The sequence below is a fragment of the Prosthecochloris marina genome, assembly GCF_003182595.1.
GTDB classification, from domain to species: Bacteria; Bacteroidota; Chlorobiia; order Chlorobiales; family Chlorobiaceae; genus Prosthecochloris; species Prosthecochloris marina.
This window is the reverse complement of record NZ_PDNZ01000006.1, coordinates 1-115343: the sequence shown is the minus strand read 5'-3', so window position 1 is coordinate 115343 and position 115343 is coordinate 1. Positions and strand designations below refer to the sequence as shown.

The window sequence follows — 115343 nt, the reverse complement described above, 5'->3', positions numbered from 1 at the left end:
TCTACGAAGCGATGCGCCAACGGCTGTTGTAGGGTGTCTTGAAAAACCTGCTGCGGTTTCCGATGGCTTCGTTGAGCGGTGCTTGGAATCCTCATGTACTCTGTGTACACTCCGGTTCCTGTGCTCCGTTCGTCTCGCTCTCGAAACTCTCGCGACGGTTTTTCCTGTTTTTTGTCGGTTGCCGACTGAGTACCGGAGACTGATTTCCGCGTAGCGTGAGCTGCCTCCCCATCTTTTGCCGGATGTAAAAAAATATTACCTTGGTTTTTTAATTGATCACTTTCAATCTCACTGAACAATTAAACAGCTTACGGCCATGAATTTCCCAGATGATCTCCGCTATACCAATGACCATGAATGGGTCAAAGTGCTTGAAGACGGAACAGTTCGTGTCGGAATAACCGATTTTGCCCAGTCCGAGCTGGGTGATGTTGTTTTTGTTGAAACAAAGCCCGTGGGCGCTTCCTTGAAGCAGCATGAGGTTTTCGGTACAGTCGAGGCCGTAAAAACCGTTGCCGACCTGTTTGCGCCGGTCGCTGGCTCAATCAAAGCGGTAAATGAAGCTCTCGATGCGGCGGAAGTCGTCAACACCAGTCCTTACGAAGAAGGCTGGATGATCGAGCTTACCGTGGATGATCCCGCGCAGCTCGAGGCATTGATGACGGCCGAGCAGTACAAAAAAACAGTCGGGGAGTAGAGCAATGCCATTTATTGCCAATACGGACAGCGACCGTGATGAGATGCTTAAAGGAACAGGCGTGGCATCTTTTGACGAACTGATTGCGGATATTCCTGAAGAACTTCGTCTGAAAGAGCCGCTCGATCTTCCTGCAGCACTCACCGAGCCGGAAGTAATGCACCTTATGGAGAAACTCGCTGCAAGTAATGTCTCTACGGCGAGCCATGTCAGTTACCTTGGCGGAGGTGCCTATGACCATTATATCCCTTCTGCAATCAAGACCATTGCATCACGCAGTGAGTTTTATACCGCCTATACTCCTTATCAGGCCGAAGTTTCCCAGGGTACGCTTCAGGCTATCTATGAGTACCAGAGTATGATCTGCCGGCTTTATGGCATGGATACGGCAAATGCATCACTTTATGACGGTGCGACGGCTCTTGCCGAAGCTATTTCTATGGCTATGGTTGTCACCGGCCGTTCAAAGGCTGTTGTAGCAGGCAAGTTGCACCCGAATTCCCTGCATGTTCTCAGGACATTCATCGAGGCTGGTGGTGACCGTGCGGTTGTTCAAAATGTTCTGACGGATGGCGTTTGTGATATGGAAAGTCTGGAGAAAACTGTCAATGAGGGCGTTGCTGCCGTCATTGTCCAGCAGCCGAACTTTTACGGATGCCTCGAGGACGTCGATCGTATCGGTGCAGTTGCCCGCGATAACGGAGCTCTTTTCATCGTTTCGGCAGACCCGGTTTCTCTTGGAATTCTCGAAGCTCCAGGCAATTACGGTGCGGACATTGCTGTCGGCGAAGGGCAGCCTCTTGGCAGCGCATTGAATTTCGGCGGTCCGTATCTCGGAATTTTTGCCGCCAAGAAAGACTATGTCCGCAAGATACCGGGACGGCTTGTCGGAATGACCAGAGACAAGGATGGGGAAGATGGTTTCATTCTTACTCTGCAGACGAGGGAGCAGCATATTCGACGCGAAAAGGCAACCTCGAATATCTGTACCAATCAGGCTCTCAATGCTTTGCAGGCGGTGGTGTATCTCTCTCTTCTCGGTAAGCAAGGGCTCAAGGAGGTTGCGGATCATTCCTTGCAGAAATCACATTATCTTGCCGGCAGGATTGCCGAACTGCCGGGATATTCGTTGAAATATCAGCAGCCGTTTTTCAGAGAGTTCGTGGTAAAGACACCGGTACCGGCGGAGAGGGTTGTAACAACGATGCTGGAGCAGGGGATTCTTGCCGGTTACGATCTAAGTGCTGTAGGTGATGAAGGATTGCTGGTTGCCGTGACCGAGAAGCGCACGCAAGAGCAACTTGACGATTTTGTCCGGAAACTCGGGGCTGTCAGTTGACAAGCCCCAGGCTCCTGAGTTCTTCCTTGACCTGTTCTTTATTCTCCTCTTGCAGAGCAACAAGTGGCAGGCGGTAGATCTCCTCGATCATTCCCATCAGCGAAAGGCTGTATTTGACCGGTACAGGGTTACTTTCGATGAAGTTCAGACTGAAAAGCCTGCGAAGCCTATTGTTGATCGTTCTTGCTTCCTCGAGATTGCCTTCGCGCATTAGCGTGACAAGCTGCTTTATTTCGCCAGGTACCTGGTTTGCCGCGACCGATATGACGCCGTCTCCCCCAAGGGCCATGAACGGCAAAATAAGCGGGTCTTCTCCGGTAAGGACAGAGAAGCTTTGAGGGCGCAGTGCAAGCAGTTCGATGATCTGACTCATATTGTCCGACGCTTCCTTTACGGCGGCGATATTTTCAAAGTCATTCGCCAGACGGAGAATGGTTTGAGCCGTCATGTTGCTGCCTGTTCTTCCTGGTACGTTGTAGACGATAATCGGTATGGAAACCGCTGCGGCGATGTGGCTGTAGTGCTGATAAAAGCCTTCCTGTGAAGGTTTGTTATAGTACGGGGCAACCGAGAGCAGCGCCTGTGCTCCAGCTTTTTCCGCGTTTTTTGCCAGCGTTACCGCATTGTCCGTGGCATTGGTTCCCGCTCCTGCAGCAACAAGGATTTTGTTTCCGGCTTCTTCACGGACGATCTCGATTATTTCGGTTTGTTCGCCTGCGGTAAGAGTCGGAGATTCTCCGGTTGTTCCGCATGGAATGACAATATCCGTTCCCGCGGCAATATGAAACTGTACGAGCCGACGCAGCGCTTCTTTGTCGACCGACAAATCTTGCTTGAACGGTGTTACCAGGGCAACTGCGGAACCGGTGATTTTTCTTTTTGACATAAACGATCTAAACTGCGTTGAAAGACTTCTGCAAGTCCGGCATGATATCCATGATTGGTAGTAAGTATAAGGGAAACTTATCTTTTTTGCTACAGGGCACCACTTTTAATTTGCTCACTGCAGCCGTTGCCGTGTGTGGAGCAGGTAGAGCAGCTTCCGTAAACTGTTTGTTGAACAGCGGAGCAACCGGAGAGTATTATGCTTTGAAAAGGCCGTAGATGTCTGTCGTATGCTCTGGGTTTTTTAGTCCTGCCCGTTTTTTTTTGCATGTTCGATGAGTTCCTCGGCTGCACGCAGGGAGGATTCGGATCGTTGTCTGCCGCTTAGAAGATTCGCGACCGCCTCGACATGTTGTGCACCGTTGAGGGGTCTGACTTTCGTCCGGGTGCGCTCGTTCTCTACAGTTTTTTCAACTGAAAGGTGACTGTCTGCCATTGCGGCTATCTGTGCAAGATGGGTAATCGAAATGATCTGATGCTTTCTTGAAAGGTTCCTGAGGCTCCTGCCGACTGCATCGGCTACCTTTCCGCTTATTCCGGTATCGATTTCATCGAAAATAAGAATGGGAAGTTCAGTGTTTTCGGCAAGAACGCTTTTCATGGCAAGCATGACCCTTGAGATTTCTCCTCCTGAAGCAATTCTTGCAAGTGGTTTCGGGAATTCACCGATATTGGTGGAAAGAAGAAATTCGATACGGTCATAACCATTGTCATAAGCTGTATAACGTTTTTCTCCAATGGATATATCTCCATTTTCCGAGACATCCTGACCAATGCTGACGCTGAACACGCCGTGGGGAATTCCGAGCTTTCGAAGCTCTCTCACTATGGCTTTTTCCAGATGTTTCGCCGTTTTTTGACGCTCCGAAGATATTGCTGCCGCAATCTCTGACAGCTCTTTTCCGAGAGATGCTATTTCTTCGCAAATGTGTTCATTCCTTTCGGAAAGGTTGCTTTCCAGGGAAAGTTCTTCAATGATGTTTTCCTTGAGATCGATAAGTTCTTCAATGGTTTTCCCGTACTTTTTCATTGCACGTTGCAACTGCATCTGACGTTCCCTGAGCACTTCGAGATGCTCTGGGTTGAACTCGATACTTTCAGAATAGTTCCGGACGGCCCGACTGAGTTCTTCGACGAGGCTTTTTGCGCTTTCTGCATCTTCGAGGTGTGCGTAAAAGCTTTTATCTATTGCCGCCAGACTGCCGAGTTGCTGAACGGCTTCAGAGAGCTGGACAAAAGCCGAGCGTTCCGTATCGTAGAGCTGTTCGTTGATCGCCGCACACAAACTGAAACGCGTTTCGGAATTTTCGTGCAACGTGATTTCCTCTTCAAGTTCGGCACTTTCACCTTTTTTGAGACCGAGCGACTCGAGTTCTTTGAGCTGGTACTCGAGCAAATCGCGTTTTTCCTGTATCCGGTCTGTGTCGGCAACAAGTCGTTCGAGTTCTTTTCTTCGCTGTTTCAGGTGCGCGTAAACTTTTTGATATGATTCGACGCGATCTGCAAACTGTCCGAATCCGTCCAGCATCGAAGCATGTGTTTCGGGGTGGAGGAGGAACTGGTGTTCGTGCTGGCCGTGAAGATCGATGAGAAGATCTCCCACCCGCTTAAGGACCTGCAGGGTGCAGGGAGAATCATTGATAAAACATCGTGATTGTCCTTTTGCTGAAATTTCCCGGCGCAGGAGAATCTCATCACCATGGTCGATTTCCGCCTCGTCGAGAATAGGAGACAGCCTGTGAGGGCTTTCGGGGATCATGACCGCCTCTATAATCGCTTTGCTTGATCCCGAACGGACGAGGTCGCTGTTGGCTCTGATGCCGAGAACCTGATTCAAAGCTCCTATGAGAATCGATTTACCGGCACCTGTTTCACCGGTAATGATGGTCAGTCCTTTGGAAAACTCGATGGAGAGTTCTTCGATCAGAGCGAAATTCTTGATGTAAAGGTTGGTAAGCATAGTCAAAAGATAAAGCTTCGGTGACATGAATAACAAGCTTTATCATCTGACAAGCGCCATTTGGTCTTCAAGCTCGACCATACCGCTGAATGCACTGCCGGCGATCGTAACCCTGATCAGGTAAAGACCGGAAAGTGCTGCAGTGCCGTCGTCGCAAAGGCCGTTCCATTCGAAACTTCCCTCTGGTCCAGAGGGGAGGCCCTCGGCCAGGTTCCTTGTCGATTTGCCGTCGCTGTCATAGATGACGGCTGTAACCTGATAGGCTCCGACGGGAAGCTTGTAGCGTATGATTGCTTTTTCCCCATTACCGTCGAGGTCGGGGGAAAATGTTTTCGGATCCATTGACAATGACGGTTTTTGGCCAAGCCGGTCAGTTGACAGGTAGATACTGTTTTTTCTGCCGGGAGTGGCTGCGTATTCACCGTCCATCGAGGAGGACCAGCTTTCAGGTGAGTTTGATGACAACCGGTCATTGAATTTTTCCAGAGAACGGCCTTTAGTGTTTTTTACATAAGGATTATGCCATACACTGTTGTACGAAACAGAATCGATCACTGTTCCATTGACGTCTTTCAGGGTGACGCAATCCATGTCGTTATTGAGAGAAAACGTTTTGCGCTGGACAATGAAAATTCTTACGGAGGGGTCATGAGAAAGGTAGTCGTAAAACCGAACTAGCCGTGAGGCTTCACGATCCAGGCTTTCTTCCGGCACTATGATGCCGTATTGCCCTGGGGCAAGGAGGTTGTCAGCCGAAGGATCTTCCGCAAAATGGTAGGTATATCGTTTACCGCTCGAGGTTGGACAGTCCTGGAAATACCAGCCATGAAGATTGACGGTTTCTTTGCCGGGGTTGTAGATTTCCACGAAATCCGGCTGATCCTCGAGACCGTCATCTTTTTGCTGGACTGGAGCGAAAAGAATTTCGTTTATAACCGGGAGTGTTTTGTTTTCAACAATTATCGATGTACCGTTAAGTGATATTGTATCGTTGTTTGTTTTGCAAGACGATAAAAAAAGCGTAGTTAGGAAAAGGATAAAAAAAAACCGCATAACGGCACTTATTTACTTGTTGTAGGTTGGGTATGTGGAACGTAGTCCGGGACAGATGAGGCAAGTCCGGAAATATGTCATTCCCGGACTGTCCCGGTCAACCGTTGCCGGAAGAAGAGTCCTTTTTTTGAGAGGGTTTATCATCCACTGCTTTGGTGAATTCATCTTCTATCTCTGTTTGTGCTTTCCTGAACTCTTTCATGCTTTGGCCAAGCCCTCTTGCGAGTTCCGGGAGCTTTTTGGCTCCGAAAAGCAGAAGTATCACCAAGAAAATTAAGATGAGTTCGGAACCACCTGGTAACCCGAATAAAAACATGGTTGTGTCTCCTGATAATTTATGTCACAGTGCGGAACCTGAATATTGTCCGCTTGAATGTAAATATATAACCAATACCCGTGCTTTAAACAAGGTTTTTTGTTTTTTGGCCTATATAGTGATATGGTTATGTGTTGCGCATTGCGATAACTGTTTTTCCCGCAAGAGTTTTCTCTCCTTCCGAAACAACAATTCGGGCGTTATCGGGGAGAATGATGTCAAGGCGGGAGCCGAATTTAATCATGCCAAATCTGTTCCCGGCTTCAACGTGTTCTCCTATTGTGAGGTTACAGACGATTCTTCGGGCAACGAATCCGGCGACTTGTGTGAAAAAGACCGGAAAGCCGCTGTTTTGCAGACCAATCTCCATTCGTTCATTGTTGTTCATGCTGTCATGATCGAATGCCATGAGAAATTTTCCTTTGTGATAACAAAGATGTTCGATTCGGCCACTGAAAGGGATTCTGTTGACATGGACGTTGAAAAGCGACATGAAGATGCTAACAAGTGTTGAATCCGTTCCGGTAAAAGGGTGCGAAACCTTTTTTATCAAGAGTACCCTGCCGTCAGCAGGTGCAAGGATTGCATTCGGCTCTGCAGGGGCAATGCGTGAAGGATCCCGAAAGAAGTAGAGTGTGAACAAGAAAAATCCTGAGGCAGCTGCAAGCAGCAGGATTTTTACGACTCCAGAGGATAACAGCCCTCCGGCGGCAAGTAGGGCACAGATGAGAAATGTCTTGGCGATTGTGCTGCGGCCGTAACGGGATGGCATGTTGAGAGAGTGTTACGTTATTGAAATAGTTATTTGCCTTGTTGTTTTTCGATTGTCGAGATGAAAGGAGCATTTTGTTTGTTGTGGGATAAAATACAATACATTACAGAATCTGTTTCATAAAAAAGAAAAACTGCACTATGCCTCGTGAGCTCAATAATGTCGAGCGTAAATTTCTTGAGCAGCTGATTGTTCGCAACCTTGTTCTTGCAGGAGAACATGTTCTGGCTGCAGTTTCAGGAGGCCCTGATTCCATGGCTTTGCTCCATCTTCTTTGTGCGGTCAGGCCGGTTTTGCACTGCAAGGTCAGCGTTGCGCACTGTAATTTCCAGTTAAGGGGGCGGAGTAGTCTGCTCGATGAAGAGCATGTTCGCCAAGAGGCTGAAAAACTTGGCCTTGCGTGTCACGTTCGGCATTTCGATACACGAAAGGATGCTCATGAATGGAAGCGATCGATAGAGGAAACGGCAAGAATAGAGCGTTATAGTTATTTTCATGAACTGATCGAACAACACGGTTTCGACAAGATCGCCACAGGACATCATGTAAGTGATAATGCGGAAACCATCTTGTTTAACCTTTTCCGGGGAACGTCAATTCCCGGTTTACGTGGAATTCGTGCGTTTCATGGCCATATCATTCGCCCGTTGCTGTTGATGCAGAAGGCGGATATCCTCGGGTACATCGTGGAAAAAAAGATTGATTACCGGACGGATGCAAGCAACCTCGGGGTTGAACCGGATCGTAACTTCATTCGCCACAAGGTTATTCCTCTTATAGAGGAGCGTTTTGAAAACAAACTGCTTCCTTCATTGCAAAGGATTTCGGATCAGGCTGCCGAACTGGAGGAGTTTCTTGAACTGCATTTTGAACGACTTGCCCAGGATGATGAAGGGCTTGTCCTGACCGACCACCGGCTGTTGGTGTCTTCACTCTTGCGGTTGACGGTTTTCGAAAGAAAGGAGCTCTTGAAGCGGGCTTTACAGGATTACGGACGTGAACCCTCATCGCGGATACTGCAGCAGCTTGTCGATCTTCTCGAAACTCAACCGGGGCGTAAAATCGATCTGTCTGCAGAGCTCGAGGTGGCCTGGAAGGGGAAGTACTTGATTTTCAGGAGGAAAGGTAACGGGTAGTAGGTAAATAGGTAATAGGGAGTAGGGAATGGTGGGAAGTCCTGCGCACTTGATGCGGCATCCATGGCGACGTTCATTGAAAGATGGATCCCCGGGTCGCGCTTCGCTTGCCCGAGGATGACTTTTTTATCTTTTCTTTAGTACTCGTCACTCGTCTACTGATTTTCTCCGTTTTCCATTTCGGGCTTGAAGAAGCTCAGTGGCAAATCGGTTTTTACGATGACCGATTCAAGGTTCTGCATCACATCAAGTTCTTTGAGAAATGCCTTTGCCGGTTCGGCGGTCCTTGTTCCGGAACTGCTTGAAAGCTTGATCGCGCCCCACAGGAATGTCGATGCAAAATAAGCGGAAGTTTTGTTCTGGTAGATCCATTCGGTGTGTCCTTCAACGCCATCATCAAATTTCAGGGACAGCGCCAGCTGTTTGATGCGGTTGAGGTTACCCAGGGTTTTCATGTCCTTGTTACCGGATGTCAGGCTCTGTAATGCTCCTAATGTCCAGTTTGTTGAAGACAGGGTGAACCAGAAATGTGACTTGTAAATTGCCTTGTCGATAAGCTTTGCGGTTGTCTGGTCGCGATCGAGAAAATTTTTTTCGGGCTCGAGAAAACCTCTCAGCAATTGCTCGCTGTTAGCCAGGATAACTTGTCGGGTTCCCGGTCGACATACCCAAAGTGTATCGGAAAGAGCGTAACATTCTTCACTGCCGTACTGCTTGGTTTCAATGCTTTTCTCTTTGAGATACCCTGTCGTCAGCTTGTCTTCGAATGCTCCCCACAGAATACCGAGGTACTTCTGTTTTTTGGTGTTCTGCTGTTGAAAAGCTATAAGGAGGGTATCCAGATCGCGGGCGGGAACAAAACCGGTTTCATCAACGACCTGTCGTAATGCCTTGTCTGTTTGCAGCCAGTTCATCTCTTTGAGCGAGTCGGGCATGACTTCCTGCCAAAAAGGGCTCTGTTTGATGTCTTTCAACCCGGCATAGATCAATGCGTCGGAAGTTCCTGGTAAACGGTCGATTACTGCAACCAGCTCAGCGTTCAGCGATTCGGGGTCGGTTACTGGTTTCGGCCAGTTGACCCATAATAGCTGGGCGATAAGCCCGATAGTGCCTATAACCAGGGTGATCAATAGAAGGCTTGGCTTTTTTTTCTTTTTTTCACCTCCGATCTGCTGGTCTGACTGTTCTGGTTGGTTTTCCATTCGAACTTTAACTATTGTTCTGAATCGCTTGTCTGGCAAGAAAGTCACAGCGGTTATTGAACTCATTGTCGCTGTGGCCTTTAACCTTGTGAAAAGTAACGTTATGTAATCTAATCAACTCCAGGATTCTTTTCCAAAGGTCTATATTTTCAACCGGTTTTTTTGCCGATGTTCTCCAGTTGTTTGTTGTCCATTTTTTCAGCCACTGCTGATTGATTGCATTGACGAGGTAGCTTGAATCACTATAGAGGCCGACATCACATGGTTCCTTTAATGCTTCAAGGGCTTTGATGGCAGCCATCAGCTCCATTCTGTTGTTTGTCGTTGAAGGGGAGAATCCGGAAATTTCCCGTCGGACATCGCCAAACATGAGCAATGCTCCCCAACCACCTTTTCCGGGGTTTCCACTGCATGCACCGTCAGTGTAGATGATTACTTTTTTCGGCATTGTGCTATCAGTACCATGTTGTGGGTTTGTTGGTCTGTTGGAAAGGTGCCGGAAACCGGCAATAGGGTAAAGACAAAAAAGCTCAACCATGTGATTGGTTGAGCTCAGGAAAAGTAAGAAAGCGTTTACCGGAAATTATTTGAGTAACTTAGCGAGTTCTGCGGTTCCGGTTTTCGACATGATTTTCATTGCCTTTGCGGAAAGGCGAACTTTGACCCAACGTTTTTCCTCTTCAAGCCAGATGCGTTTGGTATGAAGGTTTGGCTCGAAACGCTTGCGGCGATGGTTATTGGCGTGTGATACTGTATTTCCGTACTTGGGCCTTTTTCCTGTCAGTTTACAAACTTTGGACATAATTGCGTTCTGTTCTCGTTGTGAAAATGATTGCGAATATAGCAATTCTTTTTCAAAGTAAAAAAGCAAGGGGCGAAATTACGGCCTTATACCAATAGCGCAAACCATCATTGAAAGGACATACAGCAGTGTGCCGAAAGCGTTGTACCACACTGCCTTCTCCTTTGGATTATCGATAAGTGTCTTTTGCATCGGGAGCTGGAATGCAAGCAGAAGTATCGCTATACCCGACATGAGATATGCCGATTTTGCAAGCAGGATCCCTATAGCGACCAGCTGTGCGATGTCCATGATCACGGATGCGAGTATGGCAGCTTTTTTCTCGCCGAGTTGAACAGGGATCGAGGCTACCTTTCTGATGTTATCTCCCACTACGGATTTAAAGTCGTTAAGTGTCATGATGCCATGGGCACCGATGGAAAATATTATTGCCAGCGCGATTGATTCTGAAGATGGTACTCCCTGGGTGATTGCAAAACTGCCAGTAAGCCAGGCTACGCCTTCATAGGCGAGACCGACGATGAGATTGCCGAACCATCCGTTTCTTTTCGCTCGTATTGGCGGGCCCGAGTAAGCGTGGGACATGAGTACCCCGACAAAGGCGATTGCCATGACATAAGGATGGATCGACCAGGCGACGAGAAATCCCGTCATGATAAGTGTAAACGTGATAATCCAGCTTGCCTGCTTTGATATTTTTCCTGCCGGAATAGGCCGATCGGGTTCATTGATTGCATCCACTTCACGGTCGAAGTAGTCATTCATGGTCTGAGACATGGCGCACATCAAGGGACCTGCAAGGATGACGCCTCGAAGCAGGATGGACCAGTTGGATGCGATATCTTCGCCTGTAGACACTACACCACAGGCAAAAGCCCACATGGGAGGAAACCATGTGACTGGCTTCATAAGGGGCAATATTGCAGAGGGCTCCAGTTTGAAACCTGGCTTGTTGACATTGTTGAGGGCCCGCTGTATTGCTTTTTCCCTGGCTGCGCCTACTCCGGAAGAGAGTAATTGAGCCTGCAGGTTCTGCTTCAGCTCGGTATTACCGGCGTTACGTCCGTTCATGGTTTACTGGTTCATGAAACAAAGCAACAATAATACGAGTTTTTCTGCAGAAATGTAAGCATTTACTTATGCGATGTGCGGTATTTGTCGGCAATTTCACTATTAAGGGAAAGAATACGTGAAAACTGCGCAGCTGCTTTTCCGCTTTCCAGGCAGTTTCTGGTTTTCATTAAACCGTCATCGATACAGCTGGCAGTGCCGGAGACATAACATGCCATTGCCGCACTGTAGAGTGCAGCTTCTGTCTGGGCTTCCGTAGCGCTTCCGTCAAGAATTTTCAGAATAATCTCGGCATTATGTTTTTTGTCGCCCCCTTTTAAATCTGCAATGTTCCATCGGGAAAGACCGAATGTTTCAGGCAGAACTTCGTGATAAAATATTTCTCCTTCGTGAAGTTCTGTAATACGTGTCGGGCCGCATACGCTTGGCTCGTCAAGTCCTGCCCCTGTTTCGGTTTCTCCATGGACAACCAGTGCATGACGGCAGCCTGTCGCTTTCAAGGTTTGTACGTAGATGTCCATGATATCCATATCGAAAACGCCGACAACCTGCCGGTTTGCCCGGGCGGGATTAACCAGGGGGCCGAGCATGTTGAAAATGGTTTTTATGCCCAGTTCCTTACGTACATGCGCTACCGCTTTCATCGAAGGGTGATACAGCGGGGCAAAAAGAAAGGCGAAACCGGTTTCATGAAAAAGCTCTTCGGTACCTTTCGGTGGTAAGTCTATGTTATACCCCAGTGTTTCGAGGACATCAGCGCTTCCACAATGGCTCGTGACGGAGCGGTTTCCATGTTTGGCTATACGGACCCCCGTACCGTTTGCGATTATTGCAGCAGCGGTAGAGAGATTGAATGTCCCTGCTTGGTCTCCTCCTGTGCCACAGGTGTCGACAGCATTTTCATCAAGATGAACGGGCAGTACCCTGGAAATAAGGGAACTATAAGCACCGATGACTTCTTCAGCAGTTATTCCCTTTTTTTGGAGTAAAACGAGAAAGGCCGCTATAACGCTGTCCGGAAACTCGCCCTGTATGATTTTTGCTATGCAACCTTCCATTTCTTTGCGTGAAAGGTCGCAATCTGCGAGCAGCTTGTAAAGTAACTCCTTATACTGCATAGAATAAAGCTTTAACAAAAAGAAGAAAAAACTTAAATCTTGTACTGAACATTTTTGCACGTGTTCAGTATCACTATGTTTTTCATGCGATTGTTTCTCTCCTTCCGGGTGAAGCGAACATTGAAAGCCCTCTCTTTTTAATCCCCGGCAAGCTTGAATATGCAGACCATGGTGAATCTGCTTCAGTACAGCGAACTATCCCCCTGTTTGTCAGGGCGGTCGACAATCGCTCGGTTAAGGTTAAAAGTATAAATTAAAATAAGAATGGCAACGATAAGAATGAATAATTAAATCAGTAAAATGGGGTTAACACAGTATGTCTCAAGAGCTTGAGTCACTTTTTCGGAAAATGTTTCGGTTAGGGGTTGATACCTTTATGGTGTCTGATCTGCATGTGATCAGATGGTTGACAGGGTTCAGCGGTTCCAATGCAAGAGTATTGCTTAATCGTCATCACAGCGCATTGTTTACAGATTTTCGCTATGGTGAACAGGTGAAGCATGAGGTGGACTCTATGGAGTCGGTCATTATCCAAAACAGCTTCGTCGATACTTTCGTTGATGGAGGATATCTGCAGGGAAAAAAGCTGGGTATTCAGGCTGAGCAGGTGACGGTGTATGATGCCGGACAACTCGGAGAGAAGTTAAAGGGGGTCGACATAGTGCCCGTGCATGGTTTTTTTGACGAGTTCCGGGAGCTCAAAAACGAGCTGGAAATTGCATGGATGAAACAGGCGGCGGCAATCAGTGAAAAGGTTTTCGAAGAAATTTTGCCTCTGATATCTACCGAAGCAACGGAAGCCGAGATAGCAGCTGAAATTTCCTATCGTCATAAGCGCTACGGTGCCGAAAAAGACTCTTTCGATCCTATCGTAGCTTCCGGCATCCGTTCAGCGTTGCCGCATGCAAAGCCTGCAAAAAAAACATTCAGTCCGGGAAACCTGATTGTTATCGATATGGGCTGTGTCTGTAATGGTTACGCGTCCGACCAGACAAGGACCGTCGCTTTTGGGCGGATCCCTGATGAAGCACGTAAGATCTATGAGATAACACGAGAGGCTCAGCAACTCGGAATCGAGGCGGCGCGACCAGGAATGCCCGCTAAGGAACTCGATGCGCTGGTGCGTAGTTACATCGATAAAAGCGGTTACGGTGAATTCTTCGGGCATGGTCTCGGCCACGGTGTAGGGGTGGAGGTGCATGAAAAGCCAAGGCTCGGAAAGACATCGGAGGATTATTTATTGTCCGGTTCGGTGTTTACGATCGAACCGGGAATTTACCTGCCGGAAAAATTCGGAGTTCGCATCGAAGATACTGTGGTTATGGGTAAAAGCGGCGTTGCTCCATTCCAGCGTTTCACAAAAGAGCTGATAGAGTTATAGGGCTATACGTGAAAGCTGATTGATTCAAGTTGCTTGCACGAGGTGATCCGGCAACCAACTTCCTCCAAAGTCATGCCGCACTCGATGCGGCATCCATGGAGAAAAGCAGGGAATCCAATGGATCCCCGGGTCGCGCTTCGCTTGCCCGAGGATGACAAACGTGAGAAGGAAAAAGGGGAAGGGTAGTAGGTAATGGGTAATCGGGAATAGCGGGAAGTCATGCCGCACTCGATGTGGCATCCATGGAGAAAAGCAGGGAATCCAATGGATCCCCGGGTCGCGCTTCGTTTGCCCGAGGATGACGGAAAAAAAGAAGTCCGAGGGTGACAATAAAGAAGTCCGAAGATGATAGAAAGAATGTCAAAGGATGAAATGATAAAAATGAACGTGAATCCGGTTTTTTCTGTGTTCTTTTTTGACTCGCTTGAATAGTTTCAATACAATCGCTGTAGTTCCCTTGAATAAAAAAATACTCGGGATGGATACATTATCATACTGCGTAGTCATTACAACCGCTCCTGATATGGGAGAAGCCGACATGCTTGCCGAAGGGTTGCTGAACGAGGGTCTTGCTGCATGTGTTCATCTGCAGGATATCCGCAGCCGTTATATCTGGGAAAAGAAGCTTTGCCGGAATGAGGAGACGGTTTTATGGATAAAGACGCTTGAAAAGCACTACGAAACAATCGAGATGTTCATTCAACGACATCATCCTTATGAGCTTCCTGAAATCATCAAGATCCCGATTACAGGAGGTTCATCGGGGTATCTGCAATGGATTGCAGATACAGCAGACGGTTCAGGAGCGCCCGACCAGGTTCTTGAGCCGGATTGAGTAGACTGAAAGGGTTAGCAGCGGGTTGACGTTGCGTTTGATTGCGCGGATGGCTTCTTCGGTTATCGTTGAAATGGCAAAAAAGTCGGGGTTGGGGAAATTCTTTGCAAACCGGTCTATCGTTGTGCCGAGATCAGGGTTGTTGAATGAGTCCCATGCAGGATTGATGATTTTGTGATGAATATCCTGAAAAAAAAGCAGAAGAGAGCCGAGAAATGTTACCATTTCCTGTTTTCCGAAGCTTTTCGAAATGTTCTCCGTATCTGTAATCGCTTCGGCCAGTTTGCCCGGGGAGAGAAGTTTGCGCAAATAATCAATTGCCCGGTCACGGGTTGCAATACCTTCGAACGTCTCGTGCCTTCCTTCTTTAAAGCTGTCGATCATCTCTGTTGCAATGCCGAGGTTTCCTCTTGAAAAATTAACGATGAAACGCTGCACTTCAGTCTGGAACTCGGGATGCGTGTTTTGCAACCAGTTTTCAATGTCCGAGGGTTTTATTCTCGAGAATTTCAATATCTGGCAGCGTGAACGAATGGTGGGTAGGACGCTTTCGGGGCGCGAGGATACCAATATGAAAAGTATATGTCCTGGAGGTTCTTCAAGCAACTTCAGCAGTTTGTTTGCTGCAGAGGGGTGAAGTTTTTCAGGCTGCGATAGAACGAATACTTTTTTCCCGTTTTCAGCCGGCATGAACGATGCTTTCTGCTGAAGGGAGGTTATCTGTTCGGTAAGGATTCCCATCGACCGGTCCATCGATGGAGTAAAAAAAGGGTTCTGTTTTTTCTTCTCGATCAATGACTCGTAACGCTCTCTTGCTTCGGTTGTGCGTTTGTTTTCAGCTTTTGCAGGATCGTTTTTTTCAAGAAGAGCCGATTCAACGGGAAAGACATATTCTATGTCGGGGTGCATGAAATTGTCAATTTCCCTGCAGCTTCGGCAAGTTCCGCATGAACCGGTTTGATTGTCGGCATCGGGGTTTTCGCAATTGAGCACCTTGGCGAGCTCGAAGGCGACAGATTCTTTGCCGGTTCCTTCAGGCCCGGTAAAAAGGTAAGCATGGGCGAGCCTATCGGATAAGACGGCTTTTTGCAAAATGCTTACCTGCAGATTTTGACCGATAATGTCCTGCCAGCTCATGGTGTATCGGAATAGTGACAAGTGACGAGTGATAAGAAACAAGTACGCAACAGGAGACAGGTTACTATTGACTGCCATTCCACTCGCCACTTGTCACTGCCTGGTAGGTTAAATAAACGTCAGCCAGTTATATGGATCTTCGCCTGTCTGGACGATTTTCAGATAATGAGATTGTAAGGTTTCCGTAACAGGTCCTCTCATTTCATTGCCTATCGGGTATTTGTCGATGCTGCGAACCGGGGTTATTTCAGCGGCGGTACCGGTGAGGAAAACCTCATCGGCAATGTAGAGCGCTTCTCTTGGAATCGAGGTTTCACGGATTTCATAACCGAGTTCTTTTGCGATGTGTATAACAGCTTGACGCGTAAGTCCCGCAAGGACTGATTGTCCTGACATTGGCGTATAGATGATTCCGTCACGGACAACAAAAATGTTTTCGCCGCTTCCTTCTGAAACATAACCATTGATATCCAGGCCGATACCTTCGGCATAGTTGTCCATAATGGCTTCCATCTTGATCAACTGCGAGTTGAGGTAATTGCCTCCTGCTTTTGCCCATGTCGGAAGTGTGTTGGGGGCCAGTCTGTTCCAGGAAGAAACCCGGACATCGACCCCGGTTTCAAGAACGTCTTCCCCAAGATATGTGCCCCATTCCCAGGTGGCGATGGCGACTTCAATGGCTGCAAGATGAGGGTTGACGCCAAGAGCGCCTTGTCCACGGTAAACCAGCGGCCTGATATAACAGGATTTATGCCCGTTTACCCTTATGGTATCGAGTACGGCATCCTTCAACTCCTGCATGGAGTAAGGAATTTCTATTCTGTATATCTTCGACGAGTCGTAAAGGCGTTTGATGTGCGCATCCAGGAAAAGAATTGCAGGGCCTTTTGCTGTTTCATAGCATCGTATCCCTTCAAACGTTGATGACCCGTAATGAATAACATGTGAGAGAATATGTATTTTGGCGTCATTCCAGTCGATAAGCTCGCCGTTCATCCAGATTTTTTCGGACTTATTCATTATTGATCGGACATTGATTAGTAAAAGGGTGGCTCTATTCGTTTGTTGTGTGCCGTGATCATTGCATCAGGGCGGATGGAAAAGTGTCGTCCACGACAATTTATAGAGGTTCCCTAAAGTATCGAAACTTAAACTTCAAAGATATACTGTTTTGCCTTTTTTAAAAGCAGTACAGCTTGATTTTTCATATACAGAGAGCCAAACCGGAAAGATTTGGCAGGAGAGAGAATGACGAAGGCCCCGGTTTATGACAAGGCCTTCGTCAATCGAAGGTCAATATATCCTTTCATAAACACCATCGACTTCTCTCAGAATCGGCTCGTACGCTTCGACGTGTCTCCCGAAACAGATTCCCAATGATTCATAGAGCGCTACCTGGTCGAGATCGACATATCGTTGTGCGATAGCCTTACTTGATTCGATGTACTCGATCTTGCGGCCCTTGACTTTGGAAATCGTTACTCCGGTTTTGCCTTCCGCAAGAAGTATCACGGCAGCTGCCCCCGCTTCGTAACCGAAATTGACATCATAAGCTGAGGAGTTTCCTGCGCGCACAAGATGTCCAGGGTGGATTTCACGTACTTCCGGGATTTCATAGATGCCTTCGACAAACATGCCGGTTTCTTTCATGAATTCCGGCATGTCGGGATCGGCTTTCAGTCTTTTCTTGAGTTCCTGACAGACATATTTTCCCGCTCCGGCGAGTTTTTTGTGGCCGAAAGCATCCACGCCTGCAGATTCGTCGACAATGTCGGAACCATCAGCGTTTTTAAGGCCCTCTGCAACGACGATGGTATACGTACCGGCATGGACATCACTTTCCTTGATGCGTCTGGTGAAACGACCTACGATATGCTCGTATACGATATTCCAGTCTGCCGGTATTTCAGGAATGAGAATACAGTCCGCTTCTGCAGCAACCCCGCTTCTGAATGCGGTGTGTCCGGCGTACCTTCCGAATACTTCGGTAACCAGAATGCGGTTATGTGTTCTACCGGTTGTTTTCAGGTCCTGGACGAACTGCGCAATGCGGTTGATGGTGGAGTCGCCACCTACCGAATAGGTTTGCAGGTCCAGGTCCATGGTTTTCGGTGCATGTATGCAATGGATCCCGTTATTGTTCAGATCGACCATTACGCTGCCGCTGTCATCACCACCGCTGATAACCAGACCGTCAAGTTCGAACTTTTTCATCCCTTCCTTGATGCGGTTGTATTTTTCGGGATTGCTGATGGCCTTTATCTTTACTCTCGAGTGCCCGGCTTCCGAACCCGCAAAGTTACCGGAAAACTGGTCGAGACGCGCAGGGTCAAGACGTACAAGTATTTCCTGGTCTACAAGGTTGTACAGCCCGGCGTAGCCATTGGGAATGACATACATTTCGAGGCCTTTTGACAATGCCATAAATGCAGCTCCTTTAATGACGGCGTTGAGTCCGCCGCAGTCTCCGCCGCTGGTTAAGATGCCAATTTTTTTCACAGTAGCGCTCTCCTGGTTGGTTTAGTTTGTGAACGGCTGAATTTCAGTACACCAAGATAGATTATGGAACATGATTTATCAACTGAATTTGTCGCTGTTCTGAAGTGATGGCAAGTTTTTACAGCCTGCCATTGTACGATTCTTTTGTTATTTCCTCGCTTCTTTCGGCAAGCCTCGGGCATCTGTTTTCCGATACCTGCTATTCTCGAACGAAACAGCAATGATGCAAGTCAACAATTTTGGGACTTTCTCGTTATCTTCATCTTACCGGTTCCATAATTCGGATTTCTATTTTTTTCGGTAATGACCCTATTCGATCATTTGCGAATCGCCTGGGTACATCTCAGAGAGAGGAAACGTCAGGCCATACTGACCGCGCTTGGAGTCGCGGTTGGATCAGCCATGCTGATCACGACGATTGCCGTTGCCGGAGGCATGTCGAGAAATGTAGTGAACAAGATTATCGATATTGCTCCACATGTTATTGTCAGCGCAAAAACTGTTGAACCTCTTGTGCCTGACAATCTCATCGGGGATGAGAAAAATCTGCTCGGCTTTGTTGAAAAAAATGTCACCGTGGAAGAAAAAGAGATAATCAAGAATTATCCCGATGTTGCCAGGCGTATCGGTCAGCTCGAGTCGGTGGAAGTTGTTTCTCCATATGTTACAAGCAATCTCATTGTCCGTAACAAATCATGGTTTATCTCTTGTGTTGCAAGAGGAGTCGTTCCTGAAAAGGAGGCCGATATCGCTCGTCTTTCTTCAAAACTTCTCGAACCGGAAGCGTTGAGAGAACTTGCCTATACGCCTAACGGTATTTTGGTCGGCAACTTACTCGCTGAAGAGCTCAATGCTTCCTACCACAGCCTTCTGTTGCTGATCAATCAGAAGGGTGAAGAGTTTCCGGTGACCGTTGTTGGCCGGTTCAGCACTGGGTTCAATGCAAAAGACAGGCAGGAAGCTTACATCAACCTTGCGCTTGCTCAGCGAATCGAAGGGCTGGCTGCCAATTCCGTTACGGGTATTGGGATTAAAACTGCCGACGTCAGTCGGGCGGGTGCCGTTGCCGATGCTGTGGAGCGGCAAACCGGATACGAGTCTGAAAGCTGGGATGAAACAAACAAGAACGTGATCGATTTCTATAACCGAAACGGAACAATTACCCTTGTGCTTGTCGGTTTTGTTTTTATTGTCGCCGGTCTTGGGGTTTCATCGGTCATGACTACGGTTGTTCTTCAAAAAGTGAAAGACATCGCTATTATGCGGTCGATGGGAATTCAGCGCCGGAGCATTACCGGCATATTTATGGCAGAAGGCTTTATTATCGGTTTGTTCGGGGTAAGTTGCGGTGCTCCTTTGGGGCATCTTATCTGCAGAATGGTTGCTTCGATTCGTTTTGAAGCAAACACTGCCGGTGTGATGCAGAGTGACAGAATCAATGTTTTGGAGACCCCGGAAGCCTATTTCATTGTCATTGTTTTCGGCATTATCATTTCGGTGATTTCAGCTTTCGGACCGGCAAGAAAAGCTGCCGGTTACGTGCCGGTGAAGATTTTACGTGGACAGATGGGAGCGTAGTGAAGGCAAAAGAGCGGCCAATGTCAAAAGTCAAAAGGCATCCAGCTACCCAGCCTGTTCAATCAGGCATATCGCGTGAGCGCAGACACCTTCTTCACGTCCGACATAACCGAGTTTTTCATTCGTGGTTGCCTTTACCGCTACCCTGCCGATATCGATGTTCAGGCACTCGGCGATGTTTGCTCGCATCGCCATGATGTGAGGAGCGACCTTGGGGCGTTCCATCAGCAGCATCGAGTCAATATTTTCTATCGAGTAACCCTCTTCAGAGATAAGCTTGCCGACATGGCGCAAGAGTATCTTACTGTCGATATCCTTGAATTCAGGGCTGGTGTCGGGAAAATGTTTTCCTATATCGCCAAGTGCTGCCGCTCCCAAAAGGGCATCGCTGATTGCGTGCAACAGTACGTCTGCATCGCTATGTCCTTTAAGCCCTTTTGAATGAGGAATCTCGACGCCGCCAACAATTAGTTTCCTTCCTTCGGCGAACTGGTGAATGTCAATGCCTATTCCTACACGCATAAACGGTAAGTTGTCGATTGCTTTATGAATGTCAGGGAAGCAAGATATGATTATATTTCAAAAAACAAGAATCCCGATAGTGTACAAAATCCAGCCACGAACATGCTGAGCATACAGAGGTTTTTCTGGATGTGTGCCGGGACACCTATCGAGATAATCGAGAGGTATCCTACGGAGCACAACAAGTTCATCGGTATCGGGGCTACCATTTTTTTTACAGCTCTTTTTGCCGGACTGTCAGGTGGTTATGCATTGTACTATGTTTTTGCCGGAGCACCATTTGCCATTTTTTTTGCCGTTGTGTTCGGTGTCCTCTGGGGGCTTGCCATTTTCAACCTCGATCGGTATATCGTTTCGAGCATCAACAAGACCGCAAAAGGGTTGCGACAGTTTTACCAGGCGTCGCCCCGTCTGATTTTCGCGGTACTTATTGCAATTGTCATTGCCCGACCGCTCGAGCTCAAGATTTTCGACAAAGAGATCAAAGACGTGCTCAAGTCGCGTTATCTGCATGAGCAGCAGGAGCGTGTCTCGAGGGTCAGTGCGGCGTTTGCCGAAAAGTACGCTCTTGAACTTGGGCAGATTGAAAGGCTTCAAAAGGAGTATGACTCCCTAAGCAAGGAGTTGACCCGTCTGCGTGAAGAGCTGAAAAAGGAGGTTTTTGGGGATAAGACTTCAACGACCTCGGGTATTGTGGGGTTCGGGACCTATGCCCGAGAGAAACAAGCGGTTATTGATTCCAAGCAGGAACGTGAAAAGTACCTTGCTTCCCAACTGGTAAAGCTTGAAACATATATCAATCGGCAGAAAGAGCTGGAAGGGATCAATACCCAGATGATGTTGTCGGACTCTTTGATGAATGCCAAGGTATCCTATGCCGGGTTCGCCGACCGTAACTGGGCGCTCGGGCATCTGACAAGTTCGGGCAATGAAGTCAATAACTCTTCTGCTCATGCGGTGTTGTTCATTACACTGCTTTTTGTTGCTTTTGAGTGTGCTCCCATACTGGTAAAGCTCCTTTCTGATGCAGGTCCGTCCGATGTCGATATTCATGAGTCGGAAGCAAGGATTATCCGTTGGTTGACGGCAACATCACCCTTGTCAAAAAACCGTTTTGTAAGAGCGTACCGTGCTATCGGTGGTAAACCCGGTCGGCGGCTCACACGCAGGCCGTTGTATAATAAAAGAGTGAGAAAAGCCGGTGCGGCAGGGTTGCACGGTGGCGAGTAGCAGGTTAGGATTTTTTCAGGTTTTCCAAGACTGCTTTTGCATTGCGTTTCAGCCGTTTCAACCCGGTACGGTAAATCGGGGTGGCTGCGAAAAGCATTTTAAATTGGGACCTTGTAAGAGCGAGAATCTGTTCTGGAGTGATCCGAAGCAATTCTTCTCTTGGCATCAGTTCAGGGTACGCTTCTGTGGAGGATTTCTGTTTGTTGTGAGGACAAGCTTCCTGACAGAGGTCGCATCCGAAAAGCCAGTCATCAATCATAGTGGCTTCCTCCGTTGTGAATTCCCTTTTCAACTCGACGGTCAGGTAAGAGATGCACCGGCGGGCATCGATTTTACCTGGCTCCAGCAGTGCTCCAGTCGGACAGCTTTTGAGACAAATATCGCAATTGCCGCAAAGGTCCGGTACTTTTTTGGTGTTGCTTTCAAGCTCTATATCGAGCAATATTTCACCGAGGAACAAGTATGAACCTGTGCCCGGGGAGATGAGTACTGTGTTTTTACCGGTTCTGCCGATCCCTGCTTTTTCCGCCCACGCTTTTTCGAAAACCGGTGAACTGTCAACAAAGACTTTTCCGTTGACTTCTCCTTCGTGGTTCCGGGAGATATAATCAAGCAGTTTTTCGAGTTTGTCTCGCATGACGCAATGATAGTCGGTGCATAGTGCATAGCGTGATATTTTTCCTTTTTTTTCCGGTTGTCCGATTGGAAAATTATAAGGCAATGCGGCTGAAAAAATCGTCTTTGCTCCTGGCAAAAGATTTGTCGGATCGACCCTGGCGTTCAGGTTTTTCTGCATGTAATGCATCTCTCCATGGCGGTTTTCTTCGATCATGGAGACAAGTCGGCCTGTTTCCTGCCTGCAGGATGAGAGTGAGGTAAAGCCTGCTGCGCAAAATCCGCATTCTTTTGCTTTCTGCAGAACGTGTGATAAGAATTTGTCTTTGCTCATCTCAAACTGAAAGGTTGTATTAAATGTATTTATTAATATATGCCATGCCTTTATCTTGCTAATGTGAATTTTTATCTCTATGCCCATGGATCGCAGGGAGTTTCTCGGTAAGCTTTTTAAACGGACAGGTATTGCCGCTGGGGTAACGGTTGCTGGTGCAGCAGGTGTTTTGGGATATTATCAGCCCCGAAAGCAGAACTACAGGAGCAAGAACGAGGAGGATACCTCAGGGCTTGCTGACAGACTTGAGGCTTCGAAAAAAGCATTGATTGTCGGTGGTGGTCTTGCCGGTATCAGTGCTGCTATGGAGCTTGCAAAAAGAAATTTTGATGTGACGCTTGTCGAAGCCTCGGCCGATCTTGGTGGAAAACTAACAGGCTGGGACGTCGATGCGCTGGGGGAGAGGTTTCCGGTCGAACATGGTTTTCACGGTTATTTCAACCAGTATTACAATCTCAACGAGATGTTTGCTGAATCAGGTGTCGGCGATGTTTTCATGCCTGCACCAGGTTACCCGGTACTGTTCAAAGACCATCCTTTGGAGGTGTTCGGCAACACACCGAAACTGTTTCCTCTGAACATTTTTTCTGTTTTGCAGCAATCAGACTCCCTCGATCTTTTTCCTATTCTCAAGGATTTCGATGGCATGATGCCGGTTCTCAACATGTTTCGTTATGAATATGAACGCACATTCGAGGAGTATGACGGGATTGATTTCATGACCTACTGTCAAGAACAAAGGGTTTATGAACCTTTTTTCAGGACGGTACTCCATCCTTTTTCGGATGCGACCATGAATCGGATGGAGGTTCTTTCAGCCGCCGAAGCTATACGGTATTTTCATTTTTACTTTATGGGAAGTCCCGAAGCCCTTGGGTACCGGATTACAACAAAAAACTGTATGGATGCGCTTGTTCGTCCTATGGAACGGCGTTTGAAGGAGCTTGGGGTCAAGATTCTTTCGGGCAAGAAAGTCCGAAAGCTTCTGGTTGATGACCGGCGGGTTTCAGGGGTTGAGCTCGAGGGCGGTGGTTCCGATGAAATCATTGCCGTTGTGGATGCTTCACGGGTCAAGACAGGGGAATGGGCCTCGTTACGGACGGAAAACGGGCTGCCTGTTCTGTTAACCTCGCGTAACGGCGAGTATGTTGCATTCGATGCAACCTGTACACACATGGGGTGCCCGGTTGTTCCGGATGAAAAGTTGAATGGATTTTTTTGTCCCTGCCATGCCGGCGTTTTTGATTATGAAGGAAATGTGGTAAGTGGACCGCCTGAAACTCCACTGCGGAAACTGCAGGTAACGGTTTCCGGCCATCAGTTGGTTGTTTCCACCGGAGTAGGTGATGCATCCGAGGTGTTGTCATGTGATTACTGTGTCCTGGCATCGGATGTGACCGGTACAAAAGGAATCATCGAACGCTCCGATATCCGGCAGCCTGAATTCGAATCGCGTATCGCTTCACTCGGGACTGCCGATCCGTATGTTGTATGGCGCCTTTGGCTGGATAAACCGGTCACCTCCGCTGAATATCCTTTTTATACGGTGGCTGGGTTTACCTATACGGATTCGGTATCTCTTTTTTCGCGTTTTCAGGAGCCCTTTATTTCCTGGGGGGAGAAGCAGGGAGGAAGTGTCGTTGAACTACACGCTTATGCAATTGCCCCGGAAGATGTGCGCCCGAACGAGGTAATCAAGCAGACGATGCTGAAAGAGATGCACCATATGTTCCCTGAAACCAAGGATGCCGCCATTCTTTACGATGTCTATATGCAGCAGCAGAATTTTACCCGCTGGGCACCGGGAGATCATGCAAAAAGGCCCGTATCGGAAACACCTTTGGAGAACCTCTCTCTTGCAGGTGACTGGGTGAAAGTCGATGCTCCGGTTTTTCTCATGGAAGCAGCGGTATTTACAGGTCGTCTTGCAGTAAACGCAATTTGCAGCAAAGAAGGGCTGAAGCCTTTGCCCTTACCCATAGTGCCAATGGACGGTTTGTTTGCCTAACACGCAACGCGTAAAAAAGTTCGCCGTATTGTTTTCTCAAATCCGATGTATTGCATGCCGAGATTCATACCGGTGTGGGTTTGTAGAAGTGGATAAAAATTCGCTAAATTTACACATAACGGTGATTTCTCATCTACCTGAATTATTCTTCCCTCAATCAAAAATACAATGATTCAGGGCCTTTTTCCAGTTGTTCCGTAGTGAAATATGAGATATGGCAGTATTTGACTGCATAACTATTAATCATTGAACCTCAGGAGGAGCGCTATGGCGAAAACCAATGAAGCAAAGATCAAGTCTCTCAACGACCGAAAAATCGATGTTGCTCTCAACATTCAGGAGCTTTACATGGAATTAGCGAAAATCGATGCCGAGATATTGAGGGCCGGCGGTATGATACCTGTTGGTGGGACCATAGGCGGCACGATCGGTGGTGTGACCGGTGGTACGATAGGGGGAACCGTAGGAGGTACAATCGGCGGAACAATCGGTGGAACGATGGTCGACATTGCAGGCACGATAGGCGCAACAGGACGTTGTTAAAACCGTTCGTTAGTGACCGCGCATTGTTTCAGGAGGCTGGAAAGGCAGGTATGAGCGTTCCAGTCTCTTTTTATTTGCTATAAGCAGTGGATCATCGTTTCCTTGGATGCAGAAACTCAAAGTATCAAAATACCTTCGCATAATTCCCCGAAGGGTCGATTTTGCCATCTATCATTCTCTGTACGGTAATCTTATGCTCGTTGACGCAGAGGGGAAGGCATTGCTGCAATCCTTCGATGGAGGTTGTGTTATCGATGAAGCCATAAGAAAGTTCAGTGCATATGATGCTTCTGTTGTCTGGTCGTATGTTCATGAGTTACGGATGCGCGACTTTCTCGTTGCCGACGACGCAGACGAATACGGCTTGGTGCATGCCGATACACTCAGGCGTGAAGAGCAGCTTGAAAAGGGTTATTTGCTTCGCGTGCTGCAGCTTGTCGTTGCCAATACATGTAATTTCAATTGTAAATACTGTTTTGTCGACAAGATGTATGGCTCCAAAGAACGGGACGCTTTGCAGCATCGTCCTGAGAATATGACTATGAGCTTTTCAACGGCAAAGCAGTCGATTGAAAAGGTTCTTGATATTGTGGGTCGTAACGGAACACCCCAGCTCAGTATCGAGTTTTTCGGCGGAGAGCCTTTGATGAACTGGCCGCTTATAAAGCAAGTTCTGGAAACGTTTCGTACGAAAAGTCCTGAGGGAATCGAGCTGTTGTACAGTGTAACGACAAATGGATCGCTCATTACCGAGGAGATGGCCAGATTGTTCAAGGAACATAATGTTACGGTGACTGTAAGCTTTGATTCTCCTGATTCTTCCGCGCACTCTGCGGTTAAAGCGCAAAAAGGAGGGGGGCTGGTAAAAGAAAATCTTGAAATCCTGAAAAAACATGGTAACTGGGTAACCTTCAATGCAGTGATTTCAAGAGAGACGATCGATGGTTATGATGGAAAGGCTCTGATAGATAGTGCTAAAAAATATCGTATAGCTATGATCGGCTTGATTCTTGACCTCGATCTGTCGTTTTACAGTAAAGAAAGTCGAAGAAAAAAAGTTATCGAACAGTTATGGTCTACCTATGAATATGGAAGGGACCAGGGGATTGCTGTTGTTGGTTACTGGCACCAGATTTTTAATCAAATTGCGGGGCTGCAGCCGATTAATCTACTCTCCGGTTATAAAACCTGTCCGGCTACGGGCTGCAAGGTTAGTGTTGAGCCGGAAGGGCATGTGTTTATATGCAAATGTTGTTCCGGTTATCTGGGTCATGTTTCTCAGCTCGAAGCGGTCTTGAAATCGGAAAAATACCGGCAGTATTCCATGCAGGCGTATCGCAATGCTCCCGGATGTGAGGGTTGTGCAATCGAAGGATTTTGTGCCGGTGTTTGCATGGGTGCCCTGGAAAAGAAATATCAAAGAATCGACATCGTCGAAAGCAGTTCGTGTGAAGTGTATAAAGGTATTACAAGAAAACTGTTGCAGAACGTCGATTCGAACGATGTCGAGGTTCATTACCTGCATCAGGACAAGAACACATCTCGAATATGAACAGGTATCGAAAGCTACGGACATCGAAATACTTGCGGTACATCGCAAGACATGACGGTTTTGCGCTGTATCATTCGCTGTATGGAGGGCTTTGTATTGTCGATAGTGATATTCGCTACCTGTTTGAGGTTTTCCAGACTCCGAGATCGGCTCATGAAGTGGTTACGGTAGGATGTGCTTTTGATGAACTCCGTATACAGTCATTCATGCAGCTTTTTGAAGAGAGAGGTTTTCTTGTAGAGGACTGTTCCAATGAGTCTGGACAGCTAGAGGATTATCTTGAAACAATGGAAAAAAGGCTGCACAAAGGGGGACAAGTCGGGGTTGTACAGCTGGTTCTGACAAATCTGTGCAATTTTCGCTGTGAGTACTGTTTTGTCAATAGCATTTATTCTTCCAAGGAGCGGTTGGATGCTCAAGCTTCGAAAAACAACAGGGTGATGCATGTTGAGGAGGCCCGGACTTACCTTGAAAACGTTATTGATATTGCAAGGAAAAACGGTAAGACGGGTTTGTCCGTACAGTTTTTCGGGGGTGAACCTCTCTTGAACTGGAAGGTGATGAAATTTGTCCTCGAGCACTTTGGGGCTGGTGAAGAACATGGGCTGGAGATAACGTACAGCGTCGTGACCAATGGTTCTTTAATAACGGATGAAATTGCGGCGTATTGCAAAAAGCACAAAGTTTCGGTTATAGTCAGTTTTGATGCTCCTTCAGGTGAGCAGCGTGTGTGTAAAAACGGAAAAAACGGAGGTGAGCTGGTCGAACAAGGCTTGTCGTTGCTCAACAAATACTATAATCACGTTGCATTCAATGCAGTTCTGTCAAGTGAGACCTTTGCTGTTTTCGGATATGAGCTTGTTGATTTCGCTCTTGAACACTATGTATTTGAAATTGGTGTTCTGCTTGATCTGAGCCCTGGATTTTATGAAAAATATTCGGCGAAGGACATTGTCGATACACTTTGGGATGTTTACTGTTACGGTAAACAGAAGGGGGTGCAGCTTACAGGATACTGGCATATGATCTTCCAACAGCTCGTTCACAAGAACCTGTATAGAACGCGCGGGTTCAAAACCTGTTCCGCTACGGGTTGCCAGTTGAGTATAGAGCCTTCAGGAGATGTTTTTGCCTGTAAAGGATCTTCCGGCTACTTTGGAAATATTCTGCGTATCGATGAGCTGCTTGCTTCTGAAAATTACAGAAAGTACGCATCGAGAGCATTCAGTAATTCTCCTGAGTGTGCCGGGTGTGCAATAGAGGGTTTTTGTTCCGGCTTTTGCCTGGGGCCTCTTGAAAAGAAATATGGCAGTATATCTGTTATGGAAAAAAATGCTTGTGCGGTTTACATGGAACTGACCAGGCGCCTGATCGCTGATATGGATTCGGAAGATGTCGCAGTATTTACCATGCAGAGACCCGAAAAGGTTGAGCATCATGCCCGCGAGCGTCTCTCCTGAGCGGTTTCAGGCGCGGAGGTGAAAAGTTTTTTATCCAGATTCCCCGGTTTTCTCTCTTGATATTTTCAGAATAGTATAATGTGGGTCCCGATAGACTTGCCTGCCAGGAAAACCAGCTGGCAGAGCTGCTGTTGAGTTGATAATGCAATGGGTGATCGGATACGTCTCAATGAGGTCGGCTAAAGTCTGAATTCGTTTTTCGGGCAAAGTAGAGCTATAAAACGCCTGGGCTTTTCTACAGCGTGTATCCCATTCAATAATTTCTGTATCCTTATAAGGATGGGTTTTCGTGTTGATGAGAATCGGAATACCGGTTTCGAGCCGGAATTTGTCGAAAGCACTGTTTTCTGGCGGAACGAGATAGAGATCTTCCGAAGATGCGTGGCGGGCGGCATAATCGATGACATTCATCTCTTTGCCATTATCGTACCTTTCAAATGCGTTGACTTGCTTTTGTATTTGCCGGATTGTAAGTAATGTCACAAGCGTACCGATGATCACGGTAACGATAGGTAGCGCTTTTTTATGATGTTCGAAAAAGGGGCTGCATGTTTGCCCAAGCCATCCGGCAAGAATGGCGATTGAAAGAGGGGCAAGGAAAACAGAACTTCGCCAAGGGGTGGAAAATGCAAGTGTTGCATTCGGGAAAAAATACAGATAGAACCCTGAAAGAACTATAATAAGATAGAGGCTGCTCAAAATTGGAAAAAGTCTGCTTTTTCTGATAAGAAGTATCGAAAGAAGCATGACGCCCAGTTGTTGGAAGGATTCCGATTCCAACCAGAGACGTATATCCGTATGGTGCGGTATCCTCTGGTTTGCGAGGATGTCCATTGCCTGCGCGTACAACACTTCTGTTGTTGGGGAAAAGAGAATGATGTATCGGATGACGAGAGGTGCTGAAAACAGTGCGAAAAGGGCAAGGGGAGCGATTGCTTTTTGCACTCCTTGTTTCTCTTTTATCAACGTAAGGATTGTGTAGTTGGTTTGTACGATAAGGGCTGTAGGAAGATACGTCGGATGAAATGCTGCAGAAAGCGCGAGTAGAATCGATGCTGTTTTTGCATGATTGTTGAGAAATCTTTCGATGGAAAGTAGAAGAAACACCCCGAATACGCAGGGCTGAAAATACTTTCCGAGCAAGTACTGGTCGGCAAGTCCTGAAGGATTTGCCTTGTGAATGAAGAAAAACAAGCCGAGATAAATGATCATTGGCGCTGTTTTTCTCAATTCCGGGAAAAGGTTTTGTGCGATTTTGCCAAGTGAGTAAAAGTAGATCAACAGGAGAACGCCAAAGAAAATGTAGGTGATTTCTATAGCGTTGGAGAGGTAGAGGAATTTTATGAGTGCCGTGAAAAGGGGAAGAGGGTCGAGTGTACCGGCCATCCAATCGTTTTCAAGAAAACCGTATCCGGCATCGCCTGCACCATGAAGGAACTTCGTGTTCTGGTTTTTTGTATAGAGAGGCTCTTTCTGATGGTAAACAGCAAAAAACAATCCTGGTAAGATCCATCGTAGCTCTTGCAACTGCGAAACCTTGAAGCTTTTCATGTAAATCTTAGTCAATTTTCAGTGGTTTACTCGTACCCAGAGGGGTTGGAAAAAGGAATACCAGGAGGTAGGACGATGCCGTCATGGTCACAATCGCAACAAGTTGTATGAGCTGTGAGTCAGCCGCACTTATCAACCCTTTTTCGGCGGCAAGAACGGCTATGATCAGGGAGAACTCGCTGTTTTGGCCGAGCCTGAATCCCATTTCCCGGCTAAACTTGGGCGTTTCTTTCGTGAGCCTGAATGCGGTTCTGTAAACCAGGGGTTTGAGCACCAGCAGGATAGCGGAGAGCAGTAATGTCGGCCAAACGATGGTCTGCATGAGTGCAAAATCCATTTTCGCGCCGAGTGTGAAAAAGAAGAGCACCAGAAAAAAGTCCCTGAAAAATTTCAGGTTTTCAGCAAGATAATTTGAAAGCGGCCCGCTTGCCAGAGCGACACCGGCAATGAATGCGCCGATTTCATGGCTCATACCTATGTATTCGGAGAGCAAGGCAAGGCTGAAACACCAGGCGAGAGCGACCATATTGAGCAGTTCATTATAGCGCTGGACCTGCATTATGATTTTTCTGATGATGTAGCGTTCTGCGACAATCGCTACAACGGTGAGAAGAACACCGATCAGAATACTGGTAATCCATCCCACTATGGAAGAACTGCTTCCTCCATTGATGAACGCTATTGCGAGAACGGCGAAAATATCCTGCATGATCAGTACCGCTATCGCTACCGCCCCCATATGTTTCTGGTGAAGGGTGATGGTTGGCATAAGCTTGACGACCAGGATGGTACTGGAAAACATCATCGCGACCCCTGTAATCACCGATTCCAGGATCGAGGCTCCGAACGCGTAAAGGATGCTGCCTGTCACCAACGCAAAAATACCGCTGGTCAATAGCGTCAGGGGAAACGTTTTGCTGAAAAGCTCGAGCAGTCTCCTCGGGTGAAGTGAAAGGCCGGCGAGGAAAAGCAGAAGAGTTATGCCGATGTTGGAAGCCTCATTGATAAACTCGATTTTGGTGACAAGTTTGAGCCCCCAGGGACCGAGCAGAACTCCGGCAACGATATATGAGATAATGATCGGCTGGCGTGTGAGCAGAGAGAGCCAACCGAGTATCGTCGATACGATCACTACCAGTGCTATTTCCAGAAATACGACATTTTCCATACGGCTTTCGAATATAGAGGTCAGGTGCTGAAAATGCCCTGTGAGTTTATGTATTGAACAACATTAAACTTACGCACGCATCCATTATAGTTCATATACCTTATTTTGCCAAAAACTGGATGTTCGAACCACGGCCGGTCATGAACTCCCCCGATGGACCACGCTACGCCGGTAAAGCCGTTTGGATCTCTTCCGTCGAGTGAGTATGTATCGTTCAGGTAAATTGCCGTATCGAACGCTGTGTCGGGATCGGGTGTCCATTCCAGGATTTTTTTTGCCCAGTACATCCGCAGATAACCGTGCATTTTTCCTTTTTTTCGGAGTTCTGTCTGGGCTGCATTCCAGAGCGGGTCATGTGTCGAGGCTTGTTCGAAATCATCGAGAGTATAGAGGTAATCCCTTATATCGATACGGTGTTGGTTCAAGGTTTCTTTTGCCCAGGGATGTATGCCGGAGAGTGAGTCGTAATGTTCGTTGTTATAGCAGTAGTTATCGGCAAGTTCACGTCTGATGACGAGTTCTTCCAGGAAAGCGTCTTTGCTTTCCTGTCGTGCTCGGCTTTTTTGTATCTCAAGTGCTACATACTGTGCGCTTATCTGTCCAAAATGCAGGTAGGGGGACAGGTTTGAGACAGCGTGTGCATTTGGATCGTTTCTTTTTTCCGCGTAGCTGTTCAGTCGGTGGCCGATAAAGTCTTGAAGAACTTTTTGCCCGGCATCTTCGCCGGGATCGATCCATGAAACGGGTTCCACAACCCTGTTTACATGGAGTGTTTCGTAAAGTTTTTGCCAGTTGACAGGATAAGAGAGCGTTTTGTTGTCGGATTGCTGACGTTGGAGCTCAGGAAAGCCGGTTAAAAAGGTTTCGAGCCGTCCATTGATTTTCGGGCGGATGGTTCGGGCTGAAAATTCGAGTTTGCGCGAAGCTGTCCAGCAGGGAACGATGTTATGGGCATCGACTTCATAAAAAGGTATGGAAAGTTGTTCAAGAACCTTTTTTTTCCATGCAAGGGAGATTTTCAAAGGAGAAAAATCAGCGACAACTGCACCGGCTTTGTGCTCTGCGACAAAAGACGGAAGCTCTGATTCAGGGTTGCCGGCTATAACAAAGAATGGGATGTTGAGGGTTTCAAGCTTTTTTTCCACCTGCATCAAGTTCTTCAACATGAAGTCGTAATGCCGTAACGTCGCTTGTGGATAAGAGGGTAAGAGGTTGAACAGTACGATTAACGGTTGGTTGCTTTCCTGTGACAACTGTTCGGCAAACAGAAGTGCCCAGTTATGGCGTATACGTTGATCCCTCGACATCCAGTAGATAATAGGGCCATTGAGGCTCTGCTCGGAATTTAGGCAGCGGATTCGTTCTGGATGGATCATGGTTGCGGTTTTAGTTCAGATAATCTCCGCAACATGCAAAAAGTTTTTCAAAATTGTAGTGCCTGTGTGTTTATAATCTACGTGGATATCGTGAAAGGTTTCGATCAGTTGTGCGTGATCCATGATTCGCAGATCGTTATCGATCGATAACCATGAAAGCAGGAGTTGTGGTGTCAATTCGAAATGTGATTGAATGCCATAGGCGCGGTTCGATACCCTAACGACCTGGTTCTTGCAGAATTTACCGGTTGCAAGGAGTGATATCCCATTGTGGAGGGCTACCGTTTCACCGTGTAACTGGAAAACGCGAAGTCTCTTGCCAAGATCATTGAAAAGAGAGTCCTCGATGCCTTGCAATGTAAGGTCAACTGTGAATGGGATTCCATCGGGCCCAAAAAAGCCCGTCTCTTTAGTGGAGCACGTTGTTACCTCGCCTTTTGCGGCTTTTACGAGTGTTTGCATCCCAAGGCATATACCGAGGTAGGGGATGTTTTCCTGGAGAATGATTTCAATGGTGCTCAGTTCATTGCGCATGACCTCGTTCAGGTCATTTGCACTTTGTGGACCACCGAGGGTTATCACGGCCGAGTAATGCCGGGGGTCAGGATACGGTTCACCTCTGGAAAGATCAACGATGAGAGATGGGATGGAGTACTTTTCAAGCAGGTCCGAAAGCAGGCCTGGGCCTTCGTGAGTTACATGCTGGATGATAAGGACTGGTCGGGGCATGGGTTTTTTGTCACTATTGTGGCTGTAGCCATGTTGAGAGAACTCTGGCAAGATCTTCTTTTCCAAAAGGTTTACCGAGGTGGTCGTTCATGCCGCTTTGTTTTGCAAGGGTAATGTTCGCATCATCGGTGTTACCGGTCAGTGCAATAATCGGGATTTCCCTGTATTTGCCAAATCTCTTGAAACGCTTGCCTTCCCTGATTATTCTTGTGGTATTGATGCCGTTCAATACAGGCATTTCCATATCCATGAAAATAAGCTCATAGTCGTTTTTTTCCAGATGCTCGAGCGCTTCTTCTCCATTTTCGGCTTGCATGACACGAGCTCCCATACGCTCGAGGACAAAGCTTATGAATTTTCGGCTGGTATGGTTATCGTCAACAATGAGTATGTCTGCATTGTCAAGAAAGATATCCGGGTTGTGGATGAGCGGCTCTGTTTCTGAAAAAAAATACTTTTCGAAAAGTAAGTGAATGTGTTTTCTCCGGGGTGGCTTCGGGATAAGCTCGTTCATTTCTGAGCCAAGAAGCCTCTGTTTCCTTTTGGATTCGGAGTGATTTGAGAACCCGATGATCGGGATTTCCTTATAATTCGTGGCTGGAAACTGAGGGTTATGTTTTTTCCGGCGTATTTGTTTGGCCACTTCATCTCCGGACACAGTGGGGAGTTCGAGGTTAATGAGTATCAGGTCAAAATGCTGCTGTAAAAGCATGGAGAGCGCCTGCGTGCCGTTTTGTACTTGTCTGGTATTGCAATGCCATTCGCTGAAATATTTGTCGGTTATACGGCGGTTATTCGAATTGTTGTCTACAATCAGAATATTTTTGTTATGAAGCACCTCTTTTTTCAGGTATTCAGCCTCTTTGGAGTGATACAGGGGAAAATGAAGAATGAATTCGGTCCACTCGTTTTCCTTTGAGTTACACGTTATTTGGCCTCCGAATGACGTGAGGACACGTTTACAAAAAGAGAGCCCGAGGCCGATACCATTTTTTTTCCCCGAGGTATAGAACTCGTCGAATATTTTTTCTTTTTTCGATGCGGGAATACCGGGACCTGTATCTCGTACCTTGATGGTGTTGCCATTTGAGCTGGTTTCAGTTGATATCTCAATAGTAAACCCCGGTTTTTTCTTATAGTGTAGGGCGTTTTTAATGAGGTTGAAAAGAACGTATACAAGTAGATCTTTGTCACCAAAAAAATTGAAATCCTTTTTTGATAGGTCTTTCACGAGCTTATGCTCTTCAAGTGTGTTGTAACTGAAACTGTTGATTGTGGAGTGTATGCAGCTTTTCGCTGTAATGCGTTTGAAGCTATTGGTGCTTAAGGATTTTCCTTGCATACCAGCAAGGATCGAGTCAATGATTTTGTTTGCTTTTATAACAATTTCTGAGCTTTCCTCGATAACGTTATGCAAGCTGATAAGTCCAGATCTGCTGAGTTTATACTGTTGATATTTGTCTTTTTCTTGTTTGCCAGGCTTATCCGGAATAATTGACTGCAATGATTCTATAGCATTGATGATAGAATTCAGAGGATTTCTCATTTCATGAGCTATGCTTCCACTCAGGCTGTGAAGTAGCAAGATTCTGGTCTGGTTTGCAATATTTTTTTTGTGACTGAAAATTATGCTGCCAACGATACCAAAAAGAAATATTGGAATGTATTCATATTGAAAATTTGTATATCCAATGTTCCCATCGAGTAAAAAAACGAGGAAAGATGCAAATAGGTACGCTGAGGTTGTTAATAGGCTGATAACAAGCCAGTCATTGATTAAGAGGATGAGCAAAAACAGCCCTGCCATGTTTGACATTGTCCAGACAAGAGACCATTCGTTTTTTAAGAGCATGAAGCTAAAAAAAAAGGGTATCATGATCCAGCATGAAAGAATAAAATAGATTGGGAAAAAAGATTTGGACCAAGAAGGTAGATAATGGTAGAAAACCCAAGGAATACTTACGATAGCGATAAGCATCCTGAAATGAAAATTTTCAAATTCCTGCGGGAAAGTATATGACCATATGAAATAAAACAGTGGAAAACCCACAAGGCCGAAAAGTCCCATAATCGGGATATTAGGCTCAGCATGCTCAAGAATATTTAAGGCTTTTTGCCAAAAAAAATCTAAGAGTTTTTGATACAGCATTGCTCTATTGAATAATTAATTATTTCTCTTGTGCTAAGTGTTTGAGTCTAATTTAATTTTTCCCCTTGTTCTGTAAAAATACTATTACAATATCTGAAAATTTTCCTTTGAATTTCTTCTTTTTAACTATTGCATTTGTTGGTTTGCAAAATTATTTGAAGTATTTGATTGGAGATAAATTTTAAACACTCTTTTTGTGAACGAAATGAAGTGCTATAAATACTTTTTTATAGTGTATTTATTGTTCAAATTAATTGATGAACTATATGAGATTCATTTTGCCGATTGGTAAAATTTTATTTTATAGGTGATTGGGCTCAAGATGTCGGTTTTTGAATAAATTGCAGTATTAGGTTTCTGATTGAAGTACTTTGAGTTAAAAGTTGGGGTGTAGATATGTTCCGGGATGAAGAATACAGGAAATGTCCTGAACGGAAGCCGAACGATTCGGTAGGGCAATTACCTGATTTTATCGAGAGAAAGCTTAAGGCGTGTGAGGAGGAAGCCTTTAAACCTAGAAAAAGCGGTAAACCGCTTGTTATAGGGAACAGAATTCCTGGGTCTGATTCTATTGTTCTCCAAAGCAATGATTACCTTCATATTTCTAAGCACCCCGATATTGTACGTGCTCAAGTTTCAATACTGGAAAACTCGATACAGGAACTAGTTATGTCATCGGTTTTTCTGCGTGAAGGCAGTGATAAATCGATTTTTGAAAAGTCAATGGCAGATTTCATGGGCTTTGAAAGTTCTATTCTCTGTCAATCTGGATGGGCTGCGAATGTTGGTCTTTTGCAGGTTATTGCAAGTGAGGATATCCCTGTATATATAGATTTTTTTACTCATATGTCATTATGGGAAGGTGTGAGAACAGCTGGTGCGATTCCTTATTCATTCAGGCATAACGATGTTGAGCATATGGAACGCTTGATAAAGGAGCATGGCCCAGGTATCGTGCTTGTGGATTCGCTGTACAGTACTACGGGGGATATTGCTCTCCTTGAAGATATTGTCGATGTTGCCGAGCGATACGGTTGTGTAATTGTCATCGATGAGTCGCATTCGCTTGGGACCCATGGCGAAAAAGGGACAGGTCTTGTAAGCGAACTGGGATTAACCAAAAAAGTACACTTTATTACGGCTAGTCTTGCCAAAGCATTTGCGGGTAGGGCTGGTATAATTGTTTGTTCAGAGCATTTTGCTCGTTTCTATCCCTATCTTGCGTTTCCTTATATTTTTAGTTCTGCTTTATTGCCTTATGAAATAGCTGGTTTACAGGCAAGTCTCAAAATTATTGCGAATGCTGATGAAAGAAGATCACGCTTACACGAGAATGCAAAATTCGTGCGCGAAAGTCTTGACTCTCTTGGGTATAATATTGCTAGTCAGTCTCAAATTATTGCAATAGAAAGTGGTTTAGAGAGTGAAGCTGAGGTTTTCCGTGATTCGTTGGAAGCGCGGAATGTTTTTGGGTCCGTATTTTTTCCTCCAGCCACCCCGAAAAATCGTACGTTAGTCCGTTTTTCGCTTCACAGTGAGTTGAAAAAAGAAGAGCTTCAATATCTCCTCAGAGTTTGCGAAGAAATCAGGGATGAGGTGAATATGTGGGGTTGGAAATCTACTAAAAGAAAGGGGCGGTAAAGCGTTTTTTCAGGGTTAGGCTCGTTTACTGAACATTTGCTGCAGCTTTTTCAAAAGACTTTGTTTCGGTCTGCTTTTAACTGGTAGCCCTTCTTTTTCCCATCGAATGATCCCGTGTTCCAGATTGAAAACCCTGCGATGTCCATGGTTGATAAGAAGGCGTGCAGCAAACAAACTCCGGTTGCCCCTTCTGCAAGCGATTATAATCTTTCGTTTTGCCGGTATTTCCTTAACCCTTTGTTCAAATCCGCTGAGAGGAATCTCCATGATATCGGGAATATCGAATGATTTTCTGGCAATTTCATGCGGTGTACGAACATCGACAAGTAACGCCCCTTTTTTCATCATTGCATAGGCGTTTTTAGGACTGACCTCTTTAACCTGGACCATAAAATTATACCTGCTACCTCTTTGGGTTCATCAAATACTGGAGTACGTTACTCGTATGCCTTCACACGGGTATGGATATTACGAAATATCGGGTGAAAACAATGAATGAAAAGTTGGTTTTGGCCAAGGCAGCCGTTCGATCCTTCTTGTTCGGGTTCTCATCCCTCCCAAAGACTAAAAAAGCAACCCTCCCTGTTGGAAAGATTGCTTTTTTACAGCGGAGAGGGAGGGATTGATTCAATGCTTCGCATTTCACCCCGACATGGTCGGGGCAGCAACGCTATCGCGTGCTGTCTCAATGGCTCTGCCATTGTTCGAACCCTCCTGTTCGGGTTCTCATCCCTCCCAAAAGCCAAAAAGCAACCCTCCCTGTTGGGAAGATTGCTTTTTTACAGCGGAGAGGGAGGGATTGATTCAATGCTTCGCATTTCACCCCGACATGGTCGGGGCAGCAACGCTATCGCGTGCTGTCTCAATGGCTCTGCCATTGTTCGAACCCTCTATCGGGTTCTCATCCCTCCCCGTTGTAATGCGGACGTATGGAAACAAAAAAAGCCCCAGTGTTTTGCTGAGGCTTTTCTTTTCTGCGGAGAGGGAGGGATTCGAACCCTCGGTACGAATTAACGCACAACGGTTTTCGAGACCGCCCGATTCAACCACTCTCGCACCTCTCCTTGTTGTGCAACAACGCAGGCGTTTGTTGCATCTATCCTTTTGTGAGGATAGGAGGGGAATATAAAAAGCCCAATCCTTTTCCTCAAAATCTGTTTTGTACAATCTTCGCTGATAACGCCATGCAAGGGTTGCATGATGACAGCGGTTATGAAAGCCTGGACGCATAGAGTGATTTTTCTGGATAGGTTCGGATGGAATGGCTTTTGATTTTCTTTTTGTGATTACAGTGTTTTTACTTACTCTTAGAAAAAGTTATCGGGAGTTCTCGGTCGTAAGAGGTTTCCTTCAAAACAAATATTCCCTGAAAATATTTTTGCTTTTCAACTCTATGAAGAGCTGGCTATGCTGATCATCTGTGTTCATGGTGGTGTGGCATAACAAGGTTGAATCATCTATTACTCTGAATGGCATTATTATGGAGGCTTGGTATTACTGGATCATACTGGGGGTGATTTTATGGATTGTTGAGATATTCAGTTACCCCTTTTTCATCATTGGGATTTTCGGTACGTCCTCGCTGGTTGCCGGTTTGGTTGCTTTTGCGGGTTTTGGCTTCAAAGCGCAACTGATTGCGTTCAGTGTCGGCAGTTTGGTTGTGGCTTACGGAGTAAGGCCACTCTTTAACGGCTTCAGGGCTCGCAGGGTGGAGAAAACGAATGTTGACGCATTACTTGATCGTGTCTGTGTGGTTGTCGAAGAGATCGACGCGGATAAAGGGTCGGGGAGGGTGAAGATCGGCGGAGAAACGTGGAAGGCGGTGGCCGTAAATGGCCAGGTTGTTCCTGTGGGGGAACAAGTTGTTGTAAAAGATGTACAAGGTTGCACGCTTTTTGTAGAAGTCAAATCATAACCTCAAAGGAGAAAATATGTTATCTGTGTTGTTTCTTTTTTTGGTCGTTCTTGCCATCGTTTTTTTGGTAAAGGGATTCAAGATTGTCAAGCAGTCCGAAACGATGGTCATCGAAAGGCTGGGTTCCTATCATAGAACGCTTTCTCCTGGTATCAACATTATATGGCCGATAATTGACAAACCGAGAACCATTGAATGGAGATATGTGAAGTCGGATCTTTCTGGAGACATCGTCATCAGGAGGGATAGTATCACCCGAATCGATTTGAGGGAGACGTTGTATGATTTTCCAAAACAAAGCGTTATAACACGCGATAACGTGGCAATCGAGATCAACGCCCTGTTGTATTTCCAAATCACCGATCCAAAAAGGGCGGTCTATGAAATCGCCAATCTTCCGGATGCCGTAGAGAAATTGACCCAAACAACGCTGCGAAATATTATCGGTGAACTCGATCTCGACAATACCCTGACCTCACGAGATACGATAAACGGAAAGCTGAAAGCGATACTTGACGAAGCTACTGATAAATGGGGGGTGAAGGTGAATCGTGTTGAGCTCCAGGATATCAATCCTCCTGCCGGTGTCAAGGATGCGATGGAAAAGCAAATGAGGGCGGAACGTGACCGCAGGGCCTCCATTCTTGAAGCGGAAGGTATGAAGCAGGCCAAGATTCTCGAAGCGGAAGGTATCAGGCAGTCCGAGATCAACAAGGCTGAAGGACTCAGAGAGGCTGTGGCGCTCGAAGCTGCCGGTGAAGCTGAAGCGAGAATCAAAGTTGCGAAGGCCGAAGCCGAAGCGGTGTCGATCGTTACCAGTGCGATAAAAGAGTCGGATGGAAATCCTACCGCTTACCTTGTTGCTCTCAAGTATATCGATGCGATGAAGGAGATGGTAAGCGGTAAAGACAACAAGGTTGTCTATATGCCTTATGAGGCATCGTCTTTACTCGGGTCTGTCGGAAGTATAAAAGATATGTTCCAGAAGAATTAACGGCAATCTGTTTCTTCTCTGTCGAGGAACGGCAACCTGCTGCGGTATCTTTTCCGCAGCAGGAAGTGCGAATTTGCAGAAACAGCTTTTCGAAGACAATGAAGTTTCTCTCTTCGAGAGCGAAGGAGTTTCCTGAAGAGACGGCAGGAATGTGGTATCGGTGAAATAAAAAAAGCCCCGGCTTGTGACCAGGACTTTTTGTTCGGAGCGGGAAACGAGACTCGAACTCGCGACCCCAACCTTGGCAAGGTTGTGCTCTACCAACTGAGCTATTCCCGCTTGAGGAGTTGTAATTATAAGGCTTTCGGTTTTCTTTTCCAAAGATTTTCCGGACTTTTTCCGGAGAAAGCGATTTGTCGATTCCCCCTCGACAGTTCAAAGAACAAACGATCTTTTCAGTCAAGTTCAATGCTTTTCATGATTGTATCCATGTCCTTGTCGCCTCTTCCGGAAAGGTTGACGACCAAGATGCTGTCTTTGGACATTTCTTTGGCCCTGACTGTTGCGTAGTGTATTGCATGTGCCGATTCGAGAGCGCATATTATGCCTTCTGTCGTTGCAAGCTGTTTGAGCGCGTCAAGTGCTTCCGTGTCGGTTGCCGAAGTGTAATCGACCAGTCCCAGTTCCTGCAGATAACAATGTTCCGGTCCTACTCCGGGGTAATCGAGTCCTGCCGATATTGAATGGGCTTCGGTGACCTGCCCGTAATCATCTTGCAGAATTTTCATCATTGCGCCGTGGAGAACACCCTTTTTCCCTTTGGTTAGAGATGCGGCATTGAGACCTTTCAGACCCTCACCTGCAGCTTCTACCCCAACCATCTCGATGGCTTTGCTTTGATCGAGGAATTCGTAGAACATCCCGATCGCGTTACTGCCTCCTCCCACACAGGCTGTAATGACGTCCGGCAGGCGGCCGGCCTCTTCAATTATCTGCTGCTTTGTTTCCCGGCCGATAACTGCCTGGAAATCACGGACCATCATCGGGTAAGGATGCATGCCTACGACCGATCCGATGATATAAAATGTTTCTTCCGGATTGTTGATCCAGTCACGTATGGCTTCGCTTGTAGCGTCTTTGAGCGTTTTCGTGCCGCTCTCTACTGGACGAACCTCTGCACCGAGCAGTTTCATTCGCGCAACATTCGGTGCCTGCCGTTTTATATCTTCGGCGCCCATATACACGACACAGTTCAGATTGAACAAGGCGCAGACCGTTGCTGTCGCGACGCCATGCTGTCCGGCTCCGGTCTCGGCGATGATCCGTTTTTTTGCCATGCGTTTGGCCAGAAGTGCCTGGCCAAGTGCGTTGTTGATTTTATGTGCTCCGGTATGGCAGAGGTCTTCTCTTTTCAGGTAGATCTGTGCGCCTCCGATTTTCCGGCTCAGATTTTCTGCATGGTAAAGCGGGGTAGGCCGCCCAACATAGTTTCGAAGAAGTTTGGTATACTCATCCCAGAATGCCGGATCCTTTTTTGCCTTGGCGTATTCCTGTTCGAGGTCGGAAGCGTTTTTAAGAAGGGTTTCCGGAATGAATTTTCCTCCAAAACCGCCGTAATGTCCCGTATTGTCGGGAGCTGTATATGCTGACTTTGTCATTGTTACGTTGATCGATTCTTCTTGCTGTGTGCCGACTTGATTGCTTTATGGGCTTTTAGCCGGACTTCGTGATGGAGCTATAATTTTTCATTGCCGTTCGGATTTGCTGAAATCAGGTGAACGACTTCAGATAGGTTGAGTATAGCTAACTAAAATAATATATATTTAGTCTTTTATTGGCCAACTCCCAGGAAATATAAACCTTTTTCAGGCAGGAGCGCTATCAACGTGTTGCTTTCAAGTAGGTTCACACTGAAGCTTGTTGTACTCTCAGGATTGTTATTGTCAGTTGTTGCATGCATGCCGGTCTTCTCACAGGTCAAGTCCGAGACAAAAGTTTCCGGCAGTAAAGAGGATCGTGACAAGAGTGGGCTTGATACCACGATCGTCTATACTGCCCGTGATTCACTTGTCTACGACATCACAGAGCAGACGATGGAGCTGTGGGGGCAGGCTTCGGTACGGTACGAGGATATGAAACTGGACGCCCCGAAGATTCTCGTAGATTACGATACTTCGGTTTTTGATGCGTTTGCGGCGAAAGATTCACTGGGGAAGGTAACGGAACTTCCCGTCTTCACCGACAAAGAGGGCGCGTTTGAGGCTGAAAGTATGAAGTACAACTATGCTACGAGAAGAGGTAGAACGGTCAATGTGTCCTCCGAAATCGAAGAGGGATATTATACCGGAGCCAATGTCAAGCGGTTGGAAACCGGAGAGTTGTATATCCGGGACGGTATCTATACAACCTGTCCGAAAGAAGATCCGGATTTCTGGTTTTACGGCAAGGACATGAAGATCATTCCCAATGACAAGGTCGTGGCCAGGCCTCTGGTTTTGTATATACGGCCCAAACCTTTTTCCTGGCGCCTGCCTGCAGTTCCTCTCGTACCCCTGCCTTTCATGTTTCTTCCGATAAAAAGTGAGCGCACGTCGGGTTTTCTTATCCCGAAATTCGGCGACGATGACCGGGGGGTTTATTTTTCAAACCTGGGCTATTTCTGGGCTTTCAATGATTATATGGATCTGCGGGCTGAAGGTGACTTGGCTTTCAACGGCAGTTGGCGGCTTGGTCAGCGTTTTCGTTACAAGAAGAGGTATCTTTTTGACGGCTATTTTCAGGGGGAATATGAACGTTATATTCTCTCGCACCCTGACGATCCCGATTATGTCGATTACGGTAACTGGAATTTCGAACTGGTGCACCACCATCGGTTCGATCCTACCGCAAAGCTTGATCTTAATCTGTATTACCAGGGAGGACGCCGCTACTATGATGTCAATTCGATCAATCCTGAATCGATTATCAACGAACAAGCCAATTCCTACGCTTCGTTTTCAAAAACGTTCGATGAAGGAAAACGCAGTATTGCTGTAGGTTATCAACGTTCGCAAGACCTCAGGGATGATGATCTCATTCAATCGGTAAGCGCCTCGTATTTCCAGCAGCGCGTTTATCCTTTCAGAAAGGATGGGACGGCTCAGGATGACTGGCGATCCCGTTTTTCTCTTACTCCCAGTGCATCGGCAAATGCCGAGTATGCCACGTTGGATGACTTGAATTTCAGTGATTATGATATCGATGCCGGTTTACGGATGGCATACAAGCAGGATTTCGGCAAAGGTTTTTCAGCCGATTTTTCGCAAAGGGTAAACCTGGAAGCGAGAGTGGACAACAATCCGGTCGATGAGGACAGGTGGGGAACCAAGCTTGAATTACCATTCAGCATCAACTCGACCCTGTTCAAATACTTCAATGTCAACGGCAGTTTTAACTACTATAACTATTACGTTAACAGTTATGTTGAGAAGTACTATGACGATAGCCTGGAGGAGGTTGTCACGAAAACGATAGATGACCCGTCTTCCTTTTCCGTGTATTCTCTCGACCTTGATGCACAGACAAGACTTTACGGAACGTGGTATACTCCCATGCTCGAGGATCTGATCGGAGTCAAAGCTTTGCGCCACACCATAATTCCAAACTTGACATTTTCCTACAGTCCTGATTTTTCAGGTGAAGGTTATGATTATTACGGTACGTATATCGATTCGTTAAACCAGCCGGTACGCTATAACAAATATCAGGATGCAATCTATAGCAATATTTTTGAAGAAAGAAGTGCTGTAGGTATATCGATACAAAACCTTTTGCAGGCAAAAGTTAAAGGGAAAGTCACTCCAGAAGGCAAGGTTACGGATGACAAGATTCTTCAACTGCTTTCACTGTCTGTTTCAACGAGTTATAATTTTGCGGCGGATTCTTTGAGGCTTGCGCCGTTGACGTTTTTAGCAACGAGTAATGCCTTGGCTCCGAATTTTCTGTTGCGGGCAGGTGCTACTCATGATATTTACAGCTTTGATCGGGTTACCGGGGAACGTATTGACAAGTTGAATGTGAACGACCGGGGTGGATTGTTACGTTTTGTCCAGGGATTTGTGAACATGAGTCTCAGTATGAAAGGCAAAATTGGCAATAGCGATATGGCTAAAAGGCGGGGAGCCGGAGGTCAGGCAGCAGATGGGTCGGATGAGGACGAAGAGCAGATGACCGCCGAGAAAGCGATATACAAGGAGCGTTACGATCGTGATTTCTACAGATACGTCGATAACCGGCTGCCATGGCAATTGAGGTTGTCACTCTACCTTAATTCAAATAGGTACGATCCCCTCGAGCCTGCAAATACGACTGTTTTGTTGAACACTTCTGCAAAAGTGTCTTTGAACAAAACCTGGCATCTCAGTTTGAATACCGGTTATGACATTCAGGAGCATGAGCTTATTTATCCACAGATAAATCTTTACGGTGATTTCGATTGTTGGGATATGAATTTTCAATGGGTTCCGACCGGAGAGTACAGTAGTTATTTTTTCCAGATCGGTATAAAGGCTCCTCATTTGCAGGATATCAGGTTCCGCCAAAGCGGGAGACTTTCGGAAGCCTCATAATATGGGTATAACAGAGAGCGAATAAGCTATTTTTGGTAGTAAGGTTCGGTCTGTTTTCACAGTTCGTGGGAGAGTATATATGCCAAGCGGGCATTGAATGTTTCGTGCGCATCATGATGGATGCAATGCGAAGCTTCAGGAATGATGAATGCACCGGCCTGAGGCAGCAGTTGCTGGAATTCCGGGATGATTTTATGAGGTGGCAGGGCGCTGTCTTCCGCTCCCCAGACGAGAAACGCTTTGTTTCGGTAATTGCACGGTTTCGGGAGATGCTCCAGTGTAAAATCATGCGGTCTTCGGGAAGGGGAAAGATAAGACCATACAGCGCCTTTATCCTGGAGGGGTTTTGTGAACTGGTTGATCAGCTGTAAATCAACTTTTTTCTGGTTATAGTACGTTGGCAGAAGGCTTTGGCTCACCCCTATGTGGTTTGCGAATGCTGCAAACATGACTTCACCGATCAGGGGGGAAGCAATGAGGCCGAAAAATGCTTTCGCCATCGGATCCATTGTGTCGCCGAAAAGCCCTGACGGGTTCGCCAGTATGAGTCCTTCTACAATATCCGGATTCTCATGGGCAAAGTAGAGGCCTGATGCCCCTCCCATAGAATGTCCTACAATAACTACGTTGCTGATGTTTTTGTGGACCAGAAGTGCTCGTATCTGCTCGGCAAACAGTGAAAGACGGTACCTGGCATTGGGTTTTTCCGATCCGCCGAATCCCAGGAGATCGATGGCAAGTATATGATATTTCTCCGCAAACAACGGTATGTTCTGATTCCAATGTTCCAGCATACCGCCGTAACCGTGAACAAACAGCAAGGATGGTTTGTCCGTTTTCGGCTGGCTGTATTCCCGATATCGTATTCGTGCGTTTTTTCCTTTCTCGTATTCCCAGTTGAGGAAAAGGTCTGTAGACAGAGCGTTCATGTTTCAGATGTCCAAGGCAACAAAGAGTTCGTGATTGAATATACCTGATAGAGTCAAAATAAAAAGGCTGATGTTAAAAATAATTGTTAAATTGGTTAAAAATTGTCCAATTTAATGTGGTTTTCACACCGAGTGTCATGTTGAAAGTTTCAAGAAAATTTGAATATGGGCTTCATGCTGCAGTATATCTTGCTCGCAAGGAACCTGATACGGTCGTGACCGTAAAAGAAATGTCTTTGGAGATAGGGTTTTCGCAGGAGTTTATGGCAAAAGCCATGCAGCATTTGAAAAAAGCCGGTCTTGCTGTATCGGTTCAAGGAGTGAAGGGGGGATATCGTCTGGCAAAGTCTCCGGATGATATCACCATTTCGGATATCGGCAGGGCAACGGAAGGGGTCCCTCATCTCATGCGATGCTCTGTTGATAGCGGAAAATGTGAAATTGTCGATACGTGCCCTCATCGCGGTTATATGTTCATGCTTGAAAAAAAGATCGACATGCTTATGGCGGGTACAACTGTATCAGCTCTTCTTTGAAGCGGCTGGGTAATTTCGCCGTTGTGTCGTAACTCTTTTTCGGTTAGTTTGTCACCCACTATGTTAAAAGCCGTATAGAGCTGCAAGGTAAGCCAAAGAGTATAATGCAGAAAGAAAAGGTTGTTTCCGGCCAGAATACAGTGCTTCCCGATATTGTCATGCAGGGGGTCTGTACCCATAATCTGAAGAATATATCCGTACGGATTCCCAGGAATAAGTTTGTCGTTATAACCGGTGTAAGCGGGTCAGGGAAGTCAAGTCTTGCTTTCGATACGCTCTATGCCGAAGGGCATCGAAGATATGTTGAATCGATGTCGGCTTACATACGTCAGTTTCTCGAAAGAATGCCCAGGCCGGAGATAGCTTCTATAGAGGGTATTGCTCCTGCGATTGCCATTGAGCAGAAAGCCATTCCGAAAAACCCGCGTTCAACAGTCGGAACCGTTTCTGAAATCTATGATTATTTAAGGCTGCTTTTTGCGAGAATAGGTAAAATTTATTCGGCCGATACCAATGAGCTTGTACTGAAGCATACCCCTGAAGATGTCGGATGGCAGGTCGATTTTCTTGAAGAGGGGAGTCGTTTTTTTGTCGGTTTTCCTTTTCCCTGCCACACCACTACCAGTTCACACCGTTGCCCGGTAGATGAAGAATTGAAAAACCTGTTGCAGAAAGGTTTTTTTCGGCTGGTATACAAAGATGAAATTCTCGATATCAACGACGAAGCGGTTCGCAAGCGTGTTGTCGATATGGACGCGGAAGATGTCATGCAGGTGATCGTGCTTGTTGACCGCTTTAAGGCCGTTCATGATGAGAAAACCAGCAGCAGGGTTGCTCAGGCGGCTGAAACAAGTTTCAATGAGTCGAGTGGTTATGCGTTACTGAAAGTTGTCGGGGGGAAGATGTTCCGTTTCAGTGACCGTCTCGAGCTGAACGGTGTTGAATATCAAGAGCCGACTCCCCAGCTCTTTGCATTCAATTCTCCGCTTGGCGCTTGTCCTGAATGTCAGGGGTTCGGTCGGGTTGCCGGTATCGATGAAGATGCAGTTATTCCCAACAAATCATTAAGCCTGGCTGAAGGGGCCATTGCCTGCTGGAACTCAGAGAAGTACAGCCGTCACAGGAAGAAACTTCTTGACATTGCCGCGGAGGTTGGTATTCCGGTCGACCGGCCTTACGAGAAGCTTTCACCTGTCCATAAAAATATGATCTGGAAGGGTGTGCACCAGAAAGGGTACAAGGGTGTCAGCCGTTTTTTTGCCGAAATCGAAAAAGATGCCGGCTACAAGATGCACCTGCGTGTGTTTCTCAGCCGTTACAGGGGCTATGCGGCTTGCACTGCCTGCGAAGGAAGCCGACTCAAGCCGGAAGCGAGGTGTGTCAAGGTTTCCGGGAAAAACATCGGCGAAATAAGCAAGTTGAACATTGCAGATGCCAATGATTTTTTCAGGAATCTCGATATATCGCCCTTCGATAGAAAAGTTGCCGGCGCTTTGCTGTTGGAAATTCAGAAGCGATTGCAATATATGCTCGATGTCGGTCTCGATTATTTGACGCTCGATCGACTCACGCACACATTGAGCGGAGGAGAGTTTCAGCGGATCAATCTTTCGACATCTCTCGGCTCGCCGCTGGTCGGCGCGATGTACATTCTCGATGAACCGAGTATCGGGTTGCACCAGAGCGATTCTGCACGGTTGATAAGGTTGTTGAAGCGTTTGCGGGATCTCGGTAATACGGTGGTCGTTGTCGAGCATGATCGGGAGATCATCGAAGCAGCCGATGAAATTATCGATCTCGGGCCGAAAGCCGGAAAAATGGGTGGAAAAGTTGTTTTTCACGGGGTTCCGGGAAAGATTTTGGAGAAAACCGGGTCACTTACAGCCGATTACCTCACAGGTAAAAAAACAATTCCTGTTCCTTTCAGACGTCGAAACCCTGATTTTTCCAGGTGTATCGAAGTGCATGGCGCTATGCAGAACAATCTGAAAAACATCGATGTGCGGTTTCCTCTTGGGGTTATGACCTGCGTGACCGGTGTCAGCGGTTCGGGAAAATCTACCCTTGTCAACGATATTGTCAAGAAAGGGATTGCCAGAGCAAAAGAGAATAGCAGTGAAAAAGTCGGTACCCACCGTTCTATAATAGGGGCGGAACTTGTCGACGGTGTCGAACATGTTGACCAGTCGCCAATCGGAAAATCCAGCAGAAGTAATCCAGCCACGTACCTGAAAGTATTCGATGATATCCGCCAGCTGTTCGCCCAGACCAGGGATGCTCGATCAAGAGGATGGAAGCCCGGTTATTTTTCTTTCAATATTCCAGGGGGGCGTTGCGAAACCTGCGCGGGTGAAGGGATAGTGAAAATAGAAATGCAGTTTCTTGCAGACATTGAAGCGGTTTGTGAAGAGTGTGGCGGGAAGCGATACAAAAGCGATACTCTTGAAATCCGTTATAAAGGTCTTTCCATTGCCGAGGTGCTTGATCTTACCGTTCAGGAGGCTATGGAGTTTTTTTCCTCAGAAAAATCAATACGACGGAAACTTGCTGTCCTCGATGATGTCGGTCTCGGATATATTCGTCTGGGCCAGTCTTCGAGTACGCTTTCCGGAGGAGAGGCTCAACGCCTGAAACTTTCGCATTTCATTGCAAAATCCGATACTGCTCATACGCTCTTTATTTTTGATGAGCCGACCACAGGTCTTCATTTTGATGATATTCTCAAACTCATCAACTGTTTCGAGCGTCTTCTCGAACAAGGCAACTCTCTGTTGATCATCGAACACAATCCTGATATCATCAAACAGGCCGACTGGATTATCGATCTCGGTCCGGGAGCAGGAAATAAAGGGGGCGAAATTGTTGTCGAGGGGACACCTGAATCGATATGCGAATGCCCGGCATCACTCACCGGAAAACATCTCAAGCCCTGGCTTGAAGAGGGGGGTGATGAGAAACAAGTGACGGGAAACAAGTGACAAGTTACAAGAAAAACATTACCGGAGTCTTCGCTCGTCACTTTCTTCACTTGTCAAAATTATGTTCCGGCGGATCGTCCTCGAGCGCTCCTCCGTGCAGTCGTATGTGTGGAAAGTGTGATGCCGATGTTCTTTCAACCCAAACGTCCTTTCCTTTCTCGGCGAGTTTTTCATTTTCGGCAACCGTCAGTCTGTTTTTTGCAAGGGCTATAATTTCAGCAAGTACCTCACCTCCATTACGGTCCAGTTCTGTCGCCGTGTTGTCACTCATTTTCGAGCAGATACTTTCATATTTCTCTTCTGCGATTTTCCCAATTGTGTGATAGAGCTTGTCTTTATCCATAAATACAGGGTCAAGTGGTTTGTAACTTGTAATAAAAAAACATTTTCAAGAACAGCAACGTTCCGATGGCCATGAGTGAAAAATATTTTGCGGGAAAGATTTTTTTTTGGATATTTGTTACTGGTTTTAGCACTCGCAAGCATTGAGTGCTAAAATCGGATGACTGTACGAGTCACCAGTGTTTTTTTGTGAAAGATGTATATCCCATAAACTAAAACATACAAAGGAAAGATGAACTTAAAACCTTTAGCTGACCGAGTAATCGTCAAGCCGGCGCCAGCAGAGGAGAAGACCAAGGGCGGGCTTTACATTCCGGATACCGGAAAAGAAAAACCTCAGTACGGTGAGGTTGTTGCTGTAGGTCCGGGTAAGGTTGCCGACAGCGGACAGGTCCTTGAAATGCAGGTTGTGGTTGGACAGAAAGTACTGTATGGCAAGTACTCAGGAACTGAAGTTGCCGTAGAAGGTGAAGACTATCTCATCATGAGGGAGTCTGACATTTTTGCTATTCTGGATTGATTTTTCAGACTATCACTATTTAAAATATTTTTCAGGAGGAAAGTTTAACAATGACTGCTAAAGATATTCTCTTTGATGCAGAGGCCAGAGCCAAGCTGAAAGTCGGTGTGGACAAGCTTGCCGATGCTGTAAAGGTTACACTCGGCCCTGCCGGTAGAAATGTGCTTATCGACAAGAAATTCGGTGCACCGACCTCGACAAAAGACGGGGTTACCGTTGCAAAAGAGATCGAGCTTGAAGATTCTTTTGAAAACATGGGTGCACAGATGGTCCGTGAAGTATCCTCGAAAACAAGCGACGTTGCTGGTGACGGTACAACAACCGCAACCGTTCTTGCTCAGGCCATCTACCGTGAAGGTTTGAAAAACGTTGCAGCCGGTGCCCGCCCGATCGATCTCAAGAGAGGCATTGACAAAGCTGTAAAAGACGTTATCGTAGAACTCAGGGAAATCAGCCGTGATATTTCCGGTAAAAAGGAAATTGCACAGGTTGGAACCATTTCTGCCAACAACGATCCTGAAATCGGTGAGCTGATTGCCGAAGCGATGGAAAAAGTCGGTAAAGACGGTGTGATTACCGTTGAGGAAGCAAAAGGCATGGAAACCGAGCTGAAAGTCGTGGAAGGTATGCAGTTCGATCGCGGTTACCTTTCTCCTTACTTTGTGACCAACTCGGAAAAGATGGATGCCGAGCTTGAAGATCCCTACATTCTGATCCACGATAAGAAGATCAGCAACATGAAAGATCTTCTGCCGATTCTTGAGAAAACAGCTCAGTCAGGCAGGCCGCTGATGATCATTTCTGAAGATATCGAAGGTGAAGCTCTTGCTACTCTCGTTGTCAACAAGCTTCGTGGTACACTGAAAGTATGTGCGGTCAAAGCACCGGGCTTCGGTGACCGTCGCAAGGCCATGTTGGAAGATATCGCCATTCTGACCGGCGGTACGGTAATTTCCGAGGAGAAAGGCTACAAACTCGAAAACGCTACGATTTCCTATCTTGGTCAAGCAGCTACCATATCGGTTGACAAAGACAATACAACCATCGTCGAAGGTAAAGGCCAGGCTGATGATATCAAGGCCCGCATCAACGAGATCAAGAGCCAGATCGAGAAATCGACATCTGACTACGACACCGAAAAACTTCAGGAGCGCCTTGCAAAGCTTTCCGGCGGTGTTGCGGTTATCAATATCGGTGCTTCGACCGAGGTCGAGATGAAAGAGAAAAAGGCCCGCGTTGAAGATGCTCTTCACGCTACACGTGCTGCTGTACAGGAAGGTATCGTTGCTGGCGGTGGTGTTGCACTGATTCGTGCTGCCAAAGGTCTGGAGAGCACCGAGCCGGAAAACAACGATCAGAAAACCGGTGTCGAAATCATCCGCCGTTCTCTTGAAGAACCTCTTCGTCAGATTGTTGCCAATACCGGTACGACCGACGGCGCAGTGGTTGTCGAGAAGGTGAAGCAGGGTGAAGGTGATTTTGGCTTCAACGCCAGAACTGAAGAGTACGAAAAGATGATTGATGCTGGTGTTGTCGATCCTACCAAGGTAACAAGAACCGCTCTTGAGAATGCAGCATCGGTTGCAGGTATTCTCCTGACGACTGAAGCGGCTATTACCGATATCAAGGAAGATGCACCTGAAATGCCGGCAATGCCTCCGGGTGGCATGGGCGGTATGGGCGGTATGATGTAAAGAGCCTGTATCCAAGTAGTTAAGAAGGCCACCCTGCTTGCCAGGGTGGCTTTTTTTTTACAGAAATTCCTACCTTGACTAAATGGGAGAATAAAGCCGGTTTCGAAGCCGACCGAGAATTTTCCGCTAGGTAATGATTTTATTCATCAATCAGAAGCAGATACATGCAATGAGAGCCGTAGTACTGATAAGCGGGGGAATGGATAGTCTTGTAGTAACAGCTCTTGCAGATTTCCTGGGCTATGATATCGCTGCGATGCATGTCAATTACGGTCAGCGTACTTGGCAGAAAGAGCTGATGGCTTTCCGTCAGATATGCAGCCATTACAATATTGAACGAAGATTGGAAATCGATACGCCTTTTCTTGCACAGATAGGAGGGTCTTCCCTGACGGACAACACAATTCCTGTAGAAGCTGCGGATCTTGACGGTTCGGAAGTACCATCGAGTTATGTGCCGTTCAGGAATGCAAGTTTTCTCTCGATGGCGGCGAGCTGGTCAGAGGTTATCGGAGCGAACAAAATATTCATCGGTGCGGTCGAAGAAGACTCTTCGGGATATCCTGATTGCCGCAAGGTGTTTTACGAGGCTTTCAACAGGGTAATCGAACTTGGCACACGGCCTGAAACCGCTATTGAAATTCAAACACCACTTATAGATCTGCAAAAATCAGGGATTGTCAAGAAAGGGATCGATCTTGACGTTCCATTTCAGTATAGTTGGTCCTGCTACAAAAGTGAAGGCAAGGCATGTGGGGTTTGTGACAGCTGTGCCCGAAGACTCAGGGCTTTCCAGCAGGTAGGGGTTCCCGATCCGATTGATTACGAGGAACGGCCAGGGTATGTATGATCGAGTTGGGGCTGTAAACGGGTATTCCAATTTGTCAGAAGGTTTTTCATCGGTTTTCCTTTGTGTTCGATGGCTGAAGAATCGTTTTGCTGATCCGTCCCGGTTCATATTTGGTTTTTGTATTAAAAGAATAAAGTTCATAGGAACATGACATCGTCGAAGAAGTTTTCTTTCGTACAGGAAGGTGATCAAGAGCGTTTACAACTTTCATTCGGGCTTATGGCCCTCATATGGATAGTGGGTTTTGCCGGGCACTTTACCCCGCTGCGTGAATGGCCTGCACTGACTCTTTATGTTATCGGTTCATTGAGTCTTGTGCTTTTCCAGGGAGTGAAGCGCAATGGCTGGAAAAGCATGTACATGGCAGGGGGACACTACAAGAAATCATTACTTTGGGGGGGGGGCGCCGGAGCGTTACTTTTCTTTATGGCTCTGTTCAATACCCATAATCATTATGAAAACGGCGGTGCGGCTATGGATGGGATGGAAGCATTGCTTCGCAAGGATTTTCTTCTCTATCTTTTTCCTGTATTGGTACTTGCAGAGGAGTTATTTTGGAGGGGGATTATGGCCTCTTCTCTTGCAGCCTATAATGTCAATCGGCATATTATCGTGCTGGTCACCACGTTGTGCTTTGCGCTCAACCACTTTGCCGTTGCGCCGGTTGCTATGGAGGAGCGCCTGCTTATGGCAATCATGGCGTTGCCGCTTGGCATTGCAGGAGGATATATAACATTGGGTACAAAAAATGTGTGGGGGAGCGTTGTCGTGCACATGTCTGCGATGATCTCCATGTTTATCGGTATGCAAATGAACACATAATACATAGCTTGACACATCATATGACGCAAAACAGGGTTTCAACGTTACTCAAAGAACAGAGAAAATTTCTCATTGCTTACTATATGCCTGAATTTCCCGTTCCCGGATCGACGCTTCCGGTTCTTGAAGCGTTACAGAAGAGCGGTATCGACATCATTGAGCTTGGCATACCCTATTCCGATCCCATAGGAGACGGGCCGGTTATACAGGAGGCGGCGCAGATAGCGATCAAGAACGGTGTTCACACCGCCGGTATTCTAAAGATGGTCGGAAAAGCAAGAGCCGGTGAAGGATGTGAAAAAATTACGGTGCCAGTCATGCTTATGGGCTATTGCAGCCCGCTGATAGCATATGGGGGAGACTGTTTTCTGACCGATGCCTTGGGGGCTGGAGTTGACGGGTTGCTCATACCGGATCTTCCGCCGGAAGAAGCTGAAGATTTTCTCGAAAGGGCCAAGGGCTTCGGGCTTTCCGTTGTTTTTTTTATTTCTCCTCTGACTCCTGTCGATCGTATCAGGAGGATAGATGCGTTGTCAACCGATTTTTCATACTGTTTTGCGGTTAATGCAACAACCGGAACAGGTAAGCTGGGTGAGACAGATCGTGAAGCCGATATCGAAGCCTATCTCCACCGGGTCAGGGAGAATACCAGAAAGAAATTTGTTGTCGGTTTCGGTATAAAGGACCGTAAACGCATTGAAAAGGTCTGGAGCGTTGCTGACGGGGCGGTTGTCGGCACGGCACTTTTGCAGGCCATACGCGATGCATCAACACCTCAAGAGGCAGCGGCAATGGCTGCGGAATTTTGCGAGACATTGCAGGGCACCGGGAAACAGTCAACGTTATGACCCGGCGTGATCCTTCTGTCGAGATAATTATTCCACACTACAGAGGGCGCTTCATACTCGAGCGCTGTCTTGACTCCCTTGTGAAAACCTCTTATACGGCGATGAGTATCTGTATTGTCGATAACGGTAGTGGAGAGGGGGATATTTGTGCCGAGCTGAAAAGAAGGATTGAAAAACTGAGGGTTGTCACTCTTCAGTCGAACAAAGGATATGCCGGGGGGTGTAACAGCGCATTGCTGTCTTCTTCTGCAGACTATGTGGTTTTCATGAATGACGATACGGTCGTCGAACCCTCATGGCTTTTGCCTCTTGTCGAGTTGGCGGAAGCTGACGGTGCCATCGCTGCACTTCAGCCAAAGATTCTTTCTTTGCAGGCAAAACAGGCCGGAAAAAAGATTTTTGATTATGCGGGTGCAGCCGGTGGGTTGATCGACCGGCTGGGTTATCCCTATTGTTATGGGCGGACATTTTTCCGGACGGAAAACGATTATGGTCAATATGATGAAGGGAAAGATATTTTCTGGGCATCGGGAGTCGCCATGTTTGCAAAAAGAGTGGTTGTTACAGATCTCGGGGGGTTTGACGATGATTTTTTCATGCATATGGAAGAGATAGATCTTTGCTGGCGCATGCTTTTACAGGGTCACCGTATCGTATCGGTGCCTTCTTCTATTGTTTATCATGAGGGAGGGGCGTCATTGGCAAAAGGGGCTCCAGAAAAAATCTATCTGAATCACAGAAACAATCTGGCGATGCTGCTTAAAAACAGAAGCGCCACCGCTCTTGTATGGGTCTTACCGCTCAGGATGGTGCTCGAATGTGTTGCTGCCGTTCGATACCTCATAACAGGTTCACAGCGTACGAAGAGTGCTTTGAGTGTGCTGCGGGCGTTGATCGATAACATTCGACTTCTGCGTAATACGCTGAAGAAGCGAAATGACGTTCAGGTGATGAGAAATGTTACGGATAAGATGCTGTTTCGTAATGCCCCGTTATCGATATTTTTCAGTCCCGTTGTCGCTGAAAAAAAGGCGACAGGACAACCTCTACAATGAGTGTCATATTTCGGGATTTGGTTTCCTGGTTTCAGCGAGATTTTTGATTGTCTCCAAAATTGTCGGAAGGTCCTGGTGTTGTACAAAGCTCACAAGAAGGGGAGGGGCAAAAAAATCGGGCTTCAGTACTGCTTTCCAGGAAAGAAATGTGCCATCATCACTGTCCGAGGGTTCGAATTTCCATTGCCCCCGGTAGATTTTAAAGTCACCCTCGATAATATTGAACGTAAGGCTTCGGGGAAATATCTCTTTAACCCTGAGTACGATATGAACCGATTTTTCGAAGAATAGGATGCCGCTTTTTCCGGTCTGTTCAAGGATTTTTTCATCACCTTTTTCTTCAATAACCTTGCTTTCAACCACTTTCGGTATGCTCTCGCTGAGATGATCGTAGTCCGTAAGAACGGACCAGACGGTTTCAGGGGAGGCGGCCACGAAAATTGAACCCGAGGTGTCGATGATACCATCGTCCAGGAAAAGTGTTTTGATAATGGCTTCTCCTTTCAGCAGTTTCTGCCGGTCGTTTTCCGGCATGCTGCTATTTGGTGCAGCGTTGCTCATGGTAAAATGTTTTTGCAGTGGGGTAAGGGGTATAATCGAAATGTAGTATATTCGCCGAAATAACCGTGCAATACGGTCGAGGGATAATGTCGAAACTATTGATTCTTTCTTTCTTCAGGATTCGACAGCGCAACCGTTTTTTTTGTTTCTCTTTCAGGGCTGACGGTTGCTTTGCTGGATTCAGAGAGCTCTCTGATTGTTTCCAGCAGCTCGCGCAGATCTCTTTTCTGGACAGCATCGATAATGAACCCGGGTGCGGAAAAATCGGGTTTTACGGTTGCTGACCAAGTAACGAACGTTCCGTATTCTTCATGGGGGGTCAGGACCCATTTCCCGTTGAAGGTTTCGAAATCTCCACTTATAAGATTGAATGAAAGCGTGTCGGGAAAGGTTTCGATGATCGTCATTTTGGTACTGAACTTGACTTTAAAGAACAGCACACCGGTTTTGCTTGTCTGTTCGATGATTTTGATGTTTCCATTATCCTCTATGACAGTGCTTTCCTTTACTTTCGGCATGGTGTCGGGGAAGTTATCGTAATCGGTTATCACCGTCCATATGGTTTCCGGAACCGAACGAATATATACCGAGCCGGACACGTCGATCACATCATCATCGTCTCTTTCAAGAAAGATAATGGTTTCACCGTCGAGAAGACGTGTTTGTTCCGATGGGAGGTTCAGCCGGGGTGACTCTGCAGTTGCTGATGCTGCAAAAAAGAACAGAAACAAAACACTGACTATCATAGCCGGGTGTGTTCTCTTTGTCATAAGTGCATTTGTTTTTGTTTCTCCTCTGTCAAGGTCGAATAAGAAAAACGGTTTGAATGGCTGTTACAAAATATTTGGTAATCGGCTCGAACGTTTCTCAGTGGCAAAATGCGTTGGTTTCGGCACGTTTTTTATGAGCTGAAAGAATTCCGGGGAGGTCCTGCCGCTGAACAAAGCTTACCAGTATGGGTGGTGCGAAAAACAGCGGTTTGATTTTTGCTCTATAGTGTAGAATGGTACCTTCATATTCACGATGTGTTTCCAGAAGCCATTCTCCCTGATACACGTGGAAGTCTCCGCTGACCTGCTCAAACGATACCCGATGAAGATATTCTTCGTATATCTTCAGTCGGAAGTTGACTGTTTTTTCAAAGATCAGGATGCCGGTTTTGCCTGTCTGTTCAAGGATGATCGCTCCGTTTTTTTTTTCGATCGTTCGACTTGCGACAACTTTCGGGAGGGTGTTGCTGAGATTGTCGTAATCTGTCAGGGCTTTCCAGACTTTTTCAGGCGGGGCCTTGATAAATATCCTGCCGGATACTCCTACGATATCATCTTGGTGATAGGACAGGTCGATAAGGATATCACCGCTAAGCAGTCGGTTATGTTCTTGCATGCCGCAATCGCAATGTAGTTGTTCGATAGGGTGTGCGGTATCGGTTCACAAAAAACAGAAGGCTAAAACAATAATAATAACAATAATTTACATTCGTGATTTAAACTGTGCAATGTCGTAGCGACGTCAAGTTTGCTCAATCCTTACAATGAATGACCACCCCTTCGTGTTGGGAAAGTTTGATCCCTACACCTGTTTTGTGCTGAGAGGCCGCAACAAGGTTCTGCTTCGTACTGAAGATCGAATGCTCTTTTTTATCAAGCATTTCGAGCTGCGCATGATCAACATTGACTTCAACACCGGTTGAACTGAAATTGACAATGATAAACGCCGATTCTCCATTGGCATATCGCCGGTAACCTATACAGCCTGATGTATCATGGACATTGAGGTTCAGTATTTCGATTTTACCTTTTGTAAATACCTCGGTATTGGTAAGCTTGAACAGCTTCCGGTAAAATTCATGCAGTTCACCATTGAAAGGTTCATCGGCTTGACGGAGTAGCTGTACAGGAAGCTGGTACCTGAATCCTTCCATTTGTCCCTGGTGAATGAGATGCATTCCCGGTGAGGTGACCAGGATCAAGGCTGCGACAAGGTGATTCGGACCCAGCTTTTTTGCAGCTCTCGGTTCGTCATGGTTTTCAAGGAACAGGCAGAGTTTCGACCGGTAGTTCCATTCGGCTTTCAAGTGCTCTCTCAGCCTGGTGATATCGATAGGATGAGAGGTGATGTGGTCATAAAACGGTTTGTCATAGGTGTAGTCGAAGCCCATTTGCTGCAGCTCCCACTCTTTGTTCCAGTAGGATTCTGCAAGGAAAAGAAAGCCTGGTTTCCGGGATTTTACGGCCTTTATCGCTTTTGGCCAGAACTCGTCCGGCATGGGACCGGTGAGTGGAGCCCATGTTGTGTCAAATACTGATTTGAGGATCAGCATGGCCACGTCGCAACGGACAGCATCACATTTTTCACTGATGGAAAGCAGGTTCTCCATCATGAGCGTGTGGGTTTTGGAATTGGCATAGTTCAACTGCAAGGTATCAGTCCATGCAGGGAAGTATGGATCTTTCCCATGGGCAAGGTAGCGATCACGCTTGTATTCAAAGCATGAACCGGGATCGAGGTACTGCTCTTCGTTCGATACGGTGACGAAATATTCCGGGTGTTCGGGAAGCCATTTATTGTCAAGTGCCATGTGGTTGGGGACGAAATCGAGCATGAGTTTTATTCCCGAGGCACTGAGTCTTTCGCGAAATATATCGAGTTCTTTTTCCTCGCCAAGGCAAGGATTGATGCTGTATTCCGGGATGGCGTAAGGAGATGCTCCGATGTCTTCCGGGACAAGGTTTTCCAACTGCTTGAGAAAAGCCGTTCGGAGACTCTGGTGAGAGCGGGCTGTTGCCTGACTGTAAAGGCTTGGTTTCCATACACCCATAAGCCAGATGACGTCGAAGCCACATGATGAGAAAAATTCGAACTCTTTTTCCGGAACCGAGCCGAGCGTGACGGGTTTCTGGTATATGTGAGAAAGTTTGCGGAGCCAGACCCGTGTATTTATTTCGTAGACTAAAGGGAACATGGTATCAATAGGGTTATCAAACTGAAAAAATCACCGTGATGATCAGCGCTTTCGATGGTGTTGCCGGTAAAACACAGGGTTTATGGGTGCCTTTCGTCCATTGCTTCAAATGAGTTTGGATGAAATCAGGATGCATTACAAATTGCTGGAGGCGCTTCAATATAGCACTGAATACCTATGGATGAAATGTAAAATGATTGTGTCGAGGCAAGGTACGCCGGGATTGGATAAAAGAAAAACGTTGTTTTCAGTACATAGTTCACCCGCGGCATATTGAAACAAACAGGATATCTCTATGGAAAAGCTTAATGACGATCTCGTTGAGAAGAAGATCCGGGAGCTCAACGGATGGGATGTTGTTGTCGTAGACGGGGAAAAACGTCTTGTCAGGGAGTTTATATTCGAAGACTTTACGGGTGCTGTAGCGTTCAGCGTAAAAGTCGGGATAATTGCCGAGAAAGCCGATCATCATCCTGTTGTGTTGACCGAGTGGGGGAAGGTAACGGTTTCCTGGTGGAGCCATTCGCTCGGCGGACTGAGCGAAAAAGATTTCGAAATGGCAGAGAGAACATCGATGCTCTATGAGGGCTGAAAATACTTTGTTAATGCATACGATTGAGCATGAAGAAGATTGAAAATATCAATACTTTTAAAGATAGAAACCATTAAAGAACGTTGGAGATGGCTATGTCGAAGTATGTGTGTTGAAAGAAAAGCTTGAAATGATGGAACTGATCGGTGCTCGATTGCTAAAAAAAAACGGTATGGATAAAGGAGATACATGATGAACAATATTGGAGATGTTCTTCGATGATGCTTCAAAAATGGTAGACTCAGAAAATATGTGCGACAACTCACGCGATTGGAGCGAGTTGCTTTCAGAATAGAAAGGCGATTTTTCCAGGATGATTATCGTTTTTTTGTCTTCCTTTTGACAGGGCTTAGCCCGATTGAACGTTTACTTAGAGAAACAAACCGTCTCTTTTCAGTGGAAGACGGTCTTTTTTTTTATTTTAACCGCGATAAAATGATACGGCTCGATCGAGCCTTTTATGGACTAACTTTTTTTCGATAATCGTTTTGATTGATTTTCTTCAACAACTCAATGATGTACAGCGCCAGGCTGTTCAGACTACCGAAGGACCGGTTATGGTGCTTGCAGGCGCAGGTTCGGGCAAAACCAGGGTCATTACGTACAGAATAGCTTATCTGATCGGCGAGGAAAACGTTGCCCCTCACCAGATTCTTGCACTGACCTTTACGAACAAGGCGGCCAACGAAATGCGTCAGCGTGTGGATGAGCTGCTGCACAGCGGAAGTTCAAGAGGGCTCTGGATCGGCACGTTCCATTCAATATTCGCTCGTCTGCTTCGTAACTATATTCATCTGATAGGTTATGATGGCAACTTTTCGATTTATGATTCCGATGACAGCAAGAGTTTGATACGTCAGGTGATGAAGGAGCTGAATATTCCTGTTGATGCCGTGCCTGTCAATACTGTGCAGGGAATCATAAGCAAGGCAAAAAACAGTTTTATTCTGCCCGATCAGTTTCATGCACAGGCTTCGGATTATAACGGTCAGAAAGCGGCGCAGATTTATGAGGTTTATGTCCGCAAGCTCCGGGAGAACAATGCGCTTGATTTTGACGACCTGCTCATCAAACCTCTTGAGCTTTTTCAGGCACAACCGGCAGTGCTCGAACAGCTGCAGCACTATTTCCGCTACATTCTGATCGACGAGTACCAGGATACGAACAAGGCTCAATACCTTGTTGCGAAGTCCCTTGCCGCAAAACATCGAAACATTTTTGTGGTTGGAGATGATGCACAATCCATTTACTCTTGGCGAGGTGCGGATATCACCAATATCCTGAATTTCCAGGATGACTACCCTGAGGCTTCGGTTTTCAAGCTGGTTGAAAACTATCGCAGCACGCAGACAATTCTCCAGGCTGCAAACGGGGTTATCAAGCGTAACAGGAGGCAGATAGAAAAGGAGCTTGTTTCCAGGCAGAGCAGTGGCGAGCCTTTGACGCTTCTCGAGTCGTTCAACGAAAAAAGGGAAGCCGAAAAGGTCGGAGAGTATATCCGTACCTGGAAACTGACAAAAGGCTTTGACTACAAGGATTTTGCGGTCTTTTACCGGACCAACGCACAGTCGAGGGTCCTGGAGGATATCTTTCGGATGGACAGGATTCCTTACAGAATTTTCGGGAGTGTTTCATTTTACAAACGTAAGGAGATCAAGGATGCCGTTGCATATCTCCGATTTATACGTAATGATCAGGATACCGAATCCCTCTTGCGTATTATCAATTTTCCTCCCCGGAAAATCGGTGAGGTCAGTATCGGCAAACTTCGTGACTATGCGCTTACGAACAATTCCTCCTTGTATGAAGCTATTTTGAAAGCGGAAGAAGCTGATTTTCCTGCGAGGCTGCGTAATGCTCTTCAGGGATTCATTGCTGTTATAGAGCAGTTGAAGGATATCGCGAAAGAGGGCTCGGTTTATGACGTGCTTTCCGCTCTCTATGAATCGACAGGTATTACATCGTTGCTTCAGGCTGAAAATACCCCTGAATCGATGGCACGCTATGAAAATCTCCAGGAGCTGCTTTCGATGGCAAGGGATTTTTCAGATCATAATGAAGGCACAAACGGCCTGAACGACTTTTTGAACGGGATCTCTCTGGCAACCGATTACGAAGAGGTTCAGGAAGATGACAATTATGTTTCCCTGATGACGGTTCATGCCGCTAAGGGGCTCGAGTTTCCCGTGGTTTTTATTACCGGTCTCGAGGAGAGGTTATTTCCTCTTAACTATTACGAGTCGGATGAACTTGAAGAAGAAAGAAGGTTGTTCTACGTTGCCGTGACAAGGGCACAGCAAAAGGTTTTTCTCTCCTGGGCAAAGAGTCGCTACTATTATGGGCAGCCGCAGACATGTATGAAGTCCATGTTCATCGACGAGGTTGACAGCAGTATCCTGATTACCGAAAGCGGGAAAAAACAAAGTAACGGGAGTGTTTCGGAAAAAAAGCAGAGCATCGAGCGATGTAACGGAAGAACACCGGTGCCTTCTTCTGTTTCGAAAAGCGGTGGAAATAGCAGCTCGGATGAGCGATCTTCCGGTTTGAAATCCGGAACGAGAGTGCATCATGCCATGTTCGGTCCCGGTATAGTGTTATCGGTCCAGGGGACGGGCGAGCGCCAGAAAGCAAAGATCAAATTCAGGAATGTCGGTGAGAAAACATTGATGGTACAGTATGCTAACCTTACCTTCGAACAATAGATTTCAGCCACCTGACCAGGCTGGGGATTGAAAAAGAGGAAGGCTGTCTTGGAGACCAGGTATAAATTAATCAGTCAATCATAAGCGATCGCTCAGTGCGGAAAGATTTTACAGCATGAAAATCCTTTTTGGTGTGCAGGGAACAGGGAACGGTCATATAAGCCGGAGCAGAGAACTGGTAACCAGTTTGCGCGACTTCGGTCATGAGGTTGAAGTGATAATCAGCGGGAGAAAAGAGGAGGAACTGAAGGAAATTGAGGTTTTTGCTCCTTACAAGGTTTTAAAGGGCCTGACGTTGGTGACATACCGCGGAAAGATGAATTATATCGAGACGATGTTTCAACTCGACCTTGGCAGACTGATGACGGATGTGTTCATGCTGGATGTGAACGAAATCGACCTCATCATTACCGATTTTGAGCCCGTAACCTCTATGGCTGCAAGAGTTAAAAATATTCCGTCGGTGGGGTTCGGTCACCAGTATGCCTTTCGTTATGATGTCCCAATGGCCAAGGGAAGTATCTTTGAACGCTATACATTGTTGAACTTTGCTCCGGCACAGTACAATGCAGGCCTTCACTGGCACCATTTTAACGAACCCATATTTCCGCCCGTAATCCCTCAAAGTCTCTATGATGCCGAAGAGGTCGAGGCAAAGGAGAGCAAGGTACTTGTCTATCTGCCTTTTGAAGAGGTCGAGGATGTATCGAAGCTTCTTATTCCCTTTGACAACCATGAATTCTACATATACGGGAAAGTCAAAGACGATCATGATGATGGTCATCTTCACTACAGAGGGTATTCGCGTGAAGGGTTTCTCCGTGATCTTCAGGAAAGCAGAGGTGTTGTCTGCAACGCAGGGTTCGAGCTGCCTGGTGAGGCATTGCATCTGGGCAAAAAACTGCTGGTCAGACCTCTCGACGGGCAGATCGAACAGGAATCGAACGCTCTGGCGATCGAGGAGCTTTCTTTGGGCATGACCATGCATTCTCTCGACGGAGATATTCTCCGCGACTGGTTGCTCAAGCCAAACAGGGCGCCAATGGGTTACAGCAAAACGGTAAACTACATTGCCGAATGGATAACGAAAGGGCAATGGGAGGATTTGGCCGACTATGTCGAGGCTGCCTGGGCCGATTGCCGAACAGAAAGCCAATGACTCTGGTTTGTTCAGGATGAAAAGGGTAGGGGTTTTATATGTTGAGGCTTGATGAAGTTCTTCGAGCATATCTGCACGGTTACTTTCCTATGGCGGATCCTGATGATGAGAAAGTTTATTGGTGTCAACCTCATCGCAGGGCAATTGTTCCGCTCCGAAACTACAAGACATCCAGGGTTGTCAGGAGCCTGGTAAGGAAAGGTGCGTTCGATGTATATTTCAACCGGGATTTCGGCAGGGTTATTCGCAGTTGTGCCGCTCCACGTGAAGAGGAATCTCAGACATGGATATCGGAAGAAATCATTGCGACATACACCGAGCTTCACGAACAGGGTTTTGCCCATAGTGTGGAATGCTACCGCGGTGATGAGCTTGCGGGTGGCTTGTACGGTCTTGCTATCGGAGGTGCATTTTTCGGTGAATCCATGTTTTACACCGTTTCAAACGCTTCCAAGGTTGCGTTCGATATACTGGTAAAGCACCTTGACAAAAAAGGGTACGAGCTTCTCGACGCGCAGATCATGAATTCTCATCTCGAGTTTCTTGGTGCCGTGGAAGTTGAACATGCCGAGTATATGAGGCAGCTGGAGCTCGCGTTACAGAAAAAGATACGTTTCATATAAAGCTGGAAAGTGGTACTTTTAACTTTCTAAACTTGCAGTACGTATTCTCTGGTGCTCTGCGGCAGAAAAATTCGGATTAAAAACAGGAGAAAAATCTATGTTGTCGAGGGATCTCGAAGAGGGTCGGCCACAACCAAGAGTAATAATATACTCGGGCAAGGGAGGGACAGGAAAAACCACCGTTTCTTCTTCAACGGCTGTAGCCCTGGCGAGAAAAAACAAGCGGGTCCTCATTATGTCTTCCGATCCGGCGCATTCCCTTTCGGATGTCTTCAACATGCCAATAAGCCGGAACGAGCCCCAGAAAATCGAGCATAATCTTTACGGTCTTGAAGTCGATACGATTCATGAACTGAAGAAAAACATGTCAGGGTTTCAGAAGTTCGTTTCTTCATCCTATCAAAATCAGGGTATCGATAGCGGGATGGCTTCCGAACTGACTACCCAGCCGGGGCTCGATGAGATTTTTGCTTTGGGCAGACTGGTTGATGAAGCCCAGTCTGGCAGATGGGATGCGGTTGTACTGGATACTTCACCAACCGGAAACACGCTCAGGCTGTTGGCCTACCCTGAAATTATCATCGGGGGCAACATGGGCAAACAGTTTTTCAAGCTTTATAAGAGCATGTCCTCTCTTGCCCGTCCGATGGGCAAGAACTCGATTCCTGATGAAGAGTTTTTCAATGAGGTCAATGTTCTCTTGAAACAAATGGAGGATATCAACAAATTCATTCTGAGTCCTGAAGTGACGTTCAGGCTGGTTCTGAATCCCGAGAAACTTTCCATCCTCGAGACAAAAAGAGCATATACCTTCGTTCATCTCTATGGTATCAATATAGACGGTATCGTTATCAACAAGATTTTGCCGACATCGAAAACCGTCGGAGAGTATTTTGAGTTTTGGGCCGATCTCCATAGCAAATATCTGATGGAAATCGATAATTCTTTCTATCCTACTCCGGTATTTCGTTGTCAGCTCCAGCGTACCGAGCCGATCGGCCCGGACGCGCTGCATGAAGTCAGCAAACTGGTTTTTGGTGACCAGTCTCCTGATAAGGTTTATTATTCAGGTAAAAATTTCTGGATAGAGTCCAAAAAAAGTGCTCATGCCGAAGACCACCTCGAAATGCTCTGTATTCGTATTCCATTCCTGAAAGAAGCTGAAACAGTCGATGTAAAGCGGATGGGTACCGATATTGTCGTTACAGTAGATCGAGCGCAACGTATCATTACTTTACCCAGGGCACTGTACAGTTTGGAAATGGAAAAATATGTCAGGGAAGACGATCTTCTGAGGTTGTTGTTCAGGGAGGTTCCGGTAGATAAAGAGGATATGGAGCTCAATGTCAATAAGAATGTACTTAACAAGTTACGCTCGTTGAGGAAAATGAAATTCTAAAGGTCACCTCTATAATTTGCTGCGCGATCCGAATACTTCGTTGGCCGGTGCTCGAAATCCTCATGTACTCTGTGTACACGCCGTTTTCTGCGTTCCGTCCACCTTGTTTTCAGGTTGCTCAAGGCAATTAAAAGAGGGACTCTAAAGCAAGTTTTCTTGGTGATACATTGTGCATTTGGCTGTATTCTTTGTATCTTCTCCTTTTAAAATATTAACTTTTCAGGGATTTTTACCCCAGGTAACTGTTAAAAGAATCAGCTTATAATATGCCTGATAAAGCGCATTACGGTCTTTTGAAAGGAAAAAAAGGAATTGTTTTCGGTCCGCTGGATGAAAGTAGCATTGGATGGCAGATTGCTCTCCATGCTTACCGCGAAGGTGCCGAGGTGGCAATTTCCAATATAGCTACGGCACTGAGGTTCGGTAATATTCAGGAGCTGGCTGAGTCTTGCGGCAACGCGCCGGTTATTATGTGCGACGCAAGCAAGGATGAGGATGTCGACAAAGCTTTCAAGGAGTTGTCGGAAAAACTCGGCAGTGTCGATTTTATCGTTCATTCGATAGGAATGTCCCAGAACATTCGTAAACAGGTCCCCTATGAGGAGCTGAATTACGAATGGTTTATGAAAACGCTGAATGTGTCCGGGATCTCACTGCATCGTTTGGTATCGTTTGCGTTGAAGAACGACGTGCTCAATGACGGTGGAAGTATTCTGGCTCTTTCCTACATCGCCTCTCAGAGAAACTACTGGACTTATTCCGATATGGGAGACGCCAAGTCGTTATTGGAGTCGATAGTCAGGAGTTATGGGCCACGTTTGGCGAAGCGCGGTATCAGGATCAACACGATTTCGCAAAGCCCTACATACACCAAGGCAGGGAGTGGTATTCCCGGGTTTGAGAAAATGCACGAGTATAGCGACCTGATGTCTCCGCTTGGCAATGCATCTGCGGAAGAATGTGCAGAGTATGCCGTGACCCTGCTGAGTGATTTGACTCGCAAGGTGACCATGCAGAATCTCTTTCATGATGGCGGTTACAGTTCCATGGGGGCTACGATTCCCATGATCAGACTGGCTGACGAAGCTCTTCATGACGAGGAACTTGCTGCAAGGGTCGGCCTGGAAGATTTTTCACCCTCCAAATAATCCACCGGAGACAAGACTCACACCATCTCCGGTTTTTATTCTGCCGCGACTAAACCGTTGCCGGCATGGTATATAAAATTGTTGAAATTGCCTGTTTTTCAGGCGATGAGGGATCTGTTTTTCGTTGGCTCGTAACCGTTTACGGCCGGAAATGTTTTTTTCTCGTGACCGTTATAATAATCCAGTATAATCAGCATTAACAGAAAAAATAACAGACATATGGCTACAATCGTCTATACCAAAATTGATGAGGCGCCAGCACTGGCTACCTACTCTTTACTGCCTGTTATCCAGGCTTTTACCGGTGATTCCGGTGTTTCGGTTGAAACTTGCGATATCTCTCTTGCCGGAAGGATCATCGCAAATTTTCCCGAGAACCTTACTGAAGAGCAGCGTATTCCCGATAATCTGACTGCACTCGGCGAGCTGGCGAAGACCCTCGATGCAAATATCATCAAACTTCCGAACATCAGTGCATCGATTCCCCAGCTTCAGGCAGCTATCAAGGAACTGCAGGAAAAAGGATATGCCATTCCCGATTTTCCTGAAGATCCGAAAACCGAAGAGGAAAAAGAACTCAGGGCCCGCTTTGCAAAAGCGCTCGGAAGCGCTGTGAATCCGGTGCTTCGTGAAGGAAACTCCGACAGGAGAGCTGCGGCCTCGGTAAAACAGTACGCGCAGAACAACCCTCATCGCCTCAGAGCCTGGGACGGCGGTTCGAGAGCCCATGTCGCTCACATGGACGGCGGGGATTTCTTCGGCAGCGAACAGTCGACAACCATGAACGGAGCGACAACTGCAAGCATTGAATTTGTCGATAATGACGGAACAGTAACCGTGCTCAAGGAAGGTATTGCTCTGCAGGACGGTGAAGTGGTCGATACCTCGGCTATGAACGTTCGCAGGCTGCGCGAGTTTTTTGCCAATGAGATCGACAAGGCGAAAAATGACGGCCTTCTTCTTTCGCTTCATATGAAAGCGACCATGATGAAAGTTTCCGATCCTATCATTTTCGGCCATGCAGTATCGGTTTTCTACAAGGACGTCTTCGACAAGCACGGCGACGTACTCAACGAACTCGGCGTCAATGTCAACAACGGACTTGGCGACCTGTATGCCAAGATCGAAAAGCTTCCGGCCGACAAGAAAGCCGAAATCGAAGCTGACATCCAGGAGGTCTATAAAAACCGTCCGGCTCTTGCCATGGTGGATTCCGACAAAGGTATTACCAACCTTCATGTTCCTAACGATATTATCATCGATGCTTCGATGCCGGTCGTTATCCGTGACGGCGGAAAAATGTGGGGTCCTGACGGTGAATTGCATGACACCAAGGCAATGATTCCTGATCGCAGCTATGCCACCATGTACCAGGAAATGGTCGAGGACTGCCAGAAGAACGGTGCTTACGATGTATCGACCATGGGCAGCGTGCCTAACGTGGGTCTCATGGCGCAGAAAGCCGAAGAATACGGTTCGCACGACAAAACCTATGAAGCTCCGGGTAACGGTACCATCAGGGTTGTTGACGGCAACGGCAATGCGATGCTCGAGCAGAGCGTCGAACCGGGCGATATTTTCAGAATGTGCCAGGTCAAGGACGCACCGATCCGCGACTGGGTAAAACTTGCTGTCAGTCGTGCAAAAGCCACCGGTGCTCCGGCGGTATTCTGGCTCGACAACCAGAGAGCTCACCACATCCAGTTGATTGAAAAAGTCAACACCTATCTCAAGGACCACGATACCACCGGTCTCGATATCAGGATCATGTCTCCTGTCGAAGCAATGCGCTTCTCGCTCGAACGCATCAGACAGGGCAAGGACACCATCTCTGTAACCGGTAACGTGCTCAGGGATTACCTCACCGACCTGTTCCCGATCCTCGAACTTGGTACCAGTGCAAAAATGCTTTCAATCGTTCCTCTGATGAACGGAGGCGGTTTGTTCGAAACAGGTGCAGGCGGGTCGGCTCCAAAGCATGTCCAGCAGTTTGTCAACGAAGGGCATCTGAGGTGGGATTCACTCGGTGAGATGCTCGCTCTCGGTGTATCGCTCGAGCATCTCGGCAATACTTTCGGGAACGAGAAGGCCAAGGTTTTTGCCGAAACTGTTGACCAGGCTGTCGGGCAGTATCTTGAAAACAGAAAATCACCTTCCCGCAAAGTCAATGAAATCGACAACCGCGGAAGTCACTTTTATTTTGGCATGTACTGGGCGAGAGCGCTTGCAAACCAGGATAAGGATCAAGAGCTGAAAGCCAAATTTGCAACGGTTGCGGCGGAGCTTGAAAACAACGAGCAGAAGATCATCGGGGAGCTCAACGGTGCACAGGGGACTCCGGTCGATCTCGGCGGATACTTCATGCCGGATGATGAGAAAGCATCCAGAGCAATGCGCCCAAGTGCAACACTCAATGCCATCATCGACGCTATCTGATAAAAATCGTTGATTGGCAAGCCTTTCCTACAAGCCTCCCTACTCAGGGGGGCTTTTTTTATAAAAACGGTTTCTTACCTCTTGTAGATCAAGGCATTGCAGATTTCAACGGGATCTCATTGCCGGATGCACTTGTTATTTTTAGACGAACAGGTGTATATTGCTTTTTTAAACCCCCATTCACCCCGTGATGGGCGTGTTTTTATAAAAGACTTTAATATAACAGGTTAGAGGTTCAAGAGCCTTTATTATTCCTAAAGATATTCCGCAATGAAAATTTCTCGCCGTTTTACCACGAAAGGCCGTGATGTTTATGAGATGTTCGAGTACACGAAACGTTCGTCTGTACTTCGTAACCCCGATGGATCCAAAGTTTTTGAAATGAACGATGTCGAGGTTCCGAAGGAGTGGTCTCAGGTTGCCGCCGACATTCTTGCGCAAAAGTATTTTAGAAAAACCGGGGTTCCGCAGCGGGATGAAAACGGTGACATTGTGCTGGATGAACGAGGACAGCCTGTGACCGGCTGTGAGCATTCGATCAAACAGGTTGTTCACCGACTTGTAGGCTGTTGGAAGGAATGGGGAGAAAAACATAAGTATTTTGATACCAAGGAGGACGCTCAGGCTTTTTATGACGAAGTTGCCTATATGCTGATCAGTCAAAGGGGAGCGCCGAATTCGCCACAGTGGTTCAATACAGGCCTCAAGTATGCATATGGTATCGAAGGTCCGGCACAGGGTCATTTTTACGTTGATGGTAAAAGCGGGGAAGTGAAGGAGTCAAAAGATGCCTATTCGAGGCCGCAGGCACATGCATGTTTTATACAGTCGGTCAAGGATGATCTGGTTAACGATGGAGGTATTTTCGATCTTGCCGTGCGTGAAGCAAGAGTATTCAAATTCGGCAGCGGTTCAGGAACCAACTTTTCGAATCTCCGTTCATCTGGGGAAAAGCTCAGTGGAGGAGGAAGTTCCTCGGGGCTGATGAGTTTTCTCAAAATTTTCGATTCCGCGGCGGGTGCAATAAAGTCAGGGGGGACGACACGGCGGGCGGCCAAGATGGTCATCGTCGATATCGACCATCCCGATGTTGAAAAGTTTATAGAATGGAAAGCCAGAGAGGAGGACAAGGTCGCATCACTGGTGGCCGGTTCCAGAGTATGCTCCAGATTTCTCGAGGCGATCGTCGACGAAGCGGTTGAAAACGGTTGTGACCGGCACAAAAACGAAAAACTGAACATCCTGATCAAGAATGCCGTAAGCCGCGGTGTTCCGATGAGCTATATCGTAAGGGTACTGTCGCTGGTTGAGCAGGGATATACAGCGCTCGATTTTGATCAGTACAACACTCATTATGAGTCGGAAGCATACCAGACGGTTGCAGGTCAGAATTCGAACAATACCGTCAGGGTCACCAACGCTTTCATGAAAGCCGTTGAAAATGATGAGTTATGGGAGCTTAAAGAGCGGACGAGCGGAAAGCATGCGAAATCGGTGAGAGCGCGAGATCTTTGGGAGAAAATCGTTATGAGCGCATGGAAATGCGCCGATCCGGGTTTGCAATTCGATACGACTATCAACGACTGGCACACCGCTCCGCAAAGTGGGCGTATCAATGCCAGTAACCCTTGTTCCGAGTATATGTTTCTGGATGATACGGCCTGTAATCTGGCCAGCCTGAATCTTGGATTCTTTCTCGATGAAAAGCAGGGTACGATAAAGGTCGACGATCTGTTGCACGCAGCCCGGCTCTGGACGGTCGTACTGGAGATTTCGGTGTTGATGGCCCATTTTCCTTCCCGGGATATTGCCCGCTTGAGCTATGAATTCAGGACGCTCGGCTTGGGTTTCGCCAATCTTGGTACTGTTCTCATGATTATGGGGATTCCTTATGATTCACCAAAAGCATTGGCGATAGCAGGAGCGATATCGGCTTTGATTACAGGTGAAGCATATAAAGCGTCAGCCGAGTTGGCAAAGGACCAGGGACCTTTTGCCCGTTACGAGGAAAACGCTCAGGACATGCTGCGGGTTGTCAGGAATCATCGTAGAGCAGCGCACAACATGTCGGAAGACGACTACGAAGGGCTTATGGTCAAGCCTCGCGGCATCGACTCCGAGTATTGCCCGACCAACCTATTCGAGAAAGCCGGAAAGGTTTGGGACGAGGCTCTCGAGATGGGTGAACGGCACGGTTACAGAAATGCCCAGGTCAGCGTTATAGCGCCGACTGGTACCATCGGACTGGTCATGGACTGTGATACAACAGGTATCGAACCGGAGTTTGCAATTGTCAAATTCAAGAAGCTTGCCGGTGGCGGTTATTTCAAGATCGTCAACCAGTCGGTACACAAAGCACTTGAACGCCTTGGTTACAGTGCGAAACAGATTGACGATATCGAGAGATACTGCAAAGGGCACGGAACATTATCCGGTTGCCCCACCATCAATCGTCAGTGGCTGAAAAACAAGGGGTTTACCGAAGACAAGATCGAAACGATCGAATCCCAGCTCGAGAATGTTTTCGATATTCGGTTCGCTTTCAACAAATGGATACTCGGGGAAGAGTTCTGCGAAGCGCTGGGTTTTACGGAAGAACAGCTCAACGACCAGAATTTCAATATGCTCGAAGCTCTTGGGGCTTCGAAGAAGGACTATGAGATTGCCAATGACTACGTTTGCGGTACGATGACCGTAGAAGGAGCTCCGCATCTTAAACTGGAACATCTCCCGGTATTCGACTGTGCGGGAAAATGCGGTAGCAAGGGTCTTCGTTATATCAACCACATGGCTCATGTACGGATGATGTCGGCAGTTCAACCCTTTATTTCAGGTGCGATATCCAAAACCGTCAATATGCCGGCAACAGCCACGACCCAGGAGATCGCCGAAGTGTATTTCTCTGCGTGGCAGCACATGATCAAGGCGATTACCATATACCGCGACGGATCGAAACTTTCGCAGCCATTGAATATCAGCAGTTATGACGATCTCGACGAAGTGATCATGCTCGGCACAGAGGATGATCTCGATGAAACCAAAGGACCGAAAGAGGTACAGGAGCGGATTGTTGAAAGAATCTATCACCGGTCGGAGCGCCGTTTGCTGCCGAAACGAAGGAAAGGGTATATCCGTGAAGCGTATGTCGGTGCTCACAAGGTATTCCTGAGAACCGGCGAGTACGAGGATGGTTCGCTGGGTGAGATCTTCATCGATATGTACAAAGAAGGAGCGTCGTTCAAGGGATTGCTCAACTGTTTTGCCGTACTTGCTTCCAAGGCGCTGCAGTACGGAATGCCTCTCGAAGAACTGGTGGACAGTTTCACCTTTACCAGATTCGAGCCGGCAGGCATGGTGCAGGGGCACAATGTCATCAAAAACGCCACCTCGATTCTTGATTACGTTTTCCGTTCCATCGGCTACGACTATCTTGGACGTAAAGACTTTATCCATGTCAAAGCGGTTGATGAAATTTCTTCCGGCAACGCAGGATCAGAGGGAAAAGACGGAGAGGTAGGCGGACTCGATGCTTCAGAGGCGGCTGTTTCCGATGCCTCCTCCACTGCAACCCGACAGCCCGGAAAAACTGTTGCAAAAGCGGAAAAAGAGGTTTCGGGACATGTCGATACCCAGATAATCCAGGCCAAAGTTCAGGGGTATTCCGGTGAACAATGTGAAAACTGCGGTTCCATGCGGGTTCGCCAAAACGGAACCTGCATGGTGTGCGAGGATTGCGGTATGACCACAGGTTGTTCCTAAAACCGCATTCTGCCTGCTGTGCGGTTCGAGTGCTGCGTTGGGTGGTGCTCGAAATCCTCACGTCCCGACTTGTCGGGACACTTCGGCTTTGAAGTTTATCCCGATTGTATCGGGACTCCATCCGACTTGCATCCCGATGCAATCGGGACTCGCAACGGCAGAACTGCGGTTTGTTTCCCGAGGATGAATTCTCCGAGATTCGGACTTTTGAACAAAGTGAAGAGAGGCAGTCTCATTATTCCTGCTTTATAAAGTCATCCTCGGGCAAGCGAAGCGCGACCCGGGGATCCATCTTCCAAAGAAAGCCAATATGGATATAGCATTCCTGCGAGATTCCAACATCTATTATATAGGGAACATCCTATAACTTAATCATGAAGTCAACCAGAACATATTGGAATCCATTGTCTGAGCAGAGTAGTGGTGAATGGGAAATTATTCCTGGTACGGATGGAAATTTATCACAACTGACAGTAGCTGAAGATATCGATTCAGGCGATTATACGAGATTCACGAAGTTCAAGAGCGGTTATTCGACTAAAGATTTTGGGGCAAGGAGTCATACATATCCCGAAGAAATCTTTGTGGTTTCCGGTCGTTTATACGATGAAACGTTTGGTCTGTGGCTTGAGCCGGGCTACTATGCAAGCAGACCTCCGGGCGAAGTTCATGGGCCTTTTATCGCTGATGGTGAAGTGGTGATACTGGAAATGTCATATCATAGTCAGGATGTAACTAAGAGCAGCAGCTAATAAATCGCTGCAGAGGACGGCTTAACACTCCGAATAAAAGTCGCAAGGTATCGATAATCATGTTTGAAAAAGGAGACTTGAGGTATGGAACAACGAATAAGCGTGGTGACAATCGGCGTCGCCGACTTGGAACGTTCACAGAGGTTTTACGAGCAAGGGTTGGGGTGGACTGTCGGTTATACGGGTGAGCAGATCAAATTCTTTCAACTCAATGGATTGATTTTTGGGCTTTACCCAAGGGATGCACTGGCTGAAGATGCGCAAGTGCCGAATGAACGAACAGGATTTTCGGGGATAACACTTGCATATTGTGCTCGATCCAAGGAAGAAGTTGACGAAGTTCTCGAGCGAGCGGAAGATGCAGGGGCTCATATAATAAAGCCTGCGCAGGACGTTTTTTGGGGTGGGTACTCCGGGTATTTTGCCGATCCAGATGGTCATCTTTGGGAAGTTGCATACAATCCGGACTGGAAAATAGATGAGAAAGGCAACGTTTACCTGGATGCTCCTTAACATAATGAAGGACATCCTATCGTGCAGAAAAGGGTCGTAGAAACAGAGCGACTTTACCTCCGTGAGTTCACTCCGGAGGATGTACCCCAACTCTTCGAGTTACATAGTGATCTGCAAGTCATGAAGTTTCTACCTGCGTCTGAGCGCGAGAATGTTTCCCTCGAAAGATCAGCGGTCATCGTGGAAGAATGTATTCGGTATTACTCGCAGAAGCCCGGATTGGGAGTCTGGCCAACGATTCTGAAAGACGGCGACAAGTTTATCGGCTGGACACTCCTCAAGAACCTGGAGGACACCGAGGAGATTGAGATCGGCTATCGATACTTTCCTCAATTCTGGGGGATGGGTTTTTGCACGGAGATTTCCTTGGCCGTAATTGCGTATGGATTCGATGATGTAGGTTTAAAACGTATCGTCGGCATATCTCACCCGCAGAACAAGGGATCCTTACGTGTTTTCGAAAAGATAGGTCTGAAGTACGAGAAAAATGCGCACTACTACGGAATGGATGTCCTTTACTATGCACTAAACAGAGAAGGCTTCAGATAACAATTGCTTTCAGCCGGCACTTGTTCCTCACGCAGTTGTAGTGCACATTAGGCCCCTTTTTTCCTATGTCACTCGATCAATAGTTTCATGTGCAGAGACCCTGATTCATAATGCTGGTGTTCGTAGATGCCGGGATTTGAGCTCAGGTTCCTTCTGGTGCTGTTTGTGGTTGCGTTGCGGGTTTGGGCTCGTTGCGTCAGTTGGTTCAGAGTGGTTAGATCATGGTTTCGACGAGGTTCTGGTTGTTGAGGGAAGATGGTTTTTAAGACGATATCGGCCTGTAACCTTTCGGTGCATTGGTAAACGTGGCTTCCTGGAGAGACTGGTCGTTAATTCTCCAGGTTTTCGATGGATGGTGTCGTGCAAGTTCGTAGTCGTGTGTGGCGATGATGACCGCGATTCCTTTCTGATTGATCTTTTTGAGATATTCAAGAATTTCAAGCGAGGTATCGGGATCCAGATTTCCTGTGGGTTCGTCGGCGAGAATTGCAATGGGTTCACGGACGAGTGCACGGGCGATGGCTACTCGTTGCTGTTCTCCGCCCGAAAGGTTCAGCGGCATCTCTTTTGCCGCGTGTTCGAGACCGACTTCTTTCAGCGCGATCATTACCCTCTCTTCGATGAGCCGGTTTTTTGTATTGGTGACCTTGAGCACAAACGAGAGATTTTCAAAAACCGTTCTGTCTTCGAGAAGCCGAAAATCCTGAAATACGATACCCAGTTTCCGTCGAAGGTGCGGGATATGGCGTTTTTTCATGGAGGAGGATTTGTAACCGCCGATGGTGACCTCTCCTCTCGTCGGTTTTATTTCCATGTACAGTGCCTTGAGCAGTGTTGTTTTGCCGCTGCCACTTTTCCCTACGATATAGACGAGCTGGCCGGGTTCAATGGCAAGATTGACATCCTTGAGGATCAGCTTTTTTCCAAGTTCCAGATCTACGTCGATGAATGAGATCATGAGTATACGTTGAATTGTTGAGTTGTTGACCTGTTGGCACCGAAATGTCCGGGTTGGTGATTTTTTGACTTTTACCTTTTGAGTTTTGACTTATGCTTTATGTTCTCTGTTGTCCGCAATTTGTTCAGCCAATACAGCAGCTTCGGTAAAGCTTCTCGACGATGCTTTGCCAAGTCCGGCAATGTCAAAACCCGTTCCATGATCAGGAGAGGTTCGTACGATGGGAAGTCCGGTAGTGACATTGATACCGGTTTCAAATGAGAGAACCTTGAAAGGCAGCAGCCCCTGGTCATGATACATCGCAACGACAGCATCGTACTTGCAGTACATGCCTGCTCCGAAAAAACCGTCGGCAGGAAACGGTCCCTCGATGCATTCTTTTTCGGCGAGTTTGTTGATGCAGGGGGAAAGAACCGTTTCTTCTTCAGTTCCCATGACTCCTCCGTCCGAGGCATGTGGGTTGAGACCGAGAACAGCTATCCGGGGAGAAACAATATTGAAATCCGTGTGCAGAGAACGCGACAGCCTGAGTAGAAAGCTTTCGAGATCCATCGAGCGCACGAGTCCGGGCACGGTCAAGAGCGGTACATGAACGGTTGCAAGTGCAACGGTAAGCAAGGACGTCCGGTCATGGAAGAGCATTATCGGGTTCGGGGTATTACAGAACTCGGCAAGAAAGTCGGTATGCCCGGTATTGGCATACCCTGCGTTAGCTATCGCTTCCTTGTGGACCGGGGCGGTTACCATGGCTCGGCTTTTCCCTTCGAGACATAAGCTGGCGGCAGTCTCTATGGATTTCATCGCAATGTGCCCGGCTTCGGATGAAACTACTCCCGGCTTTATGGGATTTACGGGTTCGGCTACGCTGATCAGCGGGAGCACATCGTCAGGAATTTCGGGTGCATCCACCAGGTCCCGGTATGATTTGAACTCGGCTATTTTCACTGCAAGACCAAGTTGCCGGTTATAATACCGCAGTGCTTCCGCGGAACCTAAAACGAGTGGCCTGCATGAGCTGTGGTCGATCTCCTGAAAACTTTTCAGAATGATTTCAGGACCTATCCCGTGAATGTCACCGATTGTCCATGCGGTAAACATCGTTACAAGCGTTTATAAGCGTTGACGATTTTCTCATCTTTTTTCACTCCCTTCATTGCAAGCCAGAAAAACAATGGCTCAGGAAGAAGGACAAAAAATCCGGCTCCGGGAGAGTGTTCGATACCTGAACCGAAACTCCGTCCGAGCTGCTGGTTCATGAAATGCGCTGCGGTAAGGCCGGAAAGAAGATCAATAAGGAAAAGCAGAATCAGTACAACAATCAGTGTGCTTTGAAGGCTCCTGTTTTTGTAAAAGAAAATAGCGGCAATCGAAAGCAGGCCGGTGAGGGGAGAAACGACACTTGAAACATAAAGACTGAAAACGTGAATAACTCCCGCATCGGCAAGAGGTCTGAAATCCATTAAAAGGAGAGGTGTTTCCGTGGCAAAGTACCAGAAGGGGAAAAACAAACTTGAAAAGGCGAAAAGAGCAGCAGTAAGAAGATAAAAGCTTTGCATTCGCGCTAACATAATAATCAGGAGTTTAAGCTTGTGAAAACTGAATGAAACGGTCCAAAAACAAGGGTGCTGAAAATGAACTTTAAAAGATTGTCGTTATAACAGTTATCATTGTATGCACCTGTTGAAGCGATTTAATGGAATATAAGCATTCACTTTGTAAGACTGTTGAGCGTGTCGAGGATCTTTTGGGCAACTGTTTTGGAGGCACCAAGGCGGTTTTGTACATAGCTTCCGGCGATGGCGCCTTGTTCTGTTCTTTTCAAAGGATTATCAACGAGTTTCTGTAATGTATCGAGGAGAGACGTGGCGTTGTGGACTTCCGTTGCTCCCCCTGTTTCTGCCAACGCTTCAGCCTCGGGAGAGTTGTGGTGTTTCGGGCCGAAAAGGACTGGAATGCCGTATACGGCGGGTTCAAGGGTATTGTGGACATTGATACCGAATCCTCCGCCGACATAGGCGATTTTCGCAAGAGCATAGAGTTCGGCGAGCAAGCCGATGCTGTCGATGATGAGAATGCGATCTGCAGAAAAATTGTCAGGAAATGAGGAAAATCGGGCAAAAGAAAGGCCGGCGGAGTCAAGGTCGCTTTCAAGGCGGAGGATATTGTTTTGGGACACATCATGCGGAGCGATGATCATACTGAGATGTCCGGCCAGCGACACATAGGCGGGAAGAAGCAGGTTTTCATCTTTTTCCCAGGTACTTCCGGCAACCAGAAGCGTTGTTTCCGAGTAATGCTTTTTCAGATGGCTGATTCTGTTCATGTTGTGGCTTCGTAGCAGTACCTGGTCGAACCTGGGATCACCCGCCGTGAAGACATTCTCTTTCCCGAACCTTTCCTCGAACCGTGTACGGTCTTCATCCGAAACCGCGTAGATTGTGTCGAAGAGGGAGAAAACATAGTGATAAAACTGACGGATGAAGGGTTTGAAGTAGTTGGAATGTTCCTGAAGAACAGCGGCGGCAAGAATAAGGGTCGCTCCATGCCGTTTTGACACGTGAAGATGGTTCGGCCAGAAATCGTAGCGCATTACCACGAGTACATCAGGCTTGATCAGTGCAACGGTTCGCTCTGCATTTTTCTTTGTATCGACCGGATGATAAAACACGGCTTTGGCATCAGGGTAGTTTTTATAGACAGTGTAACCCGAGTCGGATTGAAACGATATGAATATCAACGTATCCGGACGAGCTCTTTTTACTTCGGCTATGATCGGTCGAGCCTGCTCGAACTCTCCGGCAGAAGCCGCATGTATCCAGACTCTGGGATTCGAGTCTGTCGGATTTGCTGCTGCTTCAAGTTCTGCAAAAAGGTTTTTCCTCACTCGGAAGAAAGCCCGCAATTTCGGTAAAACCCCGCTGAATAATTTCAGAGATCCTGCTAAAAACGGTACTATTGTGTTGTAGAGGAATAGCTGCGGTGCCATGGTTATGTTAGCTCTGATGGAGAACGATCTCTTTAGTATTACCTAAACTGAGCGTCCCGACTCGTCGGGATGCTCAATAATAGCAAGTTTATTAAAAACAGTCTTATATACTGTTCGAAAAGTGTTAAAGAACCGTATTTGTTAAAATCCTTCGGAATTGCAGGTCATAGCGAGTCCGCTTCGTTACAGGGAACTTGCGTCCCGACTTGTCGGGATACGGCGGCATTCCCTGTGCCTTGCATCTTCGGCATGCTCGACAATTGTTCACTTTAGGTATCATTAAAAACCGGAATTTCAAAGCCTGTATCGTACGGTGTCCTACAGCTCCATCAAACACATCGCGGATATTCGGGGAGGTCAACCATGCAATCTTTTCCCGGTCTTTTCGCTGAATCGATGAAGGCGATGAATGCCGTTGCCCTGAACGAAGCTTATGCCGGGCAAACAGGAGAAGGGATTCGGCTTGCAAATCTTGTTCTTGATATCTGAACATGAAAAAACGGGTTTTCATCGCAATGCCTGCTGAAGAAGTGCTTCGATCGAAAGCCTCTTCTTTCAGGGAGGTTCATCGCAATCTCCCGGTTCGCTGGGTTCCTCCGGAAAATCTCCATGTTACCCTGGTTCCTCCCTGGTATTGTGATGATGTTGAGGGGATTTTCGGAAAACTGCACGACCTTCTCGATACCGTCAAGGTATTCGATGTGTGTTTCGGTACAATATCGGTCGGGCCGACGCTGAAGAAACCGCGTCTGATCTGGGCTTCGGGTGGCGTTCATGATGGTTTGGGAAAACTTCAGGAAAAACTCTCATGCCTTGTCGAACCGAGGTTCGACAAACCGGAGAAGGCTTTTCTGCTGCATGTCACCCTTGCCAGGGCAAAAAAGAACCGGAAGATATGTCTGGTTCCCGAGGTCATAGACTGGAAGGTTACGTTTCATTCTGTTCGTCTCTACGAGTCGATACTTCGACCTTCCGGTGCCGAGTACCGGGTCTTGTGCGAGGTTGAACTCGGGGCGGAATAAAAGCGTATATTACAGGTGGCGTGGGAAACCTGCAGCAAGAGAAAAACCTGATGTAGTTGCCGGGTCAGCCATTGCTGAACACCAAGATCGAAAAACCAAGGAGGATATGCCTCATGAAACTGCATACGGTCATTCTGGCACTGGTCTTGTTTGTCGTGGTTTTGTTTGCCGCAATCAACTGGGGGCTGTTCGCCCGACAGGACAGCATCAATTTCATTTTTTTCACCGTCGAAGCTCCCCTGGGATTTATCATGCTGGGGACAATCGGGGTTTTGAGCGTTATCTATCTGCTTTTTATCGGAAGACTGGAAGTTGCTTCAATGTTCGAAGCACGTAAATGCAGCAAGTCGCTCGAAGAGGCTCGTGAACTTGCTCTAAGCAAGGAAAAGAGCCGTATTACCGAACTGCAGAATGTGCTTTCAGGACAGATAGAAGCTTTTGGTGAAAAATTCGGAGCGCTGGAAAACAGGATCAAGGGCATCGAAAGTAAGTTCAACGGCACTGAAAGCAAGATTGATGACATTATAAAACGATTTGACGAAGAGGGTGTTTTTATTGTGCGTAACGAAGAAAAGAAAAAACCTGATAATGCCGATACCCAGAGCGGTGAAGCATAGCGTCGATATGACCGGTTGAAATGAATAGATTGTCCTGTTAGTGTTTTGTATGATTAATTCGTACAATAAGCAGTGTCTCGATCACCGTGCTCAAGACAATCTTGATAAGAGTCTTGATTTTCAGTGATAGGGAAAAAGGGAAGCAGAGCGTAGTGGAACCTTTCTCATAGACGCCTTCCTGAAATTTTACATCAACTTGCGGACATTACGAAAAAGCTCCTGTTACCGGTATTAACCTGTCGCATTGCTGTTTTTCAGGTTGTCCTCATACCAGGAGATAGATTTAAATGACGACGAAAAAACATGTTCCACCAACCGGATTCAGAGACCTTGGGCTTTCGGATCAGGTACTCGAGGCTCTCGACGATGTGGGTTACGAAACACCTACCCCCATTCAGCTTCAAACCATTCCAATTATTCTCGAAGGGGGAGATATTCTCGGCCAGGCTCAGACCGGTACCGGTAAAACGGCTGCGTTTGCATTGCCATTGCTTTCAACGGTCGATCTTTCCAAAGCTGAACCTCAGGTGCTGGTGCTCACCCCGACACGAGAGCTTGCGATACAGGTAGCGGAAGCCTTTCAGCGATACGCAGCCTTCATGGATGATTTCCATGTACTCCCGATTTACGGAGGACAGGATTACAGTGGTCAGCTTCGGCGGCTGAAACGGGGAGTGCATGTCGTGGTCGGTACACCGGGAAGGGTTATGGACCACATCAGGAGGAAAACCCTTGTTCTTGACGGGCTGAAGACTCTTGTGCTCGACGAGGCCGATGAGATGCTTCGGATGGGCTTTGTAGACGATGTCGAATGGATTCTCGATAAAACACCAGCCTCACGGCAGGTGGCGCTTTTTTCGGCAACCATGCCTTCGGAAATTCGCCGTATTTCAAGAAAATATCTTCGTGATGTATCAGAAATCGCGATCAAGGCAAAGAGCTCCACGGTCGAAACGATAACACAACGATTTCTTCCTGTTTCAGGTCAGCACAAGCTCGATGCACTTACCCGTATTCTCGAGATCGAGCATTTCGACGGTATAATACTTTTTGTCCGTACAAAGACCGCTACACTCGAGTTGTCCGAGAAGCTGAGGGCCAGAGGGTATGCTGCTGCGGCTCTTAACGGTGATATGGTTCAGAAGCACCGCGAGAAAACCATCGGACAGTTCAAGGGAGGAGAGTATAACATGCTTGTTGCAACGGATGTCGCAGCAAGAGGCCTCGATGTCGAGAGAATAAGTCATGTGATCAATTACGATATACCGACCGATACGGAAAGTTATGTTCACCGAATAGGTCGAACCGGTCGTGCTGGGCGAAGCGGTGAGGCGATACTTTTCGTCACCCCTCGTGAAATGTCGATGCTGCGAACGATAGAAAAAGCCATCAGGAAGCGTATCGACAGGATGGAATTGCCATCGACCGAGAGCATCAATGACAAACGCATAGTACGTTTCAAACAGCAGATCAGCGATACGCTTTCGACGGCCGATCTCGGTTTTTTCCGTGATCTTGTAGAGTCATATTGTTATGAGCATGAAGTGACAGCCATCGATGCGGCTTCGGCTCTTGCAAGTCTCTACCAGGGTGACACCCCCTTGCTCATATCGGCAAAATCACAAAAGTCTTCGCGACGGAAAAAGGATGGGAGTGCTCCTGGAGATACTGGTAACAAATCTTTTAAGCGAGAAAAAGATCCGCTTTACGATGTTATCGATTATGAGCGTTACCGTTTGGAGGTGGGAGAGAAACACGGGGTGAAACCGGGGAACATCGCCGGTGCGATTATCAATGAAATTGGTGTCGAAAGTGGTGCAGTAGGACGGATCAGCATCTTTGAGGATTACAGCACGGTTGAACTGCCTGAAGGCATGCCGAAGGATGTCTTGAGAGAACTCGGCAAAGCGTGGGTATGCGGTCAGCAGCTCCGTGCGTCGAGGCTTACAAAAGATTTTGGCGGACGGAAAAAGCTTTCGGTAAAAGATAAGCGAAAACCGAAAAAGAAGTCCAAGCGTGTATCCCGAGTCAAAGGCAAAAGAGGTTGATCGCTCTATGAAGAAGGTTTTTTGCAGGATAAGCTGAATCTGTATTATTTTGTACATGAGCCTTCGGTATAGAAAAATTTCTTTTACAGGTTTCGGTTATGGATACACAAAAAGATGTTACCGAGAACTCCTCAAAAAGATTCAGCAGTTCCCAGGTCTTTGCTATTGGTCTTGGAATTTTTTTTGTTACGGTTGCGATAACGCTGCTGGCTTTACGTTTTTTCTTTTTTCCCGCACCGTTTGCACCGGTCGAGCTCAGTGAACGTGAAAGGCAACAGCTTGCCGGAAAACTCGATAAAATAGAGCGGGCGAGTGGTCTGTCACTTGAGGACATGTTTGGCGCTGTAAAGGAAGAAGAACTGACAGCTGACGGATTGCTCAAACCTGAACCGTACAGCGAAGAGGAAGGCAGTCGTGAAATCTACCTCTCGGAGCGGGAACTGAATGCTCTTCTGGCAAACAATACCGAACTTGCCCAAAAAGCGGCTATCGATCTTTCCAGAGATCTTATCAGCGCGAAACTGTTGGTTCCGGTCGATCCTGATTTTCCAATTCTCGGTGGCAAGACAATCAGAGTTCGCGCAGGCCTTGAATTCGCTTATCGAGAGGGCAGGCCGGTTGTGAAGCTCAGAGGGATAAGCCTTATGGGAGTGCCTTTGCCGAATGCGTGGCTGGGAGGTATCAAGAATGTGGATCTTGCCGAGGAGTACGGTTTTTGGAGAGGTTTTTCAGGTGGTATCGATACGTTGGCCATTAGAGAGGGAAAAGTGTTCGTTCGATTGAAGGAGTGATATTTAAAGGTATGAAGCGTTAGGATCCTTATGTCGTTACAGTCTGTTGAACTCCTTGTTCCGATTATCCAAACAGCGATTGGACCGGTCATTCTCATATCCGGACTGGGGCTGCTGTTGTTGACCATGACCAACCGGCTTGGAAGAATAATCGATCGCTCCCGGTCTTTGTCCTGCGATCTCGATGCTCCTGAAGCTGCTCTCAGGCAAAGGGCTTCCATGGAAATCGACATCCTTTGGGCGAGGGCTCGACTTATCCGGTTGGCGATAATGCTTGCATCCTTCAGCTGCCTTTTCGCTTCGCTCCTTGTTATCGTACTGTTTCTTTCACCGATTGTTTCGCTCGATCTGCCTTTACTGCTTTCTTTTTTATTTATTTCCAGCATGGTCTGCCTGATTTGCTCCCTGCTGTTTTTTCTTCTCGATGTCAACAGAACCCTGGCCGCCTTGAAAATCGAATTGGACAGTCACAAGGCCCGCCAATGTTCCGATTCTTCTGTTTTACCATGAAAACATTTCTCGATTGTATCCCTTGTTTTATGAACCAGGCCTTGAAAGCCGGACGTTTTGCAACTGAAGATGAGAAAACCCTCAAGGAATTGCTTGCTGTTACAGGTGAAATGGTGCGCGAGATATCTTTTGATATGACTCCTCCTGAAATAGGTGACAGGATATACAAAGAGGTACGCCGACTGACCGGTGTAGACGATCCCTTTCTCAATGTAAAAAAGGAAAATATTCAGGAGGCATTGGCGCTTTATCCGGAGGCGGAAAGAATAGTGGAAAACTCTCCGGACAGGCTGATGGCGGCAATTCGGATGGCAATAGCCGGTAACATCATTGACCATGGCGTCAATCGGAATTTTGATATTCATGCTATGGTAGAGCAGTGTATGCAACAGGATTTTGCAATCTGTGACTTTTCAGCTTTTAACGAGAAGCTTGAGCGTACTTCATTTGTTTTGTACATAGGGGATAATGCCGGAGAATCGGTTTTCGACAGATTGCTGATACAAGCGCTCGCTAAACCGGTGATTTACGTGGTGCGTGAAGTTCCGGTGATCAACGATGTTACTATGGATGATGCTCTTTTTTCAGGTATAGGAGGCGAAGCCGAAATTATATCATCAGGTTCAACGGCACCCGGAACGTTGCTGGATCGCTGTAACAAAAGGTTCCTTGACTTGTTTCATTCTGCGGACCTGATCATCAGTAAAGGGCAAGGGAACTATGAGGCACTTTCCGGAAAAGGAGAAAATATTTTTTTCATGCTACGGGCGAAGTGTCCTGTGATCGCATCGCATCTCGGGGTGGAAGTGGATGATATTGTTTTGAAAAACGGTTGACCGTTAGCAGCAATCATGGAAATAGAGTTTTACGGGGCTACCGGCAGAATTACGGGCTCCTGTCATATCGTGAGGATAAACGGCCGCCAAGTTCTTCTCGATTGTGGTCTTGTTCAGGGAAGGCCAGAAGAAGAAGCCTTGAACAGAGAGGATTTTCCTTTTGATCCCCGGGCGATAGATGCCGTGGTGCTGAGCCATGGGCACATCGATCACTCCGGACGATTGCCGTTACTTGTGAAAAGGGGGTTCAGGGGACCGGTTTACACCCATCCTGCCACCAGAGACCTTGCGCTTGTTCTTTTGCAGGACTCGGCCAGGCTCAACGAACGGGATACGAATTATGAAAACCGCATCAGGCAGAAGAAAAAACAGCCGCTTATCGACCCTCTTTACAGTACAGAAGATGTTGTCGGGACGATAAATTTGATGCAGGGACTGAGATACGGAGTGAAAAAAGAGATCTTGCCCGGGGTGGTGCTGCGGTTTCAGGATGCCGGTCACATTCTTGGTTCAGCAATGGTCGAACTCTGGCTTTCCGAAAACGGCAGAGTGAAAAAAGTGGTTTTCAGCGGCGATGTTGGCCAGTACGATACACCCATTCTGTATGATCCGTCTGAAATAGCCGATGCTGATGCGGTTATTGTCGAAAGTACGTATGGAGACAGGCTGCATAAAGAAAAAGAGCAAACCTTGCAGGAGCTTGCCGGGATTATCGGCAGTGCCTCCCATGAGAAGGGAAATATTCTGGTTCCGGCATTTTCAATCGGGAGGAGCCAGGAACTGTTGTATCTATTTGGAAAATACGCCAAAGAGTGGGGGTTGGAGCGATGGCAGATTTTTCTCGACAGTCCAATGGCAATTGAAGCCAGCCGAATATACTGGGATTATCCTGAGCTGTACGACGAAGAAGCCACCAAGCTTCGCCGTCGGATTCACGAAATGCCGAAACCCAGTAACCTCCGTTTTACCCGTCACTCGAGTGAATCCAAAGAGATCAATGCAATAGAGCATGGAGCGATTATCATTGCCGGGAGCGGTATGTGCAATGGTGGAAGAATCATTTACCACCTCAAACACAATATAAGCCGTCCTGAATGTCATGTTCTCATAACGGGTTATCAGGCTGCCGGTACACTTGGCAGGAAGCTTGTGGAGAGAGCCGAGACCGTTCGCATTCTTGGGGAAACGTTCAGGGTTGAAGCTGCTCTTCATACGGTTGGAGGACTTTCCGCCCATGCAGACCAGCGTGATCTGCTTCGCTGGCTGAAAGGATTCGTTACGGCTCCGCATATGTATGTGGTCCACGGAGAACAACAGGTTAAACAGCATTTCAGTGCATTCTTGCAGAGGGAACTCGGCTTGCAGGCAAGTGTGCCCGAGCCGGGAGAAATTGTTCGTTTATAGTGGTTTAAAAAAAAGGAGATAACGATCATGCGTGCTTTAGTTGCTTCCATGTCTTTCCTGCTTTTCCTTTTTGTTTCAAGTCCGGTTTTTGCTCAGTCCGCCGATACACTGATTGAGCAAGGCAGAGAGCTGTATGATCAGGAAGAGTATAGTCAGGCTCTCGAGAACTTCAATCGTGCCATCAAAACCGACCCTCGAAATGCAAAGGCGAACTACCATCGTGCTAAGGCATTGTACAAACTCGAAAAATATCCGGAAGCACTCGAAGGTTTCAACAGAGCGGTTTCCCTTAAGAACGATTATCACAAGGCATATTACCGGAGAGGGAAGACCTACTACAAACTTGGGAGTTACACTGAGGCTGTGGCGGATTATACCAGGGCGATCGAGATCAAAGAGGATTATGCCAAAGCGTTCTACCGCAGAGGGATTGCAAGACTTGCGATCGAAGATACCTCTGGTGCATTGAAAGATATACAGGCTGCGGCACAGCTCGGGAAGACAAAGGCCGTTGAGTTGCTTGAAGAAATGGAAGGGCAGAACTGAATGAGTGTTTTCTCGTTGGGAAAAGACGACTTGCAGAGAGTTTGCTGTGCGCCTATCCTCTGGGATGGAAGGTTTTATGCACTTCCTTGATGAAAGAGCGGTCGATATGGGTGTAGATTTGTGTGGCGATGATGGAACTGTGACCGAGCATTTCCTGGACTGCCCGAAGGTCTGCACCACCTTCCAGCAGGTGTGTGGCAAAGGTGTGGCGAAGCGTGTGAGGACTTATTTTTTTTGTGATCCCGGCAGCTATGCTGTATCGTCGGACAATGGTGTAAGCTGACATTCGGGAAAGCATTTTACCCCGCGCATTGAGAAACAGATAATCCCCGGACTCCGGTTTTGAGATATTCAGCCGTAAATCCTGCTGGTAACGTCTTACCCATTCGGTTGCGCTACGGCCGACCGGAACGAGGCGTTCCTTTGAGCCTTTGCCGAAAATTCGGGCGAAACCGGCGTCAAGATAGCAATTGCTTTGCTGCAGGTTGACCAGTTCGCTTACCCGAACGCCGGTTGCATAAAGAAACTCGAGCAGTGCCTTGTCCCGTAAACGGTATTTTCCGGGCGGATCTTCCTGCATCGGAGCGTTGAGGAGTCTGAATACTTCGTCAACAGTCAATACTGTCGGGAGATGTTGTGCGGGTTTTGGTTGATGAAGGTTTTCCGTTGCGTTGATCTCGATGATGTTTTCGCGCACGAGGAACTTGTGGAAAGAGCGGATGGCTGAAATGTTTCTCGCTACGGAACGTGCCTCCAGTCCTGCATCGTGAAGTTCGAGAATGAATGACTGTATGTGGGTAAGGGTGATTTCAGCAACCGATTTTTCAAGGTTTTCTACATAGAGAAGGTAACGGTACAGGTCGTTAACGTAAGAAGCTATCGTGTGTTGAGAAAAATTTCTTTCGAGCGTCAGGTAATTGACGAAGCTTTCAAGATGACTGCTGTATGGTTCTTTCAAGGCTTGCATTACGGGTAAAGTCAAAATTCAAAAAGTCAAAAAAGCGTACCATGTTTTGTGTTGGCTCTATGTACTCATAAAGGCAAAAGATATTTCGCCCCTCGACATTTCTGACTCAACACATCAACGCTTCAGCGTTTCTTTCTCAAACGTTGTGCAAAGCCGCCGTCGAAGCCTTCATACTCGCCCGGTAGAGTGAGGCAGGAGCCGGTGCTCGAGTTTATCTCGTTGACATCCGTCAAGGAGAGCGATACAGGAGCCGGTTCTCTTGTAAAATCAGGGTGGCGTTTCAGAAAACGTTCTATCTGAAGAGCGTTTTCCTCAGGTTCCACAGAACACGTGGCATACACCAGGATTCCTCCGGAATCCAGCAGACCGGCAGCGTGATCCAGCAGCTCTGACTGGAGGAGAGTCAGCTCCTTGAGCTTTTCGGGTGAAGTTCTCCAGCGAAGTTCTGTTTTTCTTCCCAGAACACCGGTTCCCGTACATGGAGCATCGAGGAGAACTGCATTCGGAGGTTTCTCCGGTTGAATTGTCCTTGCATCCGCTACAACCGTTTGTATGATCTTTATATCGAGTTCGTTGGCTCGCTGTATGATTTTTTTGCACTTGTTGGGGTAGCGGTCTACTGCGATCAAGGAGCCTTTGTTCTGCATCATTTCAGCGAGGAACGTGGTTTTTCCTCCCGGAGCGGCACACATATCCAGCACGGTATCGCCAGGCAAAGGGTTCAGCAGCAGGCAGGGGATTGCCTGTGTCGGGTTCTGCACGGTCAGCAGTCCAAGATGGATGAATGGTTTACAGGCATCGAAGTCTCTTGTGAGGATGAACCGTTCTTGCATGCAAGTGCTGAACGTAACCGATGCGTCTTTCAAGGCGGCAAACATGGTTTCAGGGGAGGTTTTCAGGGTATTGATGCGTAATGCCGTCAAAGGGGAGGCATTATTGCTGGTAAGCATCGATCTTGTTTTTTCTTCACCGTATACATCAAGCCATCGTTCGACAAGCCATTGTGGATGTGACTGTTCAATCGAGAGCCGTTTATGAAGCGGCATTTTTTCAAGCGTTTCATTGAAGGTCGAGGCTGGTTCGGAAGCAATTTTACGGAGCACTCCGTTAACTATCCCGCTGATGTGCCGGCCTTTGTATTTTCTTGCAAGTTTGACACATTCGTCGACAGCGGCCCAGCCCGGTATTTTGTCGAGAAACAGCAACTGGTAAGTGCCGAGGCGCAAAATGTTCTGCAGCACAGGAGCAGCTTTATTGAAATCATGGTGGTAGTAGCGGCCTATCATGAAATCGAGTTTCAGCCTGAAACGCAGGATGCCGTTGACAAGTTCAGTGGCAAGAGACCGGTCGTTTTTATCGGGGTTGTGTTTATCAAGCAGACGATGGAGTGATTGTTCCGACTTGGTGTTGTTTTTTTCTGTTTCCTGTAATGCCAGGAGTGCTATTTCTCTCGCTTTCATGAAAAAGTGACAGGTTCATGAGGTGGTTGTTTCGCATTGCCTCGAAATATCGGGCATACGTACAATAAAACAATTTATTCGGGGTGCTGGCGGTTTGTAAAATAATATTCTCTGTTGTAGATTGAGACCAACCAGAGTAGTTCTTTCTCTACGAGTTTATAAGCTATCATCCAGAAAGGTGGAGGGACTGGCCCTGAGAAGCCTTGGCAACCGTCATCAGTGATTGGTGCCAAATCCATCCCGGACAGAGAGTGCGGGGAAGATGATCGTATGTACATGCCTTGTTTTCATACCATTTTCCATCTTCGTTCGAGTTTCTCTTTCTGGTTCCAGCTTACAGGATGATTGCAAGAAATCATCTATTAGCGTCTACCATGAGTCAGCCATATTCCTCCTACCGGTTTGAAACGCTCCAGGTTCATGCAGGCCAGGAACCTGATCCTGCAACGAACTCTTGTGCAGTTCCGATCTATCAAACAACTTCGTATGTGTTCGACAGTGCGGAACACGGTGCGAACCTGTTTGCTCTCAAGGAGTTCGGCAATATCTACACCCGGCTCATGAATCCCACTACGGATGTACTCGAAAAAAGACTTGCAGCGCTCGAAGGAGGTAAAGCGGCGCTTGTTGTCGCGAGTGGTCATTCAGCGCAGTTCATAGCATTGAGCAATATCTGTGAGGCAGGTGATTCAGTTGTTTCTTCCAGTTTTCTGTATGGAGGGACCTACAACCAGTTCAAGGTTTCCTTTTCGCGATTGGGGATCAATGTCAGGTTTGCAGAGGATCTTCAGCCGGGAACGTTCGAAAGTCTGATCGATGAGACAACAAAAGCCATTTACCTCGAATCGATAGGGAACCCAGCGTTTCATGTACCGGATTTCGAGGCAATTGCACATGTTGCTCATAAAAGCGGTATTCCTCTGATTGTCGACAATACTTTCGGTTGTGCCGGCTATCTCTGCAGACCCCTCGATCATGGTGCCGATATTGTGGTTGGTTCTGCAACGAAATGGATTGGCGGGCATGGTACTTCCATGGGCGGGGTCATCGTCGATGCAGGGGCTTTCGACTGGAGCAATGGAAAGTTTCCTTTTTTTACAGAGCCTTCACCAGGTTATCACGGTCTCAAGTTTCACGAAACATTCGGTGAGCTTGCTTTTATCATCAGGGCGAGAGTCGAAGGGTTGCGGGATTTCGGGCCGGCTATCAGCCCTTTCAATTCGTTTCTTCTGCTTCAGGGACTCGAAACCCTGTCGCTCAGGGCACAGCGCCATGCCGATAACACCTTGGCTCTTGCTCTCTGGTTGCAGGGGCATCCGGCAGTTTCCTGGGTAAACTATCCAGGTCTTCCAGATCATCCAACGCATGAAAATGCAAAGAGATATCTTGCCAATGGGTTTGGTTGTGTTCTGACGTTTGGTGTTGAAAAAGGCTACGAAGGAGCCATCGAGTTTATCGACAGCGTTACACTTGCCACTCACCTTGCCAATGTCGGTGATGCAAAGACGTTGGTTATTCATCCTGCATCGACAACACATCAGCAGCTTAGTCCGGAGGCACAGGCTGCTGCCGGAGTCGGCAGGGATATGGTCAGGGTTTCGGTCGGCATCGAGCACATAGATGATATAAAGAGTGACTTTGAGCAAGCCTTTTCAAAATTGTAAGAAGTGGCTCGAGGAAGCTGAAAAAAGAAAAGCTGTATGTCCTGAAAAGGATACATGAAAAGATTCTCCCAATTTGAAAACGAATAACCGGGGATGGAGTATATCGATATCATATCTGAAAAGACAGGATTTTTTGTCAGTCGCAAACCTTTCGGCCTCGAACTCGGGGGTGAACTGCCGGAAACGACTATAGCCTATCGTACCTGGGGTTCTCTGAACCGGGAGCGAAACAATGTTGTGCTCATCTGTCATGCTCTGACCGGTTCGGCGGATGCAGATACCTGGTGGGATGGCATGTTCGGTGAAGCGATGGGTTTCGACGATACTGAAGATTTCATTATCTGCAGCAATGTACTCGGCAGTTGTTACGGTACGACCGGACCGCTTTCCCACAATCCTCTGACCGGCAGACGTTACGGGCCTGATTTTCCTGCGGTGACTATCCGCGACATGGTGAGGCTGCAGCGGTTGTTGCTCGATGAACTGGGCATCCGGCAGGTGAAACTGGTTGTCGGAGCATCGCTTGGTGGAATGCAGGTTCTCGAATGGGGATTCATGTTCCCTGAAATGGTACGCGCACTGATGCCGATGGGCGTGTCCGGGCGGCATTCCGCATGGTGTATCGCCCAGAGTGAAGCCCAGCGTCAGGCAATCAGTGCGGACCGGGACTGGATAGACGGATGGTATGAACCGAATGCTCCGCCGGCAAAGGGATTGGCGGCCGCCCGTATGATGGCGATGTGTTCCTACCGGAGCTTCGACAATTTCCAGGAACGTTTCGGGAGAGATAAAAAGGACGAAACGACCTATCAGGCTGAAAGCTATCTTCGCTATCAGGGTGAGAAGCTCGTCAACCGTTTCGATGCAAATACCTATATAACCCTTACCAGGGCAATGGATACTCATGACGTGTCTCGCGGGAGAGGGGAATACAAAAGGGTGCTCGAGTCTCTTGCCATGCCTGTCGAGGTGCTTTCGATTACCTCGGATATTCTTTACCCTAAAGAGGAGCAGGAAGAGCTTGTAGAGCATATTCCCGAAAGCCGTATCGAGTATCTCCATGAATCATACGGGCACGATGCGTTTCTCATCGAAGTTGACAAAGTCAGCCGTCTGGTGAAAGCTTTTCGGGACAAGATAACGGCAAAGGATAGCTCGGCAGCCTAGAGGGCATCTTTGTAATTCCCTTTTTTGAGAATAACTGCGTTACGCCTGGGCTTCCGCGATGCCTAGCCTGAGGTTTCGGAGCAATCCTTCGGTGTTAGGTCGCTTCTTGATCTTGAAGTCAAAAAGTGTTTTTCTGAAAAACCGTTGAGTCGGAGAGGTTGAAAGAAGTTACAATTTACATGAATGTAACAAGGTGATTCTTGACAGAATAAGAGGGCCGGAGTAATTTGACTTTGCTGACGCTGAAGTACACGTTCGAAAAGATGTGAAAAAGCAAAGTAGTAGCGGATGGTTTAACCTAAGAATACAACAGCGATGTCAAACGAAACGAATGAAAAGCAAGTCATGACACAGGAACAGTGTGAAGCGCAGATAAGGCTTGCAGCCTACTACCTGTGGCAGGCAAAGGGCGAAAAGCACGGATCGGATGTCGAGGACTGGCTTGAAGCGGAGTCAGCGTTCGCCAAGTCAACTGAGTCTGTTCAACAGTAAAACATTTGAGCCGTATTGTTTTTTTTCGGGCGTGATGGAGGTACCCCTTTGCTCCATCACGCACGTTATCCATCCTTCACGCCGTCATCATAGCTACAGTTCTTATTCAAAAATCGTCCAGAGAATATCCATTTCTTTTTTTCCGTTCATACTTGCAATCTCCTCGATGGTCATGGATGTTTCGGCGTTTGAAATTCCCTTACCCTCAAGTTTACCGATAAGAGCATCACTGCTTTGACCGGTCATATCGGCGAGCATTTCAATTTTTGCCGACTCGAGCGCTCTGAACATGTTCTTTTTGGGATTGCCTTTCTCGGAAGAGGGTACAACAATTGAAAGCATGGTGATGATCACACCTGCACCGATGATGGAGAGAGGCAGCCGGCGTGAAAAGTATGCGATGAAAGGTTTCCAGTTCGCAAAGGTATGAAACAACACCCCGATCACCATCGCCCAACTCAGCCACTCATGGACAGGTTTGATATATCCAGCGTCGACTTTAAAAAACATCAGAATCCCTGTAACGGCAAGGATGATGAACGTTCCGGCAGCCAGCGGTGTAGCCCATGATTTCATTGTTGCGCTCATATGCTTTCTCCTCCTTTCAATGGTTTTTCGTCGAATTACAATGCCGTTTGATTGTTACTATGCACGAGGATGCAAAAAAGTTTCATTTTTTAGGGGACGTTGTAAATAATTTCCACATTTCCTGTATCCCAGAGTGAACAGGACGCATTATGTCTATGAAATGTAGCTTTGCTTTAGGGGAAAAGGGACGAGGTTATAAACCTTGGATTGTGTTCAGCACTTTCCGGTTGGGCATAGAGTTTTCGTCGTAAAGTTCGGCTAGGCCGAACTCATCGAGGATGCTTAATCCCGCGTCGATTTGTTTAAGAGAAAATTCGTTTTTCCAGGAGGTTACGGGAGATTTGTCTTGAAAAAGGCTGCTGTCTTTGCTGACGACCCTGCTTGGGCGTTTGATAGTTTCTTCATCAAGTTCAACGTGGCAGTTTTCGCGAGTGTTCTTGACGAACCGAAATGCAGAAGAGAGCTGGTTGTTCGGATCGGCAAAAACTTCCTCATAAAATGCGATGTGAACCTTGTCCGGTGCAAACTGTCGAAGCGGCACATAGTTTATGATTGACCAGATGAGGATTTGGCATAGGATGTAGTCGTTGTTCTCACTGGTTTTTTTGATGAGTTCTTCGAAGGGATGCAGGTAATCGTCATAAAGTTTCTGCTGGTTGAGCAGCAACATCGGATCAGTTAACCAGAACCAGTCTTTCTTTTTGCTTTTTGAGAGGGCAACTGAAAAAGGATTTCTGATCAGCAGAATGATTTTCAGGTTCGGGAAACGAATAGATGCCCAGTAAGCAAAGAGGTTGGCAAAAATATCCTTGATCAATAAACCACCGTAAAAGTGTGAGTGATTGGCCGAGTCAACCACAGGATGGGTAAATGTTCCACTGAAAACATCTGCAGCAATGCGCTCAAGCTGATCGTGTGAATCATCAGGTCTGACATACTCATGCGGTGATAAAAAGCTCATTTCATCGACATGCTGGGGATGAAACGGCTCGAACATCTCCCGGTACTTTCTATCGTGATTGAGCAGATCGGAAACCCACGTTGTGCCACTTCGGCCGTCTCCGATCAACCAGATGACTTCATCATAATTGTCAAGCAGACGATTGGCGTGCAGGGTTACATCTCTTACAGGTTTCAGCAAATGGGACAAGATGATCTGTTCGATGTGCACGGCTTTTTTCCTTTCAAGTTTCCGGTTTGCCAAACAACAAAAAGATACATCTCTATTATTTGTGGATAAAATAAAATGATGGCAGAGGCTCGAGATTTTTATGATGAGCTTTATTCCATCTACTCCCTACAGTAAGCAGAGATGTGCAAAATGCATCTCTGCTGTTTGTAGAGCAGGGTCCTAATCAATCAGGTTGAATCCTGTATATTTTCTCAACACTTCCGGTACGATAATTGTGCCTTCGGGGGTCTGGTAGTTTTCGAGCAATGATACCATCAATCTCGAAGTCGCAAGTCCGGAACCGTTTAGGGTATGGATGAAAACCGGTTTCGATGAACCTGAAGGTTTGAAACGGATGTTGGCCCGCCGTGCCTGATAATCCTCGAAATTGGAGCAGCTTGACGCTTCAAGGTATTTGTTTTCAGCAGGTGACCAGACTTCGATATCGTAACATTTTGCAGCACTTGCACTGATGTCACCACTGCAAAGAAGCAATACGCGATAAGGGATTTTAAGTGCCTTGAGAATCGCTTCAGCATTCTGTAAGATCTCTTCCAAGGCCTCATACGAATCCTCCGGGCGTGTGAACTTGACCATTTCAACCTTATTGAACTGGTGCACCCTGAGGAATCCCCGTGTATCTTTTCCATAGCTTCCGGCTTCCCTACGAAAGCAGGCCGAGTAAGCAGCATAAGATATGGGAAGCTGTTCGTCACGAAGCATTTCTTCGCGGTGAAGATTCGTAACCGGGACTTCTGCAGTCGGGATTGCATAGAGGTTATCCTCGTTCATGTAGTATACCTGATCGGCAAACTTAGGCCACTGTCCCGTACCTCGAAGCGAGTCTTCGTTCACCATAAATGGAGGGAAGATTTCGGTATATCCGTGCTTTTCAGTGTGGTAATCAAGCATAAAATTCAAAAGCGCACGTTCGAGGCGTGCTCCTTTTCCTGCATAGACAGGAAAACCGCTGCCGGAAATTTTAGCGCCTCGTTCAAAATCAAGAATGCCCAACTTGTTTCCGAGGTCGAGATGATTCATCAAAGGGAATTCAAGGGCATGGTCGAAAGTTACCGGTTCTTTGTAGATGACATTATCCTCTGATGAGCTGCCGGTTGGAACTTCGATATGGAGTTTGTTGGGAAGTGAAAGTAGTATCGCTTCCATTTTTTCCTGAAGTTCTCCCAAGGTTTCGTTCATGCGGGCAATGTTATCCGCCACCTCTTTCATTTCACGAATGAGGTCTTCTGCAGAGCCTTGGCCGGTTCTTTTGATAGTGGCGATATCTTTTGAAACCTTGTTTCTCAACGCTTTGAGCTCATCTGATTTTTGGATGAGCTGTCGACGCTGCTTATCGCATTCAAGCAGTTCATCGAGCAGGACACAGTCCTCTGCTTGCTGACGTTTTTTCAGCATTTCAGCGACTTCTTCCGGGTTTTGTCGGATATAATTGATGTCAAGCATGTTAATGGAACGCTGTTTTGGTACTTCGTTATATGAGCGTATTTACCCTAATCACCGTTCATTCTTTACCGATTACAATAATGTCAATCACGGTGATTGGGCTTTACAAAGGGGGTTGGCGATATTACGATAAGGCAGATTTGACGATTTCCTGAACTTTTCCGCCATCGGCCTTGCCTTTGAGCTGTTTCATGGCGGCGCCCATGACCTTTCCCATATCTTTCATGGATGTTGCACCCACCCCGGCAATGATATCCTTTACAGTAGCTTCGATTTCTTCATCTGCCATCTGGGCAGGAAGATAGGTTTCAATCACCGAAAGCTCTGCTTGCTCGGTTTCTACGAGGTCCATTCTCCCGGCATCTTTATACTGTTGAATGGAGTCTTTACGTTTTTTGGCAAGACTCATGACAACTTCAAGTTCCTGTTCTTCGTTCAGCTCAGCCTTACCGCCAACTCGCAACGAAACTTCCTTCTCGAGAAATGCCGCTCTGATTGCCCTAACGGTATTTATCCTGTTTTTATCGCCGCTTTTCATGGCTTCTTTGAGGTCCTGGTCGATACGCTCTTTTAAACTCATCGTTGTAGCAGTTTGTTGTGATCAATCAAAGAAATGGTGTCAGCCAAGATAAGTTCAAAAGTCAAAACTCAAAAGTTAAAAGTAAAAACTATAAAACTGGGTGTCAGCAATACTCTGCTTTGTAGAAGTGAATGCTCGTTATTCGCGAAACTCAGGACTCTTGATGTGGGATATACTCAGTTTTTTTCCTTTCCCGATCGTCAGAATTTCCATATTTTATATGCAACATTTCTTTCCTTTTTCAGCATTACCCCATTGCAGTTCCTGTTGTTTTTGAATAAACAGTGACAAGTGCTGTCGTTGCTCGATGTAAAGAGAATGACTGCATATAGGTTGCCCAAAATTCACTGTCTGTGCGGATTAATCCGATCAATGTCGATTACCGGCCAATGGAAGGAAATTCCTCGATGAAGCTACAATTTGCAAGGAGGTGATGCATGAGGTTCGGCAGTTATGTGTTTTGTCTGATTGCATAGTTTCGTTAACCATTTTTTTATGAGGAGATAAAATTATGGCTGTCACTGGAGACTGGACATTGTTTTACGATTGGGGCTGCGATGGCTCTTACAGTAAGACTTCGATGACCGTCAACTCTGATGGAACATGGACCAATGGTGAGGGCTACAATGGTCCGTGGGTGCAAATTGCCGGGATGTTCATGTTTACTTTCAACAACAGTGAGACAACATATGCCGGTAACCTTGCGAGCAAATCGATTACTGGTATTTCGAGTTCTTTCAGCGGATCGAATGGCTGTTTCTACATGTTGCAGTCAGGTGTGCCGACTGCTTTTGGTGCAGAACGTGTCGGCGGTAAGCTGGACTCTCAAGGCGGGAAGTAAATGACATAACCGGAGATGTTGGGTGGAGGTTTTTTTCATCGCCCAACATCTCCAATGTATACCGCGCTGAATTCACCGTCTCTGTCGGCCTGTTCCATGTAATTATATTATGCAGGGGTCAATTATAGAGGCTGAGGCCTCTGTTTTTTATCCTACCATCAAACTACCCGTATACTCCTCGATAGTCGGGTTTTCAGGAGCAGCAAAGAACTCTTCGAGGTTATCGGCAACGGTTTCGCCGATATCGGGATCGACAAAATTCATGGTGCCGATCTGAATCGCCTTGGCTCCGGTGAGCAGGAATTCCATGGCATCTTTAAACGAGGCTATTCCGCCCATGCCGACTATCGGTATCTTGACAGCGTTGTAAACTTCCCAGACTTTGGCCAAAGCTACAGGCTTTATGGCGGGGCCTGAAAGCCCTCCTGTAACGTTGGTCAAAAGGGGTTTTCTTTTTTTATAATCAACAGCCATACCTACCAACGTGTTGATCAGCGATACCGAGTCGGCACCTGCTTCTTCTGCAGCCAATGCGATGGAGCTGATGGAGGTAACGTTGGGGGTAAGCTTTACCATGAGGTGCCGGCTCGTAATCGAACGCAGTTTCGAGATGATTTCGAACGTTGCTTCGCGGCTGACACCCATGATCATGCACTCTCCCTTGACATTGGGACAGGAAAGGTTTATTTCGTAAGCGTTGATGTCTTCGCAGTCTTCAAGGTGTTCGATGACCGTACAGTAATCATCGATGGATTTTCCTGCGATATTAACGATAACCGAGGTATCAAGCTGCTGTAGAAAAGGGATTTTTTCCGCTATGAATCTCTTCAGGCCTACATTTGCAAGACCGATGGCATTTATCATACCACAGGGGGTTTCGGCAATGCGCTGTGGTGGGTTTCCTTGACGAGGCTCGGGTGATATGGCTTTGGTGACAATGCCTCCTATTTTACCCAAGTTCGTAATCTTGTTGAGTTCTTCTCCATACGAGACCGTTCCCGATGCGAGAAGAACCGGGGAGCGCAGGTCGAGACCGCGTCCGAGGGAGACAGCCGAAAACCGCGATGATTGCTGTTCAGGGTCTTTTGTCATTGTTGAAACAGCCTTTTTGCTAATGAACGAATGGTTTTCAATCTTTCAGATAATATTTCAATGTATAGTCTCTGACCATCCTGTGGGTATTGTATTCAGGACCGATGGTTGCAATCGCTTTGCGGACCTTCTTGAGCCATTTGACGGGAATATTATCCACGTTTCGGTCATAAAATGTAGGGATTATCTGGTTTTCAAGAACATCATAGAGCTTTTCTGCATCATGATGGTTCTGAGCTTCATGATTGTCAAGCACTTCGCCACTTCCAATCGACCAGCCGTTTTGACCATCATAGGCTTCAGGCCACCAGCCATCGGGTACGCTGAAGTTCAAGCCACCGTGCAGAACGGTTTTCTGTCCGGAAGTCCCGCTGGCTTCCATCGGTCGTATCGGATTATTGAGCCAGACATCGACACCGGATATCATGCGTTTTGCCACACCGAGATTGTAGTTTTCAAGAAAGATGATTTTTCCCTTGAACTGGGGAAGACGGGTATGCTCTACAATCTGCTGGATGTAATGTTTACCGGCATCGTCGTGGGGATGTGCCTTGCCTGCGAAGATGATCTGCAGAGGCATTGTCGGGTGGTTGATAATCCTGGTGAGGCGTTCGATGTCCGAAAAAATCAGCGGTGCTCTTTTGTATGTCGCAAAACGTCTTGCAAAACCTATGGTAAGAACATCTGGTGACAGAGGGTTTTTGCTTGATTTCGATGAATCAGCCTCCATATAGGTTGTATAAACATGCTGATGGAAAAGCTGGTTTGAAAGGTACCTATAGATAAAGTCGATAAGGTTTCTTTTCAAGCGGTAGCGCAGGCACCACAGCTCTTCGTCGGTTACTTTCGCAAGAACCTTCAATGCCTCATCCTGGGATGATGTCAGTGTGTCGAGGCTGTCGGTATAACGGTGCCAGAATTTATCTGTAAAACCGCTGGTCCAGCTTGCTGTGTGGATGCCGTTTGTGATGTGCCCTATAGGGACGTCACCTGGAGATTCAGCTGAATAAATATGCCGCCACATTTTACGCGATACCTCACCATGCAGCTTTGAAACACCGTTTGCATTTCGTGAGAGGTTAAGTGCAAGAACTGTCATGGTGAACAGATCGTGAGGATTCGAAGGGTTTTCGGAGCCAAGGCGGAGTAAATCCTCAAAAGCTATGCCGTTTTTCTGGAGGTACCGGTCGAAAGAGTAGTGCATCATGTCACGTGAAAAACGGTCATGGCCTGCGGCTACCGGGGTGTGTGTCGTGAATACACATTGTTCTTTGACATGTGCTTTTGCTTTTTCAGGTTCCACGCCATTGGCCAATTCTTTTGCAAGGAGTTCTACCGTGAGAAATGCGGAATGTCCTTCATTCATATGATAGACTGCAGGATCGATTCCCAAAGCCCTGAGCAATTTAACGCCGCCGATACCCAACACAATTTCCTGATTGATGCGCATGTTCTGATCACCACCGTACACTCTGGAACAGATGTCACGGTAATGGGACTCGTTAGCCGGAATGTTGGTGTCGAGAAGATAGAGTTTCGCTCTACCGACATTAAGGTACCAGGCCTGGGCAAGTACTTCGCTTTGAGCGATATCGAGGGAGATGATCAGGTCGTTACCGTCAGCGTCTGTAACTTTTTCCAGAGGAAGGCTTTCCGGATACTGTAAAGGATAGTCTTCCAACTGCCATCCTTCCTGGTTGAGATATTGGCGGAAGTATCCTTCTTTATAAAACAAGGTGATGCCAACGAAGTTCAGGCCCAAGTCGCTGGCGGACTTGATGTGGTCACCGGAAAGGACGCCCAAGCCTCCCGAGTAAATCCTTACGCTTTCATGTATACCGAACTCTGCACTGAAGTAGGCAACGGTTTTTTCTGTCAAAGAAGGGACATGTTTGGATGCCCATGTATCCTTTTCTGAGAGATATGCTTCAAAACGCTTTGTGACGTTGTCGAGTTTCTTGCCGAATTCGCAATCAAGGCGGGCTTTGAGTTCGTCATGTGAAATATGCCGCAGGAGTTCGACAGGGTTATGATTGACTCTTTCCCAGATAAGGGGGGAGAGTTCCTTGAAAAGCTCTTTTGCTTCCGTATCCCATGACCACCAAAGGTTTCGGGACAGATTTTGGAGTGATTCGATTATATGGCGCATAACTTAAAATGAAAGAATGAAAATAGTCCAAAAAGATTGCTGTGTGTATTCTTCCGAATAGCTATTTTAAACGGCGGTAATTTACATTTTCTGTCACTAAACGGCGTCTCTAAAATGTGAATTTTTAGCGGAGCCAGAAAATCAATTGTGTGATTTTGTCTGATACGAGCATAAAATTGGCACATTTTTCAGATTTGCATCTTGCCGGCAGGCATGATAGTCGTGGGTTCGAGCGCCTTGACAAACTGTTAACCGCCATTATCAATTCAGGTTGCAATCATATCGTTATTACAGGTGATCTTTTTAACTCGACCGATCCTTCCGACTGGGCTGCTATCAAAGAGGTGCTACAAAGTAAAAGGCTTTATTCGTGGGACAAGGTGACCGTCATTCCAGGCAATCACGATTTGATCAATCTTGAAGAGGAGATGCGAATCTACAACTCGCTGAATCCGGATTCCAACGGAAGAAAAAAAAGGTTTCGCCGAAAGATGGACGAGTTTTGCGATATGTTCAGTGAATTGATAACAGGAGAAGACGAGACTGCAGGTTTTCCTTTTATCAAGGTGCTCAATTACGGCGAAATATCCATTTCTTTTGTCGTCGTCAACACTGCTTATCCCTGGGCGAATATCGATAATCCGTTGGGTGCAAGAGGATATGTTAAGAGGGGTGAAATCGAGGCTCTTTTCGCTCCCACGGTAAAAAAAGCGCTTCGGGATAGTTTTGTGATTGGAGTTTTTCATCATGCATTCAGGATTTATGAAACGGATGCATTGATCGATCAGGCGTTTGACTGGACGATGGAGCTGAAAAACAGAGAAGAGCTTCTGGGTGCAATGCTTCATTTGAATGCAAGTATAGTACTTCACGGGCATTTTCATCGTTTTCAGACGTATATGATCGGTGGCATGAAGGTGATTAATGGAGGAAGTTTCAATTACAACCCCCGGCGGTATAGCGAGATTGCCTTCGGGCGTGACGGGAGGTATACCCAAAGGTTTGTGGATATATAGGTAATAGGTATTAGGGGTAATGGGGAATAGGGGATAGTGTATGGCAAAAAGAAATGCCCCGGTAGGAAAATCGGGGCTTTTCTTTTTTTTGCTTGATTAATGAGTTATAGGGATGTTCCGTTCTTTCAACCCATGCCGCGGCGGGCAAGCTGGCGATCGAGCATCAGCAAGGCCTGGCCTTTTTCCCCAGCCATCTTAAGGGTTTCGAGAATCTCGGATGCGGATGCTTCCTCTTCCACTTGTTCCTTGATGAAGCCATGGAGCATGACCTGGGAAGCGTAATCGTTTTCTTTCAAGGCTTTTTCATAAAGCTTGTTGATCGAAGCCGTAATAGAACGCTCATGATTCAGTACGTCCTGGAACAGTGCAGTTGGTGATTTAAAATCCAATGAGGGCTGTTCAATTACCCCAAGTTCTACGCGACCACCTCTTTCAATGATATATTTGTACAACTGCATGGCGTGTCCAATTTCTTCCCTCTGCTGCTCTTTCAGCCAATGGGCAATACCCGGAAGATTCAGGGATTCACAATAGGCTGCCATGGAAAGGTAGAGCTGCGCAGAGTACTGCTCCTTGTTTATCTGCTCGTTGAATGCTTTCTGAAGAGTTTTGCTCAACATTAACGGTTACTCCTTTTCTCGGTTATGTTATTAAAAACAACGGGAACGGGATACAATTCGATTAAAAACATCGTTATAGTTTAAAATGTTTCCATTTTATACCGTCTGAGGAGCCTTAGATTGATTAGAAGAGCCAAAAGCCGGATACTTTCCCGTCAATCACACCCATTTTCGCCACTGAATTTTCTTTGCTGTCTACATAGCTGATTTTCCACAGATGAACAGTATTACCATTTTGATGGAGCTTCGATAAATATTCGGTTGTGTATCCTTTTCTGATAAGGGGGGCGAGCTGGTCGGAAACCGAGGAAAAAGCCTGTTTTGGGATGTTTTTTTTGAATGTGGGTGTTCCATTTGATAAAAATGCCTCGTAATCGTTATCTGCAATAGCGTTCATTAGTTGCGATAACACAATGTGCTCTGTCTTCATTTCTTGCTCGGCGAAGGCTGAAGAAAGCGTAAATAGGCTTAGTATCCCTGTGATTATAATTGGTAACGTTTTCATGAAATTTTTCCTGTAGACTTTAAGATTTAAGAATGTTTTTTTAATGCAGATGCGATCGCTTAACACAAACGACCGCCAAGGAGGTAGCGGCCGTTTAATATGGGGGAGTTTGGCAACGAGTGGAGAATCGGAGAGTTACTGGAACGAATTACTGATGTTCGATACCCAATGAGTGACTCGATCGGGTGTCATGTCGTCCTGGTTATCAACATCGATCGCAAGACCAACGAAATTACCGTCTACCACAGCCGTCGAAGCTGCGAAATCGTAACCTTCAACAGACCACGAGCCAATTGTTTGGCCACCTCTTTCTTTGACTTTTTCGTAAATGGTCCCCATGGCATCGAGAAAAACATCTGCATAGTTCACTTGATCTCCGAGACCGAAAAAGGCTATGGTTCTGCCTGAAAGATCCAGCTCGTCAAAGCCCGGTAGAAAGTTTTCCCAATCACTTTGGAGCTCTCCAAATCCCCAGGTCGGTGCACCGAGAATAATATTGTCATAGGATAAAAGAGATTGAGGATCTGCATCGGCAATGTTGTGTAGTTCAACATTGCCGTTGCCAAACTCGGCAGCAATCATCGATGCGACATGCTCAGTATTTCCAGTTTCAGAGCCGTAAAACAAGCCGATGGTTTTCATAAGTAATTTTCTTTTTGAACGTTAATATTATTTTTTGCTCTCTTAACGGGAAGGTTTTTCAACCAGTTCCAGTATTTTCAAGGCTTCGGAAGCACCTTCCTGGATTACAGCGTTGAACTCATCAAAGTCCTTTCCGGAAATGCTGAGCTGTACAACTCCGACCATGAGTTTCAACGTTTTATCCTGCAATATTTCCGGGTTGGCCGATCGCATCTCTTCCCATTCATAGCATTCCCTCATGATGTGAAAGAGCGTTTGTTGGGGGATGGTCAGCATTACATACTTGTAGTGAAGGTGGTAATGCCCACAATGGCATTTTTTCAGCAGGGTATTTTGCGGCCCGCAATGGTGATTATCGCTTTGACGTTCTGGCATAGTTGTGATGTTTTGTTTTAAATTAGACAAAATATAAATAAACATTTTTTCGTGTCAAACATTTTTTTCGAAATTGCATGAAATAATAAAGGGTTCGCAATTGTTGATTTTTTTTTCGAAATGCTGGTAATGAAGTGACTGTGGGCGATGAGTGCAGAGCGTCAGTGGAGCATGTAGCACACTGGAATTTCCAGGCTCAATTCGCCAAGCTCGTAATCGGATGGCGCGGGAAATGGTGACGATTTATTGACGGCATCAAGAGTTGCTTTATCAAGGGGCTCATAGCCAGAGGAGGAAAGCATGGTAACCTGTAGGACGCTCCCGTCTTTTGCAATATGAAGCTTGATGAGCGAGGTGCCTTCATGGTTTTGCCTTTTTGAAAAACGGGGATAGTGCTTGTTCTGTTCGATTTGAGCACGGATTATAGCCAGGTAACTGCTGATTTTCGAAGCAGACGCCTGAGAGGATTTTTGCTGTGAGTCTTGTCCTGTTTCATCGATTGTCTTCTGAAGCAGGTTTTTTTCCTTCGTCGGCCGGATCGCTTGATGTTTTATCTTTTCCTTTTTTTCAGGGGTTTTCTTCTTAACGGGGGCGGGTAACGGATTTGTTTTTTCCGGCTGGCAAGGTGCTTTCTGTTGTCGTGCGTCAGTGTTTTTTGCCGGTATCGACACCAAGCTCAGGTTGATTGCGGTTGAGGGTAATTGTGCCTGGCTTTCAAGAGGGGGGATCCTGTAGAGCAAAAAGCAGGCTGAATGGAATGCAAAAGCAATGGCAAATGAGATGATGTTGATTTGTTTATTGCTCATAACGCCGCTTTTTTTTCCGTTACAACAGCGATATTGTCTGCACCTGCTTTTTTGGCGATGTCCATGACGTTTATTACCAGGCCGAAATGAATCTGTTTGTCGGCTATGAGTCGTATGTTTTTCTCGCGATGCCTGTCCAGGAGCCCGGAGAGTCGCTCATAGAGCTGATCTATAGTTATGTTCTGGCTGTTGAGCGACAGGGAGCCGTCGCTGCTTATACCGAGAGTTATTTCAGGTTCTTCCTGAACGGTTGACGTTTCTGATTCCGGAAGACTGACCGGCATCATTGGTTTTGCATAAATCGATGTCAGCATGAAAAAAATCAATAAAAGAAATACCACATCAATCATTGGTGTCAGGTCGAGCCATTTCCTTTTTTTTGAGGGTGTTAGAAATTCCAGCATGGTTATTTTCCAAGATGTTTTATGGCTTCCGAGCCGTAGTATTGCATCAGGAAGGTAAAGGATTGTACTTTCTCTTCGAGTAGGTGATGCACAACCATCGACGGGATAGCTACTCCGAGTCCTGCTGCTGTTGTCAGCAACGCTTCCCATATTCCTCCTGCCAGCATGGATGGATCAACAGAGCTGTTCGCATAGGCTACCTGTTGAAACGCATTGACCATACCGAGAACTGTGCCAAGCAGGCCTATGAGTGGTGCAATTCTACTGATCAATTCGATAAGATGCAGGTTTTTGCTGAGCCTCTTGATTTCTTTGTTTCCGGTCAAAGTCACTTCTTCTTCGATTGATTCCTTTTTTTCCCCTGCGTGCAAAAGTCCCGCCGTGAGTACAGCTGCAACCGGGCCGGATGATGCTTGGGAAAGCCGCAATGCTCCATCGATCTGTTCCTTTTCGATAAGATCATGAACGGCTTCAGGGACATCGGCCGAGCGTCCCGCCCTGAAAAAATGAATGCTTCGTTCGATGGTGTATGCCAGTGTCAGAACAGAGCAAGCAAGAAGCAGATACATCAGGGGGCCACCAGCATCAAAAAAATACCACATAGAGAAAAACAGGTTACAGGTGCGAGAGACGAAAAAATTTTTCAATAATTACAAATTAATTGTTATTTAGACAAATTAAAATTAGTTAGATTTTCAAAACATCACTGAGGTAAACGTTTTATGGTGAAAAAATTAGTTGGTATTGCAGCGGTAGCCGTAGGTTGTTCTTCTTTTGTTTATGCTGATGAAACTGTTCAGCATCATCAGCTTGGTGAGATGGTAGTGACGGCGACGTTGTCGGAAACACCGGTCGAAAAGATTCCTGCTGCCATCGAAATCATAGATCGAGGTGATATTGAAGAAATGGGGGCGCAGACACTGCATCAGGTGTTGACTGAAGCGCAAGGGGTCAATCTCGAACCAGCCAGTGGACGAATGAGCACTGTTCGTTTGCGCGGGTTGAGCAGCAGCAAGACCCTTGTGATGATCGATGGTATGCGCTTGCCGACAGGGTTTCAGGATAAGGTCGATCTGGGAGAAATTCCTGCTGGACTGATCGAAAGGATCGAAATCGTTCGGGGCTCGGCTTCAGCACTTTATGGTAGTGATGCTATAGGCGGTGTTGTCAATGTCATAACCAGGAAACCGACCAGTGAAACATCCGCATGGTTGAACGCTCAGTACGGAGAGAGTCGGCACGGTGAAGCTGAAAACACGGCATTCGATGCAGGAGTAAGCGGTAGCTCCGGGGCATTGGGGTATGTTATCGCGGGTTCTTTTGTCGATAAAGGCAGGTTTGATTTCGATACAGCGGATCAGCAAACCGATGGAGACGACAAAGAGGTTACAGCTGGAGCGGCAACCCTGACATGGGAAATCGATGAAGGTTCGGAACTGGCTGTCGGTGTCACCTATGCCGATGTAGAGCGTGAGGGGTTACGCCCGAAAAGGAAAAAGGAAAACGATTGGCTGAATACATCGGAAAGATTAACCGGGCGGATAGAGTTCAAGAAAGCGCTCACAGAAAGTTCCAGCATGTTGTTTCGTGCTTATCGTTCGGAATATGACTGGGACGTCAGTCTTACCCCGACGGACGGTTCCGAGCCTGAACTACACGATGTCGAGCAGACTACCGACCAGTTCGAGGGCCGTTGGGTAGGTTCCCTGTTCGGTAGCCACAAGCTGACAGCCGGAATCGAGTATCGCACTGAAGAACGGACTGAAGATGGTGTCGAGAGTGACATCGACAACCTTGGACTTTTTCTTCAGGATGAAGTGTCCGTTACCAACAGACTGAACGCCATTCTCGGCTTGCGTTTCGACGATCATTCAGGGTTTGGATCGGTGTATAGCCCGAGATTGGGGGCAGCTTATCAGTTGAATGATTATTTGCGTGTAAGAGGGTCGTATGGCGAGGGTTTCCGTGCTCCTTCAGCTTTTGAACTCTATTCCGGTTCACCCTATACCATAAGGAGAATCCTTATCCCGAATCCCGACCTCGATCCGGAAACGTCGCGTACGTGGGAAGTCGGGGCTGATCTCGATTACAGTGCTCTCAGGGTGAACGTTACCCTGTTCCGCAATCACATCGACGATATGATCGCTGAAGTCTTTACCGGCCGATACCAGGGATCGAAACCGAAGATACCGATCAATGAAATGCAAAATATTGCCGAGGCCATGACCCAAGGGCTCGAATTGACGGTCAGGCTGGATCTTGGCTACGGACTGTCGCTGGCTGAAGAGTTGACCATGCTGAAAGGGGAGAACCGAACGACGGGAGAAAAACTGCTGTATGTTCCTGATGTTTCAAATGTTCTCAAGCTGGCTTACAACGAGCCCTCTGTCGGTTTTTCAGGTAATGTCAGGGTGGTGACCGTAGGGAGTCAGTATACAGGAGTCGAAACTGAAGCTGAAGCGTACTCCATCGTCAATGTGTATGCCTCGAAATCGTTGACGGACAATGTTCGTCTCTATACGGGTGTTGACAATCTGTTCGACAAGGAGGTTGACGGTGGGTATGGAAACGTCTACGGGGCGGGGAGCAGCGGAACTTTTGTCTATGGTGGTTTAAGTCTCAATCTGTAATGAATTAAAGTAACTAACTGTGAAAAAAAAGTTTTTGTTCGGGCGACATGTGCTGCTTGCACTATCGCTTGCCTGCATTACCGGGGGATATGGATGTGGTTCCCCTCAGAACTCTTCGGATAACAATGATAGTCAGGGTGAAGCTGCAGAAGTGATTGATGGTGGATCGATTTATAAACGCTACTGCAGCAGATGTCATTCCATGGAGCCACCTCCGAAATTCGGTCCACCGATAAAAGGTATCGCAATACATTACCGTGAGGCTTTTGCCGAAAAAAAAGAGGCAGTAGAACATATGGTGACCTTCATGCAGAAGCCCGATGCTTCACTCTCAAAATGTCGTCCTGAAGCAATACGTCGTTTCGGGCTTATGCCTGCCATGAACATGTCTGAAGAAAAATTGAGAGTGGTTTCCGAGTGGCTTTGGGAGCAATTTGATCCGGAACTGAAACGTCTCCATGATTCCGGTCATCATCATTGATAAAAACTATGATAGACAATTCTGAGAAGAAAGCGGTAAGTCACAATGACTGCAAGAGTCAGGACACCATTATTCTGGAAGAGTTGGTTCAGTGTTTTAAAAATATTGCGTACGGGGAAGTTGTTGTCACTATACACGATTCCAGAATTGTTCAGATCGAGCGGCGTGAAAAAAAAAGATTTCCGCCGGAGAAATAAGGCGACTGCACGGGCAGAGCTTAACAGAAGTAACAAAAGAGTGCCCGACCGGATTACCGGAGGATGCTTGGTGTATTAACGTTGTACTATGAAATTACATTTCAATAACAGGAGAATCGGTTCACTTGCGCTGGTTTTGCTGTTTTTTGCCGGATCATCAGGTAAGGTGACGGCAGAGCCGCGCAACGAAACTCTCGACAAGATCGTTGTGAGTGCGACAAAAACGCCGCATACCCTGGGTGATGTGCCGGTCGCAGCCGAAGTCATTACACGTGAGGAGCTGCTCGAAAAAAATGTCCGTACGGTTCAAGAAGCTCTCGAAAAAACAACCGGGCTTACGATCGAGGCGAATTCCGGCTCTTACGGGGATAAGGGGCATGTAAGCATCCATGGGCTCGAGTTCCGTCATACTCTGGTGCTGATCGATGGGCAGCGGATTCTCGGAGGGCATCAGAACGCTATCGATATCCAGCAGATTTCCATCGAGATGATCGAAAGAATCGAGATTCTCAAGGGTCCGGCATCTGCTTTGTATGGCAGTGATGCCGTGGGAGGTGTGATCAACATCATTACTCGAGGGACTCCCGACAGTCCTGAATTTTCCGGTTCACTGGGGATGGGTTCACGGGGCACGACGATCGGAACCGTTTCGGCCGGGACAGGAACCGGGAAGCTCGGGGGTCGGTTCAACTACACCTACCGTGAGTCTGATGGAGTTGATAAAGAGTTCGATCCTTACTATGAGCATATTTTGCAGGGAACCCTGTCGTATGATCTTTCCGAAACAATGGATATAGATCTCAAGCCGTATTACTCCTATAGTGAAATGTCGAAACAGGATCGGTTCCAGGAGCGTTATGGTTTAAACGCACTTTTCAAATGGGAGCCGGATGATGTATCGACAGCACGGATAAGAGGTTCTCTGTTCGATTATCATCACTGGACGGAAGACAGGGCTACCGATTATGTACTGGATGATTATGAGCTGGAGGTTGGTTATTCGAGGGTGTTGTTCGATAAGCATCTGGTGAGCGCAGGTTATGAATTCTGGCAGGAAGAGCGTGAAGATGAAAGTAAATCGCTTTTTGTCGACCAAAATCTGCACAGCTTCTATCTGCAGGATGAGATCGATCTTTCACCGGTTGTCATAGTGCTGGGAGGGCGGCTCGATGCACATGAGAAATGGGGGGAAGAGATCAATCCCAAGGCCAGCGTTATGTATAAAGCATCTGATGCTTTAACCTTCAGAGCTTCGGTCGGGACGGCATTCAAGGCTCCTTCACTCTTGAAACTGTATGGTGACTGGATGATGGGGCCATACCTTGTTCATGCCAATCCTGATCTCGAGCCGGAAAAATCCCTGGGATATCAGGCTGGTGCCGAGTATGCGTTCAGCAAGGATGTGACCGGAAAGGTTTCGCTGTTCAGGAACGAGCTCGAGGATTTGATTGATACGAGAATTGTACGTATGGGGCCTCCTCCATGGGATATGTACTATGAAAATGTCGATGAAGCCATGACACAGGGGGTTGAGGTCAACCTGGATGCTCGCCTCAATGACAATATTTCAGCAAGGGCCGGATATACGCTGCTCGATACGGAAAACAAACTTACAGGAAAAGAACTGGTTCACAGACCCGACCACAAATTTTTTGCAGGTGTTGATTTCAGAATCCCGGTAGCGGATCTTCGTATGCATATCGAATCAGCGTATACCGGTGAGCGTTGGGATGACGAAGATAACACGATAAGGCTCGATGATTTCTGGATATGGAGCGCTTCCATTGCAAAGGAGTTCGGCGAGTATACCGAAGTATTTGTCAAGGTGGACAATATTTTTGATGAGAAAGACATCGATGATGAGTACGATATCGACGGAGTGGAATTTCTTGCCGGGGTAAGAGTTGACTTGTAATCATTGATAGAACAGCTTCATTGCTGTTTTTGAAAGAGTCTCGAGGAGTGTGGCTGGTTCTCGAGACTCTTTTTTTATAAGAGAAGTGTGATCCGGTGAGGGTTGTTGAAGTGTAAAATGTTTTTTCACCGCTGCAGCGGCTGACCGGAAAGCTGCGGTGTGATACAGGGAGGTTCCTTACATTCCTGTACTTCTATGGTAACATGTGATAACTGTTCATAAGGACGTAACAGATTCTTGTAATGTTCTGTTGCATTCGGGAAGTGGGTTACCAGAGAAATTATTGCAGCATAGTCGTTCGCTCCCACTTTCCATATGTGCATATCGGAAACTTTGTTATCAGCGTCCTTCTCGATGGCGTCGAGTATCTTTCTTCGATACTCTTTCTCGATACTCGCATCGAGCAGTATCGGTCCGGTTTCCCTGAGCAATCCGTATGACCAGCGGGTTATGACAACGGCTCCAACAACGCCCATTACCGGATCCAGCCAGTTCCAGCCTGCATGTTTGCCTGCCATGAGCGCTATGATAGCAAGCAATGACGTCAGGGCGTCAGCCAAGACATGCAGGTACGCCGCACGCAAATTGTGGTCGTGGCGGTGATTGTGTTCGTGTGTATGCCCATGATGGTGGTGTGCGTGTTCGTCCTTGAGCATAAAGGCGCTGACTAGATTGACCAGGAGTCCGATGGTTGCGACAGTAATGGCTTCATTGAAATGAATGACCTGAGGATTCATGATTCGTTCCAGCGATTCCACGACCATCACGAGAGCTACGACAGCAAGGGCGACCGCGCTCGAAAAGCCCCCCAGCACCGTGACTTTGCCGGTACCAAAGGTGAATGCGGGATCATTGGCATGTTTGCGGGCGTATCGGTAGGCGAAAATAGTGATCATGAACGCTGCTACGTGTGTAGCCATGTGCCACCCATCGGCAAGAAGAGCCATCGAACCGTATATGCTGCCGGCAAAGATTTCGGCTACCATGGTAACGGCTGTTAAGAGAAGAACGTAGCGTGTGCGCTGTTCCCCTTTGTTGTTTATCGTGATAAAGTCGTGGCTGTGTTGCCATCGAGTCAATGTATGTGCGTGCATGTTTTCATCTTTTTTGCCTGTTTGGTCTCTCTATTCTTTGCAGATTCGACCATGATGGCAAGTTTCAGATTTTTCAGGATTTGGTTCCTGCTTGAATATTTTCAGCATATTCTCTTGCCACATCGATAACCCACTGCTCCAGATAGATGTCGGGGAGAATGGCGTCGGGTTTATACAAAACCCTGCTTTCATGGTCGTTTATTTTTGCAATGCCGCTACCGATAATTTCCCCCTGAAATTGTTCACTGTTCGATACAAGCAACGGGATGACGATCGCTCGTTTTTTCTTTTGGAGTATACGGTTCACCGCAGCAGTGGTCGTGTCCGGACTGTAATGGGCGATGTGACCGCACCAGGCTATGGTATGGTCGGTGATACCTGTTTCATTGCAGACATGCGTACCTACATTATTGAACAGTGTTGTCCACTGTTCGTCAAATGCTGTCGAACCGTAGCCTACGAGCACCAGACCCTCTTCTTGTGCTTCGGTGGAAAATGCTCTCGTTCTTCTGAGAACATTTTTTTTCATGAGGTCGGAAAAATCAAGAGGCGGTGCGAGATGTGTTATTGCTTTCGGCACATATCGTTCTATGTTTTCGAGTTTCATTTTTTCGAGGGAGGCAGGATTTTCTTTTTTCCCGATAATCGTAGGAATGTCGTCGAACATGTGAGTGCCGATGGTCAGAAAAATCGGAATGATGACAATATGCTGGTACTGCTCACGGTCGAACGCTTCCAGGGCATCGGCAATAGATGGTTCAGCGTGTTCCATAAATGCAGTCCTGATGCCGTCTATCCCTTCAATGGCAAGAATTTCCTTCGATATGTTTCTTTCCAGGTCAAGCAGATTCGAGCGCCATCGCTCCGACCTCGAGCCGTGGTTGAGCAGAAGCACTCCTATGCTTTTTGTCTTAGAATTGTCAACGGTTTCCTTTTCCGGTGTGCTGCATGCTGTCAGGAAAATCAGCAGAAATGCAATGATTTTTTGGGGAAGGGGAGGGCAATATTTCCGGTAAAATCTGTGTTTCATGGTAGAGCGGTTATGTTGCGAATTCGGCATGTCGGCGAACGGTATCAAAGGTTCTGAATGATAATGGCTGCGAGGGGAGGGATCAATCCCCCGGTTGTCAGCCATTTTCCTCGACCAGAAAGACCGTTGTTACCTCTCAGCATGAACAGTCCTGACACTGTAATGACAATCAGCATCCCGGCAAAGATATCCGAGGCCCATTTCCACCATTCTACGCTGTTGCGGTGGAGTACATTGACCTGATAGAACAACGGTCTTCGTGATATTTTTTCATATTCACCGGTGCCATCCTGCAAATTGACGAGAAGAGTGGCATCCTTGTAGTATATCTTTACCTGTCTTTCCGAAGGAAAGTCATAGAGTCTGAACGATGATTCCCCCGCTTTAGAGCTGAATTCGGCTATCACTTCATCAGTAATGTCGTCGATCGTGTAACCCTGTCCGAAATCCAGACTGTTTTTGCTGACAATGAAATCGGGGTTCCAATCATCGATATGGTTCAAAGCTATACCGGAAAGACAATAAGCTATGATCAATCCGGCAAAAAAATAGCCCAGGTCACGATGCAGGATGCTGTTGATTTTTCTCAGAGAGTCGCGGTTTTTCTTACTCATATTCGACTGATATTACTGGTTACTGATTGTAGCTGCATACTCCTTGCTGATATCGATGACCCATTGCTCGACATCAGGGTCGGGTAGTATGGCGTCCGGTTTATAGAGCACTCTGTTTTTATCATTCCCGATTTTTTCTATTCCACCTCCAATGATGCGTATCTGGAAATTTTCATCGAAAGCAATCAAAGACGGGATAACAATGGCTGTTTTTTTCTTTTCGAGGATGCGATCGATGGCTGTCGTTGTCGAATCGGGCGTGTAACGTACAATGTGTCCGCACCATCCTATGCTGTGTTCACTGATACCCGTTTCACGGGCTACATATTCCGCTGTCGACCTGAAAAGGTCTCTCCACTCTGTTTCATAAGGTTCCGAACCATATCCGATGAGTACCAGACCCTCTTCTTCGGGGTGTTTTGACAGAGCTTTTGTCCGTCGAAGGACATTGCTTTCGAGGATTTTTCCGAAATCCAGAAGTGGTGTGATATGCACGTTTGCTTTCGGTGTATAGCGTTCGATGTTTTCAAGTCGCAGCAATTCAACCGATTCCGGGTTTTCTTTAAGACCGACGATGGTCGGAATATCATCGAAGGAGTGAGAGCTGACCGTCAAAAGAACGGGTACGATAATGACGTCCGAATAACCTTCCTTGTCGAATTCTTTCAGACGGGTGGCTATTGAAGGTTCATGGTATTCCATAAACGCTGTTTTTATCCCGGCGATATCCCCCCTTTCAAGGATTCTTTGACTGACATTGTTTTCAAGTTCGAACAATGTATTACGCCACGTTTCCGAATGTGACCCGTGACTGAGTAACAGAAGGCCGGTTTTTTTTTCGATACTGTCCGGCTTTTCTACTGGTTCACTCTTGTTGTCGGTACATGCTACCATCCAGAACAGACAGAAGAGAAGGAGGAGTGGTTTTCTGAAGTAAGTCTTGTAAATCATGGCTTTATTTGCTTTAAAATGACCAGTTGCTAAGTGAAAATTTGTGAATAATATAGTGGAATTATTTTTAATTTGTCCAGTTATAATTTGTTTCCTTCGGTTATTTTACTTTACGATGCACTTTTTTCTTGGTTTTTCGAGGTCTATTTTTATTTTGACTCTGTATAAATAAGTGGTGGGGTTTTTGTAATCAGTAAAATTCAAGAAAAAGCAGCAACATGATCTTGAAAAAGCAGGTTAAACAGATATGTGCACTTCTTGCGTTGTGCGCAATCCCCTTTCAGGGGGGTATGGCTGATACCGTTACGGGTAGGGTTGTCAGCGAAGGGGAGCCGGTTCCCTATGCCAATGTCACGGTAAAAGGAACAACTATCGGCATCGCGGCCGATAAAGATGGGAATTACAGGCTTTCCGGCGTTCCTTCCGGTTCGAGGGTTGTCGAAGTTCGCGCAATGGGATACGGTTCGACACAGAAGACGGTGAGTGTGATTGACGGTCAGGAGGTGGAGCTCAATTTCAGTCTTTCGACGTCAGCTCTCAGAGGAAATGAAATTGTTGTTACCGGATCCCGAGACGAAGTGCCGAGGAAAGAATCACCGGTTATTGTTTCAACAGTGAGCGGTGAAGAGCTGACCGAGGTGGTGCAGGCTGCAACGGTTAGTGAAGGCCTGAATTTCGCCACAGGTCTGCGTGTGGAAAACGACTGTCAGAATTGCGGTTTCAACCAGCTTCGTATGAATGGTCTGGAGGGGCCTTATTCGCAGATTCTTATCGATGGCAGGGCGGTGTTCAGCGCGGTCGCAGGTGTGTATGGTCTCGAATTGATTCCGACCAATATGATCGAGCGAATCGAAGTGGTTCGAGGGGGCGGCTCGGCTCTTTATGGCAGCAATGCTATCGGGGGAACCGTTAACCTGATTTTGAAGGATCCGGTTGTCAATTCCTATGAGTTTTCAGGAACTTCTGGTTGGGTCGGTGTAGGCGGTGATGACTTCGATGACGCGGCCAATGATTATACGGCCACTCTCAATGCTTCCGTTGTGTCATCGGATAACAAGATGGGGATGACCGTGTTCGGTTTTTACCGGGACCGTGATCCTTTCGACGCCAATAGCGATGGCTTTTCCGAACTTCCGGAAATCACCAATACAACGCTCGGTCTTCGTGCGTTCAGAAAGATCGGGGACCGTGGCAAGCTGACAGCCGACTTCTTTACGATCGATGAAGACCGTCGTGGTGGTAATGATTTCGATGCAGTCGAGCATGAGGCGGATATCGCGGAATCCATCAAGCAGAGGTTCATCAACGGAGCGCTTACCTATTCTCAGTATTTAAGGGATTATGATAAGCTTTCTCTTTATATCGCCACACAGCATATCGACCGTGATGCCTACTACGGCGCGGAGAAGCAGCTTGATGCTTATGGCCATACGGATGATCTGAGTCTGCAGTTGGGAGCTCAATACAAGGCGGTGTTCGGTCCTTCCCAGGTTATCGCAGGGGTTGAGAATAACCGTGAGTGGCTTGAGGATGATAAGCTCGGTTACTATGATATCGACACGGATACCCATGTGCCTGAAACTCCGGTGGCTGATCAGGAGAGTAATATCGTCGGTGTTTTCGGTGAGTATCAGTATACGTGGGATAAGTTGAAAGCTACACTGGGGCTCCGCTGGGATAATTACGATATCACCAATGAAATCAGCCCGGATGCTGATATATCGGATGATATTCTGCTTCCGAGAGCAACCTTGCTCTACTCCTTTTCCGATGACTTGCAGGCGCGTTTGAGTTATGCGGCGGGATATCGTGCTCCCCAGATTTTCGATGAGGATCTTCATATCGAATCGTCCGGTTCGAGGCGCGTCATTTATGTCAACGATCCGGATCTTACCGAAGAGACCAGCAGGAGTTATATGGCGTCGGTCGATTACGATACCATGGTCGGCGACGTGGATTTCGGTTTCCTCGTCGAGGGGTTTTATACGGAGCTGGAAGATCCGTTCGCTATCGAGATCGGCGAGCCTGACGTAGATGGCAATGTTATCTACACCCGTTACAACGCCGAGGGAGCGGTTGTCAAGGGGGTCAATCTCGAAGCTCATGTGATCCCGTCCAGTATGCTTGGTATGAGGGCTGGGTTTACCGTTCAGTCCAGCAAGTTTGATAATCCGCAGGATGTCAATGATTCGGGAAGCATCAGGGAAGAGAAGTTTCTCAGGTCTCCCGATACCTATGGTTTCATAACGCTTGACTGGGAGCCGGTTGACCGGGTCGGGATTGCTTTGACCGGTAATTATACGGGTGAGATGCTGGTACCGTATTTTGGGCCCGAAATCGCTGATCCAGATGAAGGTGAGTTGCGTAAAAGTGATGCGTTTTTCGATGCCGGACTCAAGGTTCGGTACACGGTTCCGGTCGATGATGCCGGGCTTCAGTTCTATGCGGGTGTAAAGAATATCTTCAATTCCTATCAGGATGATTTCGATTCGGGGATCGATCGTGATCCGGGCTATGTCTATGGTCCGATGAGCCCTCGAACCTTCTATATCGGCATGAAGTTCGGCAATCTTCTTTGATGTAGGGTAATGTTTGTTTTGCCAGCGCCCGTCATGACGGGCGCTGTGCTTGAGGTTTTTTGTTAATGATTGATGATTGCTGTTATGAAACAAGGAATATTCACGCTACTCCTGATCGTGGTGACGACGGTAGTGTCGGGGGGTTTTTACCTCTGGATGGGAACGACCCCGGATGGAACGACCTTTCACGAGCTCTACAAGGGGGGCCAGGTGGTGATAGTGCTGATGGCGCTGATATTGATGGTGATCGCCTATATCGTGGAGCGGATGATAGCGTTGAACAA

Annotated in this window: 106 protein-coding genes, 2 tRNA genes, 1 pseudogene and 1 riboswitch (1 of these 110 running past the window's edge); of the genes and pseudogenes, 56 read left to right on the top strand and 53 right to left on the bottom strand. The window is 47.0% G+C overall.

Annotation, left to right across the window (positions count from 1 at the left end; all coding sequences use genetic code 11):
* From rlmB to gcvPA, 3 genes are all read left to right on the top strand, one after another.
* Positions 1-32: the 3' end of a 23S rRNA (guanosine(2251)-2'-O)-methyltransferase RlmB gene (gene rlmB, locus CR164_RS09395; protein WP_110023730.1), read on the top strand. The gene continues 700 nt to the left of window position 1, outside the view; the window shows 32 of its 732 coding nt (coding positions 701-732); its start codon lies beyond the left edge, outside the window; it ends in the stop codon at positions 30-32.
* Between the two features lie 284 nt (positions 33-316).
* A complete protein-coding gene (gcvH, locus tag CR164_RS09390; RefSeq protein ID WP_110023729.1) occupies positions 317-697 on the top strand; it encodes a glycine cleavage system protein GcvH in 381 nt (126 codons plus the stop codon).
* Between the two features lie 4 nt (positions 698-701).
* The gene (gene gcvPA / locus CR164_RS09385; RefSeq protein ID WP_110023728.1) at positions 702-2036 is read left to right on the top strand and encodes an aminomethyl-transferring glycine dehydrogenase subunit GcvPA; all 1335 of its coding nucleotides are present in this window, start codon (positions 702-704) and stop codon (positions 2034-2036) included.
* On the opposite strand, the gene dapA is transcribed toward gcvPA, so the two are convergent.
* The 5 genes from dapA to CR164_RS09360 all read right to left on the bottom strand — a co-directional run bounded on the left by dapA (position 2029) and on the right by CR164_RS09360 (position 7022).
* Positions 2029-2922 carry a 4-hydroxy-tetrahydrodipicolinate synthase gene (gene dapA / locus CR164_RS09380; protein ID WP_110023727.1) on the bottom strand — a complete coding sequence of 298 codons (894 nt, stop codon included), beginning with the start codon at positions 2920-2922 and terminating at the stop codon, positions 2029-2031. The two genes, gcvPA and dapA, sit on opposite strands and share 8 nt — an antisense overlap.
* A 243-nt stretch (positions 2923-3165) precedes the next feature.
* Positions 3166-4908 carry a DNA repair protein RecN gene (gene recN, locus CR164_RS09375; RefSeq protein WP_322113408.1) on the bottom strand — a complete coding sequence of 581 codons (1743 nt, stop codon included), beginning with the start codon at positions 4906-4908 and terminating at the stop codon, positions 3166-3168.
* A gap of 15 nt (positions 4909-4923) precedes the next feature.
* Positions 4924-5934, bottom strand: a complete 1011-nt coding sequence (locus CR164_RS09370) for a lamin tail domain-containing protein (RefSeq protein WP_110023726.1) — start codon at positions 5932-5934, stop codon at positions 4924-4926.
* A gap of 97 nt (positions 5935-6031) precedes the next feature.
* The gene (locus tag CR164_RS09365; RefSeq protein WP_110023725.1) at positions 6032-6250 is read right to left on the bottom strand and encodes a Sec-independent protein translocase subunit TatA/TatB; all 219 of its coding nucleotides are present in this window, start codon (positions 6248-6250) and stop codon (positions 6032-6034) included.
* Positions 6251-6377: 127 nt separating this feature from the next.
* A complete protein-coding gene (locus tag CR164_RS09360) occupies positions 6378-7022 on the bottom strand; it encodes a phosphatidylserine decarboxylase (protein WP_110023724.1) in 645 nt (214 codons plus the stop codon).
* Positions 7023-7162: 140 nt separating this feature from the next.
* On the opposite strand from CR164_RS09360, the gene tilS reads away from it, so the two are divergent.
* Positions 7163-8158, top strand: a complete 996-nt coding sequence (gene tilS / locus CR164_RS09355; RefSeq protein WP_110023723.1) for a tRNA lysidine(34) synthetase TilS — start codon at positions 7163-7165, stop codon at positions 8156-8158.
* Positions 8159-8313: 155 nt separating this feature from the next.
* Here tilS and CR164_RS09350 read toward each other — a convergent pair whose 3' ends face one another.
* From CR164_RS09350 to trpD, 5 genes are all read right to left on the bottom strand, one after another.
* Complete coding sequence (locus CR164_RS09350; RefSeq protein WP_110023722.1) at positions 8314-9360, bottom strand: hypothetical protein; 1047 nt, start codon at positions 9358-9360, stop codon at positions 8314-8316.
* A 7-nt stretch (positions 9361-9367) separates the two neighbouring features.
* Positions 9368-9808 (bottom strand): ribonuclease HI, encoded by a 441-nt coding sequence (gene rnhA, locus CR164_RS09345; protein ID WP_110023823.1) that lies wholly within the window; start codon positions 9806-9808, stop codon positions 9368-9370.
* Between the two features lie 135 nt (positions 9809-9943).
* Positions 9944-10162, bottom strand: coding sequence for a 50S ribosomal protein L28 (gene rpmB / locus CR164_RS09340; RefSeq protein ID WP_110023721.1), 219 nt, complete (start codon positions 10160-10162; stop codon positions 9944-9946).
* Positions 10163-10240: 78 nt separating this feature from the next.
* Positions 10241-11233 (bottom strand): chlorophyll synthase ChlG, encoded by a 993-nt coding sequence (chlG, locus tag CR164_RS09335; protein ID WP_110023720.1) that lies wholly within the window; start codon positions 11231-11233, stop codon positions 10241-10243.
* A gap of 62 nt (positions 11234-11295) precedes the next feature.
* Positions 11296-12351 carry an anthranilate phosphoribosyltransferase gene (trpD, locus tag CR164_RS09330; protein WP_110023719.1) on the bottom strand — a complete coding sequence of 352 codons (1056 nt, stop codon included), beginning with the start codon at positions 12349-12351 and terminating at the stop codon, positions 11296-11298.
* 316 nt (positions 12352-12667) lie between these two features.
* On the opposite strand from trpD, the gene CR164_RS09325 reads away from it, so the two are divergent.
* Both CR164_RS09325 and cutA read left to right on the top strand, forming a co-directional pair.
* On the top strand, positions 12668-13732 hold the full coding sequence (locus CR164_RS09325) for an aminopeptidase P family protein (protein WP_110023718.1): 1065 nt from the start codon (positions 12668-12670) through the stop codon (positions 13730-13732).
* 478 nt (positions 13733-14210) lie between these two features.
* A complete protein-coding gene (gene cutA / locus CR164_RS09320) occupies positions 14211-14567 on the top strand; it encodes a divalent-cation tolerance protein CutA (protein WP_110023717.1) in 357 nt (118 codons plus the stop codon).
* On the opposite strand, the gene holB is transcribed toward cutA, so the two are convergent.
* From holB to CR164_RS09305, 3 genes are all read right to left on the bottom strand, one after another.
* Complete coding sequence (gene holB / locus CR164_RS09315) at positions 14532-15782, bottom strand: DNA polymerase III subunit delta' (protein WP_338053125.1); 1251 nt, start codon at positions 15780-15782, stop codon at positions 14532-14534. The two genes, cutA and holB, sit on opposite strands and share 36 nt — an antisense overlap.
* A 30-nt stretch (positions 15783-15812) precedes the next feature.
* Positions 15813-16724: a branched-chain amino acid transaminase gene (locus CR164_RS09310; protein WP_110023715.1), complete on the bottom strand. Its 912-nt coding sequence runs from the start codon at positions 16722-16724 to the stop codon at positions 15813-15815.
* 273 nt (positions 16725-16997) lie between these two features.
* A complete protein-coding gene (locus CR164_RS09305; RefSeq protein WP_110023714.1) occupies positions 16998-18203 on the bottom strand; it encodes a 6-phosphofructokinase in 1206 nt (401 codons plus the stop codon).
* 303 nt (positions 18204-18506) lie between these two features.
* On the opposite strand from CR164_RS09305, the gene CR164_RS09300 reads away from it, so the two are divergent.
* Positions 18507-19781, top strand: a complete 1275-nt coding sequence (locus CR164_RS09300) for an ABC transporter permease (protein ID WP_110023713.1) — start codon at positions 18507-18509, stop codon at positions 19779-19781.
* Positions 19782-19826: 45 nt separating this feature from the next.
* Here the strand turns inward: CR164_RS09300 and ispF are convergent, their stop codons facing one another.
* Entirely contained in the window at positions 19827-20303 is a 477-nt protein-coding gene (gene ispF / locus CR164_RS09295; protein ID WP_110023712.1) for a 2-C-methyl-D-erythritol 2,4-cyclodiphosphate synthase, read from the bottom strand.
* Between the two features lie 102 nt (positions 20304-20405).
* On the opposite strand from ispF, the gene CR164_RS09290 reads away from it, so the two are divergent.
* The gene (locus tag CR164_RS09290; RefSeq protein WP_110023822.1) at positions 20406-21533 is read left to right on the top strand and encodes a DUF4407 domain-containing protein; all 1128 of its coding nucleotides are present in this window, start codon (positions 20406-20408) and stop codon (positions 21531-21533) included.
* Between the two features lie 4 nt (positions 21534-21537).
* Here CR164_RS09290 and queG read toward each other — a convergent pair whose 3' ends face one another.
* A complete protein-coding gene (queG, locus tag CR164_RS09285) occupies positions 21538-22482 on the bottom strand; it encodes a tRNA epoxyqueuosine(34) reductase QueG (protein ID WP_110023821.1) in 945 nt (314 codons plus the stop codon).
* Between the two features lie 85 nt (positions 22483-22567).
* Between queG and CR164_RS09280 the strand changes: the two genes are divergently transcribed.
* From CR164_RS09280 to CR164_RS09265, 4 genes are all read left to right on the top strand, one after another.
* Positions 22568-24490 (top strand): FAD-dependent oxidoreductase, encoded by a 1923-nt coding sequence (locus tag CR164_RS09280; RefSeq protein WP_110023711.1) that lies wholly within the window; start codon positions 22568-22570, stop codon positions 24488-24490.
* Positions 24491-24757: 267 nt separating this feature from the next.
* Positions 24758-25033 (top strand): hypothetical protein, encoded by a 276-nt coding sequence (locus CR164_RS13105; protein WP_110023710.1) that lies wholly within the window; start codon positions 24758-24760, stop codon positions 25031-25033.
* A gap of 106 nt (positions 25034-25139) precedes the next feature.
* The gene (locus CR164_RS09270) at positions 25140-26585 is read left to right on the top strand and encodes a radical SAM protein (RefSeq protein WP_110023709.1); all 1446 of its coding nucleotides are present in this window, start codon (positions 25140-25142) and stop codon (positions 26583-26585) included.
* A complete protein-coding gene (locus CR164_RS09265; RefSeq protein WP_110023708.1) occupies positions 26582-28045 on the top strand; it encodes a radical SAM/SPASM domain-containing protein in 1464 nt (487 codons plus the stop codon). Before CR164_RS09270 ends, CR164_RS09265 begins: the two co-directional genes overlap by 4 nt.
* Before the next feature lie 30 nt (positions 28046-28075).
* Here CR164_RS09265 and CR164_RS09260 read toward each other — a convergent pair whose 3' ends face one another.
* From CR164_RS09260 to CR164_RS09240, 5 genes are read right to left on the bottom strand one after another with little or no spacing between them, the layout of a single operon-like run.
* On the bottom strand, positions 28076-29596 hold the full coding sequence (locus CR164_RS09260; protein ID WP_110023707.1) for a DUF6798 domain-containing protein: 1521 nt from the start codon (positions 29594-29596) through the stop codon (positions 28076-28078).
* A gap of 7 nt (positions 29597-29603) precedes the next feature.
* Positions 29604-30764, bottom strand: coding sequence for a cation:proton antiporter domain-containing protein (locus CR164_RS09255; protein ID WP_110023706.1), 1161 nt, complete (start codon positions 30762-30764; stop codon positions 29604-29606).
* A 20-nt stretch (positions 30765-30784) separates the two neighbouring features.
* Complete coding sequence (locus CR164_RS09250) at positions 30785-32140, bottom strand: deoxyribodipyrimidine photo-lyase (protein WP_110023705.1); 1356 nt, start codon at positions 32138-32140, stop codon at positions 30785-30787.
* 15 nt (positions 32141-32155) lie between these two features.
* A complete protein-coding gene (locus CR164_RS09245) occupies positions 32156-32869 on the bottom strand; it encodes a type 1 glutamine amidotransferase (RefSeq protein ID WP_110023704.1) in 714 nt (237 codons plus the stop codon).
* A gap of 13 nt (positions 32870-32882) precedes the next feature.
* Positions 32883-34415 carry an ATP-binding response regulator gene (locus CR164_RS09240; RefSeq protein ID WP_161953511.1) on the bottom strand — a complete coding sequence of 511 codons (1533 nt, stop codon included), beginning with the start codon at positions 34413-34415 and terminating at the stop codon, positions 32883-32885.
* A 999-nt stretch (positions 34416-35414) separates the two neighbouring features.
* On the opposite strand from CR164_RS09240, the gene cqsA reads away from it, so the two are divergent.
* Positions 35415-36659, top strand: coding sequence for an alpha-hydroxyketone-type quorum-sensing autoinducer synthase (gene cqsA, locus CR164_RS09235; RefSeq protein WP_110023702.1), 1245 nt, complete (start codon positions 35415-35417; stop codon positions 36657-36659).
* A gap of 15 nt (positions 36660-36674) precedes the next feature.
* Here cqsA and CR164_RS09230 read toward each other — a convergent pair whose 3' ends face one another.
* Positions 36675-37049, bottom strand: a complete 375-nt coding sequence (locus tag CR164_RS09230; RefSeq protein ID WP_110023701.1) for a rhodanese-like domain-containing protein — start codon at positions 37047-37049, stop codon at positions 36675-36677.
* 195 nt (positions 37050-37244) lie between these two features.
* Between CR164_RS09230 and CR164_RS13160 the strand changes: the two genes are divergently transcribed.
* On the top strand, positions 37245-37673 hold the full coding sequence (locus CR164_RS13160; protein WP_110023700.1) for a hypothetical protein: 429 nt from the start codon (positions 37245-37247) through the stop codon (positions 37671-37673).
* Here CR164_RS13160 and CR164_RS09220 read toward each other — a convergent pair.
* Positions 37637-37723, bottom strand: a tRNA-Ser gene (locus tag CR164_RS09220). The genes CR164_RS13160 and CR164_RS09220 overlap by 37 nt on opposite strands.
* Positions 37724-38085: 362 nt before the next feature.
* Here CR164_RS09220 and CR164_RS09215 point away from each other — a divergent pair.
* Both CR164_RS09215 and CR164_RS09210 read left to right on the top strand, forming a co-directional pair.
* On the top strand, positions 38086-38574 hold the full coding sequence (locus CR164_RS09215) for an NfeD family protein (RefSeq protein WP_110023699.1): 489 nt from the start codon (positions 38086-38088) through the stop codon (positions 38572-38574).
* 16 nt (positions 38575-38590) lie between these two features.
* Positions 38591-39568: an SPFH domain-containing protein gene (locus CR164_RS09210; RefSeq protein WP_110023698.1), complete on the top strand. Its 978-nt coding sequence runs from the start codon at positions 38591-38593 to the stop codon at positions 39566-39568.
* 206 nt (positions 39569-39774) lie between these two features.
* Here CR164_RS09210 and CR164_RS09200 read toward each other — a convergent pair.
* Positions 39775-39847, bottom strand: a tRNA-Gly gene (locus CR164_RS09200).
* Positions 39848-39963: 116 nt separating this feature from the next.
* On the bottom strand, positions 39964-41166 hold the full coding sequence (gene trpB, locus CR164_RS09195) for a tryptophan synthase subunit beta (protein WP_110023696.1): 1203 nt from the start codon (positions 41164-41166) through the stop codon (positions 39964-39966).
* Positions 41167-41394: 228 nt separating this feature from the next.
* Here trpB and CR164_RS09190 point away from each other — a divergent pair, with 228 nt between their 5' ends.
* Positions 41395-44115: a putative LPS assembly protein LptD gene (locus tag CR164_RS09190; protein WP_110023695.1), complete on the top strand. Its 2721-nt coding sequence runs from the start codon at positions 41395-41397 to the stop codon at positions 44113-44115.
* 56 nt (positions 44116-44171) lie between these two features.
* Here CR164_RS09190 and CR164_RS09185 read toward each other — a convergent pair whose 3' ends face one another.
* Positions 44172-45044: an alpha/beta fold hydrolase gene (locus CR164_RS09185; protein ID WP_110023694.1), complete on the bottom strand. Its 873-nt coding sequence runs from the start codon at positions 45042-45044 to the stop codon at positions 44172-44174.
* Positions 45045-45181: 137 nt separating this feature from the next.
* On the opposite strand from CR164_RS09185, the gene CR164_RS09180 reads away from it, so the two are divergent.
* Both CR164_RS09180 and uvrA read left to right on the top strand, forming a co-directional pair.
* Complete coding sequence (locus CR164_RS09180) at positions 45182-45580, top strand: RrF2 family transcriptional regulator (protein ID WP_110023820.1); 399 nt, start codon at positions 45182-45184, stop codon at positions 45578-45580.
* Between the two features lie 104 nt (positions 45581-45684).
* Entirely contained in the window at positions 45685-48558 is a 2874-nt protein-coding gene (gene uvrA, locus CR164_RS09175) for an excinuclease ABC subunit UvrA (protein WP_110023693.1), read from the top strand.
* 46 nt (positions 48559-48604) lie between these two features.
* Here the strand turns inward: uvrA and CR164_RS09170 are convergent, their stop codons facing one another.
* On the bottom strand, positions 48605-48901 hold the full coding sequence (locus CR164_RS09170) for a hypothetical protein (protein ID WP_110023692.1): 297 nt from the start codon (positions 48899-48901) through the stop codon (positions 48605-48607).
* A gap of 231 nt (positions 48902-49132) precedes the next feature.
* On the opposite strand from CR164_RS09170, the gene groES reads away from it, so the two are divergent.
* The 6 genes from groES to CR164_RS09140 all read left to right on the top strand — a co-directional run bounded on the left by groES (position 49133) and on the right by CR164_RS09140 (position 54689).
* On the top strand, positions 49133-49420 hold the full coding sequence (gene groES / locus CR164_RS09165) for a co-chaperone GroES (RefSeq protein WP_110023691.1): 288 nt from the start codon (positions 49133-49135) through the stop codon (positions 49418-49420).
* A 50-nt stretch (positions 49421-49470) separates the two neighbouring features.
* On the top strand, positions 49471-51114 hold the full coding sequence (gene groL / locus CR164_RS09160) for a chaperonin GroEL (protein WP_110023690.1): 1644 nt from the start codon (positions 49471-49473) through the stop codon (positions 51112-51114).
* A 169-nt stretch (positions 51115-51283) separates the two neighbouring features.
* Positions 51284-51964 carry a 7-cyano-7-deazaguanine synthase QueC gene (gene queC / locus CR164_RS09155; protein WP_110023819.1) on the top strand — a complete coding sequence of 227 codons (681 nt, stop codon included), beginning with the start codon at positions 51284-51286 and terminating at the stop codon, positions 51962-51964.
* A 147-nt stretch (positions 51965-52111) separates the two neighbouring features.
* Positions 52112-52786, top strand: a complete 675-nt coding sequence (locus CR164_RS09150) for a CPBP family intramembrane glutamic endopeptidase (RefSeq protein ID WP_110023689.1) — start codon at positions 52112-52114, stop codon at positions 52784-52786.
* A gap of 20 nt (positions 52787-52806) precedes the next feature.
* Positions 52807-53634, top strand: a complete 828-nt coding sequence (gene trpA, locus CR164_RS09145; RefSeq protein ID WP_110023688.1) for a tryptophan synthase subunit alpha — start codon at positions 52807-52809, stop codon at positions 53632-53634.
* A complete protein-coding gene (locus CR164_RS09140) occupies positions 53631-54689 on the top strand; it encodes a glycosyltransferase family 2 protein (RefSeq protein WP_110023687.1) in 1059 nt (352 codons plus the stop codon). The genes trpA and CR164_RS09140 overlap by 4 nt, the downstream gene beginning before the upstream one ends.
* Before the next feature lie 3 nt (positions 54690-54692).
* Here CR164_RS09140 and CR164_RS09135 read toward each other — a convergent pair whose 3' ends face one another.
* From CR164_RS09135 to CR164_RS09120, 4 genes are all read right to left on the bottom strand, one after another.
* Positions 54693-55250 (bottom strand): SRPBCC family protein, encoded by a 558-nt coding sequence (locus CR164_RS09135; RefSeq protein ID WP_239994524.1) that lies wholly within the window; start codon positions 55248-55250, stop codon positions 54693-54695.
* Between the two features lie 95 nt (positions 55251-55345).
* Positions 55346-56020: an SRPBCC family protein gene (locus CR164_RS09130; RefSeq protein WP_110023686.1), complete on the bottom strand. Its 675-nt coding sequence runs from the start codon at positions 56018-56020 to the stop codon at positions 55346-55348.
* A gap of 97 nt (positions 56021-56117) precedes the next feature.
* Complete coding sequence (locus CR164_RS09125) at positions 56118-56636, bottom strand: SRPBCC family protein (protein WP_110023685.1); 519 nt, start codon at positions 56634-56636, stop codon at positions 56118-56120.
* 136 nt (positions 56637-56772) lie between these two features.
* Complete coding sequence (locus CR164_RS09120; RefSeq protein WP_110023684.1) at positions 56773-58215, bottom strand: alpha-amylase family glycosyl hydrolase; 1443 nt, start codon at positions 58213-58215, stop codon at positions 56773-56775.
* Between the two features lie 295 nt (positions 58216-58510).
* On the opposite strand from CR164_RS09120, the gene CR164_RS09110 reads away from it, so the two are divergent.
* From CR164_RS09110 to CR164_RS09060, 11 genes are all read left to right on the top strand, one after another.
* Positions 58511-58807 (top strand): 4a-hydroxytetrahydrobiopterin dehydratase, encoded by a 297-nt coding sequence (locus tag CR164_RS09110; RefSeq protein ID WP_110023682.1) that lies wholly within the window; start codon positions 58511-58513, stop codon positions 58805-58807.
* A 488-nt stretch (positions 58808-59295) separates the two neighbouring features.
* Positions 59296-61509 carry an ATP-dependent helicase gene (locus CR164_RS09105; RefSeq protein ID WP_110023681.1) on the top strand — a complete coding sequence of 738 codons (2214 nt, stop codon included), beginning with the start codon at positions 59296-59298 and terminating at the stop codon, positions 61507-61509.
* Between the two features lie 115 nt (positions 61510-61624).
* Positions 61625-62668: an MJ1255/VC2487 family glycosyltransferase gene (locus CR164_RS09100; RefSeq protein ID WP_110023680.1), complete on the top strand. Its 1044-nt coding sequence runs from the start codon at positions 61625-61627 to the stop codon at positions 62666-62668.
* A gap of 38 nt (positions 62669-62706) precedes the next feature.
* Positions 62707-63291 carry a leucyl/phenylalanyl-tRNA--protein transferase gene (aat, locus tag CR164_RS09095; protein ID WP_110023679.1) on the top strand — a complete coding sequence of 195 codons (585 nt, stop codon included), beginning with the start codon at positions 62707-62709 and terminating at the stop codon, positions 63289-63291.
* Positions 63292-63388: 97 nt separating this feature from the next.
* A complete protein-coding gene (locus CR164_RS09090; protein ID WP_110023678.1) occupies positions 63389-64690 on the top strand; it encodes an ArsA family ATPase in 1302 nt (433 codons plus the stop codon).
* 266 nt (positions 64691-64956) lie between these two features.
* Positions 64957-65838 carry an enoyl-ACP reductase FabI gene (locus CR164_RS09085; protein WP_110023677.1) on the top strand — a complete coding sequence of 294 codons (882 nt, stop codon included), beginning with the start codon at positions 64957-64959 and terminating at the stop codon, positions 65836-65838.
* Positions 65839-66057: 219 nt separating this feature from the next.
* The gene (locus CR164_RS09080; protein WP_110023676.1) at positions 66058-68274 is read left to right on the top strand and encodes an NADP-dependent isocitrate dehydrogenase; all 2217 of its coding nucleotides are present in this window, start codon (positions 66058-66060) and stop codon (positions 68272-68274) included.
* Positions 68275-68544: 270 nt separating this feature from the next.
* Positions 68545-72033, top strand: a complete 3489-nt coding sequence (locus CR164_RS09075; RefSeq protein WP_110023675.1) for a vitamin B12-dependent ribonucleotide reductase — start codon at positions 68545-68547, stop codon at positions 72031-72033.
* A gap of 374 nt (positions 72034-72407) precedes the next feature.
* Positions 72408-72785, top strand: coding sequence for a cupin domain-containing protein (locus tag CR164_RS09070; protein ID WP_110023674.1), 378 nt, complete (start codon positions 72408-72410; stop codon positions 72783-72785).
* 84 nt (positions 72786-72869) lie between these two features.
* A complete protein-coding gene (locus CR164_RS09065; protein WP_110023673.1) occupies positions 72870-73298 on the top strand; it encodes a VOC family protein in 429 nt (142 codons plus the stop codon).
* A 21-nt stretch (positions 73299-73319) separates the two neighbouring features.
* Entirely contained in the window at positions 73320-73847 is a 528-nt protein-coding gene (locus tag CR164_RS09060; protein ID WP_161953510.1) for a GNAT family N-acetyltransferase, read from the top strand.
* A 262-nt stretch (positions 73848-74109) separates the two neighbouring features.
* On the opposite strand, the gene CR164_RS09055 is transcribed toward CR164_RS09060, so the two are convergent.
* The 4 genes from CR164_RS09055 to CR164_RS09040 form a co-directional block, all read right to left on the bottom strand.
* Complete coding sequence (locus CR164_RS09055; RefSeq protein ID WP_110023671.1) at positions 74110-74805, bottom strand: cell division ATP-binding protein FtsE; 696 nt, start codon at positions 74803-74805, stop codon at positions 74110-74112.
* Between the two features lie 90 nt (positions 74806-74895).
* Entirely contained in the window at positions 74896-75903 is a 1008-nt protein-coding gene (gene pdxA / locus CR164_RS09050; RefSeq protein ID WP_110023670.1) for a 4-hydroxythreonine-4-phosphate dehydrogenase PdxA, read from the bottom strand.
* A 2-nt stretch (positions 75904-75905) separates the two neighbouring features.
* Positions 75906-76361: a DUF4293 domain-containing protein gene (locus tag CR164_RS09045; protein WP_322113286.1), complete on the bottom strand. Its 456-nt coding sequence runs from the start codon at positions 76359-76361 to the stop codon at positions 75906-75908.
* A gap of 152 nt (positions 76362-76513) precedes the next feature.
* Entirely contained in the window at positions 76514-77791 is a 1278-nt protein-coding gene (locus CR164_RS09040; RefSeq protein ID WP_110023668.1) for a 3-deoxy-D-manno-octulosonic acid transferase, read from the bottom strand.
* 363 nt (positions 77792-78154) lie between these two features.
* On the opposite strand from CR164_RS09040, the gene CR164_RS13305 reads away from it, so the two are divergent.
* The 9 genes from CR164_RS13305 to CR164_RS09000 all read left to right on the top strand — a co-directional run bounded on the left by CR164_RS13305 (position 78155) and on the right by CR164_RS09000 (position 85565).
* Positions 78155-78280, top strand: a complete 126-nt coding sequence (locus CR164_RS13305; RefSeq protein WP_265354061.1) for a hypothetical protein — start codon at positions 78155-78157, stop codon at positions 78278-78280.
* Positions 78281-78282: 2 nt separating this feature from the next.
* Positions 78283-78813 (top strand): RNA 2',3'-cyclic phosphodiesterase, encoded by a 531-nt coding sequence (gene thpR / locus CR164_RS09035; RefSeq protein WP_110023667.1) that lies wholly within the window; start codon positions 78283-78285, stop codon positions 78811-78813.
* Positions 78814-78926: 113 nt separating this feature from the next.
* Positions 78927-79430, top strand: a complete 504-nt coding sequence (locus CR164_RS09030) for a hypothetical protein (protein ID WP_110023666.1) — start codon at positions 78927-78929, stop codon at positions 79428-79430.
* A gap of 287 nt (positions 79431-79717) precedes the next feature.
* The gene (locus CR164_RS09025) at positions 79718-81478 is read left to right on the top strand and encodes a DEAD/DEAH box helicase (RefSeq protein WP_110023665.1); all 1761 of its coding nucleotides are present in this window, start codon (positions 79718-79720) and stop codon (positions 81476-81478) included.
* 98 nt (positions 81479-81576) lie between these two features.
* Positions 81577-82269 (top strand): arginine N-succinyltransferase, encoded by a 693-nt coding sequence (locus tag CR164_RS09020; RefSeq protein WP_110023664.1) that lies wholly within the window; start codon positions 81577-81579, stop codon positions 82267-82269.
* A 30-nt stretch (positions 82270-82299) separates the two neighbouring features.
* On the top strand, positions 82300-82779 hold the full coding sequence (locus CR164_RS09015; protein ID WP_110023663.1) for a DUF2721 domain-containing protein: 480 nt from the start codon (positions 82300-82302) through the stop codon (positions 82777-82779).
* On the top strand, positions 82776-83615 hold the full coding sequence (locus tag CR164_RS09010; RefSeq protein ID WP_110023662.1) for a damage-control phosphatase ARMT1 family protein: 840 nt from the start codon (positions 82776-82778) through the stop codon (positions 83613-83615). The genes CR164_RS09015 and CR164_RS09010 overlap by 4 nt, the downstream gene beginning before the upstream one ends.
* Positions 83616-83630: 15 nt before the next feature.
* Positions 83631-85019 (top strand): MBL fold metallo-hydrolase RNA specificity domain-containing protein, encoded by a 1389-nt coding sequence (locus tag CR164_RS09005; protein ID WP_110023661.1) that lies wholly within the window; start codon positions 83631-83633, stop codon positions 85017-85019.
* A 27-nt stretch (positions 85020-85046) separates the two neighbouring features.
* Positions 85047-85565 carry a tetratricopeptide repeat protein gene (locus tag CR164_RS09000; RefSeq protein WP_110023660.1) on the top strand — a complete coding sequence of 173 codons (519 nt, stop codon included), beginning with the start codon at positions 85047-85049 and terminating at the stop codon, positions 85563-85565.
* Between the two features lie 52 nt (positions 85566-85617).
* On the opposite strand, the gene xerD is transcribed toward CR164_RS09000, so the two are convergent.
* Both xerD and rsmB read right to left on the bottom strand, forming a co-directional pair.
* Positions 85618-86532 (bottom strand): site-specific tyrosine recombinase XerD, encoded by a 915-nt coding sequence (xerD, locus tag CR164_RS08995; protein ID WP_110023817.1) that lies wholly within the window; start codon positions 86530-86532, stop codon positions 85618-85620.
* A 122-nt stretch (positions 86533-86654) separates the two neighbouring features.
* Entirely contained in the window at positions 86655-87992 is a 1338-nt protein-coding gene (gene rsmB / locus CR164_RS08990) for a 16S rRNA (cytosine(967)-C(5))-methyltransferase RsmB (RefSeq protein ID WP_110023659.1), read from the bottom strand.
* A gap of 163 nt (positions 87993-88155) precedes the next feature.
* Positions 88156-88261: riboswitch (SAM riboswitch) on the top strand.
* A gap of 105 nt (positions 88262-88366) precedes the next feature.
* Between rsmB and CR164_RS08985 the strand changes: the two genes are divergently transcribed.
* The 3 genes from CR164_RS08985 (at position 88367) to CR164_RS08975 (ending at position 91315) form a co-directional block, all read left to right on the top strand.
* Positions 88367-89656 (top strand): O-acetylhomoserine aminocarboxypropyltransferase/cysteine synthase family protein, encoded by a 1290-nt coding sequence (locus tag CR164_RS08985; RefSeq protein ID WP_110023658.1) that lies wholly within the window; start codon positions 88367-88369, stop codon positions 89654-89656.
* Positions 89657-89749: 93 nt separating this feature from the next.
* Positions 89750-90823 carry a homoserine O-acetyltransferase MetX gene (gene metX / locus CR164_RS08980; RefSeq protein WP_110023657.1) on the top strand — a complete coding sequence of 358 codons (1074 nt, stop codon included), beginning with the start codon at positions 89750-89752 and terminating at the stop codon, positions 90821-90823.
* Positions 90824-91138: 315 nt separating this feature from the next.
* On the top strand, positions 91139-91315 hold the full coding sequence (locus CR164_RS08975; RefSeq protein WP_110023656.1) for a DUF2934 domain-containing protein: 177 nt from the start codon (positions 91139-91141) through the stop codon (positions 91313-91315).
* Positions 91316-91417: 102 nt separating this feature from the next.
* Here CR164_RS08975 and CR164_RS08970 read toward each other — a convergent pair whose 3' ends face one another.
* From CR164_RS08970 to CR164_RS08955, 4 genes are all read right to left on the bottom strand, one after another.
* Complete coding sequence (locus tag CR164_RS08970; RefSeq protein WP_110023655.1) at positions 91418-91903, bottom strand: DUF4405 domain-containing protein; 486 nt, start codon at positions 91901-91903, stop codon at positions 91418-91420.
* Positions 91904-92096: 193 nt separating this feature from the next.
* A complete protein-coding gene (locus tag CR164_RS08965) occupies positions 92097-93074 on the bottom strand; it encodes a sulfotransferase domain-containing protein (RefSeq protein ID WP_161953509.1) in 978 nt (325 codons plus the stop codon).
* Between the two features lie 180 nt (positions 93075-93254).
* Positions 93255-94538 carry a serine--tRNA ligase gene (serS, locus tag CR164_RS08960; protein ID WP_110023653.1) on the bottom strand — a complete coding sequence of 428 codons (1284 nt, stop codon included), beginning with the start codon at positions 94536-94538 and terminating at the stop codon, positions 93255-93257.
* A gap of 124 nt (positions 94539-94662) precedes the next feature.
* Positions 94663-95118: a GatB/YqeY domain-containing protein gene (locus CR164_RS08955; protein ID WP_110023652.1), complete on the bottom strand. Its 456-nt coding sequence runs from the start codon at positions 95116-95118 to the stop codon at positions 94663-94665.
* Positions 95119-95629: 511 nt separating this feature from the next.
* On the opposite strand from CR164_RS08955, the gene CR164_RS08945 reads away from it, so the two are divergent.
* Positions 95630-95959 (top strand): hypothetical protein, encoded by a 330-nt coding sequence (locus CR164_RS08945; protein ID WP_110023650.1) that lies wholly within the window; start codon positions 95630-95632, stop codon positions 95957-95959.
* 147 nt (positions 95960-96106) lie between these two features.
* On the opposite strand, the gene CR164_RS08940 is transcribed toward CR164_RS08945, so the two are convergent.
* Both CR164_RS08940 and glgP read right to left on the bottom strand, forming a co-directional pair.
* Entirely contained in the window at positions 96107-97051 is a 945-nt protein-coding gene (locus CR164_RS08940; RefSeq protein WP_110023649.1) for a dihydroorotate dehydrogenase, read from the bottom strand.
* A 37-nt stretch (positions 97052-97088) separates the two neighbouring features.
* Positions 97089-99200 (bottom strand): alpha-glucan family phosphorylase, encoded by a 2112-nt coding sequence (gene glgP, locus CR164_RS08935; RefSeq protein ID WP_110023648.1) that lies wholly within the window; start codon positions 99198-99200, stop codon positions 97089-97091.
* A 176-nt stretch (positions 99201-99376) separates the two neighbouring features.
* On the opposite strand from glgP, the gene CR164_RS08930 reads away from it, so the two are divergent.
* A complete protein-coding gene (locus CR164_RS08930) occupies positions 99377-100216 on the top strand; it encodes a metallophosphoesterase family protein (RefSeq protein WP_239994523.1) in 840 nt (279 codons plus the stop codon).
* A 125-nt stretch (positions 100217-100341) separates the two neighbouring features.
* On the opposite strand, the gene CR164_RS08925 is transcribed toward CR164_RS08930, so the two are convergent.
* The 7 genes from CR164_RS08925 to CR164_RS08895 form a co-directional block, all read right to left on the bottom strand.
* A complete protein-coding gene (locus tag CR164_RS08925; protein ID WP_110023647.1) occupies positions 100342-100836 on the bottom strand; it encodes a ferritin in 495 nt (164 codons plus the stop codon).
* A 124-nt stretch (positions 100837-100960) separates the two neighbouring features.
* Positions 100961-101341: a hypothetical protein gene (locus tag CR164_RS08920; RefSeq protein ID WP_110023646.1), complete on the bottom strand. Its 381-nt coding sequence runs from the start codon at positions 101339-101341 to the stop codon at positions 100961-100963.
* A gap of 135 nt (positions 101342-101476) precedes the next feature.
* Complete coding sequence (locus tag CR164_RS08915) at positions 101477-101983, bottom strand: flavodoxin (protein WP_110023645.1); 507 nt, start codon at positions 101981-101983, stop codon at positions 101477-101479.
* A gap of 42 nt (positions 101984-102025) precedes the next feature.
* Positions 102026-102358, bottom strand: coding sequence for a hypothetical protein (locus CR164_RS12945; protein WP_146204156.1), 333 nt, complete (start codon positions 102356-102358; stop codon positions 102026-102028).
* A gap of 161 nt (positions 102359-102519) precedes the next feature.
* On the bottom strand, positions 102520-103164 hold the full coding sequence (locus tag CR164_RS08905) for an energy transducer TonB (protein ID WP_110023643.1): 645 nt from the start codon (positions 103162-103164) through the stop codon (positions 102520-102522).
* On the bottom strand, positions 103161-103568 hold the full coding sequence (locus tag CR164_RS08900; protein WP_161953508.1) for an ExbD/TolR family protein: 408 nt from the start codon (positions 103566-103568) through the stop codon (positions 103161-103163). Before CR164_RS08900 ends, CR164_RS08905 begins: the two co-directional genes overlap by 4 nt.
* 2 nt (positions 103569-103570) lie before the next feature.
* Positions 103571-104170, bottom strand: coding sequence for a MotA/TolQ/ExbB proton channel family protein (locus CR164_RS08895; RefSeq protein WP_110023641.1), 600 nt, complete (start codon positions 104168-104170; stop codon positions 103571-103573).
* Positions 104171-104290: 120 nt separating this feature from the next.
* Here CR164_RS08895 and CR164_RS08890 point away from each other — a divergent pair, with 120 nt between their 5' ends.
* From CR164_RS08890 to CR164_RS08875, 4 genes are all read left to right on the top strand, one after another.
* Complete coding sequence (locus CR164_RS08890; RefSeq protein WP_110023640.1) at positions 104291-106198, top strand: TonB-dependent receptor plug domain-containing protein; 1908 nt, start codon at positions 104291-104293, stop codon at positions 106196-106198.
* A 19-nt stretch (positions 106199-106217) separates the two neighbouring features.
* The gene (locus tag CR164_RS13240) at positions 106218-106679 is read left to right on the top strand and encodes a c-type cytochrome (RefSeq protein ID WP_239994522.1); all 462 of its coding nucleotides are present in this window, start codon (positions 106218-106220) and stop codon (positions 106677-106679) included.
* A gap of 8 nt (positions 106680-106687) precedes the next feature.
* Entirely contained in the window at positions 106688-106876 is a 189-nt protein-coding gene (locus CR164_RS08880) for a YezD family protein (protein WP_110023639.1), read from the top strand.
* A gap of 88 nt (positions 106877-106964) precedes the next feature.
* Positions 106965-108791, top strand: a complete 1827-nt coding sequence (locus CR164_RS08875) for a TonB-dependent receptor plug domain-containing protein (RefSeq protein ID WP_110023638.1) — start codon at positions 106965-106967, stop codon at positions 108789-108791.
* Positions 108792-108916: 125 nt separating this feature from the next.
* Here the strand turns inward: CR164_RS08875 and dmeF are convergent, their stop codons facing one another.
* The 4 genes from dmeF to CR164_RS08855 form a co-directional block, all read right to left on the bottom strand.
* A complete protein-coding gene (gene dmeF / locus CR164_RS08870) occupies positions 108917-109885 on the bottom strand; it encodes a CDF family Co(II)/Ni(II) efflux transporter DmeF (protein ID WP_110023637.1) in 969 nt (322 codons plus the stop codon).
* 73 nt (positions 109886-109958) lie between these two features.
* Positions 109959-110915 (bottom strand): sirohydrochlorin chelatase, encoded by a 957-nt coding sequence (locus CR164_RS08865; protein ID WP_110023636.1) that lies wholly within the window; start codon positions 110913-110915, stop codon positions 109959-109961.
* Between the two features lie 44 nt (positions 110916-110959).
* The gene (locus tag CR164_RS08860; protein ID WP_167392943.1) at positions 110960-111529 is read right to left on the bottom strand and encodes a PepSY-associated TM helix domain-containing protein; all 570 of its coding nucleotides are present in this window, start codon (positions 111527-111529) and stop codon (positions 110960-110962) included.
* 12 nt (positions 111530-111541) lie between these two features.
* Complete coding sequence (locus CR164_RS08855) at positions 111542-112480, bottom strand: sirohydrochlorin chelatase (protein ID WP_110023635.1); 939 nt, start codon at positions 112478-112480, stop codon at positions 111542-111544.
* A 218-nt stretch (positions 112481-112698) separates the two neighbouring features.
* Here CR164_RS08855 and CR164_RS08850 point away from each other — a divergent pair, with 218 nt between their 5' ends.
* Entirely contained in the window at positions 112699-115059 is a 2361-nt protein-coding gene (locus CR164_RS08850) for a TonB-dependent receptor (RefSeq protein WP_110023634.1), read from the top strand.
* A gap of 84 nt (positions 115060-115143) precedes the next feature.
* Positions 115144-115343 (top strand): annotated as a pseudogene (locus CR164_RS08845) (MotA/TolQ/ExbB proton channel family protein); the annotation flags it as partial.

Bases quoted from the DNA above. Each gene is read 5' to 3' on its own strand.
- CR164_RS09045 (WP_322113286.1), bottom strand. From the start codon at position 76,361: ATGCAAAGCTTTTATCTTCTTACTGCTGCTCTTTTCGCCTTTTCAAGT.
- CR164_RS08855 (WP_110023635.1), bottom strand. From the start codon at position 112,480: ATGATTTACAAGACTTACTTCAGAAAACCACTCCTCCTTCTCTTCTGT.
- gcvH (WP_110023729.1), top strand. From the start codon at position 317: ATGAATTTCCCAGATGATCTCCGCTATACCAATGACCATGAATGGGTC.
- CR164_RS13105 (WP_110023710.1), top strand. From the start codon at position 24,758: ATGGCGAAAACCAATGAAGCAAAGATCAAGTCTCTCAACGACCGAAAA.
- trpD (WP_110023719.1), bottom strand. From the start codon at position 12,351: ATGCAGTATAAGGAGTTACTTTACAAGCTGCTCGCAGATTGCGACCTT.
- CR164_RS09245 (WP_110023704.1), bottom strand. From the start codon at position 32,869: ATGCCCCGACCAGTCCTTATCATCCAGCATGTAACTCACGAAGGCCCA.
- CR164_RS09250 (WP_110023705.1), bottom strand. From the start codon at position 32,140: ATGATCCATCCAGAACGAATCCGCTGCCTAAATTCCGAGCAGAGCCTC.
- CR164_RS09085 (WP_110023677.1), top strand. From the start codon at position 64,957: ATGCCTGATAAAGCGCATTACGGTCTTTTGAAAGGAAAAAAAGGAATT.
- CR164_RS09040 (WP_110023668.1), bottom strand. From the start codon at position 77,791: ATGGCACCGCAGCTATTCCTCTACAACACAATAGTACCGTTTTTAGCA.
- CR164_RS08850 (WP_110023634.1), top strand. From the start codon at position 112,699: ATGATCTTGAAAAAGCAGGTTAAACAGATATGTGCACTTCTTGCGTTG.
- CR164_RS08900 (WP_161953508.1), bottom strand. From the start codon at position 103,568: ATGCTGGAATTTCTAACACCCTCAAAAAAAAGGAAATGGCTCGACCTG.
- CR164_RS09260 (WP_110023707.1), bottom strand. From the start codon at position 29,596: ATGAAAAGCTTCAAGGTTTCGCAGTTGCAAGAGCTACGATGGATCTTA.
- CR164_RS09140 (WP_110023687.1), top strand. From the start codon at position 53,631: ATGACCCGGCGTGATCCTTCTGTCGAGATAATTATTCCACACTACAGA.
- CR164_RS08895 (WP_110023641.1), bottom strand. From the start codon at position 104,170: ATGTGGTATTTTTTTGATGCTGGTGGCCCCCTGATGTATCTGCTTCTT.
- CR164_RS08970 (WP_110023655.1), bottom strand. From the start codon at position 91,903: ATGAGCGCAACAATGAAATCATGGGCTACACCGCTGGCTGCCGGAACG.
- metX (WP_110023657.1), top strand. From the start codon at position 89,750: ATGGAGTATATCGATATCATATCTGAAAAGACAGGATTTTTTGTCAGT.
- CR164_RS12945 (WP_146204156.1), bottom strand. From the start codon at position 102,358: ATGCCAGAACGTCAAAGCGATAATCACCATTGCGGGCCGCAAAATACC.
- CR164_RS09030 (WP_110023666.1), top strand. From the start codon at position 78,927: ATGAAACTGCATACGGTCATTCTGGCACTGGTCTTGTTTGTCGTGGTT.
- rnhA (WP_110023823.1), bottom strand. From the start codon at position 9,808: ATGCCGAAAAAAGTAATCATCTACACTGACGGTGCATGCAGTGGAAAC.
- trpA (WP_110023688.1), top strand. From the start codon at position 52,807: ATGACGCAAAACAGGGTTTCAACGTTACTCAAAGAACAGAGAAAATTT.
- CR164_RS08890 (WP_110023640.1), top strand. From the start codon at position 104,291: ATGGTGAAAAAATTAGTTGGTATTGCAGCGGTAGCCGTAGGTTGTTCT.
- cutA (WP_110023717.1), top strand. From the start codon at position 14,211: ATGGATACATTATCATACTGCGTAGTCATTACAACCGCTCCTGATATG.
- CR164_RS08975 (WP_110023656.1), top strand. From the start codon at position 91,139: ATGTCAAACGAAACGAATGAAAAGCAAGTCATGACACAGGAACAGTGT.
- queG (WP_110023821.1), bottom strand. From the start codon at position 22,482: ATGAGCAAAGACAAATTCTTATCACACGTTCTGCAGAAAGCAAAAGAA.
- CR164_RS08875 (WP_110023638.1), top strand. From the start codon at position 106,965: ATGAAATTACATTTCAATAACAGGAGAATCGGTTCACTTGCGCTGGTT.
- CR164_RS09110 (WP_110023682.1), top strand. From the start codon at position 58,511: ATGGAAAAGCTTAATGACGATCTCGTTGAGAAGAAGATCCGGGAGCTC.
- pdxA (WP_110023670.1), bottom strand. From the start codon at position 75,903: ATGTTTACCGCATGGACAATCGGTGACATTCACGGGATAGGTCCTGAA.
- CR164_RS09365 (WP_110023725.1), bottom strand. From the start codon at position 6,250: ATGTTTTTATTCGGGTTACCAGGTGGTTCCGAACTCATCTTAATTTTC.
- CR164_RS09080 (WP_110023676.1), top strand. From the start codon at position 66,058: ATGGCTACAATCGTCTATACCAAAATTGATGAGGCGCCAGCACTGGCT.
- CR164_RS08955 (WP_110023652.1), bottom strand. From the start codon at position 95,118: ATGAGTTTAAAAGAGCGTATCGACCAGGACCTCAAAGAAGCCATGAAA.
- CR164_RS09090 (WP_110023678.1), top strand. From the start codon at position 63,389: ATGTTGTCGAGGGATCTCGAAGAGGGTCGGCCACAACCAAGAGTAATA.
- CR164_RS09170 (WP_110023692.1), bottom strand. From the start codon at position 48,901: ATGGATAAAGACAAGCTCTATCACACAATTGGGAAAATCGCAGAAGAG.
- CR164_RS08920 (WP_110023646.1), bottom strand. From the start codon at position 101,341: ATGAAAACGTTACCAATTATAATCACAGGGATACTAAGCCTATTTACG.
- CR164_RS08880 (WP_110023639.1), top strand. From the start codon at position 106,688: ATGATAGACAATTCTGAGAAGAAAGCGGTAAGTCACAATGACTGCAAG.
- CR164_RS09025 (WP_110023665.1), top strand. From the start codon at position 79,718: ATGACGACGAAAAAACATGTTCCACCAACCGGATTCAGAGACCTTGGG.
- CR164_RS09185 (WP_110023694.1), bottom strand. From the start codon at position 45,044: ATGAACGCTCTGTCTACAGACCTTTTCCTCAACTGGGAATACGAGAAA.
- CR164_RS08945 (WP_110023650.1), top strand. From the start codon at position 95,630: ATGGCTGTCACTGGAGACTGGACATTGTTTTACGATTGGGGCTGCGAT.
- CR164_RS08865 (WP_110023636.1), bottom strand. From the start codon at position 110,915: ATGAAACACAGATTTTACCGGAAATATTGCCCTCCCCTTCCCCAAAAA.
- tilS (WP_110023723.1), top strand. From the start codon at position 7,163: ATGCCTCGTGAGCTCAATAATGTCGAGCGTAAATTTCTTGAGCAGCTG.
- rpmB (WP_110023721.1), bottom strand. From the start codon at position 10,162: ATGTCCAAAGTTTGTAAACTGACAGGAAAAAGGCCCAAGTACGGAAAT.
- CR164_RS09370 (WP_110023726.1), bottom strand. From the start codon at position 5,934: ATGCGGTTTTTTTTTATCCTTTTCCTAACTACGCTTTTTTTATCGTCT.
- CR164_RS09100 (WP_110023680.1), top strand. From the start codon at position 61,625: ATGAAAATCCTTTTTGGTGTGCAGGGAACAGGGAACGGTCATATAAGC.
- CR164_RS09000 (WP_110023660.1), top strand. From the start codon at position 85,047: ATGCGTGCTTTAGTTGCTTCCATGTCTTTCCTGCTTTTCCTTTTTGTT.
- serS (WP_110023653.1), bottom strand. From the start codon at position 94,538: ATGCTTGACATCAATTATATCCGACAAAACCCGGAAGAAGTCGCTGAA.
- cqsA (WP_110023702.1), top strand. From the start codon at position 35,415: ATGTTCCGGGATGAAGAATACAGGAAATGTCCTGAACGGAAGCCGAAC.
- queC (WP_110023819.1), top strand. From the start codon at position 51,284: ATGAGAGCCGTAGTACTGATAAGCGGGGGAATGGATAGTCTTGTAGTA.
- CR164_RS09230 (WP_110023701.1), bottom strand. From the start codon at position 37,049: ATGGTCCAGGTTAAAGAGGTCAGTCCTAAAAACGCCTATGCAATGATG.
- CR164_RS09210 (WP_110023698.1), top strand. From the start codon at position 38,591: ATGTTATCTGTGTTGTTTCTTTTTTTGGTCGTTCTTGCCATCGTTTTT.
- CR164_RS09180 (WP_110023820.1), top strand. From the start codon at position 45,182: ATGTTGAAAGTTTCAAGAAAATTTGAATATGGGCTTCATGCTGCAGTA.
- CR164_RS13305 (WP_265354061.1), top strand. From the start codon at position 78,155: ATGCAATCTTTTCCCGGTCTTTTCGCTGAATCGATGAAGGCGATGAAT.
- CR164_RS09325 (WP_110023718.1), top strand. From the start codon at position 12,668: ATGTCTCAAGAGCTTGAGTCACTTTTTCGGAAAATGTTTCGGTTAGGG.
- CR164_RS08860 (WP_167392943.1), bottom strand. From the start codon at position 111,529: ATGAGTAAGAAAAACCGCGACTCTCTGAGAAAAATCAACAGCATCCTG.
- glgP (WP_110023648.1), bottom strand. From the start codon at position 99,200: ATGCGCCATATAATCGAATCACTCCAAAATCTGTCCCGAAACCTTTGG.
- trpB (WP_110023696.1), bottom strand. From the start codon at position 41,166: ATGACAAAGTCAGCATATACAGCTCCCGACAATACGGGACATTACGGC.
- CR164_RS08940 (WP_110023649.1), bottom strand. From the start codon at position 97,051: ATGACAAAAGACCCTGAACAGCAATCATCGCGGTTTTCGGCTGTCTCC.
- dapA (WP_110023727.1), bottom strand. From the start codon at position 2,922: ATGTCAAAAAGAAAAATCACCGGTTCCGCAGTTGCCCTGGTAACACCG.
- CR164_RS09015 (WP_110023663.1), top strand. From the start codon at position 82,300: ATGTCGTTACAGTCTGTTGAACTCCTTGTTCCGATTATCCAAACAGCG.
- CR164_RS09310 (WP_110023715.1), bottom strand. From the start codon at position 16,724: ATGAATAAGTCCGAAAAAATCTGGATGAACGGCGAGCTTATCGACTGG.
- groES (WP_110023691.1), top strand. From the start codon at position 49,133: ATGAACTTAAAACCTTTAGCTGACCGAGTAATCGTCAAGCCGGCGCCA.
- CR164_RS09055 (WP_110023671.1), bottom strand. From the start codon at position 74,805: ATGATCTCATTCATCGACGTAGATCTGGAACTTGGAAAAAAGCTGATC.
- uvrA (WP_110023693.1), top strand. From the start codon at position 45,685: ATGCAGAAAGAAAAGGTTGTTTCCGGCCAGAATACAGTGCTTCCCGAT.
- CR164_RS09280 (WP_110023711.1), top strand. From the start codon at position 22,568: ATGGATCGCAGGGAGTTTCTCGGTAAGCTTTTTAAACGGACAGGTATT.
- CR164_RS08985 (WP_110023658.1), top strand. From the start codon at position 88,367: ATGAGTCAGCCATATTCCTCCTACCGGTTTGAAACGCTCCAGGTTCAT.
- CR164_RS09010 (WP_110023662.1), top strand. From the start codon at position 82,776: ATGAAAACATTTCTCGATTGTATCCCTTGTTTTATGAACCAGGCCTTG.
- thpR (WP_110023667.1), top strand. From the start codon at position 78,283: ATGAAAAAACGGGTTTTCATCGCAATGCCTGCTGAAGAAGTGCTTCGA.
- ispF (WP_110023712.1), bottom strand. From the start codon at position 20,303: ATGCGTGTAGGAATAGGCATTGACATTCACCAGTTCGCCGAAGGAAGG.
- CR164_RS09135 (WP_239994524.1), bottom strand. From the start codon at position 55,250: ATGAGCAACGCTGCACCAAATAGCAGCATGCCGGAAAACGACCGGCAG.
- CR164_RS08925 (WP_110023647.1), bottom strand. From the start codon at position 100,836: ATGTTGAGCAAAACTCTTCAGAAAGCATTCAACGAGCAGATAAACAAG.
- groL (WP_110023690.1), top strand. From the start codon at position 49,471: ATGACTGCTAAAGATATTCTCTTTGATGCAGAGGCCAGAGCCAAGCTG.
- CR164_RS09075 (WP_110023675.1), top strand. From the start codon at position 68,545: ATGAAAATTTCTCGCCGTTTTACCACGAAAGGCCGTGATGTTTATGAG.
- CR164_RS09240 (WP_161953511.1), bottom strand. From the start codon at position 34,415: ATGAGAAATCCTCTGAATTCTATCATCAATGCTATAGAATCATTGCAG.
- CR164_RS09150 (WP_110023689.1), top strand. From the start codon at position 52,112: ATGACATCGTCGAAGAAGTTTTCTTTCGTACAGGAAGGTGATCAAGAG.
- chlG (WP_110023720.1), bottom strand. From the start codon at position 11,233: ATGAACGGACGTAACGCCGGTAATACCGAGCTGAAGCAGAACCTGCAG.
- xerD (WP_110023817.1), bottom strand. From the start codon at position 86,532: ATGCAAGCCTTGAAAGAACCATACAGCAGTCATCTTGAAAGCTTCGTC.
- aat (WP_110023679.1), top strand. From the start codon at position 62,707: ATGTTGAGGCTTGATGAAGTTCTTCGAGCATATCTGCACGGTTACTTT.
- CR164_RS09270 (WP_110023709.1), top strand. From the start codon at position 25,140: ATGCAGAAACTCAAAGTATCAAAATACCTTCGCATAATTCCCCGAAGG.
- CR164_RS09360 (WP_110023724.1), bottom strand. From the start codon at position 7,022: ATGCCATCCCGTTACGGCCGCAGCACAATCGCCAAGACATTTCTCATC.
- CR164_RS09215 (WP_110023699.1), top strand. From the start codon at position 38,086: ATGGTGGTGTGGCATAACAAGGTTGAATCATCTATTACTCTGAATGGC.
- CR164_RS09130 (WP_110023686.1), bottom strand. From the start codon at position 56,020: ATGACAAAGAGAACACACCCGGCTATGATAGTCAGTGTTTTGTTTCTG.
- CR164_RS09300 (WP_110023713.1), top strand. From the start codon at position 18,507: ATGACCCTATTCGATCATTTGCGAATCGCCTGGGTACATCTCAGAGAG.
- CR164_RS09125 (WP_110023685.1), bottom strand. From the start codon at position 56,636: ATGCAAGAACATAACCGACTGCTTAGCGGTGATATCCTTATCGACCTG.
- holB (WP_338053125.1), bottom strand. From the start codon at position 15,782: ATGGCAGTCAATAGTAACCTGTCTCCTGTTGCGTACTTGTTTCTTATC.
- CR164_RS09290 (WP_110023822.1), top strand. From the start codon at position 20,406: ATGCTGAGCATACAGAGGTTTTTCTGGATGTGTGCCGGGACACCTATC.
- rsmB (WP_110023659.1), bottom strand. From the start codon at position 87,992: ATGAAAGCGAGAGAAATAGCACTCCTGGCATTACAGGAAACAGAAAAA.
- CR164_RS09350 (WP_110023722.1), bottom strand. From the start codon at position 9,360: ATGGAAAACCAACCAGAACAGTCAGACCAGCAGATCGGAGGTGAAAAA.
- CR164_RS09065 (WP_110023673.1), top strand. From the start codon at position 72,870: ATGGAACAACGAATAAGCGTGGTGACAATCGGCGTCGCCGACTTGGAA.
- CR164_RS09255 (WP_110023706.1), bottom strand. From the start codon at position 30,764: ATGGAAAATGTCGTATTTCTGGAAATAGCACTGGTAGTGATCGTATCG.
- CR164_RS08905 (WP_110023643.1), bottom strand. From the start codon at position 103,164: ATGAGCAATAAACAAATCAACATCATCTCATTTGCCATTGCTTTTGCA.
- CR164_RS09020 (WP_110023664.1), top strand. From the start codon at position 81,577: ATGGATACACAAAAAGATGTTACCGAGAACTCCTCAAAAAGATTCAGC.
- CR164_RS09120 (WP_110023684.1), bottom strand. From the start codon at position 58,215: ATGTTCCCTTTAGTCTACGAAATAAATACACGGGTCTGGCTCCGCAAA.
- CR164_RS08915 (WP_110023645.1), bottom strand. From the start codon at position 101,983: ATGAAAACCATCGGCTTGTTTTACGGCTCTGAAACTGGAAATACTGAG.
- dmeF (WP_110023637.1), bottom strand. From the start codon at position 109,885: ATGCACGCACATACATTGACTCGATGGCAACACAGCCACGACTTTATC.
- CR164_RS09005 (WP_110023661.1), top strand. From the start codon at position 83,631: ATGGAAATAGAGTTTTACGGGGCTACCGGCAGAATTACGGGCTCCTGT.
- CR164_RS09265 (WP_110023708.1), top strand. From the start codon at position 26,582: ATGAACAGGTATCGAAAGCTACGGACATCGAAATACTTGCGGTACATC.
- CR164_RS09070 (WP_110023674.1), top strand. From the start codon at position 72,408: ATGAAGTCAACCAGAACATATTGGAATCCATTGTCTGAGCAGAGTAGT.
- gcvPA (WP_110023728.1), top strand. From the start codon at position 702: ATGCCATTTATTGCCAATACGGACAGCGACCGTGATGAGATGCTTAAA.
- recN (WP_322113408.1), bottom strand. From the start codon at position 4,908: ATGTCACCGAAGCTTTATCTTTTGACTATGCTTACCAACCTTTACATC.